Source organism: Pseudomonas paralactis, assembly GCF_001439735.1.
Lineage (GTDB): Bacteria > Pseudomonadota > Gammaproteobacteria > Pseudomonadales > Pseudomonadaceae > Aquipseudomonas > Aquipseudomonas paralactis.
The window spans coordinates 173,015-288,357 of the sequence record NZ_JYLN01000004.1 but is presented as its reverse complement, the minus strand read 5'-3'; the positions used below and the strand labels follow the sequence as shown (position 1 = coordinate 288,357).

The 115,343-nt window shown below is 59.6% G+C and carries 103 protein-coding genes, 2 tRNA genes and 1 pseudogene (2 of these 106 running past the window's edge); 53 read left to right on the top strand and 53 right to left on the bottom strand.

The window, feature by feature from the left end; all coding sequences use genetic code 11:
* On the top strand, positions 1–1,029 hold the 3' portion of the coding sequence (locus tag TX23_RS12850) for a HAMP domain-containing methyl-accepting chemotaxis protein (protein WP_057702477.1). Its footprint begins 879 nt before the window's first position; only the last 1,029 of its 1,908 coding nucleotides appear in the window; its start codon lies off the left edge, out of view; the stop codon is at positions 1,027–1,029.
* 113 nt (positions 1,030–1,142) lie between these two features.
* Here the strand turns inward: TX23_RS12850 and TX23_RS12845 are convergent, their stop codons facing one another.
* The 8 genes from TX23_RS12845 to pip form a co-directional block, all read right to left on the bottom strand.
* Positions 1,143–1,877 (bottom strand): amino acid ABC transporter ATP-binding protein, encoded by a 735-nt coding sequence (locus TX23_RS12845; RefSeq protein WP_005783982.1) that lies wholly within the window; start codon positions 1,875–1,877, stop codon positions 1,143–1,145.
* On the bottom strand, positions 1,870–2,829 hold the full coding sequence (locus TX23_RS12840; protein WP_057702476.1) for an amino acid ABC transporter permease: 960 nt from the start codon (positions 2,827–2,829) through the stop codon (positions 1,870–1,872). The genes TX23_RS12845 and TX23_RS12840 overlap by 8 nt, the downstream gene beginning before the upstream one ends.
* Positions 2,830–2,958: 129 nt before the next feature.
* A complete protein-coding gene (locus tag TX23_RS12835) occupies positions 2,959–3,756 on the bottom strand; it encodes a transporter substrate-binding domain-containing protein (protein ID WP_057702475.1) in 798 nt (265 codons plus the stop codon).
* Positions 3,757–3,975: 219 nt separating this feature from the next.
* Positions 3,976–4,776: a transporter substrate-binding domain-containing protein gene (locus tag TX23_RS12830; RefSeq protein WP_057702474.1), complete on the bottom strand. Its 801-nt coding sequence runs from the start codon at positions 4,774–4,776 to the stop codon at positions 3,976–3,978.
* A gap of 187 nt (positions 4,777–4,963) precedes the next feature.
* Positions 4,964–7,534: a glucans biosynthesis glucosyltransferase MdoH gene (gene mdoH, locus TX23_RS12825; RefSeq protein WP_057702473.1), complete on the bottom strand. Its 2,571-nt coding sequence runs from the start codon at positions 7,532–7,534 to the stop codon at positions 4,964–4,966.
* Positions 7,527–9,263, bottom strand: a complete 1,737-nt coding sequence (locus TX23_RS12820; protein ID WP_057702706.1) for a glucan biosynthesis protein G — start codon at positions 9,261–9,263, stop codon at positions 7,527–7,529. The genes mdoH and TX23_RS12820 overlap by 8 nt, the downstream gene beginning before the upstream one ends.
* A gap of 266 nt (positions 9,264–9,529) precedes the next feature.
* A complete protein-coding gene (gene dtd, locus TX23_RS12815; RefSeq protein ID WP_057702472.1) occupies positions 9,530–9,967 on the bottom strand; it encodes a D-aminoacyl-tRNA deacylase in 438 nt (145 codons plus the stop codon).
* On the bottom strand, positions 9,964–10,935 hold the full coding sequence (gene pip / locus TX23_RS12810) for a prolyl aminopeptidase (protein WP_005783969.1): 972 nt from the start codon (positions 10,933–10,935) through the stop codon (positions 9,964–9,966). Before pip ends, dtd begins: the two co-directional genes overlap by 4 nt.
* 334 nt (positions 10,936–11,269) lie before the next feature.
* On the opposite strand from pip, the gene TX23_RS12805 reads away from it, so the two are divergent.
* The 3 genes from TX23_RS12805 to TX23_RS12795 all read left to right on the top strand — a co-directional run bounded on the left by TX23_RS12805 (position 11,270) and on the right by TX23_RS12795 (position 12,975).
* A complete protein-coding gene (locus tag TX23_RS12805) occupies positions 11,270–11,776 on the top strand; it encodes a hypothetical protein (RefSeq protein WP_157243916.1) in 507 nt (168 codons plus the stop codon).
* A gap of 142 nt (positions 11,777–11,918) precedes the next feature.
* Positions 11,919–12,419 carry a hypothetical protein gene (locus TX23_RS12800; protein ID WP_057702470.1) on the top strand — a complete coding sequence of 167 codons (501 nt, stop codon included), beginning with the start codon at positions 11,919–11,921 and terminating at the stop codon, positions 12,417–12,419.
* A gap of 55 nt (positions 12,420–12,474) precedes the next feature.
* Positions 12,475–12,975 (top strand): hypothetical protein, encoded by a 501-nt coding sequence (locus TX23_RS12795; RefSeq protein ID WP_057702469.1) that lies wholly within the window; start codon positions 12,475–12,477, stop codon positions 12,973–12,975.
* Positions 12,976–13,033: 58 nt separating this feature from the next.
* On the opposite strand, the gene hutG is transcribed toward TX23_RS12795, so the two are convergent.
* The 12 genes from hutG to hutC all read right to left on the bottom strand — a co-directional run bounded on the left by hutG (position 13,034) and on the right by hutC (position 27,545).
* The gene (gene hutG / locus TX23_RS12790) at positions 13,034–13,837 is read right to left on the bottom strand and encodes an N-formylglutamate deformylase (RefSeq protein ID WP_057702468.1); all 804 of its coding nucleotides are present in this window, start codon (positions 13,835–13,837) and stop codon (positions 13,034–13,036) included.
* 11 nt (positions 13,838–13,848) lie between these two features.
* Positions 13,849–15,054 (bottom strand): imidazolonepropionase, encoded by a 1,206-nt coding sequence (gene hutI, locus TX23_RS12785; RefSeq protein WP_057702467.1) that lies wholly within the window; start codon positions 15,052–15,054, stop codon positions 13,849–13,851.
* A gap of 15 nt (positions 15,055–15,069) precedes the next feature.
* A complete protein-coding gene (locus TX23_RS12780; protein WP_005783962.1) occupies positions 15,070–16,479 on the bottom strand; it encodes an amino acid permease in 1,410 nt (469 codons plus the stop codon).
* 158 nt (positions 16,480–16,637) lie between these two features.
* Positions 16,638–18,170: a histidine ammonia-lyase gene (gene hutH / locus TX23_RS12775; RefSeq protein WP_057702466.1), complete on the bottom strand. Its 1,533-nt coding sequence runs from the start codon at positions 18,168–18,170 to the stop codon at positions 16,638–16,640.
* A 32-nt stretch (positions 18,171–18,202) separates the two neighbouring features.
* On the bottom strand, positions 18,203–19,711 hold the full coding sequence (locus tag TX23_RS12770; RefSeq protein ID WP_057702465.1) for an HAL/PAL/TAL family ammonia-lyase: 1,509 nt from the start codon (positions 19,709–19,711) through the stop codon (positions 18,203–18,205).
* Positions 19,712–19,832: 121 nt separating this feature from the next.
* Positions 19,833–20,657, bottom strand: a complete 825-nt coding sequence (locus tag TX23_RS12765) for a quaternary amine ABC transporter ATP-binding protein (RefSeq protein ID WP_057702464.1) — start codon at positions 20,655–20,657, stop codon at positions 19,833–19,835.
* Positions 20,654–21,505: an ABC transporter permease gene (locus TX23_RS12760; RefSeq protein ID WP_032878340.1), complete on the bottom strand. Its 852-nt coding sequence runs from the start codon at positions 21,503–21,505 to the stop codon at positions 20,654–20,656. Before TX23_RS12760 ends, TX23_RS12765 begins: the two co-directional genes overlap by 4 nt.
* A gap of 71 nt (positions 21,506–21,576) precedes the next feature.
* Complete coding sequence (locus TX23_RS12755) at positions 21,577–22,542, bottom strand: ABC transporter substrate-binding protein (RefSeq protein ID WP_057702463.1); 966 nt, start codon at positions 22,540–22,542, stop codon at positions 21,577–21,579.
* A gap of 69 nt (positions 22,543–22,611) precedes the next feature.
* Entirely contained in the window at positions 22,612–24,057 is a 1,446-nt protein-coding gene (locus TX23_RS12750) for a purine-cytosine permease family protein (protein ID WP_057702462.1), read from the bottom strand.
* Positions 24,058–24,205: 148 nt separating this feature from the next.
* Positions 24,206–25,876 carry a urocanate hydratase gene (gene hutU / locus TX23_RS12745; protein WP_014716533.1) on the bottom strand — a complete coding sequence of 557 codons (1,671 nt, stop codon included), beginning with the start codon at positions 25,874–25,876 and terminating at the stop codon, positions 24,206–24,208.
* Positions 25,877–26,277: 401 nt separating this feature from the next.
* Positions 26,278–26,838 carry a HutD/Ves family protein gene (locus TX23_RS12740; RefSeq protein WP_057702461.1) on the bottom strand — a complete coding sequence of 187 codons (561 nt, stop codon included), beginning with the start codon at positions 26,836–26,838 and terminating at the stop codon, positions 26,278–26,280.
* Positions 26,835–27,545, bottom strand: coding sequence for a histidine utilization repressor (gene hutC, locus TX23_RS12735; RefSeq protein WP_232910453.1), 711 nt, complete (start codon positions 27,543–27,545; stop codon positions 26,835–26,837). The genes TX23_RS12740 and hutC overlap by 4 nt, the downstream gene beginning before the upstream one ends.
* Before the next feature lie 147 nt (positions 27,546–27,692).
* Between hutC and TX23_RS12730 the strand changes: the two genes are divergently transcribed.
* A complete protein-coding gene (locus TX23_RS12730; protein ID WP_057702459.1) occupies positions 27,693–29,057 on the top strand; it encodes a formimidoylglutamate deiminase in 1,365 nt (454 codons plus the stop codon).
* Positions 29,058–29,183: 126 nt separating this feature from the next.
* Here TX23_RS12730 and TX23_RS12725 read toward each other — a convergent pair whose 3' ends face one another.
* The 4 genes from TX23_RS12725 to TX23_RS12710 form a co-directional block, all read right to left on the bottom strand.
* A complete protein-coding gene (locus TX23_RS12725) occupies positions 29,184–29,753 on the bottom strand; it encodes a lipocalin family protein (protein WP_057702458.1) in 570 nt (189 codons plus the stop codon).
* 30 nt (positions 29,754–29,783) lie between these two features.
* The gene (locus tag TX23_RS12720; RefSeq protein ID WP_057702457.1) at positions 29,784–30,038 is read right to left on the bottom strand and encodes a hypothetical protein; all 255 of its coding nucleotides are present in this window, start codon (positions 30,036–30,038) and stop codon (positions 29,784–29,786) included.
* A gap of 223 nt (positions 30,039–30,261) precedes the next feature.
* On the bottom strand, positions 30,262–31,269 hold the full coding sequence (locus TX23_RS12715) for a class 1 fructose-bisphosphatase (RefSeq protein ID WP_032894007.1): 1,008 nt from the start codon (positions 31,267–31,269) through the stop codon (positions 30,262–30,264).
* A gap of 216 nt (positions 31,270–31,485) precedes the next feature.
* Positions 31,486–33,936, bottom strand: a complete 2,451-nt coding sequence (locus TX23_RS12710; RefSeq protein ID WP_057702456.1) for a glycogen/starch/alpha-glucan phosphorylase — start codon at positions 33,934–33,936, stop codon at positions 31,486–31,488.
* Between the two features lie 238 nt (positions 33,937–34,174).
* Between TX23_RS12710 and TX23_RS12705 the strand changes: the two genes are divergently transcribed.
* Entirely contained in the window at positions 34,175–34,609 is a 435-nt protein-coding gene (locus TX23_RS12705) for a YkgJ family cysteine cluster protein (RefSeq protein WP_003187815.1), read from the top strand.
* A gap of 195 nt (positions 34,610–34,804) precedes the next feature.
* Here TX23_RS12705 and typA read toward each other — a convergent pair whose 3' ends face one another.
* On the bottom strand, positions 34,805–36,625 hold the full coding sequence (gene typA / locus TX23_RS12700) for a translational GTPase TypA (RefSeq protein WP_057702455.1): 1,821 nt from the start codon (positions 36,623–36,625) through the stop codon (positions 34,805–34,807).
* Between the two features lie 139 nt (positions 36,626–36,764).
* Entirely contained in the window at positions 36,765–38,219 is a 1,455-nt protein-coding gene (thiI, locus tag TX23_RS12695; protein WP_057702454.1) for a tRNA uracil 4-sulfurtransferase ThiI, read from the bottom strand.
* Between the two features lie 334 nt (positions 38,220–38,553).
* Between thiI and glnA the strand changes: the two genes are divergently transcribed.
* The 4 genes from glnA to ntrC all read left to right on the top strand — a co-directional run bounded on the left by glnA (position 38,554) and on the right by ntrC (position 43,495).
* On the top strand, positions 38,554–39,960 hold the full coding sequence (gene glnA, locus TX23_RS12690; RefSeq protein ID WP_005783941.1) for a type I glutamate--ammonia ligase: 1,407 nt from the start codon (positions 38,554–38,556) through the stop codon (positions 39,958–39,960).
* A gap of 208 nt (positions 39,961–40,168) precedes the next feature.
* Positions 40,169–40,717 (top strand): chorismate mutase, encoded by a 549-nt coding sequence (locus tag TX23_RS12685; RefSeq protein ID WP_057702453.1) that lies wholly within the window; start codon positions 40,169–40,171, stop codon positions 40,715–40,717.
* A 259-nt stretch (positions 40,718–40,976) separates the two neighbouring features.
* Positions 40,977–42,062 carry a nitrogen regulation protein NR(II) gene (gene glnL / locus TX23_RS12680; RefSeq protein WP_005783937.1) on the top strand — a complete coding sequence of 362 codons (1,086 nt, stop codon included), beginning with the start codon at positions 40,977–40,979 and terminating at the stop codon, positions 42,060–42,062.
* The gene (ntrC, locus tag TX23_RS12675; RefSeq protein WP_003187806.1) at positions 42,059–43,495 is read left to right on the top strand and encodes a nitrogen regulation protein NR(I); all 1,437 of its coding nucleotides are present in this window, start codon (positions 42,059–42,061) and stop codon (positions 43,493–43,495) included. The genes glnL and ntrC overlap by 4 nt, the downstream gene beginning before the upstream one ends.
* Positions 43,496–43,939: 444 nt before the next feature.
* Here ntrC and TX23_RS12670 read toward each other — a convergent pair whose 3' ends face one another.
* Positions 43,940–44,380 carry a hypothetical protein gene (locus TX23_RS12670; RefSeq protein WP_057702452.1) on the bottom strand — a complete coding sequence of 147 codons (441 nt, stop codon included), beginning with the start codon at positions 44,378–44,380 and terminating at the stop codon, positions 43,940–43,942.
* Between TX23_RS12670 and TX23_RS12665 the strand changes: the two genes are divergently transcribed.
* Positions 44,379–44,834 (top strand): tRNA (cytidine(34)-2'-O)-methyltransferase, encoded by a 456-nt coding sequence (locus tag TX23_RS12665; RefSeq protein ID WP_003171120.1) that lies wholly within the window; start codon positions 44,379–44,381, stop codon positions 44,832–44,834. The two genes, TX23_RS12670 and TX23_RS12665, sit on opposite strands and share 2 nt — an antisense overlap.
* Positions 44,835–44,952: 118 nt before the next feature.
* Here TX23_RS12665 and secB read toward each other — a convergent pair whose 3' ends face one another.
* From secB to TX23_RS12650, 3 genes are read right to left on the bottom strand one after another with little or no spacing between them, the layout of a single operon-like run.
* Positions 44,953–45,432: a protein-export chaperone SecB gene (gene secB, locus TX23_RS12660; protein WP_014716520.1), complete on the bottom strand. Its 480-nt coding sequence runs from the start codon at positions 45,430–45,432 to the stop codon at positions 44,953–44,955.
* A 42-nt stretch (positions 45,433–45,474) separates the two neighbouring features.
* The gene (grxC, locus tag TX23_RS12655) at positions 45,475–45,729 is read right to left on the bottom strand and encodes a glutaredoxin 3 (RefSeq protein WP_057702451.1); all 255 of its coding nucleotides are present in this window, start codon (positions 45,727–45,729) and stop codon (positions 45,475–45,477) included.
* Position 45,730: 1 nt separating this feature from the next.
* Positions 45,731–46,144 carry a rhodanese-like domain-containing protein gene (locus TX23_RS12650; RefSeq protein ID WP_003187796.1) on the bottom strand — a complete coding sequence of 138 codons (414 nt, stop codon included), beginning with the start codon at positions 46,142–46,144 and terminating at the stop codon, positions 45,731–45,733.
* A 151-nt stretch (positions 46,145–46,295) separates the two neighbouring features.
* On the opposite strand from TX23_RS12650, the gene gpmI reads away from it, so the two are divergent.
* The 4 genes from gpmI to TX23_RS12630 all read left to right on the top strand — a co-directional run bounded on the left by gpmI (position 46,296) and on the right by TX23_RS12630 (position 51,499).
* The gene (gene gpmI, locus TX23_RS12645) at positions 46,296–47,822 is read left to right on the top strand and encodes a 2,3-bisphosphoglycerate-independent phosphoglycerate mutase (protein ID WP_057702450.1); all 1,527 of its coding nucleotides are present in this window, start codon (positions 46,296–46,298) and stop codon (positions 47,820–47,822) included.
* Between the two features lie 258 nt (positions 47,823–48,080).
* Complete coding sequence (locus tag TX23_RS12640; protein ID WP_057702449.1) at positions 48,081–49,376, top strand: murein hydrolase activator EnvC family protein; 1,296 nt, start codon at positions 48,081–48,083, stop codon at positions 49,374–49,376.
* A gap of 30 nt (positions 49,377–49,406) precedes the next feature.
* The gene (locus TX23_RS12635) at positions 49,407–50,723 is read left to right on the top strand and encodes a S41 family peptidase (protein WP_057702448.1); all 1,317 of its coding nucleotides are present in this window, start codon (positions 49,407–49,409) and stop codon (positions 50,721–50,723) included.
* A gap of 2 nt (positions 50,724–50,725) precedes the next feature.
* The gene (locus TX23_RS12630; protein WP_057702447.1) at positions 50,726–51,499 is read left to right on the top strand and encodes a divergent polysaccharide deacetylase family protein; all 774 of its coding nucleotides are present in this window, start codon (positions 50,726–50,728) and stop codon (positions 51,497–51,499) included.
* Between the two features lie 144 nt (positions 51,500–51,643).
* On the opposite strand, the gene TX23_RS12625 is transcribed toward TX23_RS12630, so the two are convergent.
* From TX23_RS12625 to TX23_RS12595, 7 genes are all read right to left on the bottom strand, one after another.
* Complete coding sequence (locus TX23_RS12625; RefSeq protein WP_057702446.1) at positions 51,644–52,399, bottom strand: substrate-binding periplasmic protein; 756 nt, start codon at positions 52,397–52,399, stop codon at positions 51,644–51,646.
* Between the two features lie 66 nt (positions 52,400–52,465).
* Entirely contained in the window at positions 52,466–53,236 is a 771-nt protein-coding gene (gene hisF / locus TX23_RS12620; RefSeq protein ID WP_003171107.1) for an imidazole glycerol phosphate synthase subunit HisF, read from the bottom strand.
* A gap of 9 nt (positions 53,237–53,245) precedes the next feature.
* Positions 53,246–53,983 (bottom strand): 1-(5-phosphoribosyl)-5-[(5-phosphoribosylamino)methylideneamino]imidazole-4-carboxamide isomerase, encoded by a 738-nt coding sequence (gene hisA, locus TX23_RS12615; RefSeq protein WP_003187784.1) that lies wholly within the window; start codon positions 53,981–53,983, stop codon positions 53,246–53,248.
* A gap of 39 nt (positions 53,984–54,022) precedes the next feature.
* Positions 54,023–54,280, bottom strand: a complete 258-nt coding sequence (locus TX23_RS12610; protein WP_014716514.1) for a DUF2164 domain-containing protein — start codon at positions 54,278–54,280, stop codon at positions 54,023–54,025.
* Positions 54,280–54,918 carry an imidazole glycerol phosphate synthase subunit HisH gene (hisH, locus tag TX23_RS12605; protein ID WP_057702445.1) on the bottom strand — a complete coding sequence of 213 codons (639 nt, stop codon included), beginning with the start codon at positions 54,916–54,918 and terminating at the stop codon, positions 54,280–54,282. The genes TX23_RS12610 and hisH overlap by 1 nt, the downstream gene beginning before the upstream one ends.
* On the bottom strand, positions 54,918–55,514 hold the full coding sequence (gene hisB / locus TX23_RS12600) for an imidazoleglycerol-phosphate dehydratase HisB (RefSeq protein WP_003187781.1): 597 nt from the start codon (positions 55,512–55,514) through the stop codon (positions 54,918–54,920). Before hisB ends, hisH begins: the two co-directional genes overlap by 1 nt.
* A 206-nt stretch (positions 55,515–55,720) precedes the next feature.
* Complete coding sequence (locus tag TX23_RS12595; RefSeq protein WP_057702444.1) at positions 55,721–57,382, bottom strand: OFA family MFS transporter; 1,662 nt, start codon at positions 57,380–57,382, stop codon at positions 55,721–55,723.
* Between the two features lie 326 nt (positions 57,383–57,708).
* On the opposite strand from TX23_RS12595, the gene TX23_RS12590 reads away from it, so the two are divergent.
* The 7 genes from TX23_RS12590 to TX23_RS12560 all read left to right on the top strand — a co-directional run bounded on the left by TX23_RS12590 (position 57,709) and on the right by TX23_RS12560 (position 64,114).
* A complete protein-coding gene (locus TX23_RS12590) occupies positions 57,709–59,925 on the top strand; it encodes an AsmA family protein (protein ID WP_057702443.1) in 2,217 nt (738 codons plus the stop codon).
* Entirely contained in the window at positions 59,922–60,989 is a 1,068-nt protein-coding gene (gene mutY, locus TX23_RS12585; protein ID WP_057702442.1) for an A/G-specific adenine glycosylase, read from the top strand. Before TX23_RS12590 ends, mutY begins: the two co-directional genes overlap by 4 nt.
* Complete coding sequence (locus tag TX23_RS12580) at positions 60,986–61,258, top strand: oxidative damage protection protein (RefSeq protein WP_032894036.1); 273 nt, start codon at positions 60,986–60,988, stop codon at positions 61,256–61,258. Before mutY ends, TX23_RS12580 begins: the two co-directional genes overlap by 4 nt.
* Positions 61,259–61,361: 103 nt before the next feature.
* Positions 61,362–61,437 (top strand) — tRNA-Phe (locus tag TX23_RS12575).
* Between the two features lie 34 nt (positions 61,438–61,471).
* Positions 61,472–61,996, top strand: coding sequence for an energy transducer TonB (locus TX23_RS12570; RefSeq protein WP_244885952.1), 525 nt, complete (start codon positions 61,472–61,474; stop codon positions 61,994–61,996).
* Between the two features lie 86 nt (positions 61,997–62,082).
* On the top strand, positions 62,083–62,754 hold the full coding sequence (locus TX23_RS12565; RefSeq protein WP_057702440.1) for a hypothetical protein: 672 nt from the start codon (positions 62,083–62,085) through the stop codon (positions 62,752–62,754).
* Between the two features lie 199 nt (positions 62,755–62,953).
* Positions 62,954–64,114 (top strand): Fic family protein, encoded by a 1,161-nt coding sequence (locus TX23_RS12560; protein WP_057702439.1) that lies wholly within the window; start codon positions 62,954–62,956, stop codon positions 64,112–64,114.
* Between the two features lie 22 nt (positions 64,115–64,136).
* Here TX23_RS12560 and TX23_RS12555 read toward each other — a convergent pair whose 3' ends face one another.
* Positions 64,137–65,744 carry a hypothetical protein gene (locus TX23_RS12555; protein ID WP_057702438.1) on the bottom strand — a complete coding sequence of 536 codons (1,608 nt, stop codon included), beginning with the start codon at positions 65,742–65,744 and terminating at the stop codon, positions 64,137–64,139.
* Between the two features lie 87 nt (positions 65,745–65,831).
* Positions 65,832–66,797, bottom strand: a complete 966-nt coding sequence (locus TX23_RS12550) for an arsenic resistance protein (protein ID WP_057702437.1) — start codon at positions 66,795–66,797, stop codon at positions 65,832–65,834.
* 158 nt (positions 66,798–66,955) lie between these two features.
* Between TX23_RS12550 and TX23_RS12545 the strand changes: the two genes are divergently transcribed.
* Positions 66,956–67,369 carry a hypothetical protein gene (locus TX23_RS12545; RefSeq protein WP_057702436.1) on the top strand — a complete coding sequence of 138 codons (414 nt, stop codon included), beginning with the start codon at positions 66,956–66,958 and terminating at the stop codon, positions 67,367–67,369.
* Between the two features lie 117 nt (positions 67,370–67,486).
* Here TX23_RS12545 and gabP read toward each other — a convergent pair whose 3' ends face one another.
* Positions 67,487–68,878 (bottom strand): GABA permease, encoded by a 1,392-nt coding sequence (gabP, locus tag TX23_RS12540; protein ID WP_057702435.1) that lies wholly within the window; start codon positions 68,876–68,878, stop codon positions 67,487–67,489.
* Positions 68,879–69,432: 554 nt separating this feature from the next.
* Between gabP and TX23_RS12535 the strand changes: the two genes are divergently transcribed.
* From TX23_RS12535 to TX23_RS12480, 12 genes and pseudogenes are all read left to right on the top strand, one after another.
* On the top strand, positions 69,433–70,206 hold the full coding sequence (locus TX23_RS12535; protein WP_003187760.1) for an ABC transporter ATP-binding protein: 774 nt from the start codon (positions 69,433–69,435) through the stop codon (positions 70,204–70,206).
* Positions 70,207–70,219: 13 nt separating this feature from the next.
* A complete protein-coding gene (locus TX23_RS12530) occupies positions 70,220–70,972 on the top strand; it encodes an ABC transporter substrate-binding protein (protein ID WP_005783892.1) in 753 nt (250 codons plus the stop codon).
* A 74-nt stretch (positions 70,973–71,046) separates the two neighbouring features.
* Positions 71,047–71,742, top strand: a complete 696-nt coding sequence (locus tag TX23_RS12525; protein WP_057702434.1) for an ABC transporter permease — start codon at positions 71,047–71,049, stop codon at positions 71,740–71,742.
* A 38-nt stretch (positions 71,743–71,780) separates the two neighbouring features.
* Entirely contained in the window at positions 71,781–72,470 is a 690-nt protein-coding gene (locus tag TX23_RS12520) for an ABC transporter permease (RefSeq protein ID WP_032803763.1), read from the top strand.
* Complete coding sequence (locus tag TX23_RS12515; protein WP_057702433.1) at positions 72,451–73,638, top strand: methyltransferase; 1,188 nt, start codon at positions 72,451–72,453, stop codon at positions 73,636–73,638. Before TX23_RS12520 ends, TX23_RS12515 begins: the two co-directional genes overlap by 20 nt.
* Positions 73,639–74,103: 465 nt before the next feature.
* Positions 74,104–74,179 (top strand) — tRNA-Thr (locus tag TX23_RS12510).
* Positions 74,180–74,406: 227 nt separating this feature from the next.
* Positions 74,407–75,512: pseudogene (locus TX23_RS12505) on the top strand (AAA family ATPase).
* Positions 75,513–75,755: 243 nt separating this feature from the next.
* The gene (locus tag TX23_RS12500; RefSeq protein WP_057702432.1) at positions 75,756–76,046 is read left to right on the top strand and encodes a Phd-YefM; all 291 of its coding nucleotides are present in this window, start codon (positions 75,756–75,758) and stop codon (positions 76,044–76,046) included.
* Positions 76,047–76,055: 9 nt separating this feature from the next.
* Positions 76,056–76,343 carry a type II toxin-antitoxin system RelE family toxin gene (locus TX23_RS12495; protein ID WP_057702431.1) on the top strand — a complete coding sequence of 96 codons (288 nt, stop codon included), beginning with the start codon at positions 76,056–76,058 and terminating at the stop codon, positions 76,341–76,343.
* Positions 76,344–77,173: 830 nt separating this feature from the next.
* Positions 77,174–78,517: a CHASE2 domain-containing protein gene (locus TX23_RS12490; RefSeq protein WP_057702430.1), complete on the top strand. Its 1,344-nt coding sequence runs from the start codon at positions 77,174–77,176 to the stop codon at positions 78,515–78,517.
* Between the two features lie 37 nt (positions 78,518–78,554).
* On the top strand, positions 78,555–78,920 hold the full coding sequence (locus TX23_RS12485) for a hypothetical protein (protein WP_057702429.1): 366 nt from the start codon (positions 78,555–78,557) through the stop codon (positions 78,918–78,920).
* Positions 78,921–78,933: 13 nt separating this feature from the next.
* On the top strand, positions 78,934–80,511 hold the full coding sequence (locus tag TX23_RS12480) for a M48 family metallopeptidase (protein ID WP_057702428.1): 1,578 nt from the start codon (positions 78,934–78,936) through the stop codon (positions 80,509–80,511).
* 80 nt (positions 80,512–80,591) lie between these two features.
* On the opposite strand, the gene TX23_RS12475 is transcribed toward TX23_RS12480, so the two are convergent.
* Positions 80,592–81,908 carry an OprD family porin gene (locus TX23_RS12475; RefSeq protein WP_057702427.1) on the bottom strand — a complete coding sequence of 439 codons (1,317 nt, stop codon included), beginning with the start codon at positions 81,906–81,908 and terminating at the stop codon, positions 80,592–80,594.
* Between the two features lie 410 nt (positions 81,909–82,318).
* Between TX23_RS12475 and TX23_RS12470 the strand changes: the two genes are divergently transcribed.
* Positions 82,319–84,394 (top strand): TonB-dependent receptor, encoded by a 2,076-nt coding sequence (locus TX23_RS12470; protein WP_057702426.1) that lies wholly within the window; start codon positions 82,319–82,321, stop codon positions 84,392–84,394.
* Positions 84,395–84,526: 132 nt separating this feature from the next.
* On the opposite strand, the gene TX23_RS12465 is transcribed toward TX23_RS12470, so the two are convergent.
* The 3 genes from TX23_RS12465 to TX23_RS12455 form a co-directional block, all read right to left on the bottom strand.
* Positions 84,527–84,742 (bottom strand): hypothetical protein, encoded by a 216-nt coding sequence (locus TX23_RS12465; protein WP_057702425.1) that lies wholly within the window; start codon positions 84,740–84,742, stop codon positions 84,527–84,529.
* A gap of 235 nt (positions 84,743–84,977) precedes the next feature.
* Positions 84,978–86,084, bottom strand: a complete 1,107-nt coding sequence (gene aguA / locus TX23_RS12460) for an agmatine deiminase (protein ID WP_057702424.1) — start codon at positions 86,082–86,084, stop codon at positions 84,978–84,980.
* Between the two features lie 120 nt (positions 86,085–86,204).
* Complete coding sequence (locus tag TX23_RS12455; RefSeq protein WP_057702423.1) at positions 86,205–89,114, bottom strand: aminotransferase; 2,910 nt, start codon at positions 89,112–89,114, stop codon at positions 86,205–86,207.
* 151 nt (positions 89,115–89,265) lie between these two features.
* On the opposite strand from TX23_RS12455, the gene rfbB reads away from it, so the two are divergent.
* From rfbB to TX23_RS12420, 7 genes are read left to right on the top strand one after another with little or no spacing between them, the layout of a single operon-like run.
* Positions 89,266–90,348, top strand: a complete 1,083-nt coding sequence (rfbB, locus tag TX23_RS12450) for a dTDP-glucose 4,6-dehydratase (protein ID WP_057702422.1) — start codon at positions 89,266–89,268, stop codon at positions 90,346–90,348.
* Positions 90,345–91,220, top strand: a complete 876-nt coding sequence (rfbA, locus tag TX23_RS12445; protein ID WP_057702421.1) for a glucose-1-phosphate thymidylyltransferase RfbA — start codon at positions 90,345–90,347, stop codon at positions 91,218–91,220. Before rfbB ends, rfbA begins: the two co-directional genes overlap by 4 nt.
* Positions 91,217–91,762 (top strand): dTDP-4-dehydrorhamnose 3,5-epimerase, encoded by a 546-nt coding sequence (gene rfbC, locus TX23_RS12440; RefSeq protein WP_057702420.1) that lies wholly within the window; start codon positions 91,217–91,219, stop codon positions 91,760–91,762. Before rfbA ends, rfbC begins: the two co-directional genes overlap by 4 nt.
* On the top strand, positions 91,759–92,640 hold the full coding sequence (gene rfbD / locus TX23_RS12435) for a dTDP-4-dehydrorhamnose reductase (RefSeq protein WP_057702419.1): 882 nt from the start codon (positions 91,759–91,761) through the stop codon (positions 92,638–92,640). The genes rfbC and rfbD overlap by 4 nt, the downstream gene beginning before the upstream one ends.
* A 36-nt stretch (positions 92,641–92,676) precedes the next feature.
* Positions 92,677–94,485: a sensor histidine kinase gene (locus TX23_RS12430; protein ID WP_057702418.1), complete on the top strand. Its 1,809-nt coding sequence runs from the start codon at positions 92,677–92,679 to the stop codon at positions 94,483–94,485.
* Entirely contained in the window at positions 94,482–95,867 is a 1,386-nt protein-coding gene (locus tag TX23_RS12425; protein ID WP_057702417.1) for a sigma-54-dependent transcriptional regulator, read from the top strand. Before TX23_RS12430 ends, TX23_RS12425 begins: the two co-directional genes overlap by 4 nt.
* 25 nt (positions 95,868–95,892) lie before the next feature.
* On the top strand, positions 95,893–96,348 hold the full coding sequence (locus TX23_RS12420) for a thioesterase domain-containing protein (RefSeq protein ID WP_057702416.1): 456 nt from the start codon (positions 95,893–95,895) through the stop codon (positions 96,346–96,348).
* 50 nt (positions 96,349–96,398) lie between these two features.
* Here the strand turns inward: TX23_RS12420 and cysQ are convergent, their stop codons facing one another.
* Positions 96,399–97,235, bottom strand: coding sequence for a 3'(2'),5'-bisphosphate nucleotidase CysQ (gene cysQ / locus TX23_RS12415; RefSeq protein WP_057702415.1), 837 nt, complete (start codon positions 97,233–97,235; stop codon positions 96,399–96,401).
* Positions 97,232–97,798 carry an ADP compounds hydrolase NudE gene (gene nudE / locus TX23_RS12410; protein ID WP_005783845.1) on the bottom strand — a complete coding sequence of 189 codons (567 nt, stop codon included), beginning with the start codon at positions 97,796–97,798 and terminating at the stop codon, positions 97,232–97,234. Before nudE ends, cysQ begins: the two co-directional genes overlap by 4 nt.
* A gap of 87 nt (positions 97,799–97,885) precedes the next feature.
* Here nudE and yrfG point away from each other — a divergent pair, with 87 nt between their 5' ends.
* The gene (yrfG, locus tag TX23_RS12405) at positions 97,886–98,548 is read left to right on the top strand and encodes a GMP/IMP nucleotidase (RefSeq protein ID WP_057702414.1); all 663 of its coding nucleotides are present in this window, start codon (positions 97,886–97,888) and stop codon (positions 98,546–98,548) included.
* Between the two features lie 69 nt (positions 98,549–98,617).
* Here yrfG and lysM read toward each other — a convergent pair whose 3' ends face one another.
* Entirely contained in the window at positions 98,618–99,058 is a 441-nt protein-coding gene (gene lysM / locus TX23_RS12400) for a peptidoglycan-binding protein LysM (protein ID WP_057702413.1), read from the bottom strand.
* Between the two features lie 243 nt (positions 99,059–99,301).
* Here lysM and fdhD point away from each other — a divergent pair, with 243 nt between their 5' ends.
* The 3 genes from fdhD to TX23_RS12385 all read left to right on the top strand — a co-directional run bounded on the left by fdhD (position 99,302) and on the right by TX23_RS12385 (position 103,322).
* Entirely contained in the window at positions 99,302–100,141 is an 840-nt protein-coding gene (gene fdhD / locus TX23_RS12395; protein WP_057702412.1) for a formate dehydrogenase accessory sulfurtransferase FdhD, read from the top strand.
* Positions 100,138–102,486: an FdhF/YdeP family oxidoreductase gene (locus tag TX23_RS12390; RefSeq protein ID WP_057702411.1), complete on the top strand. Its 2,349-nt coding sequence runs from the start codon at positions 100,138–100,140 to the stop codon at positions 102,484–102,486. Before fdhD ends, TX23_RS12390 begins: the two co-directional genes overlap by 4 nt.
* A gap of 350 nt (positions 102,487–102,836) precedes the next feature.
* Positions 102,837–103,322, top strand: coding sequence for a glycine zipper domain-containing protein (locus tag TX23_RS12385; RefSeq protein WP_005783837.1), 486 nt, complete (start codon positions 102,837–102,839; stop codon positions 103,320–103,322).
* A gap of 68 nt (positions 103,323–103,390) precedes the next feature.
* Here the strand turns inward: TX23_RS12385 and TX23_RS12380 are convergent, their stop codons facing one another.
* Together TX23_RS12380 and TX23_RS12375 are read right to left on the bottom strand one after the other, a co-directional pair.
* A complete protein-coding gene (locus tag TX23_RS12380; protein WP_057702410.1) occupies positions 103,391–103,822 on the bottom strand; it encodes an acyl-CoA thioesterase in 432 nt (143 codons plus the stop codon).
* Between the two features lie 12 nt (positions 103,823–103,834).
* Positions 103,835–105,772 carry a RecQ family ATP-dependent DNA helicase gene (locus TX23_RS12375; RefSeq protein WP_057702409.1) on the bottom strand — a complete coding sequence of 646 codons (1,938 nt, stop codon included), beginning with the start codon at positions 105,770–105,772 and terminating at the stop codon, positions 103,835–103,837.
* Positions 105,773–106,688: 916 nt separating this feature from the next.
* Between TX23_RS12375 and TX23_RS12370 the strand changes: the two genes are divergently transcribed.
* Positions 106,689–107,045, top strand: coding sequence for a DUF1493 family protein (locus TX23_RS12370; protein WP_057702408.1), 357 nt, complete (start codon positions 106,689–106,691; stop codon positions 107,043–107,045).
* 67 nt (positions 107,046–107,112) lie between these two features.
* A complete protein-coding gene (locus TX23_RS12365) occupies positions 107,113–107,976 on the top strand; it encodes an EamA family transporter (RefSeq protein WP_232910415.1) in 864 nt (287 codons plus the stop codon).
* 58 nt (positions 107,977–108,034) lie between these two features.
* On the opposite strand, the gene TX23_RS12360 is transcribed toward TX23_RS12365, so the two are convergent.
* Together TX23_RS12360 and hslO are read right to left on the bottom strand one after the other, a co-directional pair.
* Positions 108,035–109,576 (bottom strand): phosphoenolpyruvate carboxykinase, encoded by a 1,542-nt coding sequence (locus TX23_RS12360; protein ID WP_057702406.1) that lies wholly within the window; start codon positions 109,574–109,576, stop codon positions 108,035–108,037.
* 179 nt (positions 109,577–109,755) lie between these two features.
* The gene (gene hslO, locus TX23_RS12355) at positions 109,756–110,658 is read right to left on the bottom strand and encodes an Hsp33 family molecular chaperone HslO (RefSeq protein ID WP_005783822.1); all 903 of its coding nucleotides are present in this window, start codon (positions 110,656–110,658) and stop codon (positions 109,756–109,758) included.
* A 124-nt stretch (positions 110,659–110,782) separates the two neighbouring features.
* On the opposite strand from hslO, the gene TX23_RS12350 reads away from it, so the two are divergent.
* Complete coding sequence (locus TX23_RS12350) at positions 110,783–111,586, top strand: phosphatase PAP2 family protein (protein ID WP_057702405.1); 804 nt, start codon at positions 110,783–110,785, stop codon at positions 111,584–111,586.
* Positions 111,587–111,718: 132 nt separating this feature from the next.
* Here TX23_RS12350 and TX23_RS12345 read toward each other — a convergent pair whose 3' ends face one another.
* A complete protein-coding gene (locus tag TX23_RS12345) occupies positions 111,719–112,126 on the bottom strand; it encodes an RNA-binding S4 domain-containing protein (protein WP_057702404.1) in 408 nt (135 codons plus the stop codon).
* A 116-nt stretch (positions 112,127–112,242) separates the two neighbouring features.
* Between TX23_RS12345 and rimA the strand changes: the two genes are divergently transcribed.
* Genes rimA through rimK form a run of 3 tightly spaced genes read left to right on the top strand, consistent with a single transcriptional unit; the run spans position 112,243 to position 114,419 of the window.
* Entirely contained in the window at positions 112,243–113,022 is a 780-nt protein-coding gene (gene rimA / locus TX23_RS12340) for a S6 modification regulatory phosphodiesterase RimA (protein ID WP_057702403.1), read from the top strand.
* A 12-nt stretch (positions 113,023–113,034) separates the two neighbouring features.
* Positions 113,035–113,517 (top strand): retropepsin-like aspartic endopeptidase RimB, encoded by a 483-nt coding sequence (gene rimB / locus TX23_RS12335; RefSeq protein WP_005783815.1) that lies wholly within the window; start codon positions 113,035–113,037, stop codon positions 113,515–113,517.
* Complete coding sequence (rimK, locus tag TX23_RS12330; protein WP_003187674.1) at positions 113,514–114,419, top strand: 30S ribosomal protein S6--L-glutamate ligase; 906 nt, start codon at positions 113,514–113,516, stop codon at positions 114,417–114,419. Before rimB ends, rimK begins: the two co-directional genes overlap by 4 nt.
* 684 nt (positions 114,420–115,103) lie before the next feature.
* Here the strand turns inward: rimK and TX23_RS12325 are convergent.
* Positions 115,104–115,343, bottom strand: partial view of an ATP-binding protein gene (locus tag TX23_RS12325; protein ID WP_057702402.1) — the end only. The gene runs 1,074 nt beyond the window's last position; only the last 240 of its 1,314 coding nucleotides appear in the window; its start codon lies beyond the right edge, outside the window; its stop codon occupies positions 115,104–115,106.

Sequence of the window (115,343 nt, the reverse complement as noted above, 5' to 3'; positions counted from 1 at the left end):
CTGGTCCTCGGCGCGCTGGCTGCCTGGTGGATCGCCCGGCAAATTGCCGTGCCGCTGCGAGCGATCCTCAGCGCCGCCCACCGTGTCGCCGAGGGCGACTTGAGCCACGACACGGCGGTAGACCGCCGCGACGAACTGGGCCAGTTGCAGCAAAGCATCGGGCAAATGACCCGCAACCTGCGCAACCTGATCAGCAGCATCGGTGACAGCGCCCGGCAGATTGCCGGTGCGGCCACGCAGCTATCCACCGTGACCGAACAGACCCGTAACGGGCTCAATGACCAGAAAGATGAAACCGACCAGGTGGCCACGGCGATGAATGAAATGCTCGCCACCGCTCAGGAAGTCGCGCGTCACGCCGAACGCGCTTCCGTGGCAGCCAATGAGGCCGACCAGAAGGCCGGTGCCGGCGAGCAGGTGGTCTCCCAGGCAGTTGAGCAAATCGGCAACCTGGCCAGCGAGATGGCGTTGTCCGGCCGAGCCATGCTGACCTTGCAACAGGAAAGCCAGAAGATCGCCAGCGTGCTGGACGTGATCAAGTCCGTGTCCCAACAAACCAACCTGCTGGCCCTCAACGCCGCCATCGAAGCGGCGCGCGCGGGTACCGCCGGCCAAGGCTTCGCAGTGGTCGCCGATGAAGTACGCAGCCTGGCCCAACGCACCCAGGCGTCTGCCGAGGAAATCGAAGGGCTGATCCTCGGCCTGCATAACGGTACCCAACAAGTGGCAGACATCATGGACAGTAGCCGCAACCTGACCGACAACAGCGTCGCCCTGACCCGCGACGCTGGTGAGGCTTTGGCGGCGATTGCGCGCACGGTGTCGGTCATCCAGGAAATGAATCCGCAGATTGCCGCCGCCGCCGAGCAGCAAAGCGCAGTGGTCGAGGAGATCAATCGCAGTGTGTTGAAGGTGCGGGACGTGTCGGAACAGACCGCCGCCGCCAGTGAGGAAACGGCGGCCGCGAGCGTTCAGTTGACGCGGTTGAGCCTGGATTTACAGAAGCTGGTCGACAGATTCAAGCTCTGAAACACCACCACTGCAGGAGCGAGCTTGCTCGCGAAAAACCCAGAGCCGCCGCGTTCATTCAGGGTGCGCGGCGTTATCGTTGACGCTTTTCGCGAGCAAGCTCGCTCCTACAGTCATAGGACCTGGCGCAGGAACGCCTGGGCCCGTGGGTCTTTCGGCGCAGCGAAGAATTCGGCGGGCGCTGCGTCCTCCAACAGTTTGCCGTGGTCGAAGAACAGCACCCGGTCCGCCACTTCGCGGGCAAAGCCCATCTCGTGGGTCACGCAGACCATGGTCATGCCTTCCAGGGCCAGGGTTTTCATGACGTCGAGAACTTCGCCGACCATTTCCGGGTCGAGGGCCGAGGTGGGCTCGTCAAACAGCATCACCTTGGGCTCCATGGCCAGCGCCCGGGCAATCGCGACCCGCTGCTGCTGGCCGCCAGACAGGCGCGATGGAAACTCATGGGCCTTCTGCGCGATACCGACCTTTTCCAACAAGGCCAGGGCCTTGGCCTCGCGCTCTTGCTTGCCGCGCTTGCGCACGACCTTTTGCGCCAGGCACAGGTTTTCCAGCACGGTCATATGGGGGAACAGGTTGAAATGCTGGAACACCATGCCGACTTCACGACGGTAGGCGTTCACGTCGGTCTTCGGATCGGCCAGTTGCAAACCATCGATGCTCACCGAACCCGAGTCGAACGCCTCCAACCCATTGAGGCAGCGCAGGAAGGTGGACTTGCCGGAGCCGGACGGGCCGATCACCACCAGCACTTCACCCTTGGCCACCTGGGTGGTGACGTGGTCTACCGCACGCACCACATGCCCACGGGTGTCGAAGACTTTTACCAGATCGCGCACTTCAATCACTTTGGGCGAGCCTCCGCTCAAGCCGGCTGGCCATTTTCGACAGCGGCAGGTTGATCAGCAGGTACAGGCCTGCCACACAGAACAGGATCTCGAATGGCGAAAACGAGGTGGTGATCACTTCACGTCCACTCTTGAGCAACTCGGTAATCGCGATCACCGACACCAGGGACGTGTCTTTGACCAGGCTGATAAATTGCCCGGCCAGGGGTGGCAGTACGCGCTTGAAGGCTTGCGGCAGCACCACATGGCGCATCGACTGGCCGGCGCTCAAGCCCAGGGAACGCGCCGCTTCATCCTGGCCACGGGTGATGGACTGCACGCCCGCGCGCACGATTTCGGCCACGTAGGCACCGGTGAACAACGACAGCGCAGCGATCCCGGCAAATTCCCGGGACAGGTTGAGCACCGTGCCGATAAAGAAATAGAAAATGAAAATCTGCACCAGCAGCGGCGTACCGCGCACCAGTTCGACGTAGATCGTCGACAGATCCCGCAGGGTCGGGTTTTTGGAGAGCCGGCACAAACCAGTCGCCAAACCTATCGCCAAGCCCAGGATGCCGGACACCACCGACAGCCACAGCGTGGTCCACAAGCCCCACATCAACGGCCCCAGCGCCCACTGTCGGGTCACGCCGACCACGTCGCCTTCAGCCACATCGTCACCGCGCGCCACTTGCAGGCTGTTGTCGGCAACCGTGAGTTTTTGCTCGACCCCCGCGTCGTTGCGCAGGGTGACTTCGGCCATATCGCCTTTGCGCACCAGCTCGACCACGGTGGAAATATCCGCGGCGCGCTGGGAGGTCTCGGCTTGATAGGCGAAGTATTGCGGCACGCGGTTCCAGCGCCACTCGTAGGACATCAACGAGGTGGCGTAGTACAAGGCGCCCGCCAGGCCGACCAGCACGACCACGGTCAGCAGGTGCCAGGGCCATTGGGCTTTTTTCTGTTTCATTTCACTTTCCGGATATGTGTTGCCTGATAGGCCGCCATCGGGGGCAAGCCCCCTCCCACATTTGATGTGTAAATACAGTCAAATGTGGGAGCTGGCTTGCCTGCGATGCAGGCAACTCGGTGTCAGGCCTTATTCCATGTCCTTGAGCCACTCGGAGCTCTTGAACCACTTGTCATGGATGCGATCGTAAGTGCCGTCGTTACGGATCTGGTGCAGGAAGTTGTTGATGAAGTTAATGCTGTCGTAATCGCCTTTCTTCAAACCGAACGCCAGAGGTTCAAAGGTGAAGGGTTCTTCCAGGAACACCAGCTTGCCGTTGCCGACTTTCTTCTCGGCCACCACGTTGTAAGGCGCGTCATACACAAAGGCGTCAGCCTTGCCGTTGACCACATCCAGCACGCCTTCCTGCTCGTTGTCGTAGCCGTGGTACTTGGCCTTGGAAATCAGCTTCTTGGCGACCATTTCACCGGTGGTGCCGAGCTTGGAGGTCAGGCGGTATTTCTCATCGTTCAGGTCTTTGTAGGACTTGATGGTGCCTTCCAGCTCCTTGCGGATCAGCAGGGTCTGGCCGACCACGATGAAGGGTTCGCTGAAGTTCAGGCGCAGGTTGCGCTCCTGGGTCAGGGTCATGCCGCTGCCGATCATGTCGAACTTGCCGGTCAGGAAGGCCGGGATGATGCCGTCATAACCAGTGGACACCAGTTCCAGCTTGACCCCCATGGACTTGGCCATGGCCTTGAGGATGTCGACTTCGAAACCGATGATTTCGCCGCGTTTGTCAGTCATTTCGAACGGCATATAGGTCGGGTCCATGCCGACTTTCAACGTGCCGCGCTTGACCGCATCGTCGATGGCTCCGGCCTGGGCCGCAGTGGCAGCGACCATCGCGGTGACGCCGAGCATCAGCATCGAAAGATACTTTTTCATCATCAAGACCCCTGAACGATTCTTATAAGGTCGGCGCACAAAAGGGCTGCGCCATTTCGGGATGCGATCCTAACCCACTCGTTGGCCGTCACAAAGGTTTCACCGGTAAATGTTACCGGCGTATGTCGTAAAAGCCCTAAGCCGGTGCAGTCAAGCGCAGGGGTAGACGCGTCTACGTGGCCCCTTGGTAATTGATTGATGTGTAAGTAGTTATGACGATCACTCAATTTCTGCGATCCAGGCCGTATCCCTGAACCACTTGTCATGCAGGCGATCGTAGGAGCCATCCTGAGCGATCTGGTTGAGAAAGTGATTGATCCAGTTGAGGCTGTCGTAATCACCTTTTTTCAAACCAAACGCCAGGGGCTCAAAGGTGAAGGGTTGTTCCAGGCTCAACAAAGCGCTGTTCTGCGGCCGGCTCATCGCGATCAGGTTGTAGGGTGCATCATGGATAAACGCATCGGCCTTGCCTTCCACGACCTGCTGCACACCGTCTTCGGGGGTCGTCACCGTGCTCAGTTGCGCAGCCCCCAGGAAACGCTTGGCTGCTGCCTCTCCGGTCGTGCCCCGGGTAGTCACCACCCGGTAACTGGCGTCGTCCAGCTCTTCGACGCTGGAAATGATGCCGGCCAGGCGGGGGTGCATCAGCACTGTCTGCCCCACCACGATGAAAGAGTCGCTGAAGTTGAGCTTCAGGTTGCGCTCCTGGGTGACGGTCATGCCGCTGCCAATCAGGTCAAATTTTCTTGCCATCAACCCCGACACCAAATCCGTATACGGCACCGCAATCAGCTCAAGTTCCACGCCCAGCGCACGGCTCATGGCGCGGAGCAAGTCAATTTCAAAACCGACGATGCGCCCCTGCTTATCGAGCATCTCGAAGGGCACGTAATCGGGCGTGGTCCCCACTTTCAATACGCCGCGACGCACAGCATCGTCCAGGGCGCCCGCACTCAGCAGACCCGCATAGGCCCATAGCAAAACGCTAACCAGCAATACCGAACAATACCTTTTGATCATGAATGCCCCCGTGGCGAGTGAAATTTTGGGGGGCGATGCTAACCCAGCGACAGGCACGACAATACGCCTCGATCAAAGGTCTTTTGTTTCGAAATAACAAGGGGTTAGGGATAAATGGAAGCGGCTGTAAACGCTGTAGGACCAGCGTCTGCAGCGCCCCCGAGGCGAGCCCTCGGGGGCGTCTGAATCAGGCCGGTTGGGCCTGCGGCGACTGCGGTTGCAGAGGCAGCAATGGTGCGTGCGGATCAGCCTTGATCGAAGCACGCCAGGCACCAAGCCACTCGGCATGACCTTCGCTCCAGACCTGCTCATGCAGACGAGCCAGGGCTACCGGGTCACTGAGCAGGGCCAGGCGCTCGCTGTTGTTGAGGCCGGCAGGGCCGACTTTCAACGCGTGGCGAACGCGCTCCATGCGCAGGTATTCAATCGGCTCGGCCTCGCGGTGACGCGAGGTCGCCAAGGCACAGGCCAGGGCGTTCTGCTGCGGGTCGACCACCGAACGCACGAACCCGTCATTGAGGGCGTGCCAACGGTTTTCGTGGGTGTACTTCTCGGTCGACAGCAGCGCTTGCGGCGGATTGTATTCCTCGGGGATCAGGAACAGGCTCTCGTCACGGGACTTGAGGCCCAGCTTGACCCGGCTGGAAATCACCGACACCGGAATCGACAGCATCAGCGAGCCGACAATCGGCACCAGCCACCACAGGAAGCTTGGGTTCAACCACACCACCAACAGCGCCCACAGGAAGCCGAGGATCGTTTGCGGGCCGTGACGCTTGACCGCTTCGCTCCAGGGCGTGGAGTCGTCGTCACGCTGCGGCGAGTTCCAGGTGGCAGCCCAACCGAGGAAGGCGGCGAGGACGAAACGGGTGTGGAAAATCATCCGCACCGGCGCCAGCAGCATGGAGAACAACATCTCCAGCAGCATCGACAAGGTCACCTTGAACTTGCCGCCGAACTCCTTGGCACCCTTGGCCCAGATCAGAATGATGCTGAGCAGCTTGGGCAGGAACAACAGCACGATGGTGGTGGAGAACAACGCCACCGCCTTGTCCGGATGCCATTGTGGCCACAGCGGGTACAACTGGCGCGGCGCCATGAAGTACTGCGGCTCCATCAGCGTGTTCACCGCCAGCAACGCGGTGGACAACACCAGGAAGAAGAACCACAACGGCGCCGACAGGTAGGACATCACACCGGTCAGGAACACCGCGCGGTGCACCGGGTGCATGCCTTTGACCAGGAACAGGCGGAAGTTCATCAGGTTACCGTGGCACCAGCGACGGTCACGCTTGAGTTCGTCCAGCAGGTTCGGCGGCAGTTCTTCGTAGCTGCCCGGCAAGTCGTAGGCAATCCACACGCCCCAGCCGGCACGGCGCATCAGCGCGGCTTCAACGAAGTCATGGGAAAGAATCGCACCGGCGAATGCACCTTTACCCGGCAACGGCGCCAGGGCGCAATGCTCGATAAACGGCTTCATGCGGATAATGGCGTTGTGGCCCCAGTAGTGGGATTCACCCAACTGCCAGAAGTGCAGGCCGGCGGTAAACAGTGGGCCGTATACGCGGGTAGCGAACTGCTGCATACGCGCATACAGAGTGTCCATGCCCGACGCGCGCGGCGCGGTCTGGATAATCCCCGCATCCGGCGTGGCTTCCATCAGGCGTACCAGACTGGTCAGGCATTCGCCGCTCATTACCGAGTCAGCGTCCAGCACGACCATGTACTTGTAGTCACCCCCCCAGCGACGGCAAAAGTCGTCGAGGTTGCCGCTCTTGCGCTTTACGCGACGGCGGCGGCGGCGATAGAAGATCTTGCCGAAGCCGCCAGCTTCGCGGCACACGTCGAGCCAGGCTTGCTGTTCGGCGATGCAGATGTCGGCGTCGTTACTGTCGCTGAGCACGAAGAAATCGAAGCGATCCAGGTCACCGGTGGCGGCTACCGATTCGAACGTTGCGCGCAGACCTGCGAATACCCGCGGCACGTCTTCGTTGCAGATCGGCATCACCAGCGCGGTGCGCGCATCCTTGGGAATCGGCTCGTTACCGGCACTTTTACCGGAGATGCGGTATTTATCGTGCCCGGTCAGCAGCTCCAGGAAGCCCATGAGCGCGGTCCAGAAACCGGCCGACACCCAGCAGAACAGAATCCCGAACATGATCAGGATGCTGGTTTGCAGCGCGTAGGGCATTACCTGGGTGGCGGTTTGCAGCAGGGTCTGGTTGCGGATTTCATCGAAGTCGACCAGCGACCAACCCTGGTACGGCATGATGCCTTTCATGTACCAGCCGGCGACGATGGTCTGACCCAGCATCAACACCAACAGAATATAGCGACGGATCGAACCCACGGTACGCCAGCGGGCAGCCGGCAATACGCGCTCATCCTTGGGTGGCTTGGGCGGGTTGGTGCGACCGGTCATCCGGCGCCAGCCGCGCACCAGGATGTTGGTGCGCCAGGGCTCTGGCACCACTTTGGTCCGGCGGATCGGCGGGGTGGCTTTGAGACACACGCGACCGCCGGCGTCGAGCGCCAGCATCTCGGCGTCTTGCAGCTCTTCGGCGCTGTTGAGGGTCAAGCGACGGCCGACCGAGGCCTGGGCGGCGTCGGTCGGTGCGTCGAAAGTCGACGACGACAAGCGTTCGTGCAATTCGCTGAACGAGTTGCAGCCCGCCAACTCGGCGCGCTGCTCAGCGGTCAACGGGAGGTGCGCCAGATACTCGCTCAGAGTCTCTGGCCGGACGTTTGAATTACTCATCGGCAGGCAACTGATAGCTCCAGGTTTCGGTCAGGACTTGTTCGGTCTTGGCCGGCTCCGGTGTGGCTGGGGCAGCTTCTGGCTGCGGGTCTTGCTTGTCTTTTGCGTCTTTCCTGGCTTGTTTCTCGTGCTGCTTGGCCACGACTTTGTCGGCCTTCAACACGTGAGTCGAAACCGGCTCAGGCGTGGGCTGCACGACATCTTGCACCAGTGCTGCACGCATTTCGGTCGGCTTGCCTGCGTCCTTGATCTTCATACGCAGGGTCAGGCGCCAGCCTTTGGTGTGTTCGTTGTAACGCACGCTGTTTTCAACCAGCTCGGCGTTGTCGCCCACACTCACCTGGCTGCGTACCGGTGCGTCCGGCAGCAGTTTCTTCAGGGCCGGGCCCTCGAAGTCCACCAGGTAAGCCACGGTGCCGTCGGGCTGACGGATCAGGTTGGATTGCTTCACGTCACCGGTAGAACGCAGGGTCTGCTTGACCCAGGCGCTATCCGGCGAATGGAATGCGGCATCATCCAGGGTCCAGTGCAGGCGGTAGGCCACGTCCAGAGGCTGGCCGACTTCCGGCAGTTTTTCCGGGCTCCAGAAGGCCACGATGTTGTCGTTGGTCTCGTCGGCGGTCGGGATCTCGACCAGGTCGACGGAGCCCTTGCCCCAATCACCTTCCGGTTCGATCCACGCGCTTGGGCGCTTGTCGTAGTTGTCGTCCAGGTCTTCGTAGTGGCTGAAGTTGCGACCACGTTGCAGCAGGCCGAACCCACGCGGGTTCTCGACGCTGAAGTTGCTGACCGACAGGTGTTTAGGGTTGTTCAGCGGGCGCCAGATCCACTCGCCATTGCCGGCGTGAATCGACAGGCCGCTGGAATCGTGGAGCTCGCGACGGTAGTTGAGGACCTTGGACGGCTGGTTGGCGCCGAACAGGAACATCGAAGTCAACGGCGCAACGCCCAGCTTGCTGACCTTGTCACGCAGGAACATCTGGGATTTGACGTCCACTACGGTGTCAGTGCCGGGGCGCAGGATCAGACGATAAGCGCCAGTGGCGCGTGGCGAATCCAGCAGGGCGAAGATCACCAGGTGCTTGTCACCCGGCTTTGGACGCTCGATCCAGAACTCGGTAAACCGTGGGAATTCTTCACCGGACGGCAGCGCGGTGTCGATCGCCATGCCGCGGGCAGACAGGCCATACACCTGGTCCTTGCCGACGACGCGGAAATAGCTCGCGCCGAGCATGGTCATGATTTCGTCTTGCTTGTCGGCCTTGTTGATCGGGTAAAGCACACGGAAACCGGCATAGCCGAGCTGCTCGGTGGCTTTGGGATCAAATTTCACGTCGCCGAAATCGAAGCGAGTCGGGTCGTACTTGATTTCATGCACGCTGTCGGCGGTGACTTCGTTGATTTTCACCGGGGTGTCGAAATGCATACCCTGGTGATAGAAGGACAGCTTGAACGGGGTGTTCTGATCGGCCCACTCGGCTTTTTCGTTGCGGAAACGAATCTTTTGGTAGTCCGCGAACTTCATTTCGCGGAATTCGTTCGGCAGATTGCTGCGCGGAGCTTCGTATTTCTGCCCGGCCAGCTCTTTTGCCTTGGCCGACACATCATCCAGACTGAATGCCCACAGTTGACCGGCGCCGAACAGGCAAAACAGGGCAGAGCCCGTTACCAGTGCGTTTCGTAACCGTTTGGCAGACAATTTTGGTGCATTACAGGGACTAACAATCACGAGCAACCCTCGCCGAAAACAGATCAAAAAACCAACGGCCAGCTATCTATATGCCAGGTTGGCGAGCAATGTTCCGACTCCCCAAGGGCAAAATGATTCCCCAAAGGCCATCGGACAAGTCTCTACCTAAATCAAAAATGGACCAAACAACGCTGATCCCCGTAGCGCGCGATTATCTAGTAGCCCGCGAGACAACGCATCAGGGTCAGCGAAGTATTTGTAGCGAAAACCTGCGTTTTTAGGCATTAAAGTCGTTTTTCATACATTCATGTCTGTAAGAGGAAGGTCACAGGGCCATCATTGACCAAATGCACCTGCATATCGGCGCCAAAACGCCCTGACGCCACCGTGCCATGCAATTGTTGCGCTTGTAACAACACGTGATCAAAAAGCGCCGCTCCCAGGGCCGGAGGCGCCGCTGTAGAGAAGCTGGGCCGTAGCCCGCTTTTGGTATCCGCCGCCAGGGTGAACTGCGACACCAGCAGCAAACCGCCACCGATGTCCTTGAGGGACAGGTTCATCTTGCCCTCCTCGTCACTGAACACCCGATAGTTAAGCAGCTTGTGCAGCAGTTTGTCGGCGCTTTCGGGCGTATCTGAAGGCTCGACGGCGACCAGCACCAGCAACCCCTGGTCGATCGCCCCCACAATCTCACCGGCTACTTCGACGCGGGCGCCACGCACCCGCTGCAACAAGCCCTTCATGCTTCTTCAGGCGGCAGATCAAGCAGGCGCCGTGCCATCTCGCCGGTAGCGCGCACCAGCGCATCGGTGATGCCTGGCTCGGACGCGGCATGGCCGGCCTCGCGAATCACCTGCAACTCACTGTTGGGCCAGGCCTGATGCAGCTCCCAGGCGTTATCCAGCGGGCAGATCATATCGTAGCGGCCATGGATGATGATGCCCGGCAGATGGGCAATCTTGTGCATGTCGCGAATCAGCTGGTTCGGCTCCAGGAAGGAGTTATTCGTGAAGTAATGGCACTCGATACGCGCGATGGACAGTGCGCGTTGCGGCTCGGAAAAGCGCTCCACATGCTGGGGGCTTGGGCACAGGCCCAACATGCGCCCTTCCCAACCCGACCAGGCTTTGGCCGCATGCATCTGGGCGATCTGGTCGTTGCCGGTGAGGCGCTTGTGGTAGGCGGCAATCATGTCGTGGCGTTCTTCCACCGGGATGGGCGCCAGGTAGTCCTGCCAGTAGTCCGGGAACAGGCGGCTCGCGCCCTCCTGGTAGAACCAGTGAATATCCTGCGGGCGAGCCAGGAAGATGCCGCGCACGATCAGGCCAAGCACACGCTCGGGATGGGTTTGCGCGTAGGCCAGGGCCAGAGTCGAGCCCCAGGAACCGCCGAACAACACCCATTTGTCGATACCCAGGTGCTCGCGGATGCGCTCAAGGTCGGCGACCAGGTCCCAGGTGGTGTTGTTCTCAAGGTTGGCGCGGGGCGTGGAGCGCCCGCAGCCACGCTGGTCGAAGGTGACGATATGGTAAAGGTTCGGATCGAAATAGCAGCGGCTCTGGGCGTCGCAACCGGCACCTGGCCCCCCGTGGATGAACACGACGGGCAAGCCCTCGGGAGAGCCACTTTCATCGACATACAGCGTGTGGGTGTCATCGACTGCCAGATCATGCCGGGCGTAGGGTTTGATCTGCGGGTACCAAGTCTGCATTGCGCGCTCCGTAGGGTGTCGGGTTCATCCCTGGGGGGACGTCTATTATTTTGCCGTTTGGCATCATAAACCCGAATTGTGCAATGAGCATGTCCTTGAGCACTTAGAGCTGCATAAGTACAACGCCAACCTTACGCAGGCCCCCGGATCGACCCTGGTGCTCAGGCCGCCGCCGTGAATGGGGGTGTGGGCGAAGCGGGGCCGGGCGAGCAGCGCGACGGAAAAACAGATAACCCTGTTAGATCTGACAGTAGGCAAAGCGAGCCGCAGCGCGCTTAATTCATGGAACGTCAGCAGTAAAAACCACACTCGTAACCTCTCTCCGGAGACCATGATGAGCATTTCGACCACGCAAGCAGGTGAAAACGCATCGTTTGTCGCAACCCTGTATTTCAGCGATGCCCAAGAAATATTCACAGCCAATAGAATCGTTATTCTCTCGTCCGTCAGTGTCAACACAGTGAACTGTTGGACAATAAAAGCAGTGATGGATAGCAAGGATCCCAAGACCAACACCCCCAAGAGCCAGACCATTCTGATCCACATCAGGCAGGACCAAGTCAGCGGCAACGTGACCCTGGGAGCCGCACTGACATTCCCGGATATTGCAGAAAACACAGCCGGCTACTACGTGTTGACAGACAGCCCGGACGATGATGACGACGATCTGGACGCTGTTTTTGGGTTTCCCAGCGTCAGGGGGAACCTTGTTTACCAACGGCCTGAAGATAACGCGCACATCGTCGGCCACTTTAATTTCGATCTCGAAACTGAAGAGAAAACCTCATTTTCCATAAAGGGCACCTTCAATGTCGCGCCGAGCCTCTTTAAAACAGCATGACCCCCAATGGCAGTGCCGCGCCGCGTAAAGATGCATTGGATAAGGCTCACCTGAAGCGAGGCCGTTACGCTAGAGACCGCGGCACGGCCTCATCGGGGCGAATATTTCTGGAAGCGCTAAAACCCTGTGGAGGAAAAACCTCATGAACACATCAGCAAGCCAAAAAGCTCCCTTGGAAGAGTTCAAAGCTATTGTAAGTGATGGCACTCAGAAGGAATTATTCGTCGCCAACACAGTAACTATTAAAAAGATCACGGATAAAGATAATGCTGAGTGCTGGTCCATCATCGCATTTCAAGACGTGATCAACAAAACAACCGGCAGCCCGGAGATATTCGGCATCCACCTCTATATATCAGCAGCGCCATCATTGAAGCCTCGCAGATTGGTGGCGGCTTTACCGCCCCCCACAGCGGTGAAGGACAGCGCCATCTACTTCAAGGTGCTGGACAAAATACCCGACCCCGATAGAGACCTGGACACCCAAGAGCTGTACCAAAGCCTGGACGGATCCGTTGTCGAGCTAGAGGATGCCGATCGTATTCAGGGCCATTTCAGTTTTTCAGCACTCGCCCCTGATCGCACCCCAACCCATGTAATGGGGCACTTCGACATTCTCAACAAAGGAAGTCACTCCATTTAGCAACCGGCAGCATCAGGAAGGAATCAACGCCTGCCTCTAAAAGGGAGATCCGATTATGAGCTCGCCATCATTGCAACACGACACGCCCGAAGAATTCGTGGCAACGGTCAAATACCAAGATAAGACAGAACACTTCAAGGCCAACAAAGTGAACATTCTAAAGAGTGTGGATAACTACGGCGTTAAGTGCTGGACGCTAATGGGCTTTCACGATACCCAGGATAAAAACACCGGTCGCGCGCTGGCCAATGGCATTCACCTTTACATTGAGAGAGCCCCCCAGAAGGGTAGCCACACGCTGGTTCGCGCCTTAAGGCTGCCAGACTTTAAAAAAAACAGCGCACGCTATATAAAATATCTGGACGATATTCCAGACGAGAAGAATGAACTGGATACACTCGAGGAGTTTATAGGACGCGATGGACGCATAGCCTATGAATGGGATGCAGGCAAAAAGAGCATCATCGGCACCTTTACATTCAAAGCTATCGACTTCGATGACCTTCCATTCCAGGTAGAGGGCCACTTTAAACTGTTCAATCCTGGCGGCGAATGATTCAACACACACGAAACACAAGGGGGCGATCATCTACAAGCCGATGATCGCCGCTCTTTTACTTCCCGTACCGTTGGCCGCCCCATGCCAAAAGAGCGTCCAGCAACTGCCTTAACACCACTCGCGTCGGCGCGGCCAAATCCTCGCGATAACGGAACGGCTCAAACTCTTCCATATAGGTGCTCTGGCACAACTCCAGTTGCACGGCATGGATATCTTGCGCCGGGTCACCGTAGTGCCGGGTGATATGGCCGCCCTTGAAGCGCCCGTTCAGCACATGGGTGTACTGGGGATGCTGGGCGCAGATGGCTTCCAACTGACTGGCCAATTCTGGATCGCAGGCGGCGCCATTGAAGGTGCCGAGGTTGAAATCCGGTAATTTGCCGTCGAACAAGTGTGGGATCACCGAGCGGATCGAGTGCGCGTCGAACAGCAGCGCGTAGCCGAACTCGGCCTTGAGGCGTGCCAGTTCTTCTTGCAGTTGGCGGTGGTACGGCCCCCAGATTTTTTGCAGGTAACTGGCCCGTTCTTCTTCGGAGGGCGTTTGCCCTTCACGGAACAACGGCACGCCATCGAACAGCGTCTGCGGATACAGGCCAGTAGTGGCGCCGGCATACAGCGGCTTGTTATCGGAAGGGCGGTTCAAGTCGATGACAAACCGCGAGTACTCTGCCGCCAGGGTGCTGGCGCCCAGTTCTTGGGCAAAGTCATACAACAGCGGTATATGCCAGTCGGTGTCCGGCAGGCTTTGCGCCTGGGGGATCAACCCGGACTCGACCGCAGGGGTGAGCCGCAGGCCGGCGTGGGGCATGCTGATCAGCAGCGGTACGCGGCCTTGTTTGAATGTCAGAACCTTATCCACAACACCACTCCTTATGCAGTGACGTCGGCGCCGTGGCGCACAACGCGTTTATCCAACTCGCCGCCCAGCCAGTAGGCAAGGTCGGCGGGGCGATCAATCTGCCAGGCAACAAAGTCGGCAACCTTGCCCGCTTCCAGGGAACCATGGGTATCGCCCATGCCCAACGCGGTGGCCGCGTGTTGCGTGGCGCCGGCCAGGGCTTCTTCCGGGGTCATGCGAAACAGGGTGCAGGCCATGTTCAGCATCAAACGCACCGACAACGCCGGGGAAGTGCCGGGGTTGAGATCGCTGGCGATGGCGATCTTCACGCCGTGCTTGCGCAGGGCCTCCATGGGCGGCAACTGGGTTTCACGCAGAAAGTAAAATGCACCCGGCAGCAACACCGCAACGGTGCCGGCAGCGGCCATGGCGATGGCGTCTTCTTCGGTCATGAACTCAAGGTGGTCGGCCGACAGCGCGTGATAACGCGCCGCCAGGCTGGAACCGTGCAGCGACGAGAGCTGCTCGGCGTGCAGCTTCACCGGCAAGCCAAGCTGTTGGGCAACCTTGAACACGCGCTCGACCTGTTCGGGGGAGAACGCCAGGTATTCACAGAAAGCATCCACCGCATCCACCAGGCCTTCTGCGGCCAGCGCCGGCAGCATCTCATTGCAGATGTGCTCAATGTAATCATCGGCGCGGTCTTTATACTCCGGCGGCAGCGCATGAGCGGCCAGGCACGTGGCGCGCACGCTGACCGGCAGCGCGTCGCCCAGGCGCCGGGCCACGCGCAACATCTTGCGCTCGTTGGCCAAGTCCAGGCCGTAGCCGGACTTGATCTCTACCGTAGTGACACCATCACGCAGCAGACTGCGCAGGCGCTTTTCAGCACTGGCAAACAGTTCATCTTCCGTGGCGGCGCGGGTGGCACGCACGGTGCTGGCAATACCGCCGCCCTTGGCCGCGATGTCGGCGTAGCTGACGCCTTCGAGGCGCTGCTCGAATTCGCCGCTGCGGTTACCGCCAAACACAGTGTGGGTGTGGCAGTCGATCAGCCCGGGGGTGACCCACGCGCCTTGCAGGTCATACACCTGGGCGTAATCGCCCGTGGGTACCTGGCTGCGCGGGCCGATCCACTCGATCAGCGAGCCCGCAGTCACCATGGCGGCATCCTCGATAATCGAGTATCTGCCCTCAGCCATGGTTGCGACGTGGCAGTGTTGCCAAAGGGTTTTCATCAACGCCTCCCTAAGTTATCGATGAGACAAAGCCTGTTCGTAATGGACCTTGGCCGCTTGCCCGGCGGCGGGTTTGACCCACAGCAGGTACGCGACGATCAGCAGCACAATCCATACGGCGCCGACCATCAAGGCGGCCTGGGTGTCCGGGAAGTAACCGAGCACACCAAACACGAACAGCATGAATACAATGGCCGCTGCCGGCGCATAGGGCCAGAACGGCACCGGGAATTTCAGTTCGGCGACCTGCTCTTTGGTCATTGAGCGACGCATGGCGACCTGGGTAAACAGGATCATCAGCCATACCCACACAGTGGCGAACGTGGCAATCGAAGCGATCAGCAGGAATACGTTTTCCGGGATCAGGTAGTTGAGCACCACGCCGCCGAGCAACGCGGCGCCCATCACCACCACGGTCATCCACGGCACGCCCTGTTTGGACAATTGCGCGAAGCCCTTGGGCGCCTGGCCTTGCTGGGCCAGGCCGTACATCATGCGACCGGCACCGAAGATGTCGCTGTTGATGGCCGACACCGCAGCCGAAATCACCACGATATTGAGGATGGTCGCCGCCGAGCCTATCCCCAGGTTACTGAAGATCTGCACAAACGGGCTGCCCTGGCTGCCGATCTGCGGCCACGGGTAGATCGCCATCAACACGAACAGAGTCAGCACGTAGAACAACAGGATACGCAGCGGCACCGCGTTGATCGCCTTGGGGATCACCCGCTGCGGGTCTTTGGCTTCACCGGCAGTGATACCGATGATTTCGATACCGCCGAACGCAAACATCACCACCGCAAACGAGGCGATCAACCCGCCAATGCCGTTGGGCATAAAGCCGCCGTGGGCCCACAGGTTACTCAGCCCGCTAGCCTGGGTTTCACCGGCAGAGTGAATACCGAACAGCATGATGCCGAAGCCGCCGAGGATCATCGCCACGATGGCACCGACCTTGAGCAACGACAGCCAGAACTCCATTTCGCCAAAGACTTTGACGTTGCACAGGTTCAGGCCACCGATCAAAAACACAATGCCCAGCACCCAGACCCAACGGGCTACCTCGGGAAACCAGAAGCCCATGTAGATGCCGAACGCGGTGACGTCGGCCAGGCAGACGATGATCATTTCAAAGGCGTAGGTCCAGCCGAGGATAAACCCGGCCATAGGCCCCAGGTAGGTGCTGGCGTAGTGGCCGAAGGAGCCGGACACCGGGTTATGCACGGCCATTTCGCCGAGGGCACGCATCACCATGAACACGGCGGCGCCGCCGATCAGGTAAGCCAGCAGTACGGCAGGGCCAGCCATCTGGATGGCGGAGGCAGACCCATAGAACAGCCCGGTGCCAATCGCGGAACCGAGTGCCATAAAGCGAATATGTCGGGCGTTGAGCCCGCGTTTCAAACCTTTTTCTGGCTGGTGCATTTCTCTTCCCTATTATTCTTATCCCGAGAAAATCTGAATCTGGCGAAAATCAATGTGGGAGCTGGCTTGCCTGCGATGGCGGATTTCCAGCCAGCCCATCTGGCGCAGACACACCGCTATCGCAGGCAAGCCAGCTCCCACATTGGGTACCGGTGAGCTTAAAGGCTCGGCAGCAACTTGGCCGGTACCAGCTCATTCAGGCAGCGGGTGGCGAGCAGTTCGCTGGCGGCGTTGATGTCTGGGGCGAAGAAGCGGTCCTTGTCATAGAACGCCACTTTGTCGCGCAGGATGCCGCGGGCTTTTTCCAGTTTTGGCGAGGTTTTCAGGCCATCGCGCAGGTCCAGGCCCTGGCAGGCTGCAAGCCACTCAACGGCCAGAATGCCACGGGTGTTCTCGGCCATTTCCCACAGGCGCTTGCCGGCAGCCGGGGCCATGGACACGTGGTCTTCCTGGTTGGCCGAAGTCGGCAGGCTGTCGACGCTATGGGGATGGGCCAACGCCTTGTTCTCGCTGGCGAGCGCGGCAGCGGTCACCTGGGCAATCATGAAACCGGAGTTCACCCCGCCATTGCCCACCAAAAACGGCGGCAATTGCGACATGTGTTTGTCCATCATCAACGAGATACGTCGCTCACTCAGCGAGCCGATTTCGGCAATCGCCAGCGCCATGTTATCGGCGGCCATGGCCACGGGTTCGGCGTGGAAGTTGCCGCCGGAAATCACATCGCCTTCGGCGGCAAATACCAGCGGGTTATCCGACACGGCGTTGGCTTCCACGACCAGCACTTCGGCGGCCTGGCGGAACTGGGTCAGGCAGGCGCCCATGACCTGTGGTTGGCAACGCAGGGAGTACGGGTCTTGCACCTTGTCGCAGTTCTGGTGGGACTGGGATACCTGGCTGCTTTCGCCCAACAGATCGCGATAGGCCGCAGCCGAATCGATCTGCCCGCGCTGGCCACGAGCGGCATGAATGCGCGCATCGAAAGGCGAGCGCGAACCCAATACCGCTTCCACGGTCAGGCCGCCACACGCAAGCGCACCGGCGAACAGGTCTTCACCTTCGAACAGGCCGCGCAATGCATAAGCGGTGGACACCTGGGTGCCGTTGAGCAGGGCCAGGCCCTCTTTGGCGGCCAGGGTCAGCGGCGTCAGGCCAGCCACTTTCAGCGCTTCGGTCGCCTCCAGCCACTCGCCCTTGTAGCGTGCCTTGCCTTCGCCAAGCAGTACCAGAGACATATGCGCCAAGGGCGCCAAGTCACCGGAGGCGCCGACCGAACCCTTGAGCGGAATGTGCGGGTACACCTGGGCATTGATCAGCGCGATCAGCGCGTCGATCACCTGGCGACGAATCCCGGAGAAGCCGCGACTCAGGCTGTTGACCTTGAGCACCATCACCAGTCGCACCAGCGCATCGCTGATCGGCTCACCGACACCGGCAGCGTGGGACAGCACCAGGGAACGCTGGAGGTTTTCCAGGTCTTCACTGGCAATGCGGGTCGAGGCCAGCAGGCCAAAACCGGTGTTGATGCCATAGGCAGTGCGGTTCTCGGCGAGGATCTGCTCCACGCAGGCAACACTGGCTTCGATCTGGGCCGAGGCACTGTCATCCAGGCTGAGGGTTACCGGCTGCTGGTAGATGGCACGCAGTTGGGCGAGGCTCAGTTGGCCTGGAATCAGGTTTAGCGCAGTCACATTCGTTCTCCTTGTGAATTATTCTTAAGTGTTCAGTGCAAATTCGGTAACGCAGTGTCTTTAAGCAAGCGGGCAGCGGCGGCAATATCCGGCGCCAGCCAGCGGTCCTGTTCGTAAGCGGGGACCACTTCGCGCAGCAAGCGCCAGGCATGGTCGGTGCCGGCGCCGAAGCGCTGGCTCTTGAGGAACTCGAACGCCTGAGCCGCCAGCAGGTATTCGATGGCAAGAATCTGGGTAAGGTTGGCCAGTACCTGGTGCAGCTTGAGCGCGGCGTTGGTGCCCATGCTCAAGTGGTCCTCCTGCAGGCCCGAGGTGACGAAGTTGTCGAGCACCGCCGGTTGCGCCAGCTGACGGTTTTGCCCGCACAGGGACGCGGCGACGTACTGCACGATCATCATTCCGGAGTTGACCCCGGGGTTGCTGACCAGAAAGGCCGGCAAGCCGCTGACGTGCGGATTGATCAGGCGGTCCAGGCGGCGCTCGGCCACCGAGCCGATTTCGGCCATGGCGATGGCGAGCATGTCGGCCGCCAGCGCCACGGACTGGCCGTGGGGGTTGGCCTGGGACACTACGCGGTAGCTGACCGGTGTGCCGAGCACCAAAGGGTTGTCGGTGGCGCTGTTGAGTTCGGTCTCGATCTGGCGCGTGGCGTGCTCCACCTGATCGCGGGCCGCGCCGTGAATCTGCGGGATCGAGCGAAGGCTCAAGGCGTCCTGGGTGCGGATGCCTTTGCTGCCGGCGATCACTTCACTGCCGTCGAGCAGAGCACGCAGGTTACTGCCCACTTGCTGCATACCCGGGTGCGGCTTGAGGGCGATGATTTCTGCGTCAAAGGCGTCGATCTGGCCGCGTTGGGCTTCGAAACTCATGGCACCGACCACGTCGGCCCATTGCAACAGGTGGTGCGCGTCGGCCAGGGCCAGGCAACTCAGCCCGGTCATGCACGGCGTGCCGTTGACCAGGCAAAGGCCGTCCTTGGCACCGAGCACCACCGGCTGCAAGCCTTCAGCCTGCAACGCGTATTGCGCCGTGACGATCCGGCCGCGGTAGCTCACATTGCCGATACCGAGCAACGCCACGCCAATATGGGCCATGTGGGTCAGATACCCCACCGAGCCCTGGGACGGCACCTGCGGCGTGATGCCGTGATTGAGCAGCGCCAGCAGCGAGTGCACCACCTGCGGGTGCAGCCCGGATTTACCGTGGCTGTAGTTGATGATTGCCGCGCAGATTATTGCCCGGGTCTGCTCGTCACTGAGCACCGGGCCCACGCCGCAGGCATGGCTGAGCAGCGTATTGCGCGACAGTTGGCTCAGTTGCTCGCCCTCAAGCGACACATTGCACAACGCGCCCAGGCCGGTGTTCACGCCATAGGCGCGTTCGCCGCTGGCGACGATGCGCTGCACGATGGCCTGGGCATTGTCGATGCGCGCCCAGGCGTGGCCCGAGAGTTCGAGCACGGCGCCGTGGCGGGCGACGGCGGCCACGTCCTGCCAGCGCATGGGGGCATCGGCGATGATGATTTTGGTTGCCTGGGACATCGTTGACCTCTTCATATTCTCTAAACCTTTGGCGGCCTCATCGCGGGCAAGCCCGGCTCCCACATTTGAACTGTGTGAACCCAATCAAATGTGGGAGCTGGCTTGCCTGCGATGGCGTCCGTCAGACCACCGCCGCCCGGCGCTGAACAAAGCGGTCCACATACTCATCCGCCGGCGAATGCAGGATCTCCCGCGGCGTGCCGACCTGGATCAGCTTGCCGTCCTTGAGGATCGCAATGCGGTTACCAATGCGCACGGCTTCGTCGAGGTCATGGGTGATAAACACGATGGTTTTGTGCAGGGTCTTTTGCAGCTCAAGCAACTGGTCCTGCATTTCGGCGCGGATCAGCGGGTCGAGGGCGCTGAAGGCTTCGTCCATCAGGATGATGTCGGTGTCTGCAGCCAAGGCGCGGGCCAGGCCGACACGCTGGCGCATACCGCCGGACAGCTGATGCGGGTACTTGTTTTCATAGCCCTTGAGGCCCACGGTTTCGATCCAGTGCAGGGCGCGCTCGGCACACACTTGCCTGGTTTCACCGCGTACTTTGAGGCCGTAGGCGACGTTGTCGAGCACGCTCTTGTGGGGCAGCAGGCCGAAGCTCTGGAACACCATGCTGATCTTGTGGCGACGGAATTGGCGCAGGGCTTCCATGTCCAGTTGCAGGATGTCTTCGCCGTCCACCAGGATCGCGCCACTGGTGGGATCGATCAGGCGGTTGAAATGGCGCACCAGGGTGGACTTGCCGGAGCCCGACAGGCCCATGATCACGAAAATCTCACCGGTGGCGATGCTCAGGGACAGATCGTTCACGCCGACCACGCAACCGGTCTCGGCCAGTATCTGGTCCTTGGTCTTGCCCTGGCCAACCAGCGCCAGCGCTTCGCTGGAACGGTTGCCGAAGATCTTGAAGACGTTTTTGACTTCGATTTTGCTGACAGTCGTCATTTGCTCGCCTCATGCCGTGGGCGGCCATAAGCCTGGGTAATGCGGTCGATGACCACTGCAAGAATCACGATCGCCAGCCCGGCTTCAAGGCCGCGGCCAACGTTGAGGGTCTGGATGCCGACAAGCACGTCTTCACCCAAGCCACGGGCCCCGATCATTGAGGCGATCACCACCATCGACAGCGCCATCATGGTGGTCTGGTTGATCCCGGCCATGATGCTCGGCAACGCCAGCGGCAATTGCACGCCGAACAGTTGCTGCCAGCGGTTGGCGCCGAAGGCGTTGATGGCTTCCATGACTTCGCCATCGACCTGGCGAATGCCCAGGTCGGTCAGGCGAATCAGTGGCGGCGCGGCGTAGATCACCGTGGCGAAAATCGCCGGCACCTTGCCCAGGCCGAACAACATCAGCACCGGGATCAGGTACACGAAGCTGGGCATGGTTTGCATGATGTCCAGCAGCGGCATCAACACCGAACGCAGGCGATTACTGCGCGCCGACAGGATGCCCAGGGGGATGCCGATCAACACCGAAATCACCGTGGCCACCATCATCAGTGCCAGGGTTTGCATCAGCTTGTCCCACAGGCCAACGGCGCCCACCAGGAACAGCAGACCGACGATCACCGCCGTGGTCACCAGCTTGCGCGTGGCGTGCCAGGCGATGCCCCCGACAATGGCCAGCATCAGCCACCAGGGCGCCATGCGCAGCAGGCCTTCCAGGTTAACGATGGCCCATAGCAGGGTGTCGGAGATGTGCCGGAACACATCGCCGTAGTTGGTGACCAGTGAATCCACCCAACCGTTGACCCAGTCGGCGATGGAAAAGGTAAAACTCTCAGGAAACATATCGTGCTCTCGATCCAGTGGGTTGTGGCCAGCCGCCCGGCCACCCTTGAGGGTAGCCGCGCACACTTGACCTACAAGGCCGCGTCGATTTTCTTGGCTGCGTCGTCGCTCACCCAGGCGTGCCAGACTTCAGGATGTTCCTTGAGGAAAATTTTCGCCAGTTTCGGCGACTCGATACGTTCCTTGGCCATGCGGCCCAGGTTCTGGTTCAGCAGGTCGATGGGCAGGTTGACCTTTTCCAGCACGGCCACCAGTTCCGGGGCTTGCTCGTGGAAAGTCTTGGAGAGGCCGACCTTGATGCTCACGCTTTTATCCACGCCGGGCTTTTCTTCCAGCTTGACCAGGTCGACCTGGCCCATCAGCGGCGTCGGCGACCAGTAGTAAAACAGGATCGGCTCGCCACGCTTGTAGCTCGACAGCACCGCCGCATCCAACGCCGGGCCGGTGCCCGGGCGGAAGTTGGTATAGGTGCTTTCCAGGCCGTAGTTCTTGAGCATTTCGCTGTTGTCCAGCTCGCAGGTCCAGCCGGCCGGGCAGTTGTAGAAACGGCCCTTGGACGGTTCTTCCTGATCCTTGAATACCGAGGCGTACCTGGCCAGGTCAGCGATGTTTTTCAGGTCCGGTGCCTTGGCTTCCAGCTTGCGTTTGGCATCACCTTCGATCACATAGCGCGGCACGTACCAGCCCTCCACCGCACCAACCACCGGGGCGCCAACACCGACAACCTTGCCGGCCTTTTCGGCCTTGTTCCAGACTTCGCTGCGGCCCACCCACTCTTCGGCGAACACCTGAATATCGTTGCTGCTCAAGGCGTTTTCCATGGTGATGGAGTTGCCCGGCAGGCTGTCGGTTTTGCAGTCGTAGCCTTTTTCCAGCACGGTTTGCAGGATGTCGGTGAGCAACATGCCGCTTTCCCAATTCAGCCCGGCGAATTTCACCGGCTTGCCGGATTCGCACCAGCCGGCCGCCTGGGCGCCGGCACTCGCCAGCAAGCCCGCAGAGAGCAACGTAGTCAGCAGGGTCTTATGCATTTTCATTGTTGTGACGCTCCCAATCATGAAATGGATTACGGCAGTCAAAAGGCGTCCTGCCTTGTCCACGTCCCATCAGGCTTGTGCAGCCAGCCCGTCTGTTGTGGGTAAAGCGCCCTGCTCTTTCGGCAGGATCAGGTGATCGGGTACCGTGCCGTGCCATTTTTTCGCACACACGTAATAGAGGGCCGCGGGCAGCACCAGGCCGATGATCCAGGAAATATCCACGTCACCCAGCGCGGCCACCAAAGGACCGGTGTAGAACTTGGTCGAGATGAACGGCAACTGCACCAGCACGCCGAAGACATACACGCTGATACCCAGCAAGTTCCAGCGACCATAACGACCGTTGGGGTCGGCCAGTGCCGGCACGTCATAGCGTTCGCGGGTTATGCAGTAGTAATCCACCAGATTGATCGCGCTCCAGGGCGTGAAAAACGCCAGCAGGAACAGGATGAACGACTTGAATGCACCGAGGAACGAGTGCTGGCCGAGCAAGGCGATCAGGGTTGCCGTACCGACGATGGCCAGCACGAACACCAGGCGTTGCAGACGCGTGACCTCCAGGCGTCCACGGAAACCGCTGATGATGGTCGCAATGCACATGAAGCTGCCGTAGGAGTTGAGCGTGGAGATGGTGACCTTGCCGAATGCGATGCTGAAATACAGCAACGCAGCGGTAGCTCCCGTGCCGCTCAAGCCCACGATGTAGGCCACTTCATGCCCGGCAAACTGGCCGTTGGACATGGCCGCGGCGAACACGCCGAGCACCATTGCCACCTGCGCGCCGATGACCGAACCCGCGCCGGCGGCGAGAAAGGTTTTCACTGACGACGTGTTGCTCGGCAGGTAACGCGAATAGTCCGCCACGTAGGGGCCGAAAGCGATCTGCCAGGAGGCCGCAAGCGACACGGCCAACAGAAAGCTGCTCCAGCTGAAGTGGCGGATTTGCAGGAGCGCGCCAACGTCGGTCTGGCTCACCAGGCGACTGAACAGATATACAAAGGCAATCACACCGATGATGCTGGCGACACGGCCGATGAAGTGGATCACCCGGTAACCCAGTACGGTGACCAGCACGATGACACTGGCGAAAATCAGAATACCTACGCTGTCGCTGACTCCGAACAATTGACCCAGCGCCTGACCCGACAGCACGGTGCCGGTCGCGGTGAAACCCACGTACATCAAGCACACCAGCACGATCGGGATAGCCGCGCCATACACGCCGAACTGCACCCGGCTGGAGATCATCTGCGGCAAGCCAAGCTTGGGCCCTTGCGCGGCATGCAACGCCATGACGCCGCCGCCGATCAGTTGACCGATGAGCAGGCCGATCAACGACCAGAACACATCACCACCCAGCACCACGGCCAACGCCCCGGTGACAATCGCAGTGATCTGCAGGTTGGCACCCATCCACAGGGTGAACTGGCTGAATAGACGACCGTGTCTTTCCGCTTCCGGGATGTAGTCGATCGAACGTTTCTCGATCAACGGGGTGGTGTCGTTTGCAGCCATGTTGTTCAACCTCTGATGGATTGTTTTGTATGCATCTTGCTCTTCTGTGGGAGCTGGCTTGCCTGCGATAGCATCGCCTCGGTCTTACTGTCAGACCGCGTCGTCTGCATCGCAGGCAAGCCAGCTCCCACAGGTACTGCGCCAGCCGTTACTTGATCATCGGCAGGTTCAGGCCCTGTTCCTTGGCGCAGTCGATAGCAATCTGATAACCCGCATCGGCATGACGCATCACCCCGGTCGCCGGGTCGTTGTGCAGCACCCGCGCAATCCGCTCGGCCGCTTCGTCAGTACCGTCGCAGACGATTACCATCCCTGAGTGCTGGGAGAAGCCCATGCCCACACCGCCGCCGTGGTGCAACGAGACCCAGGTCGCACCGCTCGCGGTATTGAGCAAGGCATTGAGCAACGGCCAGTCGGACACGGCATCGGAGCCATCCTGCATGGCTTCGGTTTCACGGTTGGGGCTGGCGACAGAGCCCGAGTCCAGGTGGTCACGGCCAATCACGACCGGCGCGGACAGCTCGCCGCTGCGCACCATTTCGTTGAACGCCAGGCCCAACTTGGCGCGTTGGCCCAGGCCGACCCAGCAGATACGTGCCGGCAGGCCCTGGAAGCTGATGCGCTCGCGGGCCATGTCCAGCCAGTTGTGCAGGTGGGCGTCATCCGGGATCAGTTCTTTGACTTTGGCGTCGGTCTTGTAGATGTCTTGCGGGTCGCCGGACAGCGCCGCCCAGCGGAACGGGCCGATACCACGGCAGAACAGTGGGCGGATGTAGGCCGGTACGAAGCCCGGGAAGTCGAACGCGTTTTCCACGCCCTCTTCCTGGGCCATCTGGCGGATGTTGTTGCCGTAGTCGAAGGTCGGGATGCCTTGCTTCTGGAATTCGAGCATGGCTTTAACGTGCACGGCCATCGACTGCTTGGCGGCCTTGATCACGGCAGCCGGCTCGGTTTTGGCGCGAGCGCGATATTCGTCCCAGGTCCAGCCGGCAGGCAGGTAGCCATTGAGCGGGTCGTGGGCGCTGGTCTGGTCGGTGACCATGTCCGGGCGCACGCCACGCTTGACCAGCTCCGGCAAAATCTCGGCGGCGTTGCCCAGCAGGGCGATGGAGATGGCTTTGCCTTCCTTGGTGTATTTGGCAATGCGCGCCAGGGCGTCGTCGAGGTCGGTGGCTTGCTCGTCGACATAGCGGCTGTTCAAACGGAAGTCGATGCTGACCTGCTGGCACTCGATGTTCAGCGAGCAGGCGCCGGCCAGGGTCGCGGCCAATGGCTGTGCGCCGCCCATGCCGCCGAGGCCCGCGGTGAGGACCCAACGGCCGGTGAGGTCACTGTTGTAATGCTGGCGCCCGGCTTCGACGAAGGTTTCGTAGGTGCCCTGAACGATGCCCTGGCTGCCGATATAGATCCAGCTGCCGGCGGTCATCTGGCCGTACATGGCCAGGCCTTTGGCATCCAGCTCGTTGAAGTGTTCCCAACTGGCCCAGTGCGGCACCAGGTTGGAGTTGGCGATCAACACGCGCGGGGCGTTGCTGTGGGTCTTGAACACGCCGACCGGCTTGCCGGATTGTACCAGCAGGGTTTCGTCGTCGTTCAGATTGGTGAGGCTCTCGACGATCTGGTCGTAGCATTCCCAGTTGCGCGCCGCACGGCCGATACCGCCGTAAACCACCAGTTCCTTGGGGTTCTCGGCCACTTGCGGGTCGAGGTTGTTCATTAACATGCGCAACGGCGCTTCGGTCAGCCAGCTTTTGGCGGTGAGCTTGTTACCGCGGGCGGCGCGGATTTCGACGTCACGGTATTTTGTAGGCTTGGTCACAGCTAGGACTCCTCGGCGAACGATGCGCGGACACTGATGGTGCGAAGTCTTACGCACACATCTTTACTTGTATGTACAAGCATATGCAATCGAGCGGCCAACTTTAGCCGGGAGGGGTTGGGATTTTTTTGCACGGGGCGTGCGAGCCTTGTAAATCAAGGCTTCAACGCTTGATGAAATTTCTTACGGAGGTTTTATGCAGCTAGGGGAATTTGTCACGGCAGCGAAGCTTTGCATCACGCTGGGGCGTTCGGTAACAAATGGGTGCGCGGGTTGGAAACAGATTCTGTGAACCATGCAAAAACAAATGTGGGAGCTGGCTTGCCTGCGATAGCAGTGTGTCAGTCAGCACATCCTAGGCTGATACACCGCTATCGCAGGCAAGCCAGCTCCCACAGTTTTTAACCGAGTGCGGTCAGTTCGATTACGCAGCTGCGGCCGCTGACCGAGATATCCAGCAAGCCAGTGTTACCGTCCACTTGCAGGCAATCGTGATGGCCGAGCGTCTCGCCCAACACCTTCACTTCATCCGCCACGCTGAAGACCAACACCGTCTGGGCTGTGCTGAAAAACTGCTGCACGCCATCCACCCACTGCAAGCGTGCATGGTAACGCTGTGGCGAGTAGATCAGGTTGAAGTCGCGAATCGGCCCAGTGATCAAACGGCATGACACCTGGCTTTCGCCGTTGAACGCGAACGGCTGCAACGGTAACAAGCCGCGTTGCTCCTCACCATCTACGGTCAGCACCATACCGGCGCCTTTGATCACGGTGATCACGCGCTGGTAACCGGCAAAGGTAGAAAACCCACCCGACTCGGCGATATCGGCAATCGACAAACGCCAGCCAAATCCATCCAGGCCGGTGCCGGCGTCGCGGCTGATTTCTTCGGTGCTGCCGCCCCCGTTTTTCCACGGCATGCGCACGTAGTCGGCGGCGCGCCAGACCTTCGCTGTACTCATTTGCTGAACCGTCCTTCCAGGCTGTGACGGGAACCGGGGTGGATCAATCGCGCAGCGGTGACCGGCTGGCGACCCGACCAGGTGCGACGGCGAATCAACAGGCAGGGCTCGCTCGGCTCGATCTGCAACAGCTTGCACTCGTCTGCATCGGCCAGGATCGCTTCGACCACATGCTCACCCTCGGTGAGCGGCGCGACCTGGTTCAAATAGGCATAAGGGGTTTGCTGGGTGAAGTCCTGATGCAAGTACTCGGGTGCGACCAGGGCGTTGACGAAACGGTCTTCGATTTGCACGGGAATGTCGTTTTCGTAATGCACGATCAGCGAGTGAAACACGCGCCCGCCTTCGCGCATTTCCAGGGCGACGGCGCGTTCGGAGCCCGCGGCCTCTTCGCCCAGGGTGATGACCTGGCACGTATGCCGATGCCCACGGGAAGCGATTTCATCGGCAATGTTATGCACTTCAAACAGTGCCGACTGGCTCTTCGGCTCGGCCACGAAGGTCCCGACGCCTTGCATACGCACCAGCAAGCCTTCGGCGGTGAGTTCGCGCAGGGCACGGTTGATGGTCATGCGGCTGAAACCCAACTGGCTGACCAGTTCGCTTTCCGACGGAACGCGGTAATGGGGCGGCCAGTTGCCGTTGAGGATCTGCTGGCTGATCATCTGTTTGACGCGGGCATACAAGGGCGCCGGACTTTCGTCCATGTGGGCAGCCAGCGAAGACTTGGCAGGCGGAGTCGGCACGAGGAATCCTTGCAGGGGAAAAAGATGCATAGATTGCCGGAGTTTACCGAGCAGGCAAACGTCTGTATATGTATATACAAATAAACACACGACCGGGGTGCCTTGATCATGTCCGCTTTCTTTGCCGAACGCGCACTGCTGCCTAATGGATGGGCCAACGATGTACGTCTTGAAGTCAGCGCCGGTGGCCTGCTGACAAAGGTTGAGCCCAATGCCGGTGCAGAAGGCGCCGAACGGCTCAGAGGCCCGGTTTTGGCGGGCATGCCGAACCTGCACTCCCATGCGTTCCAGCGCGCCATGGCGGGTTTGGCCGAAGTGGCCGGCAACCCCAATGACAGCTTCTGGACCTGGCGCGATTTGATGTACCGGATGGTCGGCAAAATCAACCCCGAGCAGTTACAGATCATCGCCCGTCAGCTGTATATCGAAATGCTCAAGGCCGGCTACACCTCGGTGGCCGAGTTTCATTACGTGCATCACGATACCAATGGCCAGCCTTACGCCGACCGTACGGAACTGTCACGCCAGATCAGCCTGGCGGCCGCCGGCAGCGGCATCGGCCTGACCTTGCTGCCGGTGCTGTATACCCACGCAGGTTTCGGTGGCCAGGCGCCGAATGAAGGGCAACGCCGGTTTATCAACAGCACCGAACACTACCTGGACCTGCAAGCGCGTTTGCAGCCGATCCTGGCGGCCCAGCCTGCGCAGCAACTGGGGCTGTGTTTCCACTCTCTGCGTGCAGTCACCCCCGAACAGATCCAGCAAGTGCTGGCTGCCAGTGACAAGACCTGCCCGGTGCATATCCATATCGCCGAGCAACAAAAAGAAGTCGACGATTGCCTGGCCTGGAGCGGCAAGCGCCCGCTGCAATGGCTGTATGACAACGTTGAAGTGGACGAGCGCTGGTGCCTGGTACACGCCACCCATGCCGATGCTGACGAAGTGACACTCATGGCCAAGAGCCGAGCGATTGCCGGTTTGTGCCTGACCACCGAAGCCAATCTGGGCGATGGGATTTTCCCGGCGGTGGATTTTCTCGCCCAGGGCGGACGCATGGGTATCGGCTCCGACAGCCATGTGTCGCTGAGCGTGGTGGAGGAGCTACGTTGGTTGGAATATGGCCAGCGCCTGCGTGACCAACGGCGTAATCGCCTGTATCGCAGTGATCAACCGATGGTTGGCCGCACGCTGTTCGATGCTGCGCTGGACGGTGGCGCACAAGCGCTGGGCCAGCCGATTGGGCGGCTGGAAGTAGGCAAGCGTGCGGATTGGATTGTGCTGGACGGTAGCGACCCGTACCTGGCGACGGCCAGTGAGGATGGGATTCTCAATCGCTGGCTATTTGCAGGTGGCGATCGCCAAGTGCGCGACGTGCTGGTCAATGGCAAGTGGGTGGTGCGAGATGGGCATCATGCAGGTGAAGAAGACAGCAGCCGGGCATTCACCCAGGTATTGAAGGATTTGCTGAACTAACGGCCAACCCATAACAACTGTGGGAGCTGGCTTGCCTGCGATACAGCCACCTCGGTGCATCAGTTACACCGGGTGGATGCTATCGCAGGCAAGCCAGCTCCCACATTTGATTGGGGATGCTGCCAATTACTGGGACGTCTTTGCCATCTGCTTGTCCGACGTACGCCAGATCAACCGCGTGGTGTCATAGCCTTGCTGTCGCGCCCTGCTGAGCAGGTCTTCGCGGGTATCGGCACTCACCGTCGGCGTGCGCGACAGGATCCACATGTAGCGACGGCTCGGGCTGCCGACGATGGCGGTCTTGTAATCATCACTGACATACAGCACCCAGTAATCGCCCTTGGCAACGCCCGGCAACAGTGATGTAAACCAGTTATTGAATTCTACCCACAGCTTGTCTGTCTTGCCTGGCACCTGCGGCGTGGCCGTGCCTTTGGCTTCTTGCCACTTCCATTCAGGCGTCAAGCAGCGGTTGAACACCGACATGTCGCCATCGGGCAGCAAGGTGTAACGCGCCTCGGATTGCGCGCAGTTGCGCTGGAAGTACATCGGCAATCGAGCCAACTCATACCAGGTGCCCTGGTAACGCTTGAGGTTGACGTTGGTTGCCGTCTTGGGTTGCAGATCATCGCCAGAATGGCTGGCGCAGCCCGCCAAAAACAGGCTGGCGCAAAGGAACAAAACAAAACGCATCATTCTTCTTCTCCCGCAGGCTCGCGCCCCGGTTTACTTCAGGCCTTGCCCGGAAAACATCAGAACTTTGTCACCGGCGTACTGCACGCTGATAAAGCTGTTTTTATCGCCCCAGGTGCAGCTGGACATGCCCAGTGCGCCGGAACAATCGGTCGGCTTGCCCAGCAACGACTCCACCTCGGCCTTGGCCATGCCGGCCGACAGTTTCTGGTAGTTTTCTTGATTGACCTTGCTGCAAGCGGCTAAAAGCACGCAAAAAGTCAGCAGGGCGAGACGGCGTAAAGACATGGAAAAGCTCCTGGAGAGACAAAGCAGCTGGGGTATCTGCCAGAAGCTTAGAAGGGAAAAGGGGTGTCTGGTTCCCGGCAAGCGAAAACAAAAAAGCCCCGAAAACGCTGAAACGTTTCGGGGCCCAGGGTAGGAGCGAGCTTGCTCGCGAAGAACGTTAATGATGACGCGGGCTGTCTGGATGCCCGCGTTGCCTATCAGCTTTTCGCGAGCAAGCTCGCTCCTACTTGTGATAGGCCGTCACGCGCTCAACTTCTTCCTTCGAACCCAGGAATACCGCCACACGCTGGTGCAGGCCTTCAGGCTGGATGTCGAGAATGCGCTGATGGCCGTCGGTCGAAGCACCGCCTGCCTGCTCAACCAGGAACGACATCGGGTTGGCTTCGTACATCAGGCGCAGCTTGCCCGGCTTGGACGGCTCGCGGCTGTCGCGTGGGTACATGAACAAGCCACCACGGGTCAGGATGCGGTGTACATCGGCGACCATCGCGGCGACCCAGCGCATGTTGAAGTTCTTCTTCAACGGGCCTTCTTCGCCTTCCATCAACTCGTTGACGTAGCGCTTCACCGGTTCTTCCCAGTGACGCTGGTTGGACATGTTGATGGCGAATTCCTGGGTAGAAGCAGGAATCGAAATATCTTCGTGGGTCAGCACGAAGCTGCCCATTTCGCGGTCCAGAGTGAAGCCTTTGACGCCGTCGCCCAGGGTCAGCACCAGCATGGTCTGTGGGCCGTAGATCGCGTAACCGGCAGCCACCTGCTCGGTGCCTGGCTGCAGGAAGGCCTTTTCGTTCAGGGCTTCGTTCTGGCTCAGGTATTCGTTGGGGCAACGCAGTACCGAGAAGATGGTGCCGACCGGTGCGTTGATGTCGATGTTGGACGAACCGTCCAGTGGGTCGAATACCAACAGGTATGCGCCCTTCGGGTATTTGCCCGGGATCTGGTAGGCATTGTCCATTTCTTCGGACGCCATACCGGCCAGGTGGCCGCCCCACTCGTTGGCTTCGAGCAGGATTTCGTTGGACAGCACATCCAGTTTCTTCTGCACTTCGCCCTGCACGTTTTCAGTGCCCATGCTGCCCAGGACACCGCCCAGTGCGCCTTTGGAAACGGCGTGGCTGATTTCCTTGCAAGCACGCGCCACCACTTCGATAAGGAAGCGCAGATCGGCAGGCGTGTTGTTGCTGCGGGTCTGCTCGATCAAATAGCGACTCAAGGTAACGCGGGACATGGAAGGCTCCGGAGAATGGGGGGCTAAAAACCCGCGCAGTTTAGCGCGAGTCGGGGCTGATTTCCTCTAATCAGAGGATTTAACGCCAATAGAGTTCACGACCCGGCTTGATGTGGGAGGGGGCTTGCCCGCGATTGCGGTCATTCAGTCAATGCATGAGTGACAGATCAACCGCTATCGGGGGCAAGCCCCCTCCCACATTTTTAACCGCAGGGGTCAGTCGAGGGCTTTCCAGATCTCGGTGGCGTACTCGCGGATGGTGCGGTCCGAGCTGAACCAGCCCATGCGCGCGGTATTGAGCACCGCCGAACGCCACCACGCCTTGGAGTCGTGCCAATGCGCTTCGACCCGCGCCTGAGCGTCCCAGTAAGAGTCAAAGTCAGCACATACCAGGAAGCGGTCATAGTCGATCAGCCCGTCGATCAGGCCCACATAGCGCCCAGGATCATCCGGCGAGAACACCCCACCACGGATCGCTTGCAGCACGTCGTTTAAACGATGGGACGCAGCGATGTCCGGCCCGGCGTTGAATTCACCGGCGTGCTTGCGGGCTTCCACCTGCTGGGCACTGAGGCCGAAGATAAACATGTGCTCGGCGCCGACCCGCTCGTGCATTTCCACGTTGGCGCCGTCCATGGTGCCGATGGTCAGCGCACCGTTGAGGCCGAACTTCATATTGCTGGTGCCCGAGGCTTCAAAGCCGGCCGTGGAGATCTGCTCGGACAAATCCGCCGCCGGAATAATGCTTTCCGCCAGGCTGACGTTGTAGTTGGGCAGGAACACCACCTTGAGCAAACCGCGCACGGTCGGGTCGTTGTTGACGGTGCGGGCGATGTCGTTGGTCAACTTGATGATCAGCTTGGCCTGGTGGTAACTGGCCGCAGCCTTGCCGGCGAAGATCTTCACCCGAGGCACCCAGTCGGTGCCCGGCTCGGCGCGAATCGCCTGATACAGCGCCACGGTGTGCAGCAGGTTAAGCAGTTGGCGCTTGTACTCATGGATGCGCTTGACCTGCACATCGAACATCGCCGCCGGGTTAATCGCGATACCCAGGCGCTCATGAATGATCTGGGCCAGTGCACGCTTGCTGTGCAGGCGCTGTTCGGCGAAGGACTTGCGAAAAGCCTGTTTCTCGGCGAACGGCTCCAATTCGATCAAACGCTGCTCGGGCTGGTCGAGAATATCCGGCCCCAGGGCTTCCACCAGCATATCGGTGAGCTTGGGGTTGGCCTGGTACAGCCAGCGGCGGAAGGTAATGCCGTTGGTTTTGTTGTTGATGCGCTCGGGATACAGCTTGTGCAGCTCGGAGAACACCGTGCTGCGCATCAATTGGGTATGCAGGCCCGATACGCCATTGACGCTATGGGAGCCGAGGAAGGCCAGATTGCCCATGCGCACGCGGCGGCCGTTGTCTTCTTCGATCAGCGAGACGGCGCGCAGCACGTCGAAGTCATGGATGCCCTTGGCGCGCAGCGAGTCAATGTGCTGGGCGTTGATCAAGTAGATGATCTGCATATGCCGGGGCAACATGCGCTCCATCAGACCTACCGGCCAGGTTTCCAGCGCTTCGGGCAGCAAGGTGTGGTTGGTGTACGAAAGCGTCTCGACGGTGACATCCCACGCGGCTTCCCACGGTACATCGTGCAGGTCGACCAGTTGGCGCATCAACTCGGCCACGGCGATGGACGGGTGAGTGTCGTTGAGCTGGATGGCGGCGTGTTCGCCCAGGCTGAGCACCGAACCGTGCATGTTCTTGTGGCGGCGCAGCAAGTCCTGCAGGGACGCGGAGACGAAGAAGTATTCCTGGCGCAGGCGCAGTTCCTGCCCTGCTTCGGTGCTGTCGGCCGGGTAAAGCACGCGGGAGATGCTTTCGGCACGGGCCACTTCGGCGACGGCGCCCAAGTGGTCACCGGCATTGAAGCGCTCCAGGTGCAAGTCTTCCACCGCCCGTGCCCGCCAAAGGCGCAGGGTGTTGACGCTGGCGCCACGCCAGCCGACGACCGGGGTGTCATAGGCCACAGCCCTGACGGTTTCGTTGGGTGACCACACCTGGATCATCTTGCCGGAGGCGTCCGCCAGGGTTTCGACGCTGCCGCCAAAGCCGATCGGGTAAATCACTTCGGCGCGTTCGAATTCCCAAGGGTTACCGAAATCCAGCCAGCGTTCGGTCTGTTCCTGCTGCCAGCCGTCAACGATGGCCTGGCGGAACAAGCCGTGTTCGTAGCGGATGCCGTAACCGTGACCGGCAATACCCAGGGTCGACATGCTTTCCATAAAGCACGCCGCCAAACGGCCCAGGCCACCATTGCCGAGCGCCGCGTCGGGCTCCAGCAGGCGAATGCGCTCCAGATCCACGCCCAGCTCCGACAGCGCTTCACGGGCAATCTCCAACACGCCCAGATTGCTCAGGCTGTCGTACAGCAGACGGCCAATGAGAAATTCCAGCGAAAGGTAGTAAACGCGCTTCTGGCCTTTGCGATAAATACGCCGCGTGTGGTCCATCCAGTGATCGACCATCTGGTCGCGGGCGGCCAGGGCAATGGCTTCGAACCAGTCATGGTCGAAGGCGTGATCCGGGTCCTTGCCCACCGCGTAGGTGAGTTTGGTCAAGACAGCATCGCGGAATGCGGCTACCTCTGCTTCTCGTGCAAGCGGTTCCTGAGACATCGGTGCGACCTCGGGCGAGATTGAAGGAGTTGCTAGAGCCTAGTCGGTCTGACAGACGGTAGACGTGCTGGTTCGGCAGTTTTTTAACTCATTCACCGTTGGCTTGAATTTGATGCAGGGGTCGTGCCCGATCTGGCCGCGGCGAAGCCTTTGAGCTGAAACCTGCAAAATATTGTTCAAAAAACCACCAATCCCGGTATGATCCCGCGCCCGTATACCGCCCCACCCTGGAACCCTGATGAAGCCTCAACTGATCGCCGCCGCGGAACTCGACCGTCTAGAGACCTGGCAGAAATATTCCGCCCACATGTGCGGCGGCTGCGTGTCCAGCTGCTGCACCCTGCCGGTTGAGGTGAAGATCAAGGACCTGATCCGTATTGGCATCGTCGATGAGTTCGAGCGCGGCGACCCGCCGAAGAACATCGCCAAGCGCTTGCAGAAGGAAGGCATCGTCGAGCGCTACAACAACAAATCCGAGATTTTTACCCTGCAGCGCATGAGCAACAATGATTGCCTGTACCTGGATCGTAAGACGCGCTTTTGCACTATTTATGACAAGCGCCCGGATACCTGCCGCAACCACCCCAAAATCGGGCCGCGGCCGGGGTATTGCGCGTACAAGCCCAAGGAAGTGGTGCGCGAGACCAACTTCAAGACCCTCGACAAGTTCTGATCCGGATTTTGTAGTGCCCTCAAGGGCCTCATCGCAGGCAAGCCAGCTCCCACATTTGAATGTATTCACAGATCCAAAATGTGGGAGCCGGGCTTGCCCGCGATGAGGCCGGCACAGTCACCACAAAACCTGCGGGCATAAAAAAACGCCCCCGGCCTTTCGACCGGGGGCGTTTTTCATTCAGCCTGAGTTAACTCAGTTCTTGGCTTTCTTGGCAGCGCGGGTACGCTCGCCTTCGTCCAGGATCTTCTTACGCAGGCGGATCGACTTAGGCGTGACTTCGCACAGCTCGTCGTCCTGGATGAATTCCAGGGCCTGTTCCAGGGTGAAGCGAACAGGTGGAACCAGAGCGATGGTTTCGTCTTTGCCCGAAGCACGCATGTTGTCGAGCTTCTTGCCTTTGGTTGGGTTGACGCCCATGTCGTTGTCACGGCTGTTCAGACCAACGATCTGGCCGTTGTAGATCTCTTGACCGTGTTCAACGAACAGCTTGCCACGCGCCTGGAGGGTTTCCAGGGAGTAGGTCAGCGCCTTGCCGGTTTCTACCGATACCAGAACACCGTTCTGACGGCCGGACATGTCGCCGGACTTCATGGTGTCGTAGCGATCGAAGATCGAGGTCAGGATGCCAGCACCGTTGGTCAGGGTCAGGAACTGGTTACGGAAACCGATCAGACCACGAGCAGGAATGTTGTATTCCAGACGTACACGGCCTTTGCCATCCGGCACCATGTTGGTCAGGTCGCCCTTACGCAGGCCCATCTCTTCCATGACCTTGCCCTGGGATTCTTCAGGGGTGTCGATGGTGACGTTTTCGAACGGTTCCTGCTTCACGCCGTCAACCTGACGGATGATCACTTCCGGACGACCAACACCCATTTCGAAGCCTTCGCGACGCATGGTTTCGATCAGTACCGAGAGGTGCAGCTCACCACGGCCGGAGACCTTGAACTTGTCAGCCGAGTCGCCTTCTTCAACGCGCAGAGCAACGTTGTACAGCAGCTCCTTGTCCAGACGCTCCTTGATGTTACGGGAGGTCACGAACTTGCCTTCTTTACCGCAGAACGGCGAGTCGTTTACCTGGAAGGTCATGGAAACGGTTGGCTCGTCAACGGTCAGAGGCTTCATCGCCTCGACGTTGTCCGGCTGGCACAGGGTGTCGGAGATGAACAGCGAGTCCATACCGCTCACGCACACGATGTCACCGGCGAACGCTTCTTCAACGTCTACACGGTGCAGACCGTGGTGACCCATCAGCTTCAGGATACGACCGTTACGCTTCTTGCCGTCGGCGCCGATAGCGACAACCGGAGTGTTCGGCTTGACGCTACCACGAGCGATACGGCCAACGCCGATAACACCCAGGAAGCTGTTGTAGTCCAGTGCCGAGATTTGCATCTGGAACGGGCCGTCACGGTCAACTTTTGGCGCAGGTACGTTGTCGACGATCGACTGGTACAGCGGGGTCATGTCTTCAGCCATGTCGGTGTGGTCAAGACCAGCAATACCGTTCAGGGCCGAGGCGTAGATGACTTGGAAGTCCAGTTGTTCTTCGGTAGCACCCAGGTTGTCGAACAGGTCGAAGATCTGGTCCAGAACCCAGTCCGGACGTGCGCCTGGACGGTCAACCTTGTTGATGCACACGATCGGACGCAGGCCGGCTTCGAAAGCCTTCTTGGTCACGAAACGGGTTTGCGGCATAGGGCCGTCTTGAGCGTCAACCAGCAGCAGAACGGAGTCAACCATCGACATTACGCGTTCTACTTCGCCGCCGAAGTCGGCGTGGCCCGGGGTATCCACGATGTTGATGTGGTAGCCGTTCCAGTTGATAGCGGTGTTTTTTGCCAGGATGGTAATACCGCGCTCTTTTTCCTGGTCGTTGGAGTCCATCACGCGCTCGTCGTTGAGCTCGTTGCGCTCCAGGGTGCCGGATTGACGCAGGAGTTTGTCTACCAGGGTGGTTTTACCATGGTCAACGTGAGCAATGATGGCGATGTTACGTAGATTTTCGATCACTTGTGTATCTCGATCAGAGGATTCGGTGTGCTGACAGGTCGTGGCAGCGATTAACAGTAGAGTCAGGCCTTGCCGTTACAGCTTGACGGCAGAGTCGGGGGGCCGGTGACGCAGGCCACAGGCAAACAGCCCCGGGCTCTTAGCTCGGTCGATAAACGCGCACATTGGCATACCCCTCACTGAGCAAATGGTGGGCATGCAGGCGACTCATCACGCCTTTGTCGCAATACAACAGGTACTGACGGCTGTTATCCAGTTCCTTGAAACGCGCGTTCAGTGCGTAGAACGGCAGCGTTTGCACGTCGATGCCAGCGATTTCCAGCGGCTCATCCTCAGCGGCATCCGGGTGACGGATGTCGATGACGATCTGGCCGGCCAGGGCTTCGCTGACTTCTTCGATTTTTACATCCTGGCCCAACTCGTCGATCACCCGATCGATTGGGACCAGCTTGGCGTTCTCGAGCGCACGCTCCAGAATCGCCATGTCGAATTCTTTCTCTTCATGCTCCACACGGTGACGCTTGGCGTGGGTCTTGGGGTTCACCGAGATGACCCCGCAGTACTCAGGCATGTGCTTGGCAAAGTCGGCGGTGCCGATTTGCTCTGCCAGGTCGATGATGTCCTGCTTGTGGCTGGCGATCAGCGGGCGTAGCACCAGCTTCTCGGTCACGCAGTCGATGATCGACAGGTTCGGCAGCGTCTGGCTGGACACTTGGGAAATCGCCTCACCGGTCACCAGGGCGTCGATCTGCAATTGATCGGCGATTCGGGACGCGGCGCGCAACATCATACGCTTCAATACCACGCCCATATGACTGTTATCGACTTTGCCGAGAATTTCGCCCAGCACTTCCTCGAACGGCACGCTTACAAATAGCACGCGCTGGGAGCTGCCGTACTTCTTCCAGATAAAGTGCGCAACTTCCATCACGCCCAATTCGTGTGCACGCCCGCCCAGGTTAAAGAAGCAGAAGTGGCTCATCAGGCCGCGGCGCATGATCTGGTAGGCCGCCACCGTGGAATCGAAACCGCCGGACATCAATACCAGGGTCTGTTCCAGGGCGCCCAGCGGGTAGCCGCCGATGCTGTTGTGTTGGCTGTGGATCACAAACAACCGTTGGTCGCGAATTTCCATGCGCACTTCAATTTGCGGCGCTTTAAGGGAAATTCCAGCGGCGCCGCACTCGCGACGCAGCTTGCTGCCGACGTATTTTTCGACATCCATGGAGCTGAAGGTGTGCTTGCCGGCACGCTTGCAGCGCACCGAAAAAATCTTGCCTTCAAGCGCACTGCCGTAGTGCTGCTTGCACTTTTCGGTGATGTCGTCGAAGTCGCCCAGCGGGTACTCATCCACCTGCAGGAAATGCGCGATACCCGGCATGCAGCTCAGGCGCTCGGTCATGTCCTTCAAGGCTTTGGCGTCGGTAATGCGGGTTTCCAGCTCGAGGTTGTCCCACACGCCGTTCACCACCACAGCCGGGTCCAGGTCACGGAGCACGGCACGGATGTTCTTGGCCAACTGACGGATGAAACGCGTCCGTACCGGTCGGCTTTTGATGGTGATCTCGGGGAAGACTTTAACGATTAATTTCATGGAAACAGCGCGCGCCGGGCCTGCTGAAAAAGGGGGGCGCGGATTATAGCGGAAATCGCTCAAGGTTTAACCAGTTAATATGCATCGAACGCGCAACGCACCAAAACGGGTCATTTATGTAAATTAACGCTACATTGCAGTGCGCTGTTTACCGCGCTTTGGCCGTTTGCACCGCAATAGGGGCCATTTTGAGGCAAAAAGACCATGTTGGCGCACTGGCATGTAATTTGCTCTCTTGTGAGGCAGGTTGCCTTGGCGGAGTATCCGCGCCGGCATCACCCACATTCTAAGGGCTAACTCCACTACCCAAGCCCGAAGCCACCCGGAGGACACCATGTCGAAGTCGGTTCAACTCATCAAAGATCATGACGTTAAATGGATTGATCTGCGCTTCACGGACACAAAAGGCACTCAGCACCACGTGACCATGCCGGCTCGCGACGCGCTGGATGATGCTTTCTTCGAAGAAGGCAAAATGTTCGACGGTTCCTCCATCGCCGGCTGGAAAGGCATTGAAGCTTCCGACATGATCCTGATGCCGGACGACAGCACTGCCGTGCTGGACCCGTTCACCGAAGAGCCGACCCTGATCCTGGTCTGCGACGTGATCGAACCGTCGACCATGCAAGGCTACGACCGCGACCCACGTGCGATCGCCAAGCGTGCCGAGGAATACCTGAAGTCCACCGGTATTGGTGACACTGTATTCGTGGGCCCGGAGCCAGAGTTCTTCATCTTTGACCAGGTGAAGTTCAAGTCCGACATCTCCGGTTCCATGTTCAAGATCTACTCCGAGCAAGGCTCGTGGATGTCCGACCAGGACGTGGAAGGCGGCAACCATGGCCACCGTCCAGGCATCAAAGGCGGCTACTTCCCGGTTCCACCGTTTGACCACGACCACGAAATCCGTACCTCCATGTGCAACGCCATGGAAGACATGGGCCTGGTCATCGAAGTGCATCACCACGAAGTGGCGACTGCCGGCCAGAACGAAATCGGTGTGAAGTTCAACACCCTGGTGGCCAAGGCTGACGAAGTTCAGACCCTGAAGTACTGCGTACACAACACTGCCGTTGCTTACGGCCGTACCGCTACCTTCATGCCCAAGCCTCTGTACGGCGATAACGGTTCGGGTATGCACGTTCACCTGTCCATCGCCAAAGAAGGCAAGAACACCTTCGCGGGTGAAGGTTATGCCGGCCTGTCCGACACCGCCCTGTACTTCATCGGCGGCATCATCAAGCACGGTAAGGCTTTGAACGGCTTCACCAACCCGTCCACCAACTCCTACAAGCGTCTGGTGCCAGGTTTCGAAGCGCCGGTGATGCTGGCCTACTCGGCACGCAACCGTTCGGCCTCGATCCGTATTCCTTACGTGTCCAGCCCGCGCGCTCGTCGTATCGAAGCTCGCTTCCCGGACCCGGCAGCCAACCCATACCTGGCCTTCGCTGCGCTGGTGATGGCTGGCCTGGACGGTATCCAGAACAAGATCCACCCTGGCGACGCCGCCGACAAAAACTTGTACGACCTGCCGCCTGAAGAGGCCAAAGAGATCCCACAAGTGTGCGGCAGCCTGAAAGAAGCCCTGGAAGAGCTGGACAAGGGCCGTGCGTTCCTGACCAAAGGCGGCGTGTTCAGCGACGACTTCATCGACGCTTACATCGCCCTGAAAAGCGAAGAAGAAATCAAGGTGCGCACCTTCGTACACCCACTGGAATACGAGCTGTACTACAGCTGCTGATCCGGTAGCGCTGCTTCTTAAGAGCGGCGTGACGAAAAAGACCTCCCCCGGGAGGTCTTTTTTTTGCCTGGGCGTTACGCTACGCCAGCTCTGCAAACCCAATCAAAGTGTGGGAGCTGGCTTGCCTGCGATAGCGCACTACCGGCCACCTGCTGTATCACTGACACACCGCCATCGCGGGCAAGCCCGCTCCCACAGGAGATCACCTTTGAGACATCGACTTGTATTTGCCCTGCTGTTCATCAGTGCCAGTGCGAGCGCTGCGCCGCCTACGCTCGAACCCCTGCTCAACAGCATTGCCGAACGCCTGGAGATTGCCGACCAGGTGGCGCTGAGTAAATGGGACAGCCACAAGCCCGTGGAGGACAAGAAGCGCGAGCAAGAGGTGATCGCCAGCGTCACTGCCCAGGCGCCGAGCTACAAGCTGGACCCGGCCGCTGCCGAGCAGTTCTTCGCCGCGCAGATCGAGGCGAACAAACTGGTGCAATACACCCACCTGTCCGACTGGCAGTTCCAGGGCAAGGCCCCCGATGATCCGCGCCCGGACCTGATCAAGCAGATTCGCCCGCAGCTCGATGAGCTGCAAAAACGCTTGCTGCAACAACTGGCCGACTTCACCCCCCAGCGCACCGACCCGCAGTGCCCGCAGTGGCTGGCCGCAGCAGTGCATGAGCCCTTGAACGATCCGCTGCGCCAGCTGGCAATGATCCGCGCCACGGCCGAGCTGTGCCTCTACAAAGCCTCCTCCCCCACTTAAACCCCGTCCCCCCCTGACAGCGACTGAGCAACCTTCACAAAACCGCACTATATTGGTGCGGTAGGTTGCACCCTCCCCGCAGGCACAGCCCATTTTGGTTCGATTCTTCCCGATCAAGCTGGCAGAACGCCACAGTTTCGCGCCTAAAACCCCTATTTCAGGGCTTTAACGCTTCTTTTCGGAGCCTTGGTTTGGTTTTTGCATTTTCCTTGTATCAGCGTGTGCCTCAAGCCTGCGCCTTGCTCCAAAAGAGGTCCCGATGACCATCAGTGATGCACTGCACCGTTTGTTACTCGACAACCTGACCACCGCGACCATCCTGCTCAATGCCGATTTGCGCCTTGAGTACATGAACCCGGCGGCGGAGATGCTGCTGGCCATCAGCGGCCAGCGCAGCCATGGGCAGTTCATCAGCGAGCTGTTCACCGAGTCGGCCGAAGCCTTGAGCTCGTTGCGCCAGGCCGTGGAGCAGGCACATCCGTTCACCAAGCGCGAAGCGATGCTCACCGCCCTCACCGGCCAAACGCTGACGGTCGATTACGCCGTAACCCCCATTCTGAGCAATGGCGCCACGCTGCTGTTGCTCGAAGTCCACCCCCGCGACCGCCTGCTGCGCATCACCAAGGAAGAGGCGCAGCTGTCCAAGCAGGAAACCAGCAAGATGCTGGTGCGCGGCCTGGCCCATGAGATCAAGAACCCGCTCGGCGGGATTCGCGGCGCGGCGCAACTGCTGGCCCGCGAGCTGCCCGAAGAGCACCTCAAGGACTACACCAACGTCATCATCGAAGAAGCCGACCGCCTGCGTAACCTTGTGGACCGCATGCTCGGCTCCAACAAGTTGCCGTCACTGGCGATGACCAACGTGCATGAGGTGCTTGAGCGCGTCTGCCAACTGGTCGAGGCCGAGAGCCAGGGCTGCATCACCCTGGTACGCGACTATGACCCGAGCATTCCCGATGTATTGATCGACCGCGAGCAGATGATCCAGGCGGTGCTCAATATCGTGCGCAACGCCATGCAAGCCATCAGCAGCCAGAACGAGCTGCGCCTTGGCCGCATCAGCCTGCGCACCCGCGCCCTGCGCCAGTTCACCATCGGCCATGTGCGCCATCGCCTGGTGACCAAGGTCGAAATCATCGACAACGGCCCGGGCATTCCCGCCGAGCTGCAGGAAACCATCTTCTTCCCCATGGTCAGTGGCCGCCCGGACGGTACCGGGCTGGGCCTGGCCATTACCCAGAACATCATCAGCCAGCACCAGGGCCTGATCGAATGTGAGAGCCATCCCGGCCACACCACGTTCTCGATCTTCCTGCCATTGGAACAAGGAGCCCCCACGACATGAGCCGTAGTGAAACTGTCTGGATCGTCGATGACGACCGTTCTATCCGTTGGGTCCTGGAAAAAGCCTTGCAACAGGAAGGCATGACCACCCAAAGCTTCGACAGCGCCGACGGGGTGATGAGCCGCCTGGCACGCCAGCAGCCGGACGTGATCATTTCCGACATCCGTATGCCCGGCGCCAGCGGCCTGGACTTGCTGGCGCGCATCCGCGAGCAGCACCCGCGCTTGCCGGTGATCATCATGACAGCGCACTCGGACCTGGACAGCGCTGTCGCGTCCTACCAGGGCGGCGCTTTTGAATACCTGCCCAAGCCGTTCGACGTGGATGAGGCGGTGGCGCTGGTCAAGCGCGCCAACCAGCACGCCCAGGAACAACAGAACCAGGAAGCCCCGCCAACCCTGACCCGCACCCCGGAAATCATCGGTGAAGCGCCGGCGATGCAGGAAGTGTTTCGCGCCATTGGGCGCTTGAGCCACTCCAACATCACGGTGCTGATCAATGGCGAGTCGGGCACCGGTAAAGAACTGGTGGCCCACGCGCTGCACCGTCACAGCCCGCGGGCGGCCTCGCCGTTTATCGCGCTGAACATGGCGGCGATCCCCAAGGATTTGATGGAGTCCGAGCTGTTCGGCCATGAGAAAGGCGCGTTCACCGGCGCAGCCAACCTGCGTCGCGGGCGCTTTGAACAGGCCGACGGCGGCACACTGTTTCTCGATGAAATCGGCGATATGCCGGCCGATACCCAAACTCGTTTGCTGCGCGTACTGGCCGACGGTGAGTTCTACCGTGTGGGCGGGCATACGCCGGTCAAGGTCGATGTGCGCATCATTGCGGCCACCCACCAGAACCTGGAAACCCTGGTACACGCCGGCAAATTCCGCGAGGACTTGTTCCACCGCCTCAACGTGATCCGCATCCATATCCCGCGCATGTCGGACCGCCGCGAAGACATCCCCACCCTCGCCCGCCACTTCCTCAGCCGTGCCGCGCTTGAGTTGGCGGTGGAGCCCAAACTGCTCAAAAGCGAGACCGAGGAATACCTCAAGAACCTGCCGTGGCCCGGCAACGTGCGCCAGTTGGAGAACACCTGCCGCTGGATCACCGTGATGGCGTCCGGGCGTGAAGTGCACATCAGCGACCTGCCACCGGAGCTACTGAGCCTGCCGCAGGATTCGGCACCCGTGACCAACTGGGAACAGGCGCTGCGCCAGTGGGCCGACCAGGCGTTGGCGCGCGGCCAGTCGAACCTGCTGGACAGCGCCGTGCCGGCGTTCGAACGGATCATGATCGAGACCGCGTTGAAGCACACTGCCGGCCGCCGTCGCGATGCGGCGGTGCTGCTGGGCTGGGGGCGCAATACCCTGACGCGCAAGATCAAGGAGTTGGGGATGAAGGTGGATGGCGGGGATGATGATGAGGGTGATGAGGCCTGAACCCCTGGACCGCTGAAGGCCCAGCGTGGGAGCCGGGCTTGCCCGCGATGACGGTGTGTCAGTCACCCTGTATAGGGCTGACACGCCGTCATCGCAGGCAAGCCAGCTCCCACATTGGTTTTGTGCAATGCCTGCAGACTGTGCACCGCTTCAATGCACGATGAACCGGCATTGAGCACAGACCAGAAAACCTGCATATCGCTTTCGCTACAAATTTCTTGGCAGCAGAAACAATCAAAGCCCCGTATTCCGGGGCTTTGGGCTTTTTGGCGAACTTTTATGAATGAAATCGCAAACTCTGGCACGCCCCCTGCAATAACCCCAGCACAACCCAGTTTCGGGGACCTTGGTACAGGCAGGCCGAGAATCCCCTCTTTAACACCGAAGCCTCTGGCTTCAACCGTTTTGGGAGCCCTGGTACAGGCAGGCCGGGAACTCCCTCTTTTATTGCTCCTGGAGATGGATCTCCAACCGCCAGCGGTCATCGACCTCCTGGCCCTTCCACTGCCCACGCAACGGCCGCGCCGCCACCAGGTTCAGCAGCAAACCGCCATCGGTCTTGCGCACACGCCAGTTCACGTCCTTGTCATTGACTTTCAGTTGCCCGCCGGCAGGTTTGCCCAAGGCGTCGAACAGCAGCGCCACGGTGCCGTCGATATGCTCGCCGTGCAGCTTGGGTTCGCGGCTGAACCACACCGCTACACCGTCGACAGCCGGTACTACCTCCAGTAACTGGACCGGGTCCGGCGTGGTCAGGCGACCGATCATCAAGCCGACCATCAGGCCGACAATCGCCAACGAGCCCAAAACCCTCGGCAATAGCTTCGGCCTCGGGTCTTCTTCAGGGGTAGAATGCAGCGCATCTTTGCCTTCGGAGCCGTGCATGTTTCACGTCATCCTTTTTCAACCAGAAATTCCGCCGAATACCGGCAACGTTATCAGGCTGTGCGCCAACAGTGGCTGCCACCTGCATTTGATCGAGCCGTTGGGCTTCGACATGGACGACAAGCGCCTGCGCCGCGCCGGGCTGGACTACCACGAGTACGCCACCCTCAAGCGTCACGCCGACCTGGCCAGTTGCCTGGAAAGCCTGGGCCATCCGCGCTTGTTCGCGTTCACCACCAAGGGTTCGCGCCCGTTTCACGATGCCAGCTTTGCCGAGGGCGATGCCTTCCTGTTCGGCCCTGAAAGCCGGGGCCTGCCGGCCGAGGTGCTCGACGCATTGCCCGATGGCCACCGCCTGCGCTTGCCGATGCGTGAAGGCTGCCGCAGCCTGAACCTGTCCAACACCGTGGCCGTCGCTGTTTACGAAGGCTGGCGCCAACTGGGCTTCAAGTAATACGCAAAACAAATGTGGGAGGGGGCTTGCCCCCGATGGCGGAGTGTCAGTCATCACTTATGTGACTGGTCCACCGCTATCGGGGGCAAGCCCCCTCCCACATTGTTACCGCATCGACTTACTGAACCGTCGGCGCGCCTTCCTGTTGCATGCGCTGCAGCTCTTGGGCGTACAGGGCATCGAAGTTCACCGGAGCCAGCATCAGCGCCGGGAACGAGCCACGGGTGACCAGGCTGTCCAGGGTCTCACGGGCATACGGGAACAGGATGTTCGGGCAGAACGCGCCCAGGGTGTGGCTCATGGAGGCTTCGTCCAGGCCCTGGATCAGGAAGATACCGGCCTGTTGCACTTCAGCGATGAAGGCCACTTCTTCGCCGTTCTTGACGGTAACCGACAGGGTCAGCACCACTTCGTGGAAGTCGCCTTCCAGGGCTTTTTGACGGGTGTTCAGGTCCAGCGCAACGCTTGGGGTCCATTCCTGACGGAAGATCGCCGGGCTTTTCGGCGCTTCGAACGACAGGTCGCGCACGTAGATGCGCTGCAGCGAAAACTGTGGGCCTTGAGCTTCTGCTGCTTCGGTGTTCTGTTGATCAGTCATCGCAGATCCTTCTTTATCTTGGGGTTCTTAAGGGGTTAGCAGTCAGACGGACAGCAGCGCATCAAGTTTACCGGCGCGCTCCAGAGCGAACAGGTCATCGCAACCACCGATATGCCGGGCGCCGATCCAGATCTGCGGGACCGACGTGCGGCCAGCCTTCTGGGCCATTTCGGCGCGCACCTGAGGCTTGCCATCGACCTTGATCTCATCGAAGGCGACCTTCTTGCTCTGCAGCAGCTGCTTGGCTCGAATGCAAAACGGGCAATAATCGCTGGAATATACGACAACCTGGCTCATATCACTTCACCAACGGCAGGTTATCGCCACGCCAGCTGCTGATACCACCCGACAGCTTGGCGGCGGTGAAGCCGGTCTTGAGCATCTCGCGGGCGTGGGTGCCGGAGTGCTGGCCTTGGGCGTCGACCAGAATAATGGTCTTGGCCTTGTATTTTTCCAGCTCGGCCAAGCGTGCGATCAGCTTGTCCTGGGGAATGTTCAGGGCGCCAACGATATGGCCGGCGGCATAATCCTTGGCCGGGCGAATATCGACGACAACGGCCTCATCCTTGTTGACCAGCGCGGTCAGCTCCGACGTGCTCAGGCTGCGACCACCGCGGCTCAGTTCATGCGCGATCAGCAGCGCCAGCAGGATGACGAAGGCACCCACGAGCAGGTAGTGGGCAGTGGCAAATGCAATCAGGTGATCAACCATCAAGGAGGTTCCAGGGCGTTAAAATGGCGGTAAGTATACACAGCCGCCAAGGAGGGCCAACCCCCGTAAAGCGGTGACGCGCTCGGAACTTCGCTTTAAACTGCCACTCCCTTTTCCATTGTCTTCCTTTATTACCGCCGCGAGAGGATCTATGACTACCACGCCTAAACCTTTGGTCCTGATAATTCTCGATGGCTTCGGACACAGTGAAAGCCACCACGACAACGCCGTGTACTCGGCCAACAAGCCCGTACTGGACCGCCTGACGGCAACGGTTCCCAACGGCCTGATCTCCGGTTCCGGCATGGACGTGGGCCTGCCGGACGGCCAGATGGGCAACTCGGAAGTCGGCCACATGAACCTCGGCGCCGGACGAGTGGTATATCAAGACTTCACCCGTGTGACCAAAGCGATCCGCGATGGCGAGTTTTTCGAAAACCCGACCATCTGCGCTGCGGTCGATAAAGCCGTCGCCGCCGGTAAAGCCGTGCACTTCATGGGCCTGCTGTCGGACGGCGGCGTCCACAGCCACCAGGATCACCTGATCGCCATGGCCGAACTGGCCTTCAAGCGCGGTGCCGACAAGATCTACCTGCACGCCTTCCTCGACGGCCGCGACACCCCGCCCAAAAGCGCGCAATCCTCCATCGAACTGCTCGACGCCACCTTCGCCGCACTCGGCAAGGGCCGCATCGCCAGCCTGGTGGGCCGTTACTTCGCCATGGACCGTGACAACCGTTGGGACCGCGTCTCCCAGGCCTACAACCTGATCGTCGACGGCCAGGCCGAATTCAACGCCGCCACCGCCCAGGAAGGTCTGGAAGCAGCCTATGCCCGTGGCGAGAGCGATGAGTTCGTCAAGGCCACCACCATCGGTGAGCCGGTGAAGGTCGAAGACGGCGATGCCGTGGTGTTCATGAACTTCCGCGCCGACCGTGCCCGCGAGCTGAGCCATGTGTTCGTCGATGACGGCTTCAAGGATTTTGCGCGCGCGCGCCAGCCGAAAGTCGAGTTCGTCATGCTCACCCAATACGCTGCCAACATCCCGGCCCCGTCGGCATTCGCCCCGGGCAGCCTGGAAAACGTGCTGGGCGACTACCTGGCCAAGAACGGCAAGACCCAGCTGCGCATCGCCGAGACCGAAAAGTACGCCCACGTGACCTTCTTCTTCTCCGGTGGCCGCGAAGAGCCGTTCCCCGGCGAAGAACGCATCCTGATCCCGTCACCAAAAGTCGCTACCTACGATTTGCAGCCGGAAATGAGCGCACCGGAAGTGACCGACAAGATTGTCGACGCCATTGATCACCAGCGTTACGACGTGATCGTGGTCAACTACGCCAACGGCGACATGGTCGGCCACAGCGGCAACCTGGAAGCAGCGGTCAAGGCCGTGGAATGCCTGGACAAATGTGTTGGCCGCATCGTGGATGCGCTGGACAAAGTCGGTGGCGAAGCGCTGATCACCGCTGACCACGGTAACTGCGAGCAGATGTCTGACGAATCCACCGGCCAGGCTCACACAGCCCACACCACCGAGCCGGTGCCGTTCATCTATGTCGGCAGACGTGACCTGAAAGTGCGTGAAGGTGGCGTGCTGGCGGACGTGGCGCCGACCATGCTGAAACTGATGGGGCTGGAGCAGCCGAAGGAGATGACCGGGACCTCAATCCTGGTCTGATCCAAAGTACGCCACAAAACAGTGTGGGAGCGGGCTTGCCCGCGATAGCGGCTAATCAGTCGACATCTATGTCGCTGACCCACCGCAATCGCGGGCAAGCCCGCTCCCGCATTGGTTTTGTGGTGTTTGGTAGATGTCTTTTCGCCATACCATCGCCACTCGGCAGCTATCTTGCCCTACCGCCCCAATTGGGCGTTTTTTTTGCAGCGCTTGGCGGGCATACTAGGCCGTCCTTTTCCCCTGGTGTCGCCCGCCTCTATGCTTCGCGCCTTGATAACCCTCGCTCTTGTCTGCCTGCTCCAACCGGCGTTTGCCGATGAGCGCGCACAAACCCAACAACAGTTGGACGCTACGCGTCAGGACATTACCGAGCTGAAAAAGCTGCTCGGCAAGCTCCAGGAAGAAAAATCCGGGGTGCAGAAAGACCTGCGCGGCACGGAAACCGAGATGGGCAAGCTGGAGAAGCAGGTCCAGGAGCTGCAAAAAGAACTAAAGAAGAGCGAGTCGGAACTGGAGCGACTCGACGCTGAGAAAAAAAAACTCCAGAGCGCCCGCGTTGAACAGCAACGCCTGATCGCGATCCAGGCCCGCGCCGCCTACCAAAGCGGCCGCCAGGAATACCTCAAGCTGCTGCTCAACCAGCAAAACCCTGAGAAATTCGCCCGCACCCTCACTTATTACGACTACCTGAGCCAGGCGCGCCTGGCGCAATTGAAGGGGTTTAACGAAACCCTGCGCCAACTGGCCAATGTCGAACAGGAAATCGCCGACCAGCAATCGCAGCTGCTCGACCAGAAAACCGCCCTGGACACCCAGCGCGACCAGCTCGATAAAGTACGCAAGGAACGCCAGCAGGCCCTGGCCAAGCTCAATAGCGATGTAAAAGCCCGCGACGCCAAGCTCCAGGCACGCGAGCAGGACCAGGCCGACCTGGCCAAAGTGCTCAAAACCATCGAAGAAACCCTGGCGCGCCAGGCACGTGAAGCCGAAGAAGCGCGGCAAAAAGCGCTGATCGCCCAGCAGGAAGCGGAAAAAAAGCGTCAGCGTGAGGCCGAACTGGCAGCCACCAGCGACGCGCCAGCACCGCGCAAACCCGCGCGTGCAAGCCCTGGCCCGCTGGTTTCCAGCAGCGGCGAGTCGTTCGGCGGCCCTTTTGCTTCAGCGCGGGGCAAACTTCCATGGCCGGTTGATGGTCGACTATTGGCACGCTTTGGAGAAACCCGCGGCGATGACACTCGCGCCAAGTGGGATGGGGTGATGATCAGCGCCTCCGCCGGCAGCCAGGTCCACGCCGTTCACGGTGGGCGCGTGGTATTTGCCGATTGGCTGCGGGGCGCCGGTTTGCTGGTGATTCTCGACCACGGAAATGGCTATTTGAGCCTTTACGGCCACAATCAGACATTACTCAAGTCGGCAGGTGATGTTGTAAAAGCCGGTGAATCCATCTCCACTGTCGGTAACAGTGGCGGCCAGGACACCCCGGCGCTGTACTTCGCTATTCGTCAGCAGGGTCGCCCGAGCGATCCTGCACAATGGTGCCGTTCCCAAGGATAGGGCCGCATCTACATTAGGAGTTCGTTCGACATGCTGCATTTGTCCCGCCTCACTTCGCTGGCCCTGACGATCGCCCTGGTGATCGGCGCGCCTCTGGCTTTTGCCGACCAGGCTCCCGCCGCCACAGCCGCGACCTCTGCCGCCACCACTAAGGCACCGTTGCCGCTGGATGAGCTGCGCACTTTTGCCGAGGTCATGGACCGGATCAAGGCAGCGTATGTCGAACCTGTAGACGACAAGGCTCTGCTGGAAAATGCCATCAAGGGCATGCTCAGCAACCTTGATCCGCACTCCGCCTACCTGGGCCCGGAAGATTTCGCCGAGTTGCAGGAAAGCACCAGCGGTGAGTTCGGCGGCCTGGGCATCGAAGTGGGCTCTGAAGACGGCCAGATCAAAGTGGTCTCGCCCATCGACGATACCCCTGCATCCAAGGCCGGTATCCAGGCCGGCGACCTGATCGTGAAGATCAATGGCCAGCCGACCCGCGGCCAGACCATGACCGAAGCCGTCGACAAGATGCGCGGCAAGCTCGGCCAGAAGATCACCCTGACCCTGGTACGTGATGGCGGTAACCCGTTTGACGTGACCCTGGCCCGTGCGACCATCACGGTCAAGAGTGTGAAGAGCCAGTTGCTGGAGTCGGGCTACGGTTACATCCGTATCACCCAGTTCCAGGTCAAGACCGGCGACGAAGTGGCCAAGGCCCTGGCCAAGCTGCGCAAAGACAACGGCAAGAAGCTCAACGGCATCGTGCTTGACCTGCGCAACAACCCAGGCGGCGTGTTGCAGTCGGCGGTTGAAGTGGTCGACCACTTTGTCACCAAGGGCCTGATCGTCTACACCAAGGGCCGTATCGCCAACTCCGAGTTGCGCTTCTCGGCCACCGGCAACGACTTAAGCGAAAACGTGCCGTTGGCGGTGCTGATCAACGGCGGCAGCGCCTCGGCCTCGGAAATCGTCGCCGGCGCCCTGCAAGACCTCAAGCGCGGCGTGCTGATGGGCACCACCAGCTTCGGCAAAGGCTCGGTGCAGACCGTGTTGCCGTTGAACAACGAACGCGCACTGAAAATCACCACCGCGCTGTACTACACGCCTAACGGCCGCTCGATCCAGGCCCAGGGCATCGTGCCGGACATCGAAGTACGCAGAGCCAAGATCACCAACGAGATCGACGGCGAGTACTACAAAGAGGCCGACCTGCAAGGTCACCTGGGCAATGGCAACGGCGGTGCCGACCAGCCTACCGGCAGCGGCGCCAAGGCCAAGCCGATGCCGCAGGATGATGACTACCAGTTGGCCCAGGCACTGAGCCTGCTCAAGGGCCTGAGCATCACGCGCAGCCGTTGATCATGCGTTTTGCCCTGATCATCGCTGTGCTGTGCAGCCTGGCAGGGGTCGCTCACGCGGCCCCTGCCGACGAACCCCACAAAGCCTACCTGACTCTCATCATCGACGACCTGGGGCAAAACCTGCCGCGCGATCGCCGTGTGCTTGGGCTGCCCGGCCCGGTAACGGCCGCGATCATGCCCGACACGCCCCACGCCGCCGAATTCGCCCGCGAGGCCCACAAGGCCGGCAAGATCGTGATCCTGCACATGCCCATGGACCCGGCCACCGGCCCCTTCGCCTGGCACCCGCAGCTGTCTATCGAAGAACTGGGCAAGCGCCTGGATGCCGCGTTTGAAGCGGTGCCCTACACCGCCGGTATCAACAACCATATGGGCAGCCGCATGACCGCGCAACCCCAGGCGATGGCGTGGTTGATGGCCGAGCTGCAACGGCGCCACAAGTTCTTCGTCGACAGCCGCACCAGCGCGCAGACCGTCGCCGCCGCCGAGGCGCAGAAGATCGGTTTGGCGCATGTTTCACGGGATGTGTTCCTTGATGACGAACGCACCGAGGCAGCGATTACCACACAACTGCAAACCGCGATCAAGCTGGCGCACAAGCAGGGCTCGGCGGTGATGATCGGGCACCCTTACCCGCAGACCCTGGCAGTGCTGGAGCGCGAATTGCCCAAGCTCAAGGCCCAGGGCGTGGAGTGGATCGATATCAAATTGATGATCAGCGTGCGCAGTAACCGGGCGATGAGTGCCCACGGCAAAAACGGCATTTACCGCTAAATGAAGGCAGCGAAGATCCAATGTGGGAGGGGGCTTGCCCCCGATGGCAGTGTGTCAGCTGAAAATGTATTGGCTGATCTACTGCTATCGGGGGCAAGCCCCCTCCCACATTTTGACCGCGTTTATTCTGCGCAACTGCCAACTTCAGAGGTAACGCGCCATGATTTCGTCTACACGACCGCTCTTGCGTAACTCATCCAGCGCCGCCTGGAGCTTGGCGACCACCTCATCAGGCACGTCCTTGTTCAACGCCAGATAAAGCTGCGCGCTATTGAACCGCAACACGGTCTTAAGCCCTGTTACACCAACCTGTCGCGCCAGGTAACGCCCAGCAGGATCGCCAGTGGCCCAAAGGTCGATCTGGCCTTCCATGAGCTTTTGCGCATTGTCCTGGTCGCGCAGAGCGACAATCGGATTGAGCCCCTGCTTTCCCAGTGTTTCAGCAATTGCATCGCCCTTGTAAGCGCCGATCCTGTAGCGGCGGGCGTGCTCAAGATCGCTGAGCTGGATCTTGCTGTCGGCCTTGGCCAGCAGCACCCAATCGTCCGGGCCGATGGGGCCGACCCATTTGAACAAGGCTTCACGGTCTGGCAACCGCGCCATGACAAATACGCCGTAACCGGGCTTTTCCAGGGCGAGCTTGTAGATTCGTTCCCAAGGGAAACGCAAGGTGAGGTTGTAGGAAATACCGGCACGCTGGAAGGTCTCGCGCACGATGTCCACGGCGATGCCTTCGATGTTCTCGTCCTTGGCGAAGTTCTTACCGTTTTTCGCCATGTTGTAGGGCGGGAAATTTTCCGTCAGCAGCACCAGGGAGGCGTCCGACGGTTCTTCGGCTTTGGCCGTACCGGCCATGAGCAGGGAGGTACTGGCGAGGGCGAGCAGCAGGTGTTTGAACATGAAGGCTACCGGAATCCATGGCAAGCGCAGAGAGTGCCGCGAGCCTGCCATGGTGTCCAGTAGCGTTTAGCGAACGACGATACCGCGCGCCGCCATATAGGCTTTGGCCTCAGGCACGGTGTATTCGCCAAAGTGGAAAATACTCGCCGCCAGCACCGCGCTGGCATGGCCCTCGATCACGCCATCGGCCAAATGCTGCAGGTTACCGACGCCACCGGAGGCGATCACCGGGATGCCCAGGGCATCGCTGATGGCGCGGGTGACGCCCAGGTCGAAGCCGTTTTTCATGCCGTCCTGGTCCATGCTGGTCAGCAGGATTTCACCGGCGCCCAAGCCTTCCATCTTCATCGCCCACTCCACCGCATCCAGCCCGGTAGGCTTGCGCCCGCCATGGGTGAAGATCTCCCAGCGCGGGGTTTCGCCCGGGCCGGAAACCTTCTTGGCGTCGATGGCGACGACGATGCATTGCGAGCCGAAGTGTTGCGCGGCTTCGCCGACAAACTCAGGGTTGAACACGGCGGCGGTGTTGATCGAGACCTTGTCCGCACCGGCATTAAGCAGGTTGCGGATGTCTTGCACCGTGCGCACACCACCACCCACGGTCAGCGGGATAAACACCTGGCTGGCCATGCGCTCGACGGTATGCAGCGTGGTGTCGCGGCCATCGACGCTGGCGGTGATGTCGAGAAAGGTAATCTCGTCGGCACCTTGCTCATCGTAGCGACGGGCAATTTCCACCGGGTCGCCGGCATCACGGATGTTCTCGAACTTGACGCCCTTGACCACACGACCGTTGTCGACGTCCAGGCAAGGGATGATGCGTTTGGCCAGCGCCATGGTCAGTCCTCAGCCGTTGTAGGCGTCGCAGTAAGCCTGAGCTTCGGCGACGTCCAGGGTGCCTTCATAGATCGCACGGCCGGTGATGGCGCCGATAATGCCGGGAGCCTTGGCGTCCAGCAGCGACTTGATGTCACCCAGGTTGTGTATGCCGCCCGAGGCGATCACCGGAATCTTGGTGGCCGCTGCCAGGGCTGCGGTGAAGGGTACGTTGCAGCCCTGCATCATGCCGTCTTTGGCGATGTCGGTATAAACAATGGCAGACACGCCGTCGGCTTCGAACTGCTTGGCCAGGTCGATCACCTGCACGGTGCTGATTTCAGCCCAGCCATCGGTGGCAACAAAGCCGTCCTTGGCATCCAGGCCGACGATAACCTTGCCGGGGAACGCACGGCAGGCTTCGGCGACGAAGGCTGGGTCTTTCACGGCCTTGGTGCCGATGATCACGTAGCTCACGCCCGCTTTCACGTAGTGCTCGATGGTCTCCAGGGAGCGGATACCGCCGCCGATCTGGATCGGCAGGTTCGGGTAGCGCTTGGCAATCGCGGTGACCACCTCGCCATTGACCGGCTGGCCTTCGAAGGCACCGTTCAAGTCCACCAGATGCAAACGACGACAGCCACCTTCCACCCATTTGGCGGCCATGCTCACCGGGTCATCGGAGAACACCGTGGAATCTTCCATGCGGCCCTGGCGCAGGCGTACACAAGCGCCGTCCTTGAGATCGATAGCGGGGATAATCAGCATCTGGCAAACCTTATTCGATATTCAGCAATGCTTGGGAAATCAGGGTTTCTCAAGCGACCACAAGTCGCTTTCGATGCTTTCGAACCTTTCTTTAAGGAGCGTCTGCGTGTCGAAAACCGCCCTGTTGTAATAATGCGGCGCCACTTCGGTGGTGAACAGCTCAAGAATCTCGGCGACCTCGAACGAACCCAGCTTGAGCTCGAAGCGGTCTTCCATGAAACGTTTGATCTTGTCGGTGGCCGCACGCTCCTGCTCGGGCGTGAGGTTCAAGATCGGCGGCTTCGGTTTCTTGGCCATTACCAGCGACCATCCCACGCGGCGAAGTTCTGCAGCAATTGCAGGCCATGGGTATGGCTCTTCTCCGGGTGGAACTGCACGGCAAAACGCGAACCTTCGGCCAGCGCTGCGGCGAAGTCGACGCCGTAATGCCCACCACCCACCACCTGGCGCGGGTTACCGGCGGCGATGTAGTAGCTGTGCACGAAGTAGAAACGCGCCATGTCCGGGATTTCATGCCACAGCGGGTGGTCGACGGTGCGGCGCACCTCGTTCCAGCCCATGTGCGGGACCTTCAGGTGCTCACCACCTTCATGCAGGTCTTTGCCAAAGAACTTCACTTGGCCCGGGAACATCCCGATGCAATCGACGCCACCGTTCTCTTCACTGCTGTCGAGCAAGGCTTGCATGCCGACGCAAATACCGAGGAACGGGCGATCCTGGCTGACCTCGCGCACCAGGCTGTCAAAGCCCAGGCGGCGGATCTCGGCCATGCAATCGCGAATCGCGCCAACGCCGGGGAACACCACGCGGTCGGCTTCGCGAATCACGCTGGCATCGCTGGTGATCAGCACCTTGCCGGCGCCTACGTGCTCAAGGGCCTTGGCCACCGAGTGCAGGTTACCCATGCCGTAATCGATAACCGCGACCGTCTGCATTACAGAACGCCCTTGGTCGACGGCATTTGCCCGCCCATGCGCTCATCGACCTCCACAGCCATGCGCAACGCGCGGCCGAAAGCCTTGAACACGGTTTCGATCTGGTGGTGGGTGTTGGTGCCGCGCAGGTTGTCGATGTGCAGGCTGACCAGTGCGTGGTTGACGAAGCCCTGGAAGAATTCCTGGAACAGGTCCACATCAAAGCCACGGCCCACGTTGGCGCGGGTGTAGGGTACGTGCATCTGCAAGCCAGGGCGGCCGGAGAAGTCGATGACCACACGCGACAGCGCTTCATCCAGCGGGACATAGGCATGACCGTAGCGACGGATGCCTTTTTTGTCGCCGATGGCCTTGGCAAAGGCCTGGCCGAGGGTGATGCCCACGTCTTCCACCATGTGGTGGTCGTCGATGTGCAGGTCGCCCTTGCCGACGATATCCAGGTCGATCAGCCCATGACGGGCGATCTGGTCCAGCATGTGCTCAAGAAAAGGGACACCGATATCAAATCGGGCCTTTCCGGTGCCATCCAGGTTGATCGAGGCTTTGATCTGGGTTTCCAGAGTGTCGCGCTCGACAGATGCCTTACGTTCGGCCATCACCAGCTCCGCAAAATCATTGGGCGAAAAAGGCAGCCATTATAGGGGCGCGGGCGCTAAACAGAAACAACGAAGGGGATAAGACTGACGAGTTGGAGCGAGGAATGTCGGGGATAGACATGTGCATACATGTGAGCATGGGTTTATGTAGGAGCTCCCACACAAGCCCGGCCCCCACAGGAGCCGGGCCCACCCTTATTGCGGTGTCAGTGGAACAGTACTGCGGTCTTCTGCAGGGTCACCCACACACCCCACGCCAACGGAATACCGACCACCAGCCAGGCGGCGATCGCCAACGGCTTGCTGGCGGCGGAGGCCTTCCACTCCAGCACGGTGGTGGCATCGGCACCTTTATCATGACCCAGCGCCTGTTCGGCTGCCAGTTCGGCGTCGCTCATGAAGTACTTGTCGGCCACCGGGCGCACCAGCAGGTTGCAGATGAAACCCAGCACCAGCAGGCCGGCGAGGATGTACAAGGTGATGTCATACGCCGCGGCGCGTTCAACGCCGATGCTCAACTGGTACTCACGCAGGTAGTTCACCAGCACCGGGCCCAACACGCCCGCAGCGGCCCAGGCGGTCAACAGGCGACCGTGGATCGCGCCTACCATCTGGGTGCCGAACAGGTCGGCCAGGTAGGCCGGGACCGTGGCAAAACCACCGCCGTACATCGACAGGATGATGCAGAACGCCGCCACAAACAGCGCCACGTTGCCCAGGTGCCCCAGGTTCGGGATCAGCGCGTACAGGGCAAAGCCCAGGGCGAAGAACACGAAGTAGGTGTTTTTACGCCCCAGGTAGTCAGAGAACGACGCCCAGAAGAACCGGCCACCAATGTTGAACAGGCTCAACAGGCCGGTAAAACCAGCGGCAATGGCTGCAATGGAGGCCAGCTGACCGGCATCCAGTTGACCAAATGGCACATCAACACCCAGCAACTTGCCGCCGAACACTTCCTGCAGCAGTGGCGAAGCCATGCCGAGGATGCCGATACCGGCCGATACGTTCAGGCACAGCACCAGCCATACCAGGCGGAACTGCGGGGTTTTCCACGCCACATTCACATGCACGTGACGGTGAGTGATCATCGCATTGCTGGCTTTTTTCGCCGGCGCGGTCCAGCCCTCAGGCTTCCAACCGGTCGGCGGTACGCGATACAGCAGGGCGCCACCGATCATGAACACGAAGTAAATCGCCGCCATGACCACAAAGCTCTGCCATACACCGACGCTGGTCGGCGAAGAGAAATGGCCCATCAGTGCCGCAGCCAGGGGCGCACCCACCATCGCGCCGCCGCCAAAGCCCATGATCGCCATGCCGGTAGCCATGCCGCGCTTGTCCGGGAACCACTTGATCAAGGTCGAAACGGGCGAGATATAGCCCAGGCCCAGGCCGATACCGCCAATCACACCGGAGCCGATCCACATCAGCCAGATCTGGTGGGTATAGATACCCAGCGCCGAGATCAGCAGGCCACCGCACCAGCACAACGCCGAGACAACGCCGGCCTTGCGTGGCCCGGCATGTTCCAGCCAGCCGCCCCAGATTGCTGCCGAGCAGCCCAGGAAGATGAAGAACAGGGTGTAGATCCAGCCCAGCATGGAGATAGGCCAGTCGCATTGGGACGAGAAGACTTGGGCGATGAAGCTCATGTCTGGCGCGCAGGCGACCGGTGCGGTGATACCCAGCGCCTTGGACAACGGCAGCCAGAATACCGAGAAGCCATAGGCCATGCCGATGCACAGGTGGATGGCCAGTGCGGCCGGTGGAACCAGCCAGCGGTTGAAGCCCGGCTTGGCGATGATGCGTTCCTTGGACAGGAACGCAGGCTGTGCGGCGGCAGTGCCGGCCACAGTGCTAGTGCTCATTAGTGTTTCCCCCAGTTATTGGTATGCGTCCGTCAGGCGCTCTCCTCCTCGGCCTTGCACGCAAAGCGTGGCCGTTTTTGTGAGTGAAGCTCCATTTGAAGCGCGACGATACGTCGCAGAAGGCGGACGAACATGCAGAGATTAGCATCAGTGGATGACAGAAAAATCAAACTGCCACCACCTTTTTAGGATTATCTGTACTTTTTTGACGTCAAAATCTCATTTCACCCCTCGTGGATACAATGTAACGATCCACGAACTGACGCAGGCCGTCGGGCGTTATACTCTTCGGCTAAATTTTGAAATCGACATACAAGGACTCGCCCATGAAAGCGTTCGGCAAAATCCTGGGTCTGGTACTTCTGGGGCTGTTGCTGATCATTGTGGCGCTCGGCTTTGCCCTGACCCACCTCTTCGATCCCAACGACTACAAAGAAGAAATTCGCCAGATAGCCCGCGACAAGGCCCACATCGAGCTGACGCTCAATGGCGATATCGGCTGGAGCCTGTTCCCCTGGCTGGGCCTGGAACTGCACGAGGCCAGCGTCGCGACCCTGACCGCACCGACTCAACCGTTTGCCGACTTGCAGATGCTCGGCCTGTCGGTACGCGTACTGCCGCTGCTGCGCCGCGAAGTGCAGATGAGCGATGTGCGTGTCGAGGGCCTGAACCTGCGCCTGAACCGCGACAAGCAAGGCCACGGCAACTGGGAAGACATCGGCAAGAACCTGCCTGACGAAACCACGGACACTCCCGCTCCCGCGCCGGTCGAACCGGTGGCCGAAACCAAGCCGGAAAAACCGCCACAGCCGATCCGCCTGGACATCGACAGCCTGACCATCAACAACGCTCGTGTTGAATACACCGATGAACAAACCGGCAAGCAATTGAGTGCCGAAAGTATTCAGTTGAGTGCCGGTGCCATCCACGAAGGCGCCAGCATTCCGCTCAAACTCACCGCATTCCTGGGCAGCAACCAGCCACTGATGCGCGTCAAGACCGAGCTGAACGGCAACTTGCGCATCCAGCGGGCCCTCAAGCGCTACCAGTTCGAAGACATGCGCTTTAGTGGTGAAGCCACCGGCGAGCCGCTGCAAGGCAAGACCGTGAGCTTCTCTACCCAGGGCCAATTGCTGGTGGATCTGGCGGCCAACGTCGCCGAATGGACCAACCTGAAGCTGTCGGCCAACCAGTTGCGGGCCCTGGGCGAACTGAAGGTCAACGACCTGGACAAGACCCCGCAGGTCAGTGGCGCGCTGTCTGTGGCCCAGTTCGACCTGGCCAAGTTCCTTGAAAGCATCGGCCACCCGCTGCCAGCCATGGCACCGGGCAGCCTGAGCAAGGTCGAACTGGTGAGCCGCCTCAAGGGCACGCCCACCAGCGTGGCCCTGGAAAACCTGAACCTGAAACTCGACGAAAGCACCTTCAGCGGCCGTGTCGCTGTTGAGGATTTCGCCAAGCAGTCCCTGCGGGTACAGCTCAAGGCCGATACCTTCAATGCCGACAACTACTTGCCGGCCAAATCCGAAGCGGCCAAAGGCGCAACCGCCGCTCGCCAGGCCGAAGTTCAGAGCAGCGAGGCCGGTGCGATGGCGGCCGGCGGCAACACGCCGCTGCCGGACGCCCCGACCAAAGGCGCCTGGAGTACCGACAAGCTACTGCCGCTGACCCGCTTGCGCAGCCTGGACATCGACGCCGACCTTGCGTTTGGCCAATTGACCCTGAGCCAGTTGCCGATCCAGAACGCGGTACTCAAAGCCTCCGGCATAGACGGCCAGCTCAAGCTCGACACCCTGAGCGGCGGTCTCTATAACGGCACCTTCCAGGCCAACGGCACGCTCGATGTGCGCCAGGATCTCCCGCTTCTGGCCGTGCAAACCCATATCAAGCAAGTACCGGTTGAGAAAATCCTGCAGGCCCAGGGGAAAAACCCGCCCGTCAAAGGCCAGGTCACGCTGGACAGCAACCTGACCGGGCGCGGCAACAGCCAGAAGGCATTGATCGACAGCCTCAACGGCACCGCCAGCTTTGTGATCAATAACGGTGTGTTGCTCAACGCCAACATCGAGCAGCAGGTTTGCACCGGGATCGCCCTGCTCAACCGCAAGACCCTGAGCACTGTGCCACCGGGCAAGGACACCCCCTTCCAGGAACTGCGCGGCAACCTGACGTTCCGTAACGGCGTGGCCAGCAACCCCGACCTGAAAGTGCGCATCCCTGGGTTGACGGTCAATGGCAATGGCGATGTCGACTTGCGCGTACTGGGCATGGATTACCGCGTCGGCATCATCGTTGAAGGCGACAAGCGCGAGGTGCCGGACCCGGCTTGCCAGGTCGGCGCCAATTTCCAGGGCATTGAAGTGCCATTGCGCTGCCGTGGCCCGCTGGAGCTGGGCGCCAAGGCCTGCCGTCTGGACAAGGACGGCCTGGGCCAGGTCGCCCTCAAGGCGGCCGGCAATCGCCTGAACGAGAAGCTGGAAGAGAAGCTCGACAAGGTTAATCCCAAGCTCAAAGACGCATTGAAAGGCCTGTTCAACCGATGAAAAACGAGCAGTTTTCACAGGCGGTGCTGGACTGGTACGACCGCCACGGCCGCCACGACCTGCCCTGGCAACAGGGCATCACGCCGTATCGGGTCTGGGTGTCGGAGATCATGCTGCAACAGACCCAAGTGAGCACCGTGCTCAATTATTTCGACCGTTTCATGGCGTCTCTGCCCACGGTCGAAGCCCTGGCCGCCGCGCCGGAAGACGAAGTGCTGCACCTGTGGACGGGCCTGGGCTACTACACCCGGGCGCGTAACCTGCAGAAGACCGCGAAGATAGTGGTGGCCGAATACGGCGGCGAATTCCCTCGCGACGTCGAAAAGCTCACCGAGCTGCCGGGAATCGGCCTGTCCACCGCTGGCGCGATTGCCAGCCTGAGTATGGGCCTGCGCGCGCCGATCCTCGACGGCAACGTCAAACGCGTGCTGGCGCGCTTTACCGCGCAAGAGGGTTACCCTGGCGAGCCCAAGGTGGCCAAGCAGCTGTGGGCCACCGCAGAGCGCTTTACACCCCATACCCGCGTCAACGCCTACACCCAGGCAATGATGGACATGGGAGCCACGCTCTGCACCCGCAGCAAACCCAGTTGCTTGCTGTGCCCGCTGGAAAAAGGCTGCGAAGCCCACATGCTCGGCCTGGAGACGCGCTACCCGATCCCCAAGCCGCGCAAGACCATCCCGCAAAAGCGCACGCTGATGCCCATGCTGGCGAACGCCGAGGGCGCGATCCTGCTTTACCGTCGCCCCTCAACGGGCTTGTGGGGCGGCTTGTGGAGCTTGCCGGAGCTGGATGACCTGGGCGACCTTGACCACCTGGCCAACCAGCATGCACTCGCGCTGGGCAAGCATCAGGAACTGCCGGGGCTGATCCACACCTTCAGCCACTTCCAGCTGGCCATCGAACCCTGGCTGGTCCAGGTTGAGGAATCCGCCCATCACGTGGCCGAGGCCGACTGGCTCTGGTATAACCTCGCCACCCCGCCGCGCCTGGGCCTTGCCGCCCCGGTAAAAACATTGCTCAAGCGCGCGGCCGACGTATTGAACGCAGGAGTTTCGTCATGACCCGCACCGTTATGTGCCGCAAGTACAAAGAAGAACTGCCAGCCCTGGAACGCCCTCCGTACCCAGGTGCCAAGGGCCAGGACATCTACGACCACGTCTCAGCCAAAGCCTGGGGCGACTGGCAAAAACACCAGACCCTGCTCATCAACGAAAAACGCCTGAACATGATGAACGCCGAAGACCGCAAATACCTGCAGGGCGAAATGGACAAGTTCTTTTCCGGCGAGGAATACGCCCAGGCCGAAGGCTACGTCCCACCTGCTCAATAATTGATCAAAAACCGGGGTCGGCACGTAAGCGACGGTAATAATTAAATATTTTTTGAAAACTTGCTTGACGACCCCCTGAAAAACCAGTTTAATGCGCCCCGTTGCCCAGATAGCTCAGTCGGTAGAGCAGGGGATTGAAAATCCCCGTGTCGGCGGTTCGATTCCGTCTCTGGGCACCACTAATACCGAAAAACCCCAAGCGAAGATGATTCCTTGGGGTTTTTTATTGCCTGCGATTTGATGGGCTCTGGATCAACCAGAGCTGGGTGCCAAGCAGGTGAGCCTTCCAAGAGCCTGGAGTTAAAGTACGCTGTAGCGCTCCCGAGTAAGGATGCAGAAGAATTCAAGGAGATATTTATGAAGTACTGCTGGATCGCACTTGCCCTGCTGCTTGGCGCCTGTGCAAGAACCCCTTCCCCTGAGCAACAGGCAGAACAGCAGTTATGGGAACAACAGTTGATCACCCATATACAACTGTTCAAATTCTATCCGGCAAACGCTCAGGCGCAGGGGCTGGAGGGCCAGGTCAATATTGAATTCGTCATCGATGCCCACGGCAACCTGCTGCGTCAGCGCGTGATCAGTCACTCAGGCTCCGAGCTGTTTGTCGCTGCCGTACAGGCTTCTCTTCCAGCCGCATCGCCAATGCCCGCTCCGCCTGCGTCAGTTCTTGAGGATGGTGAAGTCGAGGTGCGTGCGCCCTTCGTATTTTGCCTGACACCATCCTGCGCAGGCTAAGCTAAGCCCCAGAGCGATTGAGGCTTGTTTTTCACTGGCTTCAATCGTTCACCCTTTACCCAATTCACAGCTGTAAGGTTCCTTTCATGAAACGCCTCTTGCTCTGCTCGCTATTACTGCTGACTGCCCTGCTCAGTGGATGCGCCACGCAAATGGACGTAGCGATTTACGCAACACCTGATCCGGACTATCAATTTGACCGCCAGGCAACCGTTCTGGTGACGTCCGTCGGTGGCAGCGACGAAAACGCACTCAATGCCCGCTACTACCTGCGCGACATGGTCAGCGCCATGAAGGACCAGGGCTTTCGCAATGTCTTTACCGACACCACGCTGCCCAAGAACCACGCACCGATCAAGTTGACCATCACCCTTGATGTCGAAAGCAAGCAGGTCACCTACCGCTACACCGCTACCGACTATGGTCAGGTGGCAACCAGCACTACCACGCAGTGCAAGAAGAACAAGAAGAAGACCGACCAACTGACCTGCACCAGCGTCCCGAACACCTCCTATGGCCCGGTGGGCACCTCGGAACGCACCGGCTACACCACCCTCACCACCTTCCGCGCGACCGCGCGGGATGAAGCGAGCAAGCGCGCGGTGTACGTGCTTCGAGTATCGTCCTATAACGAAGACTGCCAGGCGGCCAAGGTCGAAGCCTTCCTGGTGCAGCAGGGCCTGCAGAACCTGAACTTCCAGGACCGCGTGCAGCGCAATTACACGGTGACGATGCCTGAGGGGTATCGCTGCAAATAGCTTGCTCCCGTCCGGATACAGCTTGGGTACCCTGACCAAAGCTAACCGGACCCTAGTTTCATTTAGGATGTTTTTCACTTATCCGAATTGATTTTTTGAGATAGTGTAGAGCCTCATCAGGCCCCTAATGCCTAACCCACGGGCATCAAATCAGCCTGCTTTCGAGATAATCAAAATATCAATTGGAGATACTTTCCATATGCCCGAGTTTGCTCATCACGATCTGGAGCTGTTGAACCCCTCGTTCGACTCGGGCCTGGTTGATGTTCTGAGCGAGCTGGAACACCTGCGCCGCCTGCAACTGGGTGGCGATACACCGCCTGCTGTTTTTTTCCAGTTGAAAGCCCTGTTTCATACGCTTGAAAGCCTGGGCTCTGCACGGATCGAGGGCAACCACACGACACTGGCCGACTACATCGAAAGCAAAGTTGAAGGGGCCGCCGAGGCTTCAGATCCGTTGCGGGAAATTGCGAATATCGAAAAGGCCATGGACTACGTCGAAAGCATCATGCAGCCCGGCGCTGATCTCACGGAGTTTGCGATTCGAGAGCTTCACTCAATCACCGTCCAGGGACTGCAACGCGAAGGTGATCGTACGCCAGGCGCTTACCGCGAGTCCGGGGTCAGCATTGCCCAGTCCGACCACCTCCCGCCCGAGGCGGTGATGGTGCCAGGCTATATGCAAGAACTCGTCGCCTTTGTGAATAAGCAGGATGCCCCCAAGTACGATCTGATGAAAGTCGCGCTGGCCCACCACCGGTTTGGCTGGATCCACCCATTTGGCAACGGCAATGGCCGCGTCGTGCGCCTTCTGACCTACGCACTGTTGATGAAGTACGGCTTCAACGTCAGCGCTGGCGGCCGAGTCCTGAATCCGACGGCAGTCTTCTGTATCGACCGCGAAAAGTATTACTCGATGCTTTCCACCGCAGACACAGGCACCAAGGAAGGCCTTGAGGCTTGGTGTACGTATGTGCTGGCAGGCATTAGAGATGAATTAGAGAAAGTCAGCAGGCTGACTGACTACGGCTACCTGACCAAGCAAATTCTTGCCCCCACCATTGCATTGGCGAAAGACCGCACATGGATAACGCCTCTTGAAGAGAAAATTCTGAGCACGGCGATCCAACTGAAGGTGGTCAAGTCGGGCGATATCGCTGACGCTCTACCGACACTCTCCGCCGCCCAAAGAACCTATCAAATAAAAAAACTGGTCGACCAAGGGATGCTGCTTCCCATCAGTCCAGGTGCACGGCAGTACACAATCGGGTTCTCAAATAATTATTTGATCAGAGGCGTTATCAAATCCCTGCGCGAAGAAGGCTTTATCCCTGAGCAGCTAGACAAGCCTTATCTATGAGGGGGCCCGCCAGGTTGCCCCCTCACTTCAGCAAAAACACCATCAACGGATTGTCATTCAACCGCCCCGCAAAGCTTGGCGCCAATTGCTCCACCGGCGAGCCTTTCAACAGCGCAGTCTCCTTGCGCGGCACAATCACCCAGCATGGCCGCGGTAGCGCGCTCAGCTTCTCAAGCTGGTGGCGGCCGACAAACAGTGGTTGCTCATCGTGATCCAGATTCATCATGTAGCGCACCGCCCAGGTGTCTCGGGCCAGGTCGACAAATACCAGAGGGCCTGGCTGTGATTCCCGCAGCGCCTCCACCTGGCTGACAAACCGTCGAGTGTCGAATTGCAGGTCTTTGGCCGGCTCTATCACCGCTACCAGCAACAACCATTGCGCCGCCAGTGCGATCACGCTGAGCCACACCAAACGCAACGGCCGGCGCCAGGCAATCAACGCCGCAAGTTGCAGCACCCCCAACACACCCATCATCAACGGCAGGGAAATATCCGGCCAATAACCCTGCTTGTGCCAGATGTGCCGACATACAAACAACGCAACCACGCACAACGCCGGCAGCGCCGCGACAAGCCCTTCGTAACAGCGGCGCACGCCCAATAGCCAGCCTTGCGCCTGGAGCAGCCCGTAGGCCGCGACAGCCGCAAACATCGGCACCATCGGCAAGATGTAATAAGCGCGCTTGAAGTGCGGCACTGACAAGCCGAGCAGAATCATCAAGCCACAAGCCCCGAGGCGCACCAGCAGTTGCAGTTGCTCATCGGCCCAGCGCTCCGGCCAGCGATGGCGCAGCGCGACCAGAGTGGCCAACGCCAGCGGCACCACCGGGAAGTAGCGGTACAAACTCAGCTGAAAGTAGAAATAGAACGGCTCACCAGACTCATCCAGGCGCCCGCCGACCTGCATCTTGAACACTTCATCAGCAAAGGCATCACCACCGCTGAACCGCGCGAGCTTCATCAGCAGCCACCAGCACACCGCGAGCAGCACCAGGCCGATAACGCCATGGATCAAAACTTGCCGGACACGCTCGCCCGGCCTGCCCAGCGCCCAATACACGCACGCCACTCCACAGACCTCGATCAACCCCAGCGGGCCACGAATGGCGAAGGCCAGGACGAACAACGGGAACACCGCCAGTTGCCTCAGTCGTGAGCCCAGGCGCTCCCCGCTGTGCAGCAGATAGAAACTGCCGACACACAGCAGCGCGATCATCTGGTCCAGGCACACCGAGCGGGATTTTTCGAGCAACTGGGTGGTGAGCAGCGTCAGCAGCACAGTCAGCAGCGCCCATGGGCGACTGAAGGGCGCCAGCAAGCGGTACATGAGCGCAATCACACCGGCGGATGCAAGCGCGGTGGGCAGCACATTCGCCAGATGGTTGGGCGCATCAAACCAGCGGGCGAACACAAAACTGAAGAAGGTCGCAGTGCCTGGGTAGTCCGCGTAAGGCTGACCGTAGGTGGTGGGGAAAAAGCTTGCGCCGTGGCGAAACATTTCCTGCATGAACAATGCCCAGCGCCCATCAAAGCCCTGGGGTTGCTGGTCCCAGATGCCCAACGTGAACAACAACAGGGCGATCAGAAAGAGGCCCAGAGACTCCAGGCGAAAACGGTTGCGATGATCCATCGGGTGACCTGTCAGGTGGGAGGCGCTGGCGTATGGTGCCGACCACAGCCCTGAATAGCGCCTGAACGAACCTGAACATTCACGCTTTTACCGACTTGCAGGCCACACCACTGCCGGGATCAGGCGAACGTAGACCAACTCGGCCACCAACTCGATCAGGGTTTGCAGGATCACCGCCGCGGCGGCCAACCCGCGCATGTCCTCCGGCAAGGCCAGCGCCAACGGCAGTACCACCAGCGAGTTGCGCGTTGACGCACTGAATGTCACTGCCCGCGCAGTTGGCGCAGGCAACGCCAATAGTCGCGAAGCCAGGATCCCCATCAACGGCGCCAGCAGTACGAAACCCAGGTAGACCGCAAGCACCGGCAGCAACAGGTCGATGTCGCGCACCACCGATGTGATCTGCGACCCAATCACCACGAACAGCACCAGGGCCATCGCCGGCACCGGCAACCAGGCCCACGCGCCGCTCCATTTACCGACGAGCGATGATCGCCGCGCCAGGTAGGCCGTCAGCACGGCCAGCAGCATCGGCACCACGATCAACCACAGAAATGCCTCGATAAACGGGCCGATCTCTACCACCACGCCCGAGTGCTCGCCCAGCATAAAAGCCAGGTACACCGGCAGCAGTGCCAGCTGCAGCAGCAACAACAACGGCGTGGCCGCCAGCATCGACCGCGAGTCGCCCTTGCCGATGTGGGTGAACACCACCACGTAATCAATACAGGGCGTCAACAACACCAGCAAGGCCCCCACCAACAGCGCGGGATGCCCCACCAGGCCTCGGGTCAGCGCCCATACCAGCAATGGCACCAGAATAAAGTTGGCCAGCAACAACGCTGAGACAAAGCGGATATTGCCCAAACCCTGGCGCAGATCGAGGAAAGGAATTTGCAGGAACATCGCGTACATCAATACCGCAATGGCAGGCGTGATCAATACACTCAAACCATGAGCCAGTGCCGGCGCAAACACACCACAGGCAGCGGCCAGCAGGATGGCGACAAAATAGAAGGGGATCTGGTTATGCTCAAGGGCATCGCGAGTCATGAAGACGCTCTGGCAGATGACAAAGGCGTAGCCTATTGATCTATGGGCTGGCGGTCGAGCGCGATGAACGAATAAACCCGCCCGGATTTCCTTGGGATTTGCCCCAACCTGCGCTTCAATACCCCACCCCCGATTCAGAACCCAAGGATGTCGATCCCATGGCCTCGCCGAACAAGCAGCAAAAACGCGCCCAGCGGGCAAAGACCAAGGCCAAGCAAAACCGCACCCAACGTGCCGTCGCGACCAAGCCGGATGCATTTGCCGGCGACGACAGCCGCATTGATCTTGAGTCGGTGGACTTGACCGAACTGTTCGTCGAGATGCGCACCGCAGGCGAGACCAGCCAGCAGGCACTGTGCGCGGTGTTCCTGGCGCACCCGCTGCTGGCGCTGGTGCTGGAGCAGGAAGGCGAAGAGGAAGCGACCGACTTTATCCTGGCGGCGCTGATTGAGTATCGGCAGTGGGCGACGGACAGCGATGACGAGGCCGCTGCGTTGGCGTGGATCGAATCGCCGCAGTTCCAGGCAGACTACGTGGCAGCATCCCAGGCGTTGACAGCCTCAACAGACTGACGCGCATCAAAATGTGGGAGGGGGCTTGCTCCCGATGGCAGAGTCTCAGTCGACATCCAAGTGACTGACACACCGCCATCGGGAGCAAGCCCCCTCCCACATTTGCATCACATTCCGTCAGTTGAACACTGCTGCACCTACCTTCTGGGCCTTGCGCCGGCTCGCCACCACCAACCCCGCCAACACCACCAGCAAGCTCAACACCCCCGTCGCGATGATCTCGACCCGGTGCGCTTCCTGGAACAGCATGATGGTCAACGTACCGACGATAAACACCATCACGGCGTACGTCAGGCCAGGAAACAACCACATCTTGAACACGATCTTCTCGCCCGCCGCCGCACGCTTCTGGCGCATGCGCAGTTGCGACACGGCAATCACCAGGTACACCAGCAACGCAATGGCGCCGGAGCTGGCCAGCAGGAATTCGAACACGGCCGCCGGAGCCACGTAGTTGGCAAATACCGCCAGGAACGCCGCACCGGTAGACAGCAAGACCGCCCAATATGGCGTACCACTTTTGTTAGTGCGCTTGGCCACCGCCGGTGCATCACCGCGACGGCCGAGGGAGAACAACATACGCGAGGCGGTGTAGAGCGCCGAGTTGAGGCAACTGGTAACAGCCACCAGCACCACCAGGTCGACGATCAGCTTGGCATTCGGGATGCCCATGCGCTCAAGTACTGTCTGGTAGGAACCTACGGCAGCCAGGGTCGGATCGTTCCAAGGCACCAGGGACACCACGATGAAGATCGACAGCAGGTAGAACAAACCAATCCGCCAGATCACCGAATTGGTGGCCTTGGTGATTTGCTGGCCTGGGTTCTTCGATTCGGCGGCAGCAATGGTGACAATCTCGGTGCCCATGAACGAGAACATGGTGGTCAGGATCGCCGCCAATACCGCGCCCATGCCGTTGGGCATGAAACCTTGGGTATCGAACAGATGGGAAACACCGCTGACCTGGCTGGTGGGCAAGAAGCCGAAGATTGCGGCCAGACCGAGGATCACAAAACCGACAATCGCCACGACCTTGATCAACGCAAACCAGAACTCGAACTCACCGTAGTTCTTCACGCTGAACAGGTTGGTTGCAGTCAGCAACAACGTAATGACCAGGGTAAACACCCAAATCGCCACGTCGGGGAACCAGGCGTGCAGGATGGTCGCCGCCGCGTTGGCCTCCAACGGAATCACCAGCACCCAGAACCACCAGTACAACCAACCAATGGTAAACCCGGCCCAGTGACCGATTGCGCGATCGGCATAGGTAGAGAACGAACCGGTATCGGGTGACGCAACAGCCATCTCGGCCAGCATCCGCATCACCAGCACCACCAACGTACCGGCCGCCGCGTAGGCCAGCAGCACGGCGGGGCCGGCGGCAGCGATCGCATGGCCGGAGCCGACAAACAAACCGGCGCCGATGACGCCGGCAATCGACAGCATGGTGACGTGCCGCGGTTTGAGCCCCTGTTCGAGGTCATTGGAGCTTTGAGTACTACTCATTGACACACCTTTGCGAGGAATTGCGAAAACGGTTCGCCCGGCCTGCAGCCTTTCTCGTGAAAAGAATCCAACAGGGCGTTCTTTATTTTTTACGCAAGATTTGCGCCAAAATGTAACAGAGCCGCAGTTGACGCGGGCTGTAGGACAATTCATCAGCACTCGCAAGTCGTTGAGAATCAATCATTCCGCTATAGCGTTACCGTGCGACTCACCTTCGAGCCAATCCGGCGCACCAAAAACACACACAAAAAGTACGTGACGCCCCATAAACGGGCTGATATGGACCGTTTGCCCGGTTAACCCTTCCAACACCCGGCCAAAGCTGGCACCATCGCGCCCTTTTTTACGCGAAGCCTGTGGATCTTTCCGGTTCAAACGTCTGTAGGTTGTTGATGGCGCGACACGCTACTGCGCCGATGCGACACCCTGCCGCAGACCATCGGTTAACCGTCCGCAGCGCTGTTGGCTGTCATCCAAACGCTATGCTAGCTTGGCGCCTCGCCAGGAAGGCGGCCCAACAGCGAAGATCGCAACGAACACAATGAGGACCGCACATGGCTCAGGCCACGCCCGCGCTTGAAATCCGCAACTTGCACAAACGCTATGGTGAGCTTGAGGTACTCAAGGGTATCTCGCTGACCGCTCGCGACGGCGATGTGATCTCGATCCTGGGTTCCTCCGGTTCCGGCAAGTCCACCTTCCTGCGCTGCATCAACCTGCTGGAAAACCCGCACCAGGGTCAGATCCTGGTAGCCGGTGAAGAACTCAAACTCAAGGCCGCGAAAAACGGCGAACTGATGGCCGCCGACGGCAAGCAGATCAACCGCCTGCGCAGCGAAATCGGGTTTGTGTTTCAAAACTTTAACCTGTGGCCGCACATGAGCATCCTCGACAACATCATCGAGGCCCCTCGTCGCGTGCTCGGCCAGAGCAAGGCCGAAGCCATAGAAGTGGCCGAGGCCCTGCTGGCCAAGGTCGGTATTGCCGACAAGCGCCATGCTTACCCTGCGCAACTCTCCGGCGGCCAGCAACAACGCGCGGCGATTGCGCGTACCTTGGCGATGCAGCCTAAAGTCATCCTGTTCGATGAGCCGACGTCGGCGCTTGACCCGGAAATGGTTCAGGAAGTACTTAATGTGATCCGCGCACTGGCCGAAGAAGGCCGCACCATGCTGCTGGTCACCCACGAAATGGGCTTCGCCCGCCAGGTATCCAGCGAAGTGGTGTTTTTGCACCAGGGCCTGGTCGAAGAGCAAGGATCGCCACAGCAGGTGTTTGAAAACCCGCTTTCGGCGCGCTGCAAACAATTCATGTCCAGCAACCGCTAACGGAGCAACATGCATGCAGACCTATAAGAAATTCCTTCTGGCCGCGGCCGTCTCGATGGCGTTCAGCGCCACGGCCATGGCAGAAACCTTGAAAATGGGCATCGAAGCGGCCTACCCGCCCTTCAACAATAAAGACGCCAGCGGCAACGTGGTGGGCTTTGACAAGGACATCGGCGACGCCCTGTGCGCCAAGATGAAAGTCGAGAAGTGTGAAGTGTATGTGTCCGACTGGGACGGCATCATCCCGGCCCTGAACGCCAAGAAGTTCGACTTCCTGGTGTCTTCGCTGTCGATCACCGATGAGCGCAAGCAAGCGGTGGACTTCACCGACCCGTACTACTCCAACAAGTTGCAGTTCATTGCGCCCAAAGCCACGGCCGACTTCAAGACCGACGCCGCTTACCTCAAAGGCAAGGTGATCGGTGCACAGCGCGCAACGCTGGCCGGTACCTACTTGGAAGACAAGCTGCCGGACACCGAAGCCAAGCTCTACGACACGCAGGAAAACGCCTACCTCGACCTGACCTCCGGTCGCCTCGACGGCATCCTGGCTGACAAGTACGTGCAGTACGAATGGCTCAAGAGCAAAGACGGTTCGGCCTATGAATTCAAAGGCGACCCGGTGGTAGAAAGCGACAAGATCGGTATCGCCGTACGCAAGGGCGACCCGCTGCGCGAGCGCCTGAACAAAGCCCTGGCAGAGATCAAGGCAGATGGCACCTACAAAAAGATCAACGACAAGTACTTCCCGTTCAGCATCGAATGATCTGAACGGCCTGCCCGACGCGCTCTTGTGAGCGCGTCGGCTTTTAGCAATGCCTGCCGCGATATGAAAACACCATGAATTTCGATCTCTACGGATTCGGCCCGGCCCTCGCCGCCGGCGCGCTGATGACCGTCAAACTGGCGCTCACGGCCCTGTGCCTCGGGCTGGTGCTCGGCCTTGCCGGCGCCTTGGCCAAGACTTCGCCGTACAAGCCGCTGCGATGGCTGGGCGGTGCGTATTCGACCATCGTTCGCGGTATTCCCGAATTACTGTGGGTGCTGCTGATTTACTTCGGCACCGTCAACCTGATGCGTGCGCTTGGTGAGTTCTTCGGCAACCCCGACCTGTCGCTGAGTGCCTTCGCCGCCGGCGTCATCGCCCTGGGCCTGTGCTTCGGCGCTTACGCAACGGAAGTGTTTCGCGGCGCGATCCTCGCCATTCCCAAGGGCCACCGCGAAGCCGGTGTGGCGTTGGGGCTGTCGAAGTTTCGGATTTTCACCCGACTGATCATGCCGCAAATGTGGCGTATCGCCCTGCCGGGCCTGGGTAACCTGTTCATGATCCTGATGAAAGACACCGCGCTGGTGTCGGTGATCGGCCTGGAAGAAATCATGCGCCACGCGCAGATCGGCGTGACCGTGACCAAGCAACCCTTCACCTTCTTCATGGTCGCGGCGTTCATGTACCTGGGCCTGACCGTACTGGCGATGACCAGCATGCACTTCCTGGAAAAACGCGCCGCCCGCGGCTTTGCAAGGAGCACCCAATGAGCGGCGACTACAGCTGGCTATCGCACTTTGACCTGGGCTTGAACTGGGCCGTGATCATCAAGTGGCTGCCGAAGTTGGCCCAGGGCGCAACCTTGACCCTGGAGCTGGTGGCAATCGCCGTGATCGCCGGTCTGCTGCTGGCGATCCCACTGGGCATCGCCCGCTCTTCGCGCCGCTGGTACGTGAGTGCCCTGCCCTACGGCTACATTTTTTTCTTTCGTGGCACGCCGCTGCTGGTGCAGTTGTTCCTGGTGTATTACGGCCTGGCGCAGTTCGATGCCGTGCGCAACAGCTTCATGTGGCCGTACCTGCGCGACCCGTTCTGGTGCGCCACCGCCACCATGACCCTGCACACCGCCGCGTACATTGCCGAGATCCTGCGCGGTGCGATCCAGGCCATTCCGCCGGGCGAGATCGAAGCCGCGCGGGCATTGGGCATGTCCAAGCCGAAAACGCTGTTCTACATCATCCTGCCACGCGCCTCGCGTATTGGCCTGCCGGCCTACAGCAACGAAGTGATCCTGATGCTCAAGGCCAGCGCCCTGGCCAGCACCGTGACCCTGCTGGAACTGACCGGCATGGCCCGAACCATCATCGCCCGCACCTACCTGCCGGTAGAGATTTTCTTCGCCGCCGGGCTGTTCTACCTGTTGATGGCCTACGTGCTGGTGCGCGGCTTCAAACTGCTGGAAAAATGGCTGCGCGTCGATGCGTGCCAAGGACGTTGAGGCACGCCTCCAGGCACTGGATGCATTCCTGATCGAGCACCAAGGGCTGTGGCGACCACGGCCCTTTACCCAGTTGCAGTTGCCTTGGGAAACCGAGCATCCCGAGTTATCCCAGTGGCTACGTCGGCGTTCGTTGGCCGACGCGGAAGCCAGTCACAACCATCCCCACAACCTGCCCGCGCCAGCACCGTTTCCACAGCTGGCCGCTCACGCGCTGCGCCTCGGCGCTGTGGATAAGTTACCCACGCACACACTTGAGCCCGCTCGCCATCGCCTGAATGTCGACGTGCCCGGACGCAAATGGCAACAGATCGAAGCCTTCGGCGCCGCGCTGACTTTTGCCCAAACGCCTGCCCACTGGCTGGACTGGTGCGCCGGCAAAGGCCACCTCGGCCGTCGCCTGCTGCAACCCGGCCAACGCTTGACGTGCCTGGAATATGACCCCGCGCTGATTGCGTCCGGCCAAGCCTTAAGTGATCACCACGGCTTGCCCGCGGCCCATTGCCTGCAAGACGTGATGGCCGACGTAGCGATCGCTCCCGAACACACACCTGTGGCCCTCCACGCTTGCGGCGACCTGCACGTGCGCCTGCTGCAACTGGCCAGTGCCGCCGGCTGCAAACAAATGGCCCTGGCGCCCTGCTGCTACAACCGCATCAATGCCGAGCGCTACCAGGCACTGTCCAGCGCCGGGCGCGCATCCCTGCTAACCCTGTCGATAGACGATCTGGGATTACCCCTGAGCGAAACCGTCACCGCCGGCAACCGCGTGCGCCAGCAACGGGACACCTCCATGGCGCGGCGCCTGGGCTTTGATCGACTACAACGGCAACTGCGCGGCTGCAACGACTACCTGCCGACGCCCTCCCTGCCCGCCAGTTGGCTGGATAAATCCTTCGCCGACTACTGCCGTGAGCTGGCAAACCTCAAGAATTTATCCACAGGTGAACAAGACTGGCCGGCGCTCGAAGCCCACGGCTGGCAGCGCCTGGCCGAAGTGCGAAACCTGGAGTTGGTAAGGGGTTTGTTTCGACGCCCTCTGGAAATATGGCTGGTGCTGGACCGCGCTCTGTTTCTGACCGAACAGGGCTACAACGTCGAAGTCGGCAGCTTCTGCGAACCAGCCCTCACCCCACGCAACCTGATGGTGCTGGCCCAGCGCGATTAAGGGGCAAAATTTCATACACGCGCCCTGTGGATAACTCTGTTGATGGAATCTTTACAGAGCCTGTAGTTATCAGCGCTAGACGCCAAAAGCCATGCTGGTCATTTTTTGTTCACAAAATAAAACGCACACAAAACAGGCAGTTGCAGCGTGTTGAGAACGGCTGCACAAAATAGCGGTTTGGTGACCGCTGTTACTAACCGATTGTGCATAAGCATCTGGTGTTAAGCGTATAAAGCGAACTTTAGGGAGTGTTTTTTGATGATTTATGCGATCGGAAAACCTCGTTGGGGCGCCTTATCACGCAGGTGCACGCGTTACGTGGCCTGACGCCAAAGGGATGGCTTTCCACGCCACGACACCGTGCGGAAAACGCGCTAATCGCAAGAAACCTAGGTTTTTGCAAAAATAGTCAGAATTCAGGGGTTTACAGAACCTTTCCAATCGCTATAATCGTCGCCCTAACACGCCGGTATAGCTCAGTTGGTAGAGCAACTGACTTGTAATCAGTAGGTCCCGGGTTCGACTCCTGGTGCCGGCACCATACAAAACAAAGCCTCCACAGAAATGTGGGGGCTTTGTTGTTTCTGGGGATCTATATTCCTCACCTCTGACGCCCCCCTTCAAAGCCTCTGAAATTGCTATGTGCTGTACCAGAAGTCCATTTTTTGAGCTTGATGCTAATTATGAGCTGGCAATAATTATGGCGTATCCATAAAAAGGGATAATTGCACGAGCAGCATATTTCAGCGTCCTGAATTGGCTGAATCGATGGCGAACCAGCTTCTCAACCCAGGCGTGCTTGATGAAGGCTTGCGTTCAGGCCTTTTCTGTCTGGCTTGCGCCGCACGGGTAAAACGACTGTTCTGAGAAATGACCTGATCCCAGCCCTGGAAGCAGCAGGCGCCCTGGTGATCTATGTCGACCTCTGGAGTGACACGCTGGCCAACCCGGCAACGCTCGTGCACAACGCCAACTACAAAACCCTGAAAGAACTACAAACCCCAGGCTCGTCGGCACTGGAGATGCTCAAGCGCGTCAGCAACGTTGACCTCGGCGCAGCAGGATTCAAACTCGACAGCGTCGGTAACGCAGACGGCCCGACATTGGCTCAAGCACTGACAGAGGTGGTCGACCAAGCGAAGACCGATCTGGTGCTGATCATCGACGAAGTGCAACACGCCATTTCCTCTAATGACGGGAATCAGCTGCTATTGGCCCTCAAGGCTGCACGTGATGCGATCAATCCACGCCCGAACACGCCAGGGTATTTCCTCTTTATTGGCACCGGTTCCCACCGGGCACAAGTGAGTGAGCTGACCGCCAAACGCAATCAAGCCTTTTCCGGCGCCACGTCAGCAGCGTATCCGCTGCTAAAAGGTGATTACGTTGAGTTTCTGCTCAATTGTCTGGCGATGACGGTAAAGAAAGAAAAACTCCCTTCGCTCGAAGTCGCCATCGAAGCATTCACCACCTTGGGGAATCGACCTGAGGAAATGCTAAAGGCCCTGCGCCAACTGTTGCAGCAGGAGGGTGATCCCGACCTTTTCCTCCCCGTGATTGCCAGCACATTACGCTCGGCGGCAGCGAAGATTGAGCTTGAAAAAGTCGAGCAACTGGGCAGCCTGGCTCAGGCGATTTTCAACAAAATCGCCGCAACCGAAGGGGATGCCCGAGGGATATTCTCTATTGATGCAGCCGTTGAATATTCAAAAATGGTCGGCCGCGAGGTGCGGGTTGAAGAGATTCAACCGGTGGTGATTGCACTGGTGGCGTAGAACATCATCATGCGGCGCGGGCATGGGATTTATGCGATTAAAGACCAGTTTGTTCAGGAGATTTGGTTGGAGGAACGGGCGTTGATAGAGGAGAGTTAGGGAGCGCTGAAAATAAATCTGTCACCTTTTACACAAGGCACTAGGCGCGCTGACACTGCTGCCCGGAGGGTCTGCAACCTTGGTGACAAGAAAACAGCGACGTTTCGCACATAAATACATTCATCTGACGGTTGAATCGCGTGATGTATTGCGCAATACTTTGCATACTTAAAGACGCAGGATTTAGCGATTTATTGTATGCATTCCTGTGTTTCAATGTCTGTTTTGTATGGAGTAACAGTCATGGCAGCGTTGCTTGAGCGAGCTGATCAGGCCGTATCGGTTACCGCGATGGTTCGAGGGTTCAGTGCGAAGCTCAAAGAGGTATCGAGCCGCACCACCGATCGTCTGGTTGTATTCAAAGACAATCAGCCCGCAGCAGTCATCGTAAATGTCCAGGCTTATCAAGAAATGCTTGATGAGCTTGAAGACCTTCGTATTGAAGCGACGGCACGTGATCGGGTAGCAAATTTCGACCCACAAAACGCTATCTCCCACGCCGATATGCGGGCCAGGTACGCCAAAAAAGACTAAGGATTTGCGATGGTTTGGAGCGTCATATACCACCCGGATACAGAAGAAGACTTCGATAAGCTTGGTTCTGCTGCGGCAAACCGGATCCTTGATGTGATTGAAGACAGAGTTGAAAACGGCGAGCCTGACAAAAGCGGTAAACCTTTAAGTGGCAGCCTGGCTGGATGTCGCAGAATCCAAACAGGCGACACTCGAATCGTCTACCGGGTCGATGGAAAGAGAATCGAGGTTCTGATCATTGCTGTCGGAGCTCGTCGTGACAGCGAAATTTACGACACGGCGAAAAAGCGAGTCTGAGCCCGCCATTGCGGGCTTTCCTTTGTGACGAGGCAGTAACAATCATTGAAGGCCTTGAGGCTAAAAGGAACAGATCCATTTTCCCGACTGCTCCCCACTCCCCACCAATTTACCCTTCCGACCGTCGCTGCCGATTCCGCGACCGGATCTGAGAGCCCGATTTGATGCAGGCGCCTTAGCAGAAGTCGTGTGGTGCGCGGGCTGACGTCATCGCGGCATGGGTATCTATACAACTTTTGTAGCCACTGCCGACGGTAACCACGATGCGAAGCGAGCCACTCTTGATCTGCTTTTGATCTTAGGCGCCCCGTTAAACCACGCTGGCCGGAACTCGACAGGGATTTGGGGGGTAATGCCGGTTTAGCCGCCCCGCGCCATGGATGGCGCGTGGCGGCGCCCCCCCCAAATCACTGGCGGATTACGGGCACACCGAGCCCAGGCGAGATGCCGAGTGGTGGGGCAAGAGCGTTTCGCTTACTTTTGCGCTTTTTCAAAAGTGAGCCGCTGTCAGAGCGTAACCCTAGGTGGCCGTTACCTAAATAACGGATATGTGCTTGATCAAAGTCCAGCATCCTGGTCGGCCCTACGGCCGCCATCGGGGGCGAGCCCCCTCCCACAGGTCCGGCGTCGCACCAGGAATTGTGTAGATACCCATGGTCATCGCGGGCAAGCCCAGCACAGGAAAGCCCTGGCCTGAATAGGTCGGGGCTTTTTGCGAACGACGATCCATGCGCCAATAGCGATATGGCACTTAGCCACTTTTCCATTTGACACCCCCTCCCCACTCCGTTAAAAACCTCGCCTTGCTTATGCTTTTAATCGAGACATGGATGTCGTCCAAACCCCCGCTATTCAAATACCGCCGCTATTGGCTGGCGGCCATCATCGTGTTGCTGGCGATTCTTGACCCTTTCGGCCTGGCCAGTTCCAGCGACAAGGCGTCGGCGCAGTGGCTCAATCGTATGTTTGCCAGTCACTACCCGAGCCTTGGGCAGCAGCGGGTGGCGGTGGTGTTGATCGATGATGCCTACCTGATGCGCAACAACAGCTCGTGGCCCATGCCCTATGGCGAGCAGAGCAAGTTGTTCAAGCGCTTGCTGGCGTACAAGCCTCAGGCGGTGTTTGTGGATTTGCTTTATAGCCACGACCACTCGTTGGGCGACCCGACGCGGGGCAGTCAGTTGTTGGCGAATGTGTTTGAGCGTTATCAACGCCAGGGTATCCCGCTGTGGCTGGCCAACACCGGTTTGGCGCGCGGGGAGGCGGGCCAGGCGAATACGCTGGCGCCGTTTATGCAGGTGAGCCGGCCGGCGCTGGTGGTGTGGGAAGGAGTGGATGACAAGTATCCACTGGCGATGCACACACAGGCTGGGCTTTTGGAAACGCCGGCGATGGCGCTGTACCGCGAGTTCTGCGCCACGCAATATTGCAAACAGCCGCCGGTGGATGCGCAAACCGCTGCGCAACGTCAGCCCATTGCGGTGCAGTGGGGCTTGAAGCTGGCGCCGGAACAGGCGCGTATTGCCGATATCAGCCACTGCGCGCCCGCGCGGCATTTTTTGCTGGACGGGGTGGCGCAGTTCTTTCAGGCCGTGTTCTGGAAGCTTGATGACTCGGCCCAGGCACGGTGCCCTTATACGCTGACGTTGTCGGCCAGTGATCTGGAGGTCAGCGACCCCGATGACCAGGCACTGGTCGCCGAGTTACTGCGCGACCGCCTGGTGTTGGTGGGCGCCAATATTGCCTCCACCGGGGATCTGGTGGAGTCGCCGGTACATGGCCAGCTCCCCGGCGTGTATTTGCACGCCATGGCCCTGGATAACCTGATCAATGAGGGCATGGACTACGACCATGAACCGGCCAACTTCCCCCGCTTGCCCTTCAATTGGCTGGACCTGCTGGAACTCGGGCTGCTGGCGTTGATTGCCGTGCTCAAGGCGCTGCACGCACGTCGCCTGGCGGGCCAGCGCACCTGGAGCCGTTGGCGGCGCCAGGAAATCTGGTTTTTTACCTCGCCGTGCCCCTCGTGGCTGTTGGTGATGTCGATGTTGGCGGCGGTCAGTGTGTTGCTGAGCCTCAATGACATCACGCCGGTCAACGTGTTGGGCATTGTGTTGCTGTCGTTGGTGTTGTTCAGCGAGCGGATCGAAGCCTTCTTCGACCGTGACCGTTGAGTGTGCCGTTTTGTCATTTGACTCAAGGAATTCAAGGATGAACAGAAGTCTCGTCGTTTTGCTCACCGCCCTCTTCACCCAGGGTGCCTGGGCGGAAATTCACAGTATCAAGGCGTTCCTCGCCGACCCGGTGACCGTGCTGGACGAGCAGGGCAAGCAACAACGTGAGCTGGCAAAAAAAGACGCACCCACTCAGCCCGTACCGGTGTTGCAGTACAACCAGGCGCTGGACCTGGTCCAGGTGGAGCTGGCGGGCCAGAAGGTGTGGCTGGACACCATGGACCTGCGCATCGAACCACCGCTGAATGTCGTGGACCTGCCCTGCCAGGGTCTGACCAAAAGCCAGGCCAAAGACAGCCGCAATAATTCCACCATTGGTTTTGGTGCCGGTTGCAATCAATAAAAGGAGCGTTGCGGTGAAGGGATATCTTGTAGCAGCCAGCCTGTTGGCCAGTTCGGTGCTCAGCGGTTGCGCCACTTTGAAGGGCGCAGACCAGGCGTTCCTGAACCTGGTGGGGCCCTCGACCCAATCCAGGGTTCAGGGCCACTATGTGGACAACACCGACGTGCGCCAGTATTACAAGCTCGACCCCCAACGCCAGAGCAAACAGCGCCTGAGCTACGACGGACGAGCGGTGCCGGCTGCCGAAGCGCGCCAGCAGAACCTGGTGGATATCCCGATGCTGCAAACCTACTTGCAGGGCATTGTCACGCGCTTGTCCAAGGGCTGGCCGGGGGAGTTGCCGCCGCTGCAGGTGAAGATGACCGACAGCTATGGATTCGGCCCGTCGGCAGATCCTTACGGCAACCTGTTCGTGCCGCTGGGTATGCTGGACAACGTCGCCAGCGAAGACGAAATTGCCGCGATGCTTGGCCATGAAATGAGCCACGTATTGCTGCATCACCATGACCGCATGGCCGCCTTCCAGCAGCAGAAAGACATGTTCACCACCGTCGCCTCCACGGTCGCCTTGGCCACCATGGCTGCTGATACGGGCGTCGATCGTAGTTCCGGGACCATGAAACTGTTCAGTAAAGACCCGGCCGGCACCCAAAAGACCATCGGTAACACCGTGCTGTACACCGCCCTGGCCAATACCTTTTCCGATCATGTATGGAGCACCGCCTGGGGCCGCAGCCAGGAAGACCAGGCGGACTTGCTGGGCACCGACTTGATGATCCGCGCCGGTTACGCCCCTCGCGCCGCCACCCATAGCCTGGAGCGCCTCAACGACTTCCAGGGCAAGCAGAAACCCTTGCTCACAGGCTTCCTCACTGCGCGCAAGAATGCCATGCAGGATTCGCTGCAACAGTTCAACCTCAACCAGTTCACCAAAGAATTGGACGTGCTGGTCAAGGACGGTTTGACCACCGGCATCACCGCAACCACGCAGTATTTCAATCGCTCACACATGTCGGCCATGGACCGTGACACCGAGCTGCGCCAGTACTTGCAACGCGAATATCGCCAGGAGCGCCGCGCCCGGGTCAACCCGCAAAGCTGGTCGAAGATGAAGAGCACGCCCCAGGTGGCGAAAGCTTTGCAGGGCTATAAAGACGCGTACTTCGCGATTGATGCCCTGGAGAAAAACAAGGTGCCACAGGCTGACGCTTTCATTCGCAAGGCCCTGGCCTCGCCGGTAAAAGACCAGCCGAGCATTCGGCGCACCGCCTATACCGTGCGCCTGGCCCAAGGCAAAAACAGCGAAGCGGTGAAAGAGTTACAGGCGATCAAGGACTGGTCCCTGGCCGGCCCTTCTACTTATGACTTGATGATCAGCTACCACCTCAAGCGGGGTGATGGGCAATCGGCGCTGGCGATGATCGACAAAGCGGAACGCAATCTGGGCTCGGAGGAACTGTTTATTACCGAGAAGCTGTTGGCCAACCAGCAACTGCAGAATGCGCAGCAGGTGCAAACGGTGTTGCGCAAGTGCGAGCAGTACCCGACACGCAAGGAAAACTGCAAGAAGCTCGCGCCAGCCAAGGCCTAGGTGGCAGCCTCCAGGCATAAAAAAACCCCGAACCAGTCGGGGTTTTTTATTGCCTGACATCAGGCACGACGCTCGATCAATTAGAAAACGTTGATCGGGTAGTCGGCGAACAGACGGATTTCGTTTCCGCCTGTGTTGTACCCACTGGCGTTGTTGGAAACGCGCAGCCACGAGGCGCGAGCACGCAGGCTCAGGTCTTTGGCTGGACCGCTCTGTACGACGTACTTGAACTGGTTCCAGATTTCACGCTCGGAACCATCGCCACGGCCGGTGCCGTCGTCAATGTTGGTGCCACGCACGTAGGCAATGTTGTAGGTCAGACCCGGTACGCCAAAGGTGGCGAAGTCGATGCCGTAACCTGCTTGCCAGGAGCGCTCGTCCTTGCCGTTGAAGTCGGACCAGTAGGAGTTGGCCAGCAAGATGGTATTGCCGCCGTCGCCGATACCGCCAGCGTTGCGATAGCCGCCGTACAGGTAGCCGGTGTCGCCGGTGCTGCGCTGATGAGCGAGGGTGAAGCTGTGCGCGCCAACGGCCCAGGTCGCGCCCAGGCTCCAGATCTTGTTGTCGCGTGCGTCCGCGTCACCTTGGTTTTGCAGGGCGAAACTGCGGTCGAGCTTGGTCTTGTAGCCGTTGAAGTCAAACGTCAGCGACTGCTTCTCTGGCAGGGCCAGCACGTAGTTGACGTTGACGTATTGCTTCTTCAGCACGTCCTGCATGTCGGAGGCGTACAGAGCAGCCGACAGGCTTTCGGTGAATTTGTAGCTACCACCGATGTAGTTGATGCTTTTCAGGCGACCGCTGTCGGTGCCTTCCATGCTTTTGCGCGCTTCTTTGGTGAAGTGACCTGCGTCCAGTTGCAGACCGGCGATCTCTTTGGAGACGATCGACGTACCGGTGTAGGTTTCCGACAACAGGCGGGAGTTGTCGTACTGCAGCACAGGCACAGCCGGGAACTGATCACCGTACTTGAGTACAGTGTTGGAAACGCGGAACTTCACGGCAGCGCCGCCTTTGGCCAGGTCGTGGGGTGCCGAGCCCGGTTTCCGCTGACCGTCTTCATCGACAGTGCCGTTGCCCTGCTTGAAGAAGTCGATACCGCCGGCGCCAGCGCGGCCTTTACCACCGTCCAGACGGATAGCGTATTGACCAATCACGTCCACACCCACACCCACGGTGCCTTGGGTGAAGCCGGACTCGAACTTGCCGATGAAGCCTTGGCCCCATTCAGCTTTGTCCTTCTCGCCATTTTTTTTATCACGGCTGATGTAGGCGTTACGTGCGGCGATGTTCAGGTGGCTGTCTTCAACAAAACCCTTGGATTGCTCCTGGTCGTTTGCCATTGCTGTCGATGCGCTCAAAATCCCCAGAGCGATCAGACTCATCCGTTGCTTCAACATATTCTTATATTCCTTATTACGGGTTGAGTACGCGCTGTGACACCAGGCTCCGTGTTGCTTTTTTCTGGTGTCGACTTTTGCCGCAAAAAGAAGGCCCGCGGACGACTGAACTGCCGCGGGCCTTTTTTATTGGAGTAAGTCATGGCGGTGAGCCACAGGCGTTGGGCGCAATCCTATGCGCGCGTTGAACTATGTGTCAATTTCGTGAATCGTCTGTATTTAGGCGATATTCGTCTAAGCGGCGAGCTAAAGCGCTACGTTGAAAAGGGCTGAATGTCCCTCGTCACCGATAAAAACACATCAAGTAACAAATCTGACAGGCGTCATGACAGGGAATAGATAACCCGCGCAAATGCAAAGCATTACCATTCGCGCAAATTTTCTGCCCACCCTGTTGGATACACACTCCCATGTCCACCCCTTGCCTGACGCCCACCGCCCTTGGGCTCTCTATGCTGTTGTCTGCCGGCTTTGCCTGCGCGACTACGGTACTGCCCGAAACCTCCATTAACGCGGTGGCTGACGAAGACGACCCACGTGTCAAAGAGACCAACACCGCCACGCGCACCGCCACCTCCGTACGCTATGTGCCCCAGGCGATCGACTCGGTAAAAACCGACAACCTGCGCTCTTACGGCACCAACGACCTGGGCCAGGCGCTGAGCGGCATTCCCAATGTCAGCAGCGGCGCCGACACGCGCTTCGACAGCCTGCGCATACGCGGTTTCGACGCCAGCAATGACTTCTACCTGGACGGCATTCGCGACGACAGCCAGTACGTGCGCGACCTGCACAACATCGAGCGTATCGAAGTGCTCAAGGGCCCGGCCGCCGTGCTGTACGGGCGAGGTGGCCAGGGCGGTATCGTCAACCGCGTGAGCAAATTACCCACGCCGGGCCATAAATCGAGCATCGAAGCCCAAGGCGGCAGCAACGATTTGCGTAGCCTGTATGCCGACCTGAGTGCCGACCCAAGCGACACCATCAGCCTGCGTCTGAACATGGGCAACCAGGACAACAACAGCTTTCGCGATGGCGTCAGCGGCAACCGCCAGTTGTTCGCACCGTCGATGAGCTGGCAGCTCACGCCCGACCTGAACTGGCTGGTGCAATATGAATACAGCCGCTACAACCGCACGCCGGACCGTGGCATTCCCGGGGTCAACGGGCGCCCGGCGGATGTGAGCCGCAGCACCACTTATTTCGATCACAGCGATTACATCGACGATAAATCCCAGTCACTGCGCTCCAAGCTCGCCTATGAGCTCAATGCCAACTGGCAACTGCGCCACACCCTCGGGGTGTTCAAGCTCAACAGCGATTTCGACAACACCTACCAGACCGGCTACGACACCAAAACCAACAGTGTCACCCGCCAACACTGGCAGCAAGACCTGACCACCCGCAACGTGTTCAACAACCTCGAACTGGAGGGGGGGTTCGACACCTTTGGCCTGGAGCATCGCCTGCTCACCGGTATCGAGCTGGGCAGCCAGCGCCGCGATCCGAAGCTGTACTCGGCTCGGGATGCCAGGACGGTACCCAGCCTGGACCTCAACCAACCCAATCGCCGCCTGAGCCACACCGGGAGCATGCGACTGTCGAGTTACAACCACACAGAAGTCGAAAGCAGCGCGCTGTATGTGCAGGATCAACTGCGCCTGAACGACCAGTGGCAACTGTTGGGCGGGCTGCGTTACGACCGCTTTGAGGTGGATACCACCAGCAAGGTGCTCAACACCCAGGAGAACGTGAAGAGCCACAGCACCAGCCCCCGCGTCGGACTGGTGTGGACGCCGCTGGAAAATCATTCGTTCTATGCCTCGTGGAGCAAGACCTTCTCGCCAGCGGGTGGCGGCCTGATCGGCATCACGCCGAACGCCGCCGGGAGCGTTAACGACCTGAGCCCGGAGCTGACCAAGCAGAAGGAAATCGGCGTGAAGAGCGACTGGTTCGACGATCGCCTGAGCACCACCCTGGCTGTGTACGAGTTGGAACTCTATAACCGCCGTACCAGCGACCCGCTGGACCGCACCATTACCCTGCTTACCGGCGAGCAACGTTCACGCGGCGTGGAGCTGACGGCCACCGGCAAGATCGTCGATAACTGGTACGTACGCGGCGGCGTGGGCCTGCAGGACGCCAAGGTAGAGAAAGACAACAACGGCTTTGAAGGCAAACGCATCAGCGACGTGGCCAAGCGCAATGCCAGCTTGTTCATCACCTGGAAGCCGGAAATGGGCTGGTATGCGGAAACCGGATTGACCCTGGTGGGCGATCGCTACGCCGACAACCTCAATACCGTGGTACTGCCGGGATACGGCCGCTGGGACGCGCTGGCCGGGTTCCGTCAGAAAGAGTGGGACGTGAGGGCGGCGCTGAACAATATTGCCGACAAAAACTACTACGCCTCGGCGACCAGTGCGGCGCAGATTCAACCGGGGGAGCCGCGTAGCCTGGTGGTCACCGGTACCTACAGCTTCTAACACCAGTCAGGCGCGAATCACCCCCTGTAGGAGCGAGCTCGCTCGCGAAAAACGTCAACGATAACGCACGGTTCCTGGCCGAACGCGGCGCTTATAAATTTTTCGCGAGCAAGCTCCCCCCAACAAAACGGCTTAACTACACATCAGATCACACAGAGCCTGCACTTCATCCTCTGTGAACAACCCCACCGGGTAGCGTTCATTCATCACGCTGCGCAAATCAGGCACCTGCCTGACCTGTCGCGAGCCGTTTGCCTTCAACCACAGCGCCAACGCATGGATCGCATCGCCGTTGACTCGCAAGGGGTGAAACGTGCGCGTGTTCATCAGGTCGATATCGGCATTCATTTCAGCGCTCTCTCCTGCTGCGTGAGCGGCTAACTTACTCAAGGTTTGTGACAGAACTGTGCAGTCATCGCCCTTGGTCCACTGTAACGACAGCGATACAAGAGCTATGCCAATGTCCCGTGCTCACCGGTATACAGGCATGAAAAAGCCCGCGACCTGGCCGGGTCGCGGGCTTGGCTGTAACACTGCGGTTGCGCAGCGCTCACTCGCGCTCAAGGCGCTGTTACAACTGCACTCAATTTCTGTGCGGAGCGGGCTGCTGTTGAGTCAGGCAGTGAATATTGCCGCCCCCCAGTAACAGTTCGCGACCCGGCACCATCACCACTTCGTGCTGCGGGAACAGGCTCTGCAGGATTTGTTTGGCCTGGTGGTCCAGCGGGTCATCGAAACTCGGCGCAATGATGCCGCCGTTGACGATCAGGAAGTTGACGTAGGAGCCGGCCAACCGCACGGTTGGGTTACGTTCCTGGCTGCCATCCACCGGATCGACACCGGCGCATTCTTCCTCGGTGGCATACAACGGCCCAGGGATTGGCATTTTATGCACGATGAACGCGCGCCCCTTGGCATCGGTGCTGTTTTGCAGCACCTCCATGGCTGCGTGGCAGCGCGAGTAATTCGGATCTTGCGGGTCATCGGTCCAGGCCAGCAACACTTCGCCTGGGCGCACGTAGCAGCAGAAATTATCCACATGACCGTCGGTTTCGTCGTTGAACAGGCCATCCGGCAACCAAATGATCTTGTCCACCGCCAGGTGATCAGCCAGCACCGCCTCAATGGCCGCACGATCCAGGTGCGGGTTGCGGTTGCGGTTCAACAGGCACTCTTCGGTGGTGATCAGGGTGCCTTCGCCATCCACATGGATCGAACCACCTTCAAGCACGAAACCTTTAGTACGGTAACGCGGCGCCCGCTCGATCTCCAGGATCTTGCCGCCTACCTGGGAATCTCGGTTCCACGGTGCATACAGGCCTCCGTCAAAACCACCCCAGGCGTTGAAATCCCAATTCACGCCCCGCACTTCGCCGCTGTCGTTGATCACGAACGTAGGGCCCGTGTCGCGGACCCAGGCATCGTCGGAAGACATTTCCACCAAGCGAATATTGGGTACATCCAGGCGCGCACGGGCGTTCTCGTACTGGCCTGCCGAAACTGCAACGGTCACGGGCTCAAAGCGCGCGATGGCCTTGGCCACGGCCACATGGGCGGCCTGCGCAGGCTTGCCGCCCAGGCGCCAGTTGTCGGGGCGCTCGGGCCAGATCATCCAGGTTTGGGTCTGTGGCGCCCATTCGGCAGGCATATGGAAGCCATCGGCGCGTGGGGTGCTGTGCAAAGTGGTCATGGCGTTCAGGACTCCGAATGGGATGAAGACCGACTTAATCTGGATAAAAATCGGCTTTGGAAGCTATTAACCATAATAGCGCCCGAATATTACACAAAATAGCCGATAACAATCGACCTATTACAATTGCTCGTCCAGCACCTTCGACAGCATATCGACAAAGAAGTCCACGCTTTGCCGGGAGGTGACCATCGGCGGTTTGATCTTGAGAATGTTCAGGTAGTCGCCGGTAGGTTGCATGAAAATCCCCAATTCCCGAAGACGATCACATAACAGGGCCGTCTCTTGCGTCGCAGGTTCCAGGGTATAGCGGTCACGCACCAGTTCCAGGCCCAGATAGAAGCCCGAACCGTGTACGGCACCGACCAGCGGATGGCGGTCGATCAACGCTTCCAGTCGAGCCTTGAAATGCCCGCCAACCACTTGGGCGTTTTCCCAGAGCTTCTCTTCTTCCATCACGTCCAGCACCGCCATGCCGATTTGGCAACTGACCGGGCTGCCTCCCGAGGACGAGAAGAAATACCCTTCGGCCTCCAGCGCCTCGGCAATTTCTCGACGGGTGATTACCGCACCCAAAGGCTGGCCGTTACCCATGCCTTTGGCCATGGTGATGATGTCCGGCACCACGCCCTGCTCTTCAAAACCCCAGAAGAAATGGCCCATGCGGCCGTAACCTACCTGCACCTCATCGGCGATGCACACGCCACCTTGGGCACGGACCAAGCCATACACCTGCTGCAAGTAACCCGGCGGCAGAGAGATGCCCCCGGCATTGCCGTATACCGGTTCACAGATAAACCCGGCCAACTGGCGTTGGCTTGCGGCAATTTTCGCCAGGTTGTGTTCCACACTTCGCACGTAATCCGGTGCGCTATCTGGCCCGCGGAATTCGCCGCGGTAGGTATTGGGTGCTGTCACCGGGTGTACCCAGTCCGGGCGGCTGCTCAATGCCTGGGGGTTATCGGCAATTGATGTGGACACGGCGTCCGCCGCCACTGACCAGCCGTGGTACGCCTCCAGCACGCTGAGCATGTCGCGCCCGCCGCTGTAGGCCCAAGCCAGGCGAATCGCCAGGTCATTGGCTTCGGTGCCGCTGTTGACCAAAAACACGCGGTCCATGCCCTCGGGCGCCAGCGCCAGCAAACGTTCGGAAAACTCGGCAACCGCGGCATAGTGAAATCGCGAGTTAGTGTTGAGCAGCGACCATTGCCGCGCCGCCACTGCGGCCATGCGCGGGTGGCCATGGCCCAGCACGGCTACGTTGTTGAGCATGTCCAGGTAGGATCGGCCCTGCATGTCGATCAGGTGGTTGCGCCAGCCCCGCTCGATACGCGGCGGGTCAATGTAGTAATGCTTCTGCGAGCGGGCGAAGCTGGCATCACGCCGGGCCAGCAGGGCGTGCGGGTCCAGCTCCGGCTCGGCATCGCAGACCAGCCCCAACAGCGCCGCCGGTGACGGGCACAACGCCCGCCAGGCCGAGGCTCGGGAGGGCGTGCAGAACAGTGGTGGTTCAAGGTCGGCGCTGCATAACTGCACAGTCAGCGGCGCGTGAACCTCACCCACTATTTGCCCCTTGACCACCACGGCCCCAGGCTTGATGGAGGTTTTTACGCCCCACACACGCAGGCTCATCGCGGCGGCGTGCAAGCACAGCAAGCCATCGGCGCCTTCACGCAGCGTGCCTGCGAAGGGGGCTTGCAGCACGGTGCCAGGGGGCAGGTGCAGTTCGACATGCAGGGGGAAGGTCTGCGGCTCTACCGCGCTGTCGGGACAGGTACGCGACAAGCGATATTGCCCATAACGGCTGGCCGCCAGCCCATGTACTGCCGCTGCTTCAGCCAGCAACCGTCGATCTATGCCAGGAGCCTCCCAGTTACCTGCCTCCAGATGCGGGCTGAGTACGCCCAGGTCGATCAGCGCGAACTCGCGCCCTACCAGGCCCGGCAACAAGGGTGCAAAGTCATCGCTGGCAAAGGATGGCCGTGTCTCGCCCACGCTGGTGAGAATCGCCGCTTGCATCAACTCAAACGGCACTGATGTCGCTATATCGAAGATTTCCCACTCGTGCTCAGCGTTTTTCTTTAAATAGGCGTTATCCGGGTCCAGGCGTTGCTGCTGTTCACTACTGAGCACCAACACCGCCGCGCGCGCGACGATCAGCGGCCACAGCACCTCCAGCTCTTCGCGCTGTAACGGCATCACTGCGTGACAGGCCTGGATTGCCGGCAGAATCGCAAATGGGTCACCGTGGGCGTGGTGCAACAGGGCCGAGCAGGTTACCGACAGGTCGGCAACCCGCCAGGTGCGCACCAGATCGCCGAAATCAATCACGCCTTGAATACGCCAGCGCCGCTGGGCATCACGCTGGCACACCACATTGTCATCGGTGATGTCCATGTGCACCGCTTGCCACGGCAGGTGGGGTGCCAACGGTAGGACATGCGCCTGAACCTGCGCGGCTACGTGTTCCAATGCGGCGCGCTGCGGCAGGTCAGGCAAGGCTGCCAGCAGATGAGTGATCAACGCCTGCGCGTGGCGCGGATCCCACTGCAGGGTGCGCGCAAGGCCTGGATGTTCGAAATCTTGCAGCGCGAGGCTCATCTGCGCGCACAGCTCACCGAAGCCTGCGATCACGTCGCGGCTCAGGTGCGGTAAATGCGTGAGGGGCTGGCCGTCGATGTACTCCAGTAGCCGCAGGTGCACGGTTTGCCCATCGACGCTCACCGTCAGCAGCTCATTACCATCCAACGCCTGAATCACCTTGGGCACGCGTAGATGCAGATGTGCTTGCAGACTACTGAGGGCCGCGTGTTGGGCCTGGAGTTCCACAGCGGCGTAGTCACCGCGGCAGATTTTCAGAACGAAACGGCCATCGGCGCTGTCAACTTTGTAATTGAGGTCTTGTTGACTGCCCAACGCGTGTAATAAGCCGCTCATTCCATAGTGCCGTTCGAGCAGGATTGCCGCTTGATCGGGGCTTACTTGTGGGCACGGTAAACTGGCGCGGTGGGTCAATGTGGCTAACGACATTGTGACGACCTTTGTTTTTTCAGACGTCTATATCGCCATTGTTCCGGGGCGTTAATCAACCCCTTATGCTCGCCGCGCTTGCGCCGGCCCGATTCACAACTCAAGCTATGCTTCTTTCGCTTATTGTCCGTCTAAGGAAAAGGCCCTCGACATGCGCATTCTCATCACCGGCGGTGCCGGATTCATTGGCTCTGCCCTGATCCGCCACCTGATTCAACACACTGAGCACGAAGTGCTCAATCTGGACAAGCTGACGTACGCCGGCAACCTTGAGTCGCTGACCAGCATCGCGTCCAACAGCCGCTATGAGTTTGTCCAGGCCGATATCATCGATCAGGCCGCCGTCAGCGCCGTACTCGCACGCTTTGAACCTGATGCGATCATGCACTTGGCCGCCGAGTCCCACGTCGACCGCTCCATTGACGGTCCGTCGGATTTTATCCAGACCAACATCGTCGGCACCTACAGCCTGCTGGAAGCCACACGGGCGTATTGGCAGAAGCTGGCAGAACCGGCCAAAAGCGCGTTCCGTTTCCACCATATTTCCACTGACGAAGTGTATGGCGACCTGCACGGTGTAGACGACCTCTTCACCGAAACCACGCCTTACGCACCCAGCTCGCCTTACTCCGCGAGCAAGGCGGCGTCCGACCACCTGGTACGCGCCTGGCAGCGTACATACGGCCTGCCGGTACTGCTGACCAATTGCTCGAACAACTACGGGCCATTCCATTTCCCCGAAAAGTTGATCCCTCTGGTCATTCTCAACGCCCTCGCGGGCAAGCCACTGCCTGTCTACGGCGATGGTTTGCAGGTACGTGACTGGCTGTTCGTCGAGGATCACGCCCGTGCGCTGCTCAAAGTGGTGACCACAGGCGTTGTGGGCGAAACCTACAACATCGGCGGCCATAACGAGCAGAAGAACATCGACGTGGTACGTGGCATTTGCGGCCTGCTGGAAGAGCTGGCGCCGCAGCGCCCCGCCGGCGTGGAAAAATTCACTGACTTGATCACCTTCGTCAAGGATCGCCCGGGCCACGACCAACGGTACGCCATCGACGCCAGCAAGATCGAACGTGAGCTGGGCTGGGTCCCGGAAGAAACCTTTGAGACCGGCCTGCGCAAAACCGTACAGTGGTACCTCGATAACCTGGAATGGTGCCGCAGGGTCCAGGACGGCAGTTATCAAGGTGAACGACTCGGCAATACTGACGCAAAGGATTTGATCGCATGATGAAGGGCATTGTATTGGCCGGCGGTTCCGGCACCCGTTTGCACCCCATTACTCTGGGCGTGTCCAAGCAGCTGTTGCCGGTGTATGACAAACCGATGATCTACTACCCGATCTCGGTGTTGATGCTGGCAGGGATCAAGGACATCCTGGTGATCTCCACGCCCGTGGACTTGCCGCAATACCAGAACCTGCTCGGCGATGGCAGCCAGTTCGGCGTGCGCTTCAGCTATGCCGAGCAGCCTTCGCCGGATGGCTTGGCCCAGGCGTTTATCATCGGTGAAGAGTTCATTGGTGATGATCCGGTGTGCCTGATCCTGGGAGATAACATCTTCCACGGTCAGCATTTCAGCGATCAACTGCGCGGCGCAGCCGAACGTCCGTCGGGCGCTACCGTGTTCGGTTACTGGGTCAAGGACCCGGAGCGTTTCGGTGTGATCGACTTTGATAGCGAAGGCCGAGCCTTGTCCATCGAAGAAAAGCCGCTGAAGCCCAAGTCCCACTACGCCGTGACGGGCCTGTATTTCTACGACAACGATGTGATCAAGATCGCCAAGGCGGTCAAGCCTTCGCCACGCGGCGAGCTGGAAATCACAGATATCAACAACGCCTACCTTCAACGCGGCGATCTGCACGTAGAGCGGTTCGGTCGTGGTTTCGCCTGGCTCGACACCGGCACCCATGACAGCCTGCTCGAAGCCTCGACTTACGTGCAAACCATCGAGCATCGCCAGGGCCTGAAAGTGGCTTGCCTGGAAGAGATCGCCTACGAAAACGGCTGGATCGACCGCGACTATCTGCTGGAGCGCGCCAAATACTTCGGCAAGACCGGCTATGGCCAGTATTTGTACATGCTCGCCGGGAACACTAAATGAATGTGATCGCCACTGAATTGCCCGATGTATTGATCATCGAACCGAAGGTTTTTGGCGATGAGCGCGGTTTTTTCTATGAGAGTTTCAATGCCCGCGAGTTTGAGAAGGCCATTGGGTTGCAACTGCAATTTGTGCAGGACAACCATTCACGCTCGCAAAAAGGCGTGCTGCGAGGCTTGCACTATCAGGTAGAACACGCCCAGGGGAAACTGGTGCGTGTGACCGCTGGCGAAGTGTTGGACGTAGCGGTGGATATCCGCCGCAGCTCCCCGCATTTCGGCAAGTGGACCAGTGTGCGACTGTCTGCCCAAAACAACCGCCAGTTGTGGATTCCACCAGGTTTTGCCCACGGTTTCGTGGTACTCAGCGATAGCGCCGAATTCCTTTACAAGACCACGGATTACTACACGCCTTCTGCGGAACGTTGCATTCGTTGGGACGACCCGGAGCTCAATATCGATTGGCAGCTCACTGCCACACCGACGTTGTCCGCCAAGGATCAGAACGGTAAAACGCTGAAAGAGGCGGACCTATTCCCGTGACAGCTCCCCTTAAAATCCTCATCACCGGCCAACACGGCCAAGTCTCCCAAGAGCTGCAACAGCGGCTCCAGGGCCTTGGCGAACTCATCGTCCTGGGCCGCGAGCAGCTTGACCTGGCCGACGCTGACCTCATCCGCCAACAGGTACGCGCTCACCGCCCCGGCCTGATCATCAACGCGGCAGCCCACACCGCCGTGGATCTGGCCGAGAGCGAACCGGACGCAGCCTTTGCCATCAACGCCATCGCCCCCGGCGTCCTCGCCGAGGAAGCCAAGGCCCTGGGCATCCCGTTGATTCATTACTCGACCGACTACGTGTTCGACGGCAGCAAACCTGCCCCTTACACCGAAAGCGACACACCCAACCCGTTGGGTGTCTACGGTCAGAGCAAACTGGCGGGTGAGCAGGCGATTGCTGCCGTAGGTGGCGAGCACCTGATCTTGCGCACCAGTTGGGTGTATTCGAGCCATGGCAAGAATTTCCTGCTGACCATGCAGCGCCTGCTGCAGGATAAACCGCAGATGCGCATCGTCGCCGACCAGATCGGTGCCCCGACCTGGGCCGGCACCATCGCCAACAGCACCCGCGCGCTGATTGAGCAGTGGCAGGCCGGCAAGGCTGGAGACTGGGGTGTCTACCACCTCACCGCACAAGGTGAGACCTCATGGTTCGGCTTCGCCCAAGCCATTGGCGAGCAATTGCGGATCGAAGGCAAAGCCTGCGCCGAGCTGGAGCCGATTCCGTCCAGCGCCTACCCCACCCCCGCCAAGCGCCCGCTGAACTCGCGACTGGACTGCACCCGCCTGCAACAGCAATGGAACGTCAGCCAGCCCCATTGGCAGGACGCATTGCACGAGTGTCTTGCCGAGCAGCACTAGGCATAATGCGCCTGTACCCACAGGCGCACACTCCCCATGACTCCACCCCTTCCGCGAAGACCCCGCTGGCGCAGCCTCGCCCTGCTGGCATTGTGCCTGGCACCGCTGCTATGGCCGCTGGAGCATTTGGCCGAGCGCTACTACCGCAGCGAGTTGGCCGGGCAAAACCGCCAGACCCTCGACCTGTATGTCGCCAACCTGTTGGGCACCCTGCACCGCTACGAAGTGCTGCCGCAAATCCTCGGCGATTTGCCGGCCCTGCGTATCGCATTGGACGCGCCTCACGTCAGCACCAACCTGGCCAATGCCAATTCGTTGCTCAAGGATGTCGCCGCGCAGGCCGGTGTGGAAGTGATGTACCTGATGGACACCACCGGCAAGACCCTTGCCGCCTCCAACTGGGACAAACAAGACAGCTTCGTCGGGCGCAATTTCTCCTTCCGCCCCTATTTCAGCGAAGCCATGGCCGGGCGCCTGGGGCGGTTTTTCGGCCTGGGCACCACCTCGGCCAAGCGCGGCTACTTCTTTGCCGCCGCGGTGCATGACGGCGATACCATCATCGGCGTGCTGGTGGTCAAGGTCGACCTTGATCACACCGAAAGCCTGTGGGGCAACACACCGGAACAACTGTTGGTCACCGATCACAACGGCGTGGTGATCCTCACTTCGCGCCCGCAATGGCGATTCCGTGCCACGCGGCCACTGACCGCCGAAGAGCGCCAGGCCATCATCGCTATCCAGCCCTACCCCACCCGCGACCCGCAGCCGCTGAGCCTGAGCAGCAGCGCCTGGCTGCGTCAATCCACGGCCATCGCCGAAACCGGCTGGAACGTGGAAATTCTCGCACCACGCTCGCTGATCAACCGTCCGGTGCGCACGGTTGTCGCCGTGGGCGGTGCCACGTTGTTGGTGCTAATGCTGTTGCTGGGATTATTGATGCAGCGCCGCCGGCATTATTTGGAACGCATCGCCTTCGAAGCCAAGGCCCGTCGTGAGCTGGAAATGCGCGTAGCCGAGCGTACCAGCGACCTGGAGGGCCTGAACCGGCGCCTGAAACAGGAAGTGCTGGAGCGCGAACACGCCCAGCAGGAACTGGTGCGCGCCCAGGACGACCTGGTCCAGGCCGGTAAGCTCTCGGCCCTGGGCACCATGTCGGCGAGTATCAGCCATGAGCTGAACCAACCGTTGGCGGCGATTCGCAGCTATGCGGAAAACGCCGAAATCCTCCTCGACCATGAGCGCACCAGCGACGCCCGCGGCAACCTCAAGTTGATCAGCGAGCTGACCGGGCGCATGGCCTCGATCATCGCGCACTTGCGCGCCTTCGCTCGCCGTGACCGTCACGCGCCGGAGAGTGTGGCCCTGCAACCGGCACTGGATGACGCCCTGGCGTTGCTGGCCAAGCGGCGGCGCTCAATGGAAGTGGAGTTGATCCGCGACCTGCCGGAGGCAACCCTGTGGGTGCAGGCCGGTGAAACCCGTCTGCGCCAGGTACTGGGTAACTTGCTGGCCAACGCCCTGGACGCCCTCACCGAAAAAGGCCCGCCGCGCAAGCTCTGGCTGAGTGCCGAAACCACGCCCCAGGGCGTCAACCTGTACATTCGCGACAATGGCCCAGGCTTTTGCATGGAAGCCCTGGGCCGCGCCAGCGAGCCGTTCTACACCACCAAGACGCGCACCCAGGGCCTGGGCCTGGGCCTGGCAATCTGCGATACCCTGATGCGCGCCTTCGGCGGTGAACTGTTGTTCGCCAACCACAAGGAAGGCGGCGCGCTGTTAACCTTGAAATTGCGTGCCGGCTCGCCGGGCGTCAGTCTGCAACCGTCCGAGGACCGCAGTGTATGAGCATCGACAACCAGATTCAGGTGGTGTTGATCGACGACGATCCACACCTGCGTCAAGCCCTGTGCCAAACCCTGGACCTGGCCGGACTGAAAGTCCTGCCCCTGGGCGAAGCCGCCGGCCTCACCGCCCGCCTGTCCCGCGATTGGCCAGGCGTGGTGGTCAGCGACATCCGTATGCCCGGCATGGACGGCCTGGAGCTGCTGGCTGAACTGCACGGCCAGGACCCGGACCTGCCGGTGCTGCTGATCACCGGCCACGGCGACGTACCGTTAGCGGTGCAGGCCATGCGTGCCGGGGCCTATGACTTCCTCGAAAAACCCTTCGCCAGCGACGCACTGCTCGACAGCGTGCGCCGTGCCCTGGCCCTGCGCCGCCTGGTGCTGGACAACCGCAGCCTGCGCCTGGCCCTCAGCGATCGTCAGCAACTGAGCACGCGCCTGGTGGGGCACTCCCCGCAAATGTTGCGCCTGCGCGAGCAGATTGGCGCCTTGGCTGCGACCAAGGCCGACGTGCTGATCCTGGGCGAAACCGGTGCCGGCAAAGAAGTGGTCGCCCGCGCCCTGCATGACCTCTCAAGCCGCCGCAGTGGCCCCTTTGTAGCAATCAACGCCGGAGCGCTGGCCGAATCGGTGGTAGAAAGCGAACTGTTCGGCCATGAGCCGGGCGCGTTCACAGGTGCGCAGAAACGCCGCATCGGCAAGTTCGAGTTTGCCAATGGCGGCACGCTGTTTCTCGATGAAATTGAAAGCATGAGCCTGGATGTGCAGGTCAAGTTGCTGCGCCTGTTGCAGGAGCGCGTGGTGGAACGCCTGGGCGGCAATCAACTGATCCCGCTGGATATCCGCATTATCGCCGCCACCAAGGAAGACCTGCGCCAAGCCGCCGACCAGGGCCGCTTCCGTGCCGACCTGTATTACCGCCTCAATGTGGCACCGCTACGCATCCCGCCCCTGCGCGAGCGTGGTGAAGATGCATTGATGCTGTTCCAGCATTTCGCCGACGAGGCCAGCAGCCGCCATGGCTTGCCCCTGCATGAGCTGCAACCGGGCCAGCGCGCGCTGTTATTGCGCCACAGCTGGCCGGGCAATGTGCGGGAACTGCAAAACGCCGCGGAGCGTTTCGCTCTGGGCCTGGAATTGGCGCTCGATAACGCCCAGGACAATCCCGCCGCCGGCGTGCTGACGTCCACGCCCGGCGGCTTGAGCGAGCAAGTGGAGCAGTTCGAAAAAAGCCTGATCGCCGCCGAACTCACCCGCCCTCACAGCTCCGTGCGCAGCCTCGCCGAAGCCCTGGGCGTGCCGCGCAAGACCTTGCACGACAAGTTGCGCAAACACGGCCTGAACTTCGCCGACAGCGCCAGCCACAGCGCCGACGACGAATGAATCCGCCTACCGCCAAGAGACCGCTATGAGCCGCGACAGCCGTTACTTGCAAGCCGTACTCCACCATGACATTCCCCTCACCCGTGAGATGGGTCTCAAGGTGCTCGACTGGCAGCATGACCAACTGCACCTGCACCTGCCCTTGCAAGCCAATATCAACCACAAGAGCACCATGTTCGGTGGCAGCCTCTACTGCGGTGCCGTGCTGGCAGGCTGGGGTTGGTTGCATCTGAAGCTGCACGAAGCGGGGATAGACGACGGTCATATCGTGATTCAGGAAGGGCAGATCAGCTATCCGCTGCCGGTGACGCAGGATGCGACGGCCATTTGCGCGGCGCCGGAAGAAAAAGTGTGGAAACGTTTCTTGGCGACGTACAAGCGTTATGGTCGGGCACGGTTGGCGCTGGAGACATGGATTGTGAATGAGGGCAGTGAGGCGCGTGCAGTAACCTTTACCGGCCAGTACGTCCTGCACCGATAAAAAATGTGGGAGGGGGCAAGCCCCCTCCCACATTTTGATCTGCCGCGGTCTTAAGTTCTGGCCAGGGTCAACAGGCGTTCACGCCATGCGGCCTTGGCTGGCAGCGCAAGAAAGAAGGGGTTCAACAGCGACTCCCGTGCGGGGTAGCTGAAACGCTCACCACTCAACTCCAATACTTCGCCTCCCGCCCCTTCCAGTACGCCCTGTGCCGCCGCGGTATCCCATTGCGAGGTCGGTGCCAGGCGCGGGTAGCAATCGGCACTGCCTTCGGCCAACAGGCAAAATTTCAACGAGCTGCCGATATTCGCCAGTTTCAACGCGCCCAAGCCTTCGCTCAAGCCATCCAGCAGGCGTTCCTGCTCAGGGCTGGTATGCCGACGGCTGGCGACCACCGTAAAGGCTTCCCCTGCGGCCGGAGTCTGGCGCACCTGAATCTGCTTGGGCGCTGCCTTCACATCTGAACGCCATGCCCCAAGGCCCGCGCCACCGAAGTAGCAACGGCCGGTGGTCGGCATCGACACGACACCGAACACCACGCGCCCCTGTTCGATCAAGGCAATATTGACCGTGAATTCTTCGCTGCCGGAAATGAATTCCTTGGTGCCATCCAACGGGTCCACCAGCCACCACCGCTGCCACTGGGCACGCACGCTCAGATCGATATTGGCGTCTTCTTCGGACAATACCGGAATGCTCGGATCGAGCGCGGTAAGACCTGCGAGTATCAGATGATGCGCAGCCAGATCGGCAGCCGTCACCGGCGAATCATCCGCCTTGGAGGTCACAGCTACATCTGCGCGCCAGTAGGGCAGGATAGCTTCACCGGCCTGGCGTGCCAGCTCAATCACGGGGGCAATAAACGGGTGGCCTAAAAACAGTTCGCTCATGCGTTGAACGCTCCACGCTGGGTCAACAGATCGCGTACCAGATACAGCGCGGCAAGCGCTCGGCCTTCGCTGAATTGTTCATTTTGCGCCAGCGCCGACAGCTCCCGCAGGTTGACCCTGTCCACGCGCATCGGCTCAGGTTCATCGCCCTCCAGACGCTCTTCGTAGAGGTCGGTGGCCAGCACCACCTGGATTTTCTGGCTCATATAGCCCGGCGACAATGACAGCTCGGTGATGTGCTCCAACTGCCGCGCGCCATAGCCGGCTTCTTCCTTGAGTTCGCGGTCCGCCGCCGCCAACACGTCCTCGCCGGGCTCGATCAAGCCTTTGGGCAAGGACAATTCATATTCGTCGGTGCCGCCGCAGTATTCTTCGACCAGCAACGCATGATCTTCGTCGATCATCGCCACAATCATCACCGCGCCGTAGCCAGCACCACGCCCCACCAGGCGCTCGTAGGTCCGTTCAACGCCATTGGAAAAGCGCAACTGCACTTCCTCCACGCGGAACAAACGGCTACTGGCGACTATTTCGCGGGCGAGGACGGTGGGTTTCTGGCGCATAAGCGGCTCCTTGGCGTGATCGGGTTACTATACCGTGGCTTTTCCGATTGTCTGTGTCGGATATCTTTACTTACATGAGAACGCACCATGCCCTCTTTGCCCTGGCACGCCATCGACACCGTCCTGCTGGACATGGACGGCACCTTGCTCGACCTGCACTACGACAACCATTTCTGGATGGAACACCTGCCTCACCGCTACGCCGAACTGCACGGCGTGAGCCGGGCCATGGCCGAAATGGAGTTGCAGCCGTTGTTTGAGCGTAACGCCGGACAGTTGCAATGGTATTGCCTGGATTTCTGGAGCGCTGAATTGGCGATCCCGGTGCGTGAGCTCAAGCTGGAAACCGCCCACTTGATCGCCCTGCGCCCGGATGCCGATACTTTTCTGAAGGCGATCAAACAGGCCGGCAAGCGCGTGATTATGATCACCAATGCTCATCGTGATTCGCTGTCATTGAAGTTGGAACGCATTGAACTGGCGCCGTATTTCGAGCGATTGATCAGCTCCCATGACTACGGTTTCCCCAAGGAGAACCCACAGTTCTGGCAAGCGTTGCAAGCCGACATCCGCTTCGACCCGGCCCGTAGCTTGTTTATCGATGACACCTTGCCGATTCTGCGCAGTGCCCGGGATTTCGGCGTGGGGCATTTGCTGGCGGTGAAAGAGCCGGACAGCCAAAAAGGGCCAAAAGACACCGCAGAATTCGCGGCTGTCGGGGATTACCGAGATCTCATTGCCGGACTTTGAGCGAATGTGGGAGGGGGCAAGCCCTGATACCAACCTGTAGGAGCGAGCTTCCTCATTTTATCCTGCGTATTACTCAGGGATACGCAGTGTCTGGCCCGGATAGATTTTGTCCGGGTGCGACAACAGCGGCTTGTTAGCTTCGAAAATCTTGTTGTACTTATTCGCGTCGCCATAGACCGTTTTAGAAATTGCGCTGAGCGTGTCACCGCTTTTCACAACAACAAAGCGTGAAGCCACAACGACTGGGCCGGTAACAGTGATCTGGTCATCCACACTTGCCACACCGGCAATGTTACCCAGCGCCAAAAGGATCTTTTCTTTCTCTTCCTGGGTCGCCACTTCACCGGTCACAGTGACCTTGTCGCCATCCACCGTGGTCTGCACGTTTGGATTACCCAGGCCCACCTTGCTCACATGCTCCTTCAACTGCTCACTGGCGTTCGCATTACCCGGCGTCAACAGGTCAACAATCTTTTCGCCGGCTTCTTTGATAAAGCTAAAAATACTCATGGTGCGCTCTCCTTGGGATTTAATTTCCAGATGCCCAAGACTAGACCAGTCCTGCAGACTTGGGTTCCTGACTGGCTAAAGACTCAAAAGTATCCTGATCCGCCGTCTCTGGAATAAGCCGCCGGCGAAAAGGCCGGGAACCTTGATCGACGCCATCTATCAATACATCAATACTGGCAATTAGACGCGACCCTTTGTCGCGCCTAGTCTGAACACTGATCAATCCGTCGGTGGTACTGCCCCATGAACGCCAAGCGCCCAACCTGCGCGGCGCCCGCCCTTGAAACGCCTGCGCCCGCCGCCAGCCAGAGCTACCAATACTGCAATCTTGAACACACCGAAGTCGGCAGCACCGCGTTGGCCGAAGAGGTGGCGTTGGCCATTGCTTACAACGACATCAGTCAGGCAGTCATGCTGGTAACGCCCACGGACCTTGAAGACTTTATCGTCGGTTTCAGCCTCGGCAGCGGCATTATTGCCGACGTTAGCGACATTTATGACCTCAAGATCAGCGGCGAGGGTTGCGCTCAGTACGCTCAGGTGCAGATTTCCAGCCGCGCGTTCTGGAACCTCAAGCAACAGCGCCGCCAATTGGCGGGCACCAGCGGCTGCGGCCTGTGCGGTGTAGAAGCGGTTGAACAGGCCCTGCCCGACCTTCAAGTGCTGCCCGGCGCGCCCTTGCCGCCCGCGCAATGGCTCGACGGTCTGCGCCAGCGCATCAGTGCATTCCAACCGTTGGGCCAGTACAGCGGCGCCGTGCACGCGGCGGTGTTTATGAACGATCAAGGTGAATTGCTGTTGGGCCGAGAAGATATCGGCCGGCATAACGCCCTGGATAAATTGATCGGCGCGTTGATCCGCCAAAAGATTCCGACCGACGGTGGCCTGGCCATTGTTACCAGCCGCTGCAGCCTTGAATTGATCCAGAAAGTCTTGCGCGCAGGCATCCAGACCCTGGTCAGCCTGTCGTCGCCCACCGGCCTGGCCCTGCAATGGGCACGCCGGCACAACCTCAATCTCATCCACCTGCCGCAAAAAAGCGCGCCACGGGTCTACAGCCCAGCGATGGAGCACCAGCCATGAGCCTTCACCACCAAGCCGACCAGACGCCAACCCCACGCTACAAGCCCTACAAAGGCCCAGCCGGTGGCTGGGGCGCCCTGATCAGCGTGGCGCAAGCCTGGCTGACCAGCGACAACGCCCTGAAAAACCTGCGCATGATGCTCAAGACCAACCAGAACGGCGGCTTCGACTGCCCGGGCTGCGCCTGGGGCGACTCGCCGGAAAGCGGCATGGTCAAGTTTTGCGAAAACGGCGCCAAGGCGGTCAACTGGGAAGCCACCAAGCGCCGCGTCGATGCGGCCTTCTTCGCCAAGCACAGCGTCACGGCCTTGCTTGAGCAAAGCGACTACTGGCTGGAATACCAGGGCCGCCTGACCGAGCCGATGCGTTATGACGCCGAAACCGATCGCTACGCCCCCATCAGCTGGGATGCGGCATTCGACCTGGTCGGCAAACACCTCAACGCCCTGCCCAGCCCGAACATGGCCGAGTTCTACACCTCGGGTCGCGCCAGCAACGAAGCCGCCTACCTGTACCAGTTGTTTGTACGCGCCTACGGCACCAACAATTTCCCGGACTGCTCCAACATGTGCCACGAAGCCAGCGGCGTCGCCCTGGCACAGAGTGTGGGCGTAGGCAAAGGCACCGTGACCTTTGACGACTTCGAACATGCCGACGCTATTTTCGTCTGGGGCCAGAACCCCGGCACCAACCATCCACGTATGCTTGAACCGCTGCGCGAAGCGGTGAAGCGCGGCGCCCAGGTGGTGTGCATCAATCCCCTGAAAGAGCGCGGCCTGGAGCGCTTCCAGCACCCGCAACATCCGCTGGAAATGCTCACCAATGGTGACAAACCGACCAACACTGCTTACTTCCGCCCGGCTTTGGGCGGCGACATGGCGATTCTGCGCGGCATGGCCAAGTTCCTGTTGCTGTGGGAACGCCAAGCGCTGGCCGAAGGCAAGGAAGCGGTGTTCGACCATGACTTCCTCAATGAGCACACTGCCAACGTACTGGAGTATCTGGGCCAGATCGATGACACCTCATGGGAAGAAATCGTCGAGCAATCCGGCCTGACCCTGGTGGAGATTGAGCAAGCGGCGCGTATGTACGCCAAAGGCAAGAACGTAATCATGTGCTGGGCCATGGGGATTACTCAGCACCGTCACTCGGTGCCGACCATCCAGGAAATCGCCAACCTGATGTTGTTGCGCGGCAATATCGGCCGCCCGGGTGCCGGCCTGTGCCCGGTGCGCGGTCACAGCAACGTGCAGGGCGACCGCACCATGGGTATCAACGAACGCCCTCCGGTGGCGTTTCTGGATGCGCTGGAGCGTCGTTTCCAGTTCCAGGTGCCGCGCGACAACGGTCACAACGTGGTGGAAGCGATTCACGCCATGCTTGAAGGCCGCTCCAAAGTGTTTATCGGCCTGGGCGGCAACTTCGCTCAAGCCACCCCGGACAGCCTGCGTACCTTCGAAGCGCTGCGCAATTGCGACCTGACCGTGCAAATCAGCACCAAGCTCAACCGCAGCCACCTGATGCACGGTAAAGACGCGCTGATCCTGCCGTGCCTGGGTCGTACCGACATCGACATCCAGGCCGACGGCCCGCAAGCGGTGACGGTGGAAGACTCGTTCAGCATGGTCCACGGCTCCAATGGCCAACTGCAACCGCTGTCGAAACTGATGAAGTCCGAGCCGGCGATCCTGGCAGGCATTGCTGCCGCCACCCTGGGCAGCAAGCCCGTGGATTGGAACTGGCTGGTGGCCGACTACGGGCGCATCCGCGACCTGATCGCCGACACCATCCCAGGCTTCAAGGACTTCAACGAGAAGATCAAACATCCGGGTGGGTTTTACCTGGGCAACTCCGCCGGCGCACGCCGTTGGAACACACCGTCGGGCCGCGCCAACTTCCGCCCGAACATCTTGCCCAAGGACCTGATCCACGAACGCACCCACGCCACGGGCCGGGTGCCGGACCTGATCATGCAGTCGATGCGCTCCCATGATCAGTACAACACCACCATCTATGGCCTGGACGACCGTTATCGCGGGGTCAAAGGCCAGCGTGACGTGCTGTTCGTCAATGAAGCCGACATTATCCGCCTGGGCTTCAAACCGGGGCAGAAGGCCGACATTGTGTCGCTGTGGGAAGACGGCCGTGAGCGCCGTGTGAAGGGCTTTACGCTGCTGGCATTCGATATTCCGGCGGGGCAGGCGGCGGCTTACTACCCGGAAGTGAACCCATTGGTGCCATTGGAAAGCACGGGCGACGGTAGCCATACGCCAACATCGAAGTTTGTTGCGATTCGCTTGGAAGCGGCGAGTGACAGTGGGTTGATCATGGCGCGCTCGGCCTGACTTGATCCGAGATATGTGTTGCTTGAACTACTGCTTTCGCGGGCAAGCCCGCTCCCACACTGGGATGGGTTCACCATTGAGACTGTGTGGACCGATCTAATGTGGGAGCGGGCTTGCCCGCGAAGAGGCCAGCACAAGCACCGCACATTCTACAGGCACAAAAAAAGGCCGCTTTTGCATAAAAGCGGCCGTTCCGAAGTAACTAAAGACCTGCAAAAACGACTTAAGTTCCCTATACAAAACAGTAACTTAGCAAATTGTATACAACCTCTGCCGCCGGTCGGATTTCGATTGTCAGCGGCTCGATACAACCTCAGGATCGCGCCGTCATCCCCTTGAGGTTTCCCTGAATGAAGTTCTCCTCGATTCTCTTGTTGTCCCTTGGCCTGGTCAGTGGCGCAGCCATGGCCGGTGGCACCACCGAAGCCGGTGTAGGCGGCGCATTGGGCGGGGTTCTAGGTTCCGTTGTCGGCCAGCAGCTGGGCGGCAATACCGGTTCGACCATCGGCGCGGCCCTGGGCGGCGCGGGCGGTAGTGCGGTCGGCGCCGACAAGCGCAGCCGTGGCGAAGCTGCTATTGGCGGCGCACTGGGCGCAGCCGGCGGCAACGTCGTGGGCCGCAGCGTCGGCGGCAGCACCGGTGCACTGATCGGCTCAGCAGCCGGCGGTGGTGCCGGCGGTGCACTGGGCAACTACATGGGCAACGAAAGTGATCGCGACGACCGCCGCTACCGCGATCGCGACCGTGACGACCGTCGCTACTACCGCGACGGCCACCCGGGCCGCGGTCATGCCTATGGCCATCGCAAGAACAAGCATCACTACCGTCATCGGTAAGCCCTAAAGGCCACAACAGCACTAATGTGGGAAGGGTTGCGCCCTCCCACATTTGCTTCAAGACAGCATCAAACCACCAGTCGCTGCAACGCCTCGCGCAACATCCCCGGTATCGGCACAGGCTGGTTCGACGCCCTATCCACAAACACATGCACAAAGCGCCCCGCCGCACAGGCCTCCTCTTCGCCTGCCTTGAATACCGCCAGCTCATACTGCACCGAACTGTTGCCCAACTTGCCCACCCGCAGGCCAACTTCAATGCGCTCCGGAAAAGCAATCGACGCAAAATAGTCGCACGCCGAACTCACCACAAAGCCCACCACTTCACCGTCGTGAATATCCAACCCGCCCTGTTCGATCAGATAGGTATTCACCGCCGTGTCAAAAAAACTGTAATAGGTGACGTTATTGACGTGACCATAAGCATCGTTGTCGTGCCAACGGGTGGTAATCGGTTGGAAGTGGCGGTAATCGGCGCGTAAAGGCGTTGAGTCAGGCATCGGTAAGTCTCTTCAAAGTGAATCCAATTGGGCGTGGGCCCAATCGCGTACCTCGGCGTAGGGGTAGTCTTCCAGCGCAGCAAAACCGGAAATGCCCCGCGCCTTCAGCTTGGTGAACAGCGGCACACTGATACCACCGAGGAAACGCGTCAACCGCTCGGCATCCGGCAAATGACCGGTGTGCTCATGATGCCTGTGGATAAAATCACCGCACAGTCCCATGAAGTTTTTATCCACAAGCGCCGGCAGGCTCGGCGGATCCGGCAGATGGGCGACATGACCGTGGCACACCGAACAATGCCCGCAGCGCTGGGGAGCGTTTTCGTCACCGAAATACTGCGCCAGGCGTTGCCCCAGGCAATGTTCGGTGGCGAACAGATCGAGCATGGCGTGAATCCGCGCCACCTCCGTCACCTCGTGTTGCTTGAAGCCTGTGTATAACTCAGCGCTCAAGGTCTGTGGATCGAAATCGGTGTCGAGCAAACTGTAGACCTCAGTCATCTGCTTGCTCTCCAGCTCGATCAAGCCCTGTTCCTGGAAGTAATCCAGCGCTTTTACCACACGGCTGCGCTCGGCATTGTGCTGTTGATAAAGCGCGTCGAAATCCACCGTCGCCCAGGTCTTCGCACGCTTGCATACCTGAATGATTGCCGCGACGAACTGCTGACGCTCGCCGGAAAAGCGCGCGAGCAAGGCATCAGGTTCAACAAGATATTTGAAACGGTATTCAGCATAAAACGCATAGCGCGGCGCGATCACGCCCTTAAGCTCCAACTGCACCAGCAGCGTCTTGAGCGGTAATTCGCGGATATTGCTGTGGTCCGAAAGCGACCGGAGGAGAAATTCCCACTGCCCTTCGTTGCCCGCTGCCTGCAGCTCCTCAAGCACCCGGCGAATGCCTTCTTGTTCCGGCGTGTCGCCGTACACAAAATTTTCCAGCACATTCAGGCTGTCGCGGTTGGCCAAGACCAAACAATCCGACGGCTGCCCGTCCCGCCCCGCACGGCCGATCTCCTGGCTGTAGTTCTCGATGGACTTGGGCAGGTCGAAGTGCACCACATTGCGGATATCACTCTTGTCGATGCCCATGCCGAACGCGATGGTGGCGACAATGCAGTTGGAACGCCCCCCCATGAACCGTTGCTGGATGCCCTCGCGTTTATCGTGGGGCAAACCCGCGTGATAAGCCTCGGCCTGGATGCCGTGGCGGTTCAGGTGCTCAGCAATCTGCTCGGCGGTTTTCTGCAAGGTGACGTAGACAATGCTCGGCTGGTTGGGCCGCTCTTTCATCCACTCCACCAGCCGGCGGCGTTTGTCCTGGCCGCTGACCGGTTCTACCAGCAGATTGAGGTTAGGCCGGTAGAAGCCTGTGGTGACCACGTCACCCGGAGCAATCGCGAACTTGGCCTGCATGTCGGCAATCACCTTGGGCGTAGCCGTGGCCGTCAACAGCAGCGCTTGCGGGATATTGAACTGGCGCTGGTAGTCCGGCAGCTTCAAGTAATCGGGGCGGAAGTTATGGCCCCACTCGGAGATGCAGTGCGCCTCATCCACCACCAGCAGAGAAATCTGCACGCTGTGCAGGAAGTTACGAAAGCGCTCGTTCTTCAAGCGCTCCACCGAAATCATCAGAATTTTCAACTCGCTCGAACGCGCACGGGCCATCACCTCGTTGGCCTCGTCACGGCTCTGGGCCGAATCGATACTGCCTGCCGAAATGCCGTGGCGCTGCAAAAAACCCAACTGATCCTGCATCAATGCCAGCAACGGCGACACCACCAGCGTCAGGTGCGGCAGCAGCACCGCCGATAGCTGGTAGCACAAGGATTTACCCGACCCCGTAGGGAAAATGGCTGCTGCCGAACGCCCGGCCAGAACGGCGCTGACCGTCTCTTGCTGGCCCAGGCGAAATTGTGAATAACCAAAGACCTGCTGGAGGGTGTCGTGCATAAGGCTGTCACTCCATTGACCGCTGAACGTGGCTTAAAAACGTAGCCCAGTAAGTTCGGCGAATCGAGAAAGGTCGCAAGGAAATAAGAGACAGGATGATACACAGGCAGAGGATGGCCGGGGGCCGGACGGGAATATTGCGAAAGCTCACATTGAATTAAGATCTTCGCCAGGATTTTGATACTGGCGACGACTTACCCACGAGTACGCAGCACGTCCAGCTGCAACCTGAGCAAGCGCAAGTCTAAGCAACACCTGTGCAGGAGCGAGCTTGCTCGCGAAAATCGTCAACGATGACGGGGTAAGTTAGAAAAGCGCGGCGTTCTTGAGTTTTTCGCGAGCAAGCTCGCTCCTACAGTTGTTTCGCTTTGCCTGTTGCATCAGTGCCTAGCCATAAATGCCGCAGGCTTTTGTAGGACACCGCCAAACGTCACGCCATCCCTTTCCCAAACTGCTTCAAATACCCGTTCAACCTCTTTAGCAGTTACGTGCAGCTGACAGAAAATAACGCCCTATCAACTGTCTCGGCAAAAACCGTGAACATCGAAAGGACTCAACACATCGGCCACTATGGCGTCACTTCCACAGTGATTCGCCTTACGGCTCTACCAACCCACCGAAACGTACAAAGGTGGCTGGTGCGATGAGTGAACACATTCAATGGATCAATTTGCTTCTCTTCTTGATACTCGCCGCTGTCATTGATAAGACAATAAGGTTGCCCTTACTCAGGAAGTGGCTCGGGCTCTGCCTATTGATAACCGGTCCAACACTTCTGCTGTATGCCACGTCCTGGATCATAGCGACGCAGCTTGAAAGTCTGCCGATAGTCACCTTTGTGACAGGCATCGGGTTGCTGAGCACCCCGAATATCTATTGCAAGGTAAATAACACTCACCCTTTGATGACTGCACTCATGAACCTGTCTCCCAACTTCCCCGAAGACCCTGCCATGCAGCAGCTCCTGCAGTTGCTGCACGAAGAAATCGGGCTGCCGAAGCACAAGGCCATCGGCTTGCACACTTCACTGAACTTCGACCTTGGTTGCGATGGCGCCGAAGCCAAGCAGTTCATGGAAACACTGGAACAGGATTTCGGGGTCGACCTGAGCGACTACGACGCTTATCGTTACTTCCAGCCACCGGTATTCGACGTTTTCCTCAAGCGTCGCGCCAAGGGCCGTGGTGACAAAATTCCGCTGACCATCGGTATGCTCTACCTGGCGATCAAGACCCACAGCTGGGACACGCAAACGCTGGAAAACCTGAGCTGAATCCAAGCCCCCTCCCACCTTGGTTCTGCGTTAATCTGGCCAGCGGTATACATAACAAGGACCTTACATGGACGTAACAATGGGCCTGCTGGCCGCTCTGCTCTGGGGTGGCACGGACTTTCTGGTGGGCCTCAACGCCCGCGCCGTTGGCGTTAAACGCGCGGTGTATTTCGGCCAAGCGCTTGGCTTTTTGATCATGACCCTGCTGCTGGTCATTCTCCCGGCCTTCCTGTTCAAGTCCCTTGATGCGCCATTGAGCGTCTGGCTGCTGGGCATAGCGGCCGCACTGCTGACCGTCTCCGGAGCCCTCGCGCTGTCCAAGGCTTTCGCCCTGGGCAAAGCCGCCATCGTCGCGCCATTGGTCACCTCCTATGGCGTAGTGACCACCCTGCTGTCCTGGGCCAGCGGTGAGCACATCAGCCTGATACAGCTGGGCTGCATCGCCCTGTGCGTGCTCGGCGTTGTCCTTTCCAGCCTCCACAAGGACAACGGCACGCCCCACAACAACCCGCGTCTGTCCATTGCCTACGCCATGCTCGCCGCAACGCTGTATGGCACCAGTTTCTGGCTGCAAGGTCGCTACACCCTGCCGGCGCTGGGGCCGATCACCATGTTATGGCTGGGTTACCTGGTGGGCCTGTGTGTGCTGGTGGTGATGGTGCTGAAGATCAAGGACGGGCTGAAGATCCCGCCGTTGAAAAACTGCGCGACATTGACCGGTGCAAGCTTGATGAACCTCGGCGGCTTCTCGGCGTTTTCGTGGGGCGCGATGGCCGGCTCGGTGTCGGTGGTGACCGTGATCAGTACGCTGTCAGGCGGGATTGCGGCGATCCTTGGGTTTGTGTTTTTCAAGGAAAGATTGTCAGCCGTGCAAGTGCTAGGCGTCGTACTGGTGCTGGTCGGTGCAGTGGTGCTGCACATCGCCGACTGACCGTTCGCGCACAAAAAAGCCGCCTGCAAAGAGGCGGCTTTTTCACAACCGGCGAATCTTACAACTTGGGACCCGCGGCCTTGATCGCATCGCTTACTTCAAACTTCTTGAAGTTCTCGATGAACAGGCCAGCCAGCGCTTTCGCTGCTTCGTCGTAGGCAGCCTTGTCAGCCCAGGTGTTGCGTGGGTTCAACAGGCCGGTCTCAACGCCCGGTACAGCCAATGGCACGTCGAGGTTGATGGTGTCCAGGTGTTCGGTCTGTGCACCGATCAACGCGCCGCTCTGGATCGCCGCAATCACGCCACGAGTGGTCGGGATATTGAAGCGTTTGCCAACACCGTAGCCGCCACCAGTCCAACCGGTGTTGACCAGGTAGACCTTGGAGCCGAAACCACGGATACGCTTGATCAGAAGCTCAGCGTACTCACCGGCCGGCCGTGGGAAAAACGGCGCGCCGAAGCAGGTGGAGAAGGTCGACTTGATGCCACTGCCCGAACCCATTTCGGTCGAGCCCACCAGTGCGGTGTAGCCGGACAGGAAGTGGTAGGCCGCTTGTTCTTCGCTGAGGATCGACACTGGCGGCAGGACGCCGGTCAGGTCGCAAGTCAGGAAGATCACTGCGTTTGGCTCGCCGCCCAGGTTCTTCTCGGAACGCTTGGCAACGTGCTCCAGCGGGTAAGCAGCACGGCTGTTTTGGGTCAGGCTGACATCGGCGTAATCGGCGTGCTTGGCCTCGTCGATTACGACGTTTTCCAGCACAGCGCCGTGCTTGATGGCTTTCCAGATAACCGGCTCGTTCTTCTCGGACAGGTCGATGCACTTGGCATAGCAACCGCCTTCGATATTGAACACCACGCCTTCGCCCCAACCGTGTTCGTCGTCACCGATCAGGTAACGGCTTTCGTCGGCAGACAGGGTGGTCTTGCCGGTGCCGGACAGGCCGAAGAACAGGGTCACGTCGCCCGCTTCGCCAATGTTGGCGGCGCAGTGCATCGGCAGTACGTCGGCGGCCGGCAGCAGGAAGTTCTGCACCGAGAACATGGCTTTTTTCATTTCACCGGCGTAACGCATACCGGCGATCAGTACTTTTTTCTGAGCGAAATTGAGGATCACGCAACCATCGGAGTTGGTGCCGTCACGCTCTGGCACGCACTCGAAGTTAGCCACGTTGAGCACTTGCCACTCTTCACGACCGGCCGGGTTGTATTGAGCCGGGTTGATGAACAGGCAACGACCGAACAGGTTCTGCCAGGCAGTCTGGGTGGTCATTTTCACGGCCAGGTAGTGGTCTTCTGCAGCCCCTACGTGAACATGGGAAACGAAATGCTCTTGCGCGTTGTTGAACGCCTCGACGCGAGCCCACAGGGCATCGAACTTGTCGGCCGGGAACTTGCGGTTGATCGGGCCCCAGGCGATGGCGTCCTGGGTGGAAGGCTCTTCAACGATGAAGCGATCGACCGGCGAACGACCGGTGCGGTGACCGGTTTCGACAACCAGCGCACCCGTATCGGCAAGCACGCCTTCACCGCGCTGCAGGGCTTCTTTGACCAGATCGTCAACACTCAGATCGGTGTATACGGTGTTATTGGCTTGCGTCATGAGGTTCCCCGTCGGCCTATGGCCGAGTGCTCCAAACGTTTTGTAGTAGAAAGTTGCGCACTACTACCGCGAAAAAAGTGGGCCGGATTATGCCAGAAAAGCCCAAAAAGAGTAGGGCCCTCCCGTCAGAACACCTCTAATCCGGCGTTTGTCAGGTGATTTACCTGTGCTTAAACGTTTTAGTGGCGGGTGTCGGAAGGGGTATCGATGCCTGCTCCAGCGAACAATTGGGCTACATCAGCCGCATCGAACAGGTAGCGCTGGTTGCAGAACTGGCAGTCAATCTCGATATGGCCGCCGTGCTCCACTACCAGATTCTGCGCATCTTCCAGGCCCAGGCTGACCAGGGCATTGCCGGAACGCTCGCGCGAACAGCTGCAATGGAAATGCAGGGCTTGCGAGTCAAACAGCCGCACAGCTTCTTCGTGGTAAAGGCGGTGCAGGATGGTTTCGTTGTCCAGGCCCAGCAGCTCTTCGGCCTTCAACGTGTCGGCCAGCGCGATGATATGCCGCCAGCTTTCGGCACGGTCATCCTCATCCTTGATGCGGTCGGCCGGCAATTGTTGCACCAGCAAACCACGGGCGCGCTTGCCGTCGGCGTTAAGCCAGAACTTGGTGCCCACCTGCTGGGACATTACGAAGTAATTGGTGAAGCATTCGGACAGGGTTTGGCCATCGAGATCGACAATGCCCTGGTAGCGCTGGCCTTCGGTCGGGTCGACGGTCAGTGCCAGGACGCCGTTGGGCATCAGGTCGGCCAGGGTGGCATCCGCGGCGATCTGATCAGCCTCGTAACGGGCCAGACCACGGATTTCGCGCTCGCTGGAGCACTCGATCATCAACATGGGCACCGGCCCTTCGGAACGCGCCTGCAAAATCAGCAAACCGTCGAACTTCATGGTGCCAACCAGCAGCGCCGCGGCGGCCATCAGCTCGCCGAGCAATTGCGCGACCGGCTCCGGATAGGCGTGTTTGGCAAGGACTTCGGCATAGCTGAGCTCCAACGACACCATCTCGCCGCGGGCATCGCTCTCATCGAAGATGAAGCGTTGGGTGAAGTCGGTATCCGGTAGATCAGTCATAGGTCTGGGTATCTGAAGTGATGACAAAATGATTACAAGGTTTATAAAATTAAACGCTTTAGCACCATCTTGGTGCGACTTCTCCTGAATTCAAGGAGCTGAATAAAGCGATGAGGGACAGTTTATGAACAATCCGGGTTTGTTCCAAGCCAACTGGAACCTCCGGCGATGGGCTCTTTGCAATCTACTCGCTATCGGGCTGCTGTGTTTTTGGCTGTGGCCCACGGGGCAGATGCTGTGTGTGATTTTCGACGAGTGGCTGTTTCATCTGCTCAATGGCCCGCTGGCCACGAACTCGACCTGGTTGCATGTATGGGCCGTGGCCAGCCTGCGACCGTTTGATGCAGTGGTCGGCGTGATTTTGCTGGCACTGCTGATTCGCGGCGACTGGGTGTTCAAGGCCGTGCAGGTGCGCCAGGCGTTTTTTGGTTTCCTTGGCATTCTGCTGCTGTTGCTGTTTATTCGCATGTTGTTCTCCAAACTCGCGGCGCACATGGGCTGGCAGCACAGCAGCCCGTCCATGGTGATCAGCGGCGCGATTCAGATGAGTGATTTTTTCCCGGGGCTGGAGAAAACCTGGGAGCTGAAGGATCGTTCCAGCCAAAGCTTCCCGGGTGACCATGCGTCGGTGCTGTTGATCTGGGGAATGTTCATGACCGTGTTCGCCAAGCGCATCAGCCAGGTGCTGGTGATCTGGGGCCTGGCGTTGTTGTTCATGATGCCGCGCCTGGTCGCGGGCGCGCACTGGGGTCAGGACGATTACATCGGCGGCGTACTTCTGGCGTTGTTGGCGCTGGGCTGGGGGTATTACACGCCGTTTGCGGCGAAGGTGTCGGGCGCTTTGTTGCGGATGACGGCGCCGCTTTTCGAGCTACTGAGCAAGTTGCCCGTTATTGGGCGGTTGAGTGTCATGCGCACAACTGCGTAACTCCCCAGGGCTAAAAGTGGGGGCTTGCTCGCGAATGCGGGGTGTCAATCAATGCATCTGTGCCTGACCCACCGTATTCGCGGGCAAGCCCGCTCCCACATTTTGTCGAGTTTGCATGGGCGACTCGTGCAATCAGTCGTCATTGCCGCTGCCGCGGAATTTGAACAGGTCGCGGCGCTGCTTCTTGCTCGGTTTGCCATCAGTGGTCAAGCCTGAGGCCCCAGCCTTGCGCATGGCCGCGGCATTTTCACGCTTGGCAATGCTGGCTTCGGTTTCCGCGTACAACGTCTGCGCTTCAGGGGCGCCCCGGCGCACAATGGAAAGCGCCTGCACCACGACAGTCTTTTCATCAAACCCTGCACGAATCTGAAACTCATCGCCGATACGTGGCTCTTTGCCCGGTTTGCAGCGCTCGCCGCGATGATGCACCTTCCCGCTTTCGATCGCGGCCTTGGCCAGGGCACGGGTTTTATAGAAGCGTGCCGCCCACAACCACTTGTCCAGTCGGACCTTTTCTTCCTCTTGCTGTTTTTGACCCACTTGAATTCCTCGCTCTGAAAAATGTCGCAACCTTACCGTTGAAACCCTTCGACGCATAAATCCCAAGGCTCACCTAAGATACGCCAGGTAGCACCCTGTTTTCGCGAGGATACGCTGTGACCGACTTTCCCCTTTCACTCACCTCGCCCAACCAGCGGTGCGTGGGTTGCCAGCAAAGCGAGCCTTTGGGGTTCGATTTTGCGTTCGCCTACCAGCCTATCGTAGACCTGCGTGACCGCTCTATATTCGCCAACGAAGCCTTGGTGCGCGGTACCCAGGGGGAAGGCGCGCTGTCGGTGCTGGCTCAGGTCAACGAAACCAATCGCTACCGCTTCGACCAGCGCTGCCGAACCAAGGCCATTGCCGGGGCCGCTGCTCTGGGCATGCAAACTCACCTTTCCATCAACTTCATGCCCAATGCCGTATATCGCCCCGAGCTGTGTATCCGCAGCACTCTGGAGGCCGCCCGGGCGCACAATTTCCCCCTGGACCGGCTGATTTTCGAAACCCTGGAAAGCGAGCATGTAGATAACTATCGCCATTTGACCAATATTCTGCGTGAATACCGCGAATTCGGCTTCAAGACTGCTATCGACGACTTCGGCGCGGGCTATTCGGGGCTGAATCTGCTGGCCGATTTCCAACCCGACCTGATCAAACTCGACATGGCGTTGATTCGCAATGTCGATCAAGACCGTGTCCGTCAGGTGATCGTCCGGGGGATTGTCACAATCTGTGAGCAGTTGGGGGTTACTGTCATCGCCGAAGGCATCGAAAGTGCCGGCGAACGGGATTTCCTCTCCGACTGTGGAATATTTCTGATGCAGGGTTTCTGGTTCGCCAAGCCTGCATTCAATGCCCTGGCCAAGGTTTCTCCTCAAGCCTGGGCAAATTGACCGGTACCCATATTGAAGACATTTGACCATTTGACCGTTGTGGGTCTGCGAGAGTGGGTGGCCCTTCCCGACCTGGGAGTGGCGGGCCTGCGCGCGAAGATCGACACCGGTGCCAGCACCTCAAGCCTGCACGCCACCGATATCGAGCCGTTTGAGCGCGACGGTGAAAAGTGGGTGCGCTTTACCGCGCACCTGGGCAGCGTGGTGCAACTGCGTCACCGTCGCTGCGAAGCGCCCCTGGTGACGATGAAAACCATCAAGAGCTCCAACGGCCATGCGCAGGTGCGCTACGTGATCAGCACCACCCTGGCGCTGGGCGACCGGGTCTGGCGGGTGGAATTCACCCTCGCCTGTCGCAAAGCCATGCGTTACCGCCTGTTACTGGGCTCCAAGGCGTTGATTGACGGCCAGTTGGTGGTCAATCCAGGCGTCAAGTATGTTCAAGACAAGCCGGTGTTCCCGGTCTCCACTATTTCTGCCCCAGGTGCTGCATGAAGATTGCTGTGCTGTCGCGAAACCCGCGTCTGTATTCCACCCGCCGCCTGGTCGAGGCCGGCACTGAACGTGGCCATGAAATGGTGGTGATCGACACGTTGCGTGCCTACATGAACATTGCCAGCCACAAACCGCAGATTCACTACCGGGGTAAACCCCTGGAAGGCTTTGATGCGGTGATCCCGCGTATCGGCGCCTCGGTGACGTTTTATGGCTGCGCGGTGTTGCGTCAGTTTGAAATGATGGGGGTGTTTCCTCTCAACGAATCCGTGGCCATTGCCCGCTCTCGGGACAAACTGCGTTCGCTGCAGTTGCTGTCACGCCGGGGTATCGGCTTGCCGGTCACTGGCTTTGCCCACTCCCCGGATGACATCCCTGACCTGATCGAGATGGTCAATGGCGCCCCCCTGGTGATCAAGGTACTGGAAGGCACCCAGGGCATCGGTGTGGTGCTGTGTGAAACGGCGACGGCAGCTGAATCGGTGATCGAGGCGTTTATGGGCCTCAAGCAGAACATCATGGTGCAGGAGTACATCAAGGAAGCGGGCGGCGCGGATATTCGCTGCTTCGTGGTGGGCGACAAGGTGATCGCGGCAATGAAGCGCCAGGCCAAGCCCGGTGAGTTCCGCTCCAACCTGCACCGCGGCGGCAGCGCCAGCCTGATCAAGATCACCCCTGAAGAACGCATGACCGCACTACGGGCGGCCAAGGTGATGGGGCTGAGCGTGGCGGGTGTGGACATCCTGCGCTCCAACCATGGCCCGTTGGTGATGGAAGTAAACTCATCGCCAGGCCTGGAAGGGATCGAAACCACCACCGGTAAGGATGTAGCGGGGATCATCATTCAGCATCTGGAAAAGAACGGCGGGCCGAATATGACTCGGACCAAGGGCAAGGGCTGAATACCCACACCTACCACCCATCACAAAACACCTGTGGGAGCTGGCTTGCCTGCGATAGCGGTAGCTCAGTCAACAACGATGTTGAATGTGCCGCCCTCATCGCAGCATAGGTATCTACACAAATCTGTAACGCTCAACGGTAACCACGATGCGAAGCGAGCCGCTCTTGATCTTGATCTGCTTTTGATCTCAGGCGCCCCGTTAAACCACGCTGGCCGAACGCAGGCTTGAATTCGTGGGTAACCCGGCAGGACGCCGGGTTAGCCGCCCCGCGCCATGGATGGCGCGTGGCGGCGGCCCACGGATTCAAGCCTGCGTTCGGGCACACCGAGCCTAGGCGAGGTGCCGAGTGGTGGGGCAAGAGCCCTTTTGGTTACTTTTGGCTGGGCCGGCATTCCGGGCTCTTTTCCAAAAGTGACCCGCTGTCAGAGCGGAACCCTAAGTGGCCGTTACCGCAGCAATGGATATGTACACAATCCAGCTGTGTTGACTGTCAGGCCCTCTTCGCAGGCAAGCCAGCTCCCACATTTGAATCGTGGGGTGTCAGGTAGATAAGCGTCGGCTGTCAGGCCGCCGCGGGAGCAAGCTCCCTCGCCACAGGTCCAGCGTCACACCAAAAACTTGTGTAGATACCTATGCTCATTGCAGGCAAGCCAGCTCCCACATTTGCATTCATATTGCTTGTTAGACAGCGTCCCTAGGCAGCATCAACCCCAGCGGCAGCCGCACCCGTGCTTCCAACCCACCGCCTTCACGGTTGCGCAACTCCACATTGCCGCCATGCATCGACGCAATCCGCCGCACAATCGCCAGCCCCAATCCGGTTCCCTTGCCACCTCGGGCCCGGTCGCCACGGGTGAACGGGTTGAAGATACCCTCCAGCTCGGCAGGGTCGATACCCGTGCCGCGGTCCATCACGCTCAG

Coding starts and splice junctions, on each gene's coding strand:
- TX23_RS12770 (WP_057702465.1), bottom strand. CDS start 19,711: ATGTCCCAGGCAACCAAAATCATCATCGCCGATGCCCCCATGCGCTGG.
- TX23_RS12360 (WP_057702406.1), bottom strand. CDS start 109,576: ATGACGCAAGCCAATAACACCGTATACACCGATCTGAGTGTTGACGAT.
- TX23_RS12740 (WP_057702461.1), bottom strand. CDS start 26,838: ATGAGTACAGCGAAGGTCTGGCGCGCCGCCGACTACGTGCGCATGCCG.
- glnA (WP_005783941.1), top strand. CDS start 38,554: ATGTCGAAGTCGGTTCAACTCATCAAAGATCATGACGTTAAATGGATT.
- TX23_RS12545 (WP_057702436.1), top strand. CDS start 66,956: ATGGCCTCGCCGAACAAGCAGCAAAAACGCGCCCAGCGGGCAAAGACC.
- pip (WP_005783969.1), bottom strand. CDS start 10,935: ATGCAGACTTGGTACCCGCAGATCAAACCCTACGCCCGGCATGATCTG.
- TX23_RS12760 (WP_032878340.1), bottom strand. CDS start 21,505: ATGTTTCCTGAGAGTTTTACCTTTTCCATCGCCGACTGGGTCAACGGT.
- hutI (WP_057702467.1), bottom strand. CDS start 15,054: ATGAAAACCCTTTGGCAACACTGCCACGTCGCAACCATGGCTGAGGGC.
- TX23_RS12750 (WP_057702462.1), bottom strand. CDS start 24,057: ATGGCTGCAAACGACACCACCCCGTTGATCGAGAAACGTTCGATCGAC.
- TX23_RS12755 (WP_057702463.1), bottom strand. CDS start 22,542: ATGAAAATGCATAAGACCCTGCTGACTACGTTGCTCTCTGCGGGCTTG.
- TX23_RS12525 (WP_057702434.1), top strand. CDS start 71,047: ATGAATTTCGATCTCTACGGATTCGGCCCGGCCCTCGCCGCCGGCGCG.
- rimK (WP_003187674.1), top strand. CDS start 113,514: ATGAAGATTGCTGTGCTGTCGCGAAACCCGCGTCTGTATTCCACCCGC.
- TX23_RS12830 (WP_057702474.1), bottom strand. CDS start 4,776: ATGATCAAAAGGTATTGTTCGGTATTGCTGGTTAGCGTTTTGCTATGG.
- lysM (WP_057702413.1), bottom strand. CDS start 99,058: ATGAGTATTTTTAGCTTTATCAAAGAAGCCGGCGAAAAGATTGTTGAC.
- TX23_RS12515 (WP_057702433.1), top strand. CDS start 72,451: ATGCGTGCCAAGGACGTTGAGGCACGCCTCCAGGCACTGGATGCATTC.
- thiI (WP_057702454.1), bottom strand. CDS start 38,219: ATGAAATTAATCGTTAAAGTCTTCCCCGAGATCACCATCAAAAGCCGA.
- nudE (WP_005783845.1), bottom strand. CDS start 97,798: ATGCGCCAGAAACCCACCGTCCTCGCCCGCGAAATAGTCGCCAGTAGC.
- TX23_RS12715 (WP_032894007.1), bottom strand. CDS start 31,269: ATGTCCCGCGTTACCTTGAGTCGCTATTTGATCGAGCAGACCCGCAGC.
- TX23_RS12640 (WP_057702449.1), top strand. CDS start 48,081: ATGCTTCGCGCCTTGATAACCCTCGCTCTTGTCTGCCTGCTCCAACCG.
- glnL (WP_005783937.1), top strand. CDS start 40,977: ATGACCATCAGTGATGCACTGCACCGTTTGTTACTCGACAACCTGACC.
- rfbA (WP_057702421.1), top strand. CDS start 90,345: ATGATGAAGGGCATTGTATTGGCCGGCGGTTCCGGCACCCGTTTGCAC.
- dtd (WP_057702472.1), bottom strand. CDS start 9,967: ATGAAGGGCTTGTTGCAGCGGGTGCGTGGCGCCCGCGTCGAAGTAGCC.
- TX23_RS12650 (WP_003187796.1), bottom strand. CDS start 46,144: ATGGTTGATCACCTGATTGCATTTGCCACTGCCCACTACCTGCTCGTG.
- TX23_RS12350 (WP_057702405.1), top strand. CDS start 110,783: ATGAACAATCCGGGTTTGTTCCAAGCCAACTGGAACCTCCGGCGATGG.
- TX23_RS12730 (WP_057702459.1), top strand. CDS start 27,693: ATGTCCGCTTTCTTTGCCGAACGCGCACTGCTGCCTAATGGATGGGCC.
- TX23_RS12800 (WP_057702470.1), top strand. CDS start 11,919: ATGAACACATCAGCAAGCCAAAAAGCTCCCTTGGAAGAGTTCAAAGCT.
- rfbC (WP_057702420.1), top strand. CDS start 91,217: ATGAATGTGATCGCCACTGAATTGCCCGATGTATTGATCATCGAACCG.
- TX23_RS12840 (WP_057702476.1), bottom strand. CDS start 2,829: ATGAAACAGAAAAAAGCCCAATGGCCCTGGCACCTGCTGACCGTGGTC.
- TX23_RS12595 (WP_057702444.1), bottom strand. CDS start 57,382: ATGAGCACTAGCACTGTGGCCGGCACTGCCGCCGCACAGCCTGCGTTC.
- TX23_RS12485 (WP_057702429.1), top strand. CDS start 78,555: ATGAACAGAAGTCTCGTCGTTTTGCTCACCGCCCTCTTCACCCAGGGT.
- gabP (WP_057702435.1), bottom strand. CDS start 68,878: ATGAGTAGTACTCAAAGCTCCAATGACCTCGAACAGGGGCTCAAACCG.
- cysQ (WP_057702415.1), bottom strand. CDS start 97,235: ATGAGCGAACTGTTTTTAGGCCACCCGTTTATTGCCCCCGTGATTGAG.
- TX23_RS12370 (WP_057702408.1), top strand. CDS start 106,689: ATGAACCTGTCTCCCAACTTCCCCGAAGACCCTGCCATGCAGCAGCTC.
- TX23_RS12805 (WP_157243916.1), top strand. CDS start 11,270: ATGAGCATTTCGACCACGCAAGCAGGTGAAAACGCATCGTTTGTCGCA.
- TX23_RS12725 (WP_057702458.1), bottom strand. CDS start 29,753: ATGATGCGTTTTGTTTTGTTCCTTTGCGCCAGCCTGTTTTTGGCGGGC.
- TX23_RS12765 (WP_057702464.1), bottom strand. CDS start 20,657: ATGACGACTGTCAGCAAAATCGAAGTCAAAAACGTCTTCAAGATCTTC.
- grxC (WP_057702451.1), bottom strand. CDS start 45,729: ATGAGCCAGGTTGTCGTATATTCCAGCGATTATTGCCCGTTTTGCATT.
- aguA (WP_057702424.1), bottom strand. CDS start 86,084: ATGACCACTTTGCACAGCACCCCACGCGCCGATGGCTTCCATATGCCT.
- TX23_RS12425 (WP_057702417.1), top strand. CDS start 94,482: ATGAGCATCGACAACCAGATTCAGGTGGTGTTGATCGACGACGATCCA.
- TX23_RS12535 (WP_003187760.1), top strand. CDS start 69,433: ATGGCTCAGGCCACGCCCGCGCTTGAAATCCGCAACTTGCACAAACGC.
- TX23_RS12635 (WP_057702448.1), top strand. CDS start 49,407: ATGCTGCATTTGTCCCGCCTCACTTCGCTGGCCCTGACGATCGCCCTG.
- TX23_RS12670 (WP_057702452.1), bottom strand. CDS start 44,380: ATGCACGGCTCCGAAGGCAAAGATGCGCTGCATTCTACCCCTGAAGAA.
- TX23_RS12565 (WP_057702440.1), top strand. CDS start 62,083: ATGAAACGCCTCTTGCTCTGCTCGCTATTACTGCTGACTGCCCTGCTC.
- TX23_RS12375 (WP_057702409.1), bottom strand. CDS start 105,772: ATGCACGACACCCTCCAGCAGGTCTTTGGTTATTCACAATTTCGCCTG.
- TX23_RS12610 (WP_014716514.1), bottom strand. CDS start 54,280: ATGGCCAAGAAACCGAAGCCGCCGATCTTGAACCTCACGCCCGAGCAG.
- TX23_RS12475 (WP_057702427.1), bottom strand. CDS start 81,908: ATGTTGAAGCAACGGATGAGTCTGATCGCTCTGGGGATTTTGAGCGCA.
- TX23_RS12490 (WP_057702430.1), top strand. CDS start 77,174: ATGTCGTCCAAACCCCCGCTATTCAAATACCGCCGCTATTGGCTGGCG.
- TX23_RS12590 (WP_057702443.1), top strand. CDS start 57,709: ATGAAAGCGTTCGGCAAAATCCTGGGTCTGGTACTTCTGGGGCTGTTG.
- TX23_RS12465 (WP_057702425.1), bottom strand. CDS start 84,742: ATGAATGCCGATATCGACCTGATGAACACGCGCACGTTTCACCCCTTG.
- TX23_RS12430 (WP_057702418.1), top strand. CDS start 92,677: ATGACTCCACCCCTTCCGCGAAGACCCCGCTGGCGCAGCCTCGCCCTG.
- TX23_RS12580 (WP_032894036.1), top strand. CDS start 60,986: ATGACCCGCACCGTTATGTGCCGCAAGTACAAAGAAGAACTGCCAGCC.
- TX23_RS12530 (WP_005783892.1), top strand. CDS start 70,220: ATGCAGACCTATAAGAAATTCCTTCTGGCCGCGGCCGTCTCGATGGCG.
- TX23_RS12720 (WP_057702457.1), bottom strand. CDS start 30,038: ATGTCTTTACGCCGTCTCGCCCTGCTGACTTTTTGCGTGCTTTTAGCC.
- TX23_RS12365 (WP_232910415.1), top strand. CDS start 107,113: ATGGACGTAACAATGGGCCTGCTGGCCGCTCTGCTCTGGGGTGGCACG.
- TX23_RS12560 (WP_057702439.1), top strand. CDS start 62,954: ATGCCCGAGTTTGCTCATCACGATCTGGAGCTGTTGAACCCCTCGTTC.
- TX23_RS12495 (WP_057702431.1), top strand. CDS start 76,056: ATGGTTTGGAGCGTCATATACCACCCGGATACAGAAGAAGACTTCGAT.
- fdhD (WP_057702412.1), top strand. CDS start 99,302: ATGAACGCCAAGCGCCCAACCTGCGCGGCGCCCGCCCTTGAAACGCCT.
- hisH (WP_057702445.1), bottom strand. CDS start 54,918: ATGCAGACGGTCGCGGTTATCGATTACGGCATGGGTAACCTGCACTCG.
- hisF (WP_003171107.1), bottom strand. CDS start 53,236: ATGGCGCTGGCCAAACGCATCATCCCTTGCCTGGACGTCGACAACGGT.
- TX23_RS12380 (WP_057702410.1), bottom strand. CDS start 103,822: ATGCCTGACTCAACGCCTTTACGCGCCGATTACCGCCACTTCCAACCG.
- mutY (WP_057702442.1), top strand. CDS start 59,922: ATGAAAAACGAGCAGTTTTCACAGGCGGTGCTGGACTGGTACGACCGC.
- hisA (WP_003187784.1), bottom strand. CDS start 53,983: ATGCTGATTATCCCCGCTATCGATCTCAAGGACGGCGCTTGTGTACGC.
- hslO (WP_005783822.1), bottom strand. CDS start 110,658: ATGACTGATCTACCGGATACCGACTTCACCCAACGCTTCATCTTCGAT.
- TX23_RS12385 (WP_005783837.1), top strand. CDS start 102,837: ATGAAGTTCTCCTCGATTCTCTTGTTGTCCCTTGGCCTGGTCAGTGGC.
- TX23_RS12420 (WP_057702416.1), top strand. CDS start 95,893: ATGAGCCGCGACAGCCGTTACTTGCAAGCCGTACTCCACCATGACATT.
- secB (WP_014716520.1), bottom strand. CDS start 45,432: ATGACTGATCAACAGAACACCGAAGCAGCAGAAGCTCAAGGCCCACAG.
- mdoH (WP_057702473.1), bottom strand. CDS start 7,534: ATGAGTAATTCAAACGTCCGGCCAGAGACTCTGAGCGAGTATCTGGCG.
- rfbB (WP_057702422.1), top strand. CDS start 89,266: ATGCGCATTCTCATCACCGGCGGTGCCGGATTCATTGGCTCTGCCCTG.
- TX23_RS12550 (WP_057702437.1), bottom strand. CDS start 66,797: ATGACTCGCGATGCCCTTGAGCATAACCAGATCCCCTTCTATTTTGTC.
- TX23_RS12455 (WP_057702423.1), bottom strand. CDS start 89,114: ATGTCGTTAGCCACATTGACCCACCGCGCCAGTTTACCGTGCCCACAA.
- TX23_RS12625 (WP_057702446.1), bottom strand. CDS start 52,399: ATGTTCAAACACCTGCTGCTCGCCCTCGCCAGTACCTCCCTGCTCATG.
- TX23_RS12780 (WP_005783962.1), bottom strand. CDS start 16,479: ATGCACCAGCCAGAAAAAGGTTTGAAACGCGGGCTCAACGCCCGACAT.
- TX23_RS12390 (WP_057702411.1), top strand. CDS start 100,138: ATGAGCCTTCACCACCAAGCCGACCAGACGCCAACCCCACGCTACAAG.
- TX23_RS12665 (WP_003171120.1), top strand. CDS start 44,379: ATGTTTCACGTCATCCTTTTTCAACCAGAAATTCCGCCGAATACCGGC.
- TX23_RS12555 (WP_057702438.1), bottom strand. CDS start 65,744: ATGGATCATCGCAACCGTTTTCGCCTGGAGTCTCTGGGCCTCTTTCTG.
- TX23_RS12795 (WP_057702469.1), top strand. CDS start 12,475: ATGAGCTCGCCATCATTGCAACACGACACGCCCGAAGAATTCGTGGCA.
- ntrC (WP_003187806.1), top strand. CDS start 42,059: ATGAGCCGTAGTGAAACTGTCTGGATCGTCGATGACGACCGTTCTATC.
- TX23_RS12835 (WP_057702475.1), bottom strand. CDS start 3,756: ATGAAAAAGTATCTTTCGATGCTGATGCTCGGCGTCACCGCGATGGTC.
- TX23_RS12630 (WP_057702447.1), top strand. CDS start 50,726: ATGCGTTTTGCCCTGATCATCGCTGTGCTGTGCAGCCTGGCAGGGGTC.
- TX23_RS12470 (WP_057702426.1), top strand. CDS start 82,319: ATGTCCACCCCTTGCCTGACGCCCACCGCCCTTGGGCTCTCTATGCTG.
- gpmI (WP_057702450.1), top strand. CDS start 46,296: ATGACTACCACGCCTAAACCTTTGGTCCTGATAATTCTCGATGGCTTC.
- TX23_RS12705 (WP_003187815.1), top strand. CDS start 34,175: ATGAAGCCTCAACTGATCGCCGCCGCGGAACTCGACCGTCTAGAGACC.
- TX23_RS12500 (WP_057702432.1), top strand. CDS start 75,756: ATGGCAGCGTTGCTTGAGCGAGCTGATCAGGCCGTATCGGTTACCGCG.
- hutC (WP_232910453.1), bottom strand. CDS start 27,545: ATGGACGAAAGTCCGGCGCCCTTGTATGCCCGCGTCAAACAGATGATC.
- hisB (WP_003187781.1), bottom strand. CDS start 55,514: ATGGCCGAACGTAAGGCATCTGTCGAGCGCGACACTCTGGAAACCCAG.
- TX23_RS12710 (WP_057702456.1), bottom strand. CDS start 33,936: ATGTCTCAGGAACCGCTTGCACGAGAAGCAGAGGTAGCCGCATTCCGC.
- yrfG (WP_057702414.1), top strand. CDS start 97,886: ATGCCCTCTTTGCCCTGGCACGCCATCGACACCGTCCTGCTGGACATG.